Here is a 115,343-nt window from a genome sequence, read left to right on the forward strand (position 1 = left end):
AACCCGGAATTTGGGTCATTAACTCCACCGCAGTTTGAAATGCATCAGTGGATTTGGCTATGCTCCCAAAACCCACTACAGCTGCAGTGTTCCCAATAGCAACTAGTGCACCAGTGGTGCCCACATTAATGGCTTCTTGAATATTGAGAAAATACCGATAGTTAATCGCCACCAAGACTAAAACACCACCACCTAAGGCAACGATTAAGGCCAGTTGTTGTAAGCTGTCGTGCAATAGAAATGACAATACCAGTACCACTAACAAGGGCACAATTCCGGTGATGGGGTGAGGTAGTTTACGCTCAACGATCACTGGGTCATGAGCTTGATGTTCAAAACATTCGCCATTGGCAACGGCTGCATTGATCATGCGCTTGCACCACCAATAACCAAAAGTTGCCATGAATAGGGCTACCACTAAACTCACTTCCCACGCCGCAAAGGGTGAGGTTCCCAAAAATTTAATAGGGATCCAGTTTTGAATTTCTGGTGAGCCTGCTGAGGTCATAGTAAAGGTGACAGAGCCAAAGGCAAGAACAGCAGGAATAAAACGTCTCGGTAAGTTGGCGTCTTTAAATAAACTCACTGCCATAGGGTAAACCGAAAACGCCACCACAAATAAACTAACGCCACCATAGGTTAAAATGGCACAGGCTAAAATAACCGCTATCACTGCGTTTTGTCTGCCCAGTTTTCCCACAATCCAATGAGATACTGCGTCGGCTGCGCCGCAATCCTGCATAAATTTGCCGAATAGCGCGCCAAGCAAAAACATAAAAAACCATGATGCAATAAAACCCGCAAATCCCTGCATATACAGTGTGACAAAATTGCTATCACCCACAAACACTGGAATTGAACTTGTCAGTGCCACTATTAATGCACAAAGGGGGGCGGCAATAAACAAATTGGTACCGCGAATTGTTAACACAATTAGCAGGGCTAATCCGCCTAATAAACCGAGTAAACTGAGCATACAGCTATCCTTTAAAGTTAAGTCAATGATCGTAGACCTACCGTAAAGTCAGCGTATTGTGTGATGAGAAAATTCATTTTCCCATAGTACTATGGTACTAGATACCTTTGATAAGAACTGTTCTAAAGTGCATCCGATCGTAGCCTAAACGTAAAAAAATAATTAAAATCATGTAAACAGGACTCGTTATGAAAAGCACCAGTAACACATTTTTTTCTACCCGCTCATCAATTAAATATCCTCGTTCACTATGCGCTTTAGCCGTCGCTACTGGCTTAGCTGGTTTACCTGCAATGGCGCAAGAACAAAGCGCTGCCGCAGATAAGAAAGGCTTGGAACGCATAGAAGTAACCGCACGTAAAACTGTTGAAAGTTTGCAAGAAGTGCCCATTTCTGTGACCTCCATCGGGGGACTTGAACTGGACGAAAAAGGCATTGCGGTATTAACAGAAATACAACAATTTTCTCCCAATACCACATTGCAAAACAGCCGTGGTACAAACTCAACCCTAACCGCTTTTATACGTGGTGTAGGTCAACAAGATCCACTTTGGGGATACGAGCCTGGCGTTGGTATTTACATTGATGACGTGTATGTCGCACGTCCCCAAGGTGCGGTAATAGATTTACTGGATGTCTCTCGTATAGAAGTATTGCGGGGCCCTCAAGGCACTCTTTATGGTAAAAATACCATTGGTGGCGCCATTAAATACGTGACTAAACCCATGAGCGGTGATGCGGAAATGAATGTGCAAGGCACAATCGGTAGCTACTCACAACGCGATGTAAAGGTAACAGGGCAATACCCCATCATCGAAGACACGTTATTTGTTGGTTTTGGCTACGCAAATCTAAATCGTGATGGTTTTGGTGAATACTTGATTTCGGCACTCGATAATCAAGATATGGAAAACTACAACAAAGATCTCACGGCAGCCCGTTTGACCCTTGAGTTCACGCCAAGTGATGACGTATTTTTTAGATTAAGCTGGGACAAAACTACTGATGATTCTAATGCCAAAGGTGGCTATCGTTTGTTGCCGAGTTTATTGACCAATGCGCCTGTTCCTGACAGCGTATTTGACTCGTACACCAGTTTGCCCACTGAAAACAAAGTCGAACTAGAAGGCATTAGCTTGACCGCGAATTGGGATATTACTGATGAATTTTCACTAAAGTATATCGGTTCAAGACGCGAAAGTTATTCGCCTACCAATATTGACTTTGATAATACGCCTTTGGATATCTTCGATGTGCCCGCTGTTTATGACGACAACAATACCACTCACGAAATTCAGTTAAATTATCGTGGTGATGGTATGTCAATGGTCGGTGGCGTTTATGCTTACGACGGTGAATCATGTGGTCAATTTGAGGCTATTTTAGGCTTTTTAGGACGCGCGGCCTTTGGTACACCGGGTTTAACTCGTGAAGTATCAGGCTGTAATAACAGTAAAAGTACTGCAGCCTATGTACAGGGTTCGTTTGATTTAACGGAGGCGCTTTCGTTAACGCTGGGTGCGCGCTACACCAATGAAGAAAAAGAAGCAGATGTAAATAACGGATTGGTGTTTGCTGCGGTATATCCTCAGTCTGGTTGGGTGCCAGGCTATGTGCGTCCTGATGGTGATTTAGTGCCACAAGTATTGGGTGAAGATACCAATAATGACGGTATTTTAGATGCACCTAAAACCAAGAGTTGGTCACGTTTTACGCCACGAGTTGGCCTGGAGTATCAAGCAAATCCTGACCTAATGTTTTTTGCTAGTTATTCACAAGGCTTTAAATCTGGCACCTTTAATCCACGTGCAACGGTGAATGAACCCGCGGCTGATCCGGAAATTGTTGACTCAATTGAAGTAGGGATGAAAAGTGATTGGTCAGATAATTTACGTGTTAATTTAACTTACTTTTCATTGGATCATAAAGACCGTCAATACATCGGTGTGATCCCAAGTGATGATGCCTCCGTGTTAAATCAATATTTGGCCAACGTGGCCGCCACTTCTGCTAAAGGTATTGAAGCTGAAGTTACGTATGTGGCGACAGACAATCTGACCTTTGATATTGCGCTGGGGACCTTTGACTCAAAAATTGAAGAAAACAACGCCGTGCCGCCGTTGTTAGGTATTTCGAATACCCCTGACTACACCATGAACTTTGCGGCTAACTATGTATTAGAAAGCAGCGTAGGGGATTTTGTTATTAACGCTAACTACTACTATCGTGATGATTACCGTTTGTTTGAAGACAGCGACTTATTGCAAGAAAAGGGTTACGGAATGTTGAATATGAGTGTCAGTTGGCAACATGAAGAGGGACATTGGTATGCGAGTCTGCATGGTAAAAACCTTACTGATAAAGAGTATTTAGTGGGTGGATATAACTTTGTTGGCGACAACGGCGATGGTACTTATTCTCCTGGTTTAGGCGGAGATAACACCTTAATCGGTTATTACGGTGATCCTCGCACCGTGAGTCTTACCTTGGGTTATCGTTTCTAATTTTATTGATTTAAACCGAGTTTTTTAGTGTGTGTCCAAGCAAAGCGACCTGAGGTTTAGGTCGCTTTTTTGTTATTTGAGCATGTTGACCTTTGATGGAAGGTGTTGCTCGGGGTATGCTGGTTGTTTACCTCTTATTAGCATTGTATTAAACACCTAGTGGCAAGAGAACTGAACAGTATGAATACCAAAGCCATCGTTGCAGATGATCATCCTTTGTTTCGCTTAGCGCTCAAACAAGCGGTTGTGGGCATATTAGGCAGTAATATTCTAGAGTCTTCATCGTTTGATGACACATTAGGCTTGCTTGAGTCTCATCCTGATGTTGAATTGATCTTTTTAGATCTAAAAATGCCCGGAAATGACGGCCTAACGGGGCTCACCACCTTGCGGAATAAATACCCGGACATTCTCGTGGTGATTGTATCTGCAGAAGAAAATCCCGCATTAGTGCGCAAAGCCATTGATTATGGCTCAAGTGGCTACATTCCCAAATCCACACCTTTACCTGTCATCGGTGATGCGGTGCGTGACATCCTAGAAGGGCAGTTGTGGGTGCCGCCTGATATGATTAATCAAGTAGCGCAATTGGACAGCCAAGCTGATAAAGATTTTGCTAACAAACTGACCCAACTTACTCCACATCAATTCAAAGTGTTGCAAATGATGGCTGACGGCTTATTAAACAAACAAATTGCTTACGAGTTGGATGTAAGTGAATCAACCATTAAGCAACATGTATCAGCGGTCCTACACAAGCTAGGGTTTAACAATCGCACGCAGGCAGGCGTCATGTTCAAGCAACTGTTGATAGCAGAATAAATCAACGCTAAGTGACTTATGTCGAGAACGGGCTAATTGTCATGAATTTCCTTCACACGGCCCACTTGGCCATCCTCTAATTGCACTTTTATACCATGAGGGTGATGAAGTGAGTTGGTCAATAAACGTCTTACTATCCCTTGGGTTAATTTACCACTTCGTTGGTCCGCTTTAAGAACCACAGAGACTGAGGCACCTATTTGTATACGTGAGCGTTGAGTAATGCTCATTCTTAACTCCTTGATAGTTCGGCTGGTTTCTTGTTTGTTCAGCACTATATTGCTTTTCTGCTGAGGTGGAAAGCGTGTCATAAGCTTGGGTAAAATGTAAGGTATTGTAATCCATCTTATTTCTGGGGAACTAATAGGCAGGCAGGAGGTTCAGAACAATCATGAGCTTAAAGTTAATAATGGATGAATAATGAAAAAGTATATTTTTGTACTGATGAGCCTACTCGTATTAGGTGGATGTGCGACCCGTCAATTATCTGAGGCAGAAAAATCAACCCTCATTGAAGGTTACATAACAACAGAAAATCTTGAACAGCGCAGTTCTATCTCGGCATTTAATTTAGATAGTTGGAGTGCTTTGAGTGATCAGTATGTGATCTTACGCTCATCACCTTTTAGGTCTTACTTAGTTAAACTTGCTAATCGCTGCCACGATTTGGCTTTTTCGCCTACCCTCGTGGTTAACTCTCGTATGTCAGGAAGCTTGAGTACCGGCTTTGACTCAGTTTATACACCGGAAAATGTCAGTTTTAAATGCTTTATAAGTCGCATCTATCCGCTGACAAAAGAGCAAAACAAGAGCTTACTAAGCGCCATAAGTGATAAAGAAGAGGAGGCCTTGCAAGCAGGCGCAGCATCACAAGATCAGGTAAAAGCCAATGTTCAGCCAAGGTAGAGTGAGCTTAGAGGCAGTGCGAGATGTCTTTCACTTTGCGGCTCAAACGCTACGACCTATATCCAAAAAGTGATGTTTACACAGCGAGTTGTTTAATAAGGCGTTTTAATGCTGCAGTTTTAATGGGCTTGGGTAAGTAATGAAGCGATGTTTCAATGGCTTCTTTACGAGTTTGTTCGCTACGATCTGCACTACTTAATATACCGGGAATGAATAGGTCTGCGTGCTTGTTTTGCCAGTGGTGACGCAGATATCTCGCGGCTTGGACGCCAGTCAGTTCGTTGTCCAAGTGATAGTCTAAAAAAAGCAAATCAGGTCTGTCAGGACAAACCAATATCGCGTGTTCCAAATCACTTGCACCGCAAACTGTGGCACCCCAATTACTGAATAATTGCGTGATGGCATCCAAGGTCTGGGGCTCATTTTCAATCACCAGCACGGTTTTATGCTGGAGCAAAAGGGAATTATCGATACTCGTTTTGGTGTCGGGCTTTTGAGGGCTCCATGTTTCAGTGCCCCTTGGCACCGTGACTTCAAAGCAACTGCCCTTTGCGACGATAGAATGCAAGTTTACCGAATGCTGTAATAAGCCACTAATCCGCTCAACGATAGTTAAACCAAGTCCAAGTCCTTGCCCATTTTGATGACCATCAAGTTGTTTAAACTCTTTAAACACATCTTGCTGGTGTTCTCTAGGGATGCCTTGCCCCGTATCAATAACACGAATTTTGCATTGCTGACCTTGTCGTTTTACTGCCACCAAGATACGACCCTCTTGGGTATACCTGATCGCGTTAGAAATTAAATTTTGAATAACACGGCGCAGTAATTTTTTATCAGAAACGATACTTAATGAGCTGGGCAGGTAGTGTAGGGTCAGCCCTTTTTGCTGGGCTAATAAAGAAAACTCATTGACGAGCGGGCGTAATAAATCGTCGACGAAAAAGGCTTGTCGATTAACACTCAACGCGCCAGAGTCCAGTTTTGTCATATCCAGTAAAGCGGTTAATAGCTCTTCTGCACTATTGAGAGATTGTATTAAGCTTTGACTCATGTCAGCTAATTCTTGGTTAGGGGCCTTCTCTTTTAGTAAGGCCGCAAACAGGCTGGCAGCGTTAAAGGGTTGCATTAAATCATGGCCTGCAGCAGCTAAAAATTTGGTTTTACTCTCGTTGGCTAACTCGGCTTCTTTACGCGCAGCATCGAGTGCCACATTAGCGCCTTGTAATTCTTGGGTACGTTGTTCTACACGGCTTTCTAGCTGCTCTTTGGATTGCTGCAATTGCTGTTGAATACTGATGTAATCAGTAATATCACTGTAGGTTGTAACAAAACCACCGCCGGGTAAAGGGCTACCATTGACTTCAATGACTTGGCCATTTTCTTGTTCACGCACGTATTTGTAACGACTGCCTGTGCGCATATAGTCGATGCGTTTTGTAATTTCTTGCTCAATGTCACTACTATCACCAAACAGTCCACGTTTGGCATTAAAGCGCAATAATTCGTCAATGGGTAAGCCCACATGGATAAAACCATTAGGGTAGGCAAATAGTTCGATATACCGTTGATTCCAAGCAAGTAGGGTTAAGTTACTGTCTAGTACACTGATCCCTTGTTGGATATTTTCCACCGAAGATTGCAATACTTCATGATTGAAGTGAAAGGTTTGATTGGCTTCTTCGACCAGTTCCACTAATTCGGCTAAGGCCACATCCTTTTTCTCGGCAATCGCTGAAAGTAGAATTCGTGCACTGACATTTCCGATTTGACTGGCTAATTCGCCTTCAATACTGTTGAGTAATTTGGGGCTAGCATAGGCACCATGTTGATTAGGCGGTAACTGTTTTAACAAGGACTGATGACGCTCTTTACCTAATACTTTTTCGGTAATGGCTAATAAGTTGGCAATCTTAGTCGCCTTGTTTAGCGCGGTAAAGGCCGAGGTTTGTGGATCAAGTATTACCGTGTGACGCTGGTTGGGCCAAAACCAAGAAACCAAGCAGAAACACGATAAATTCACCAGCAAGCTCAAGGCAAATCCTTGGGCCAATTGCAGGTCGCTGGGTATCGCATCGAAGTAATAACTGGCCTTGATACTCGGCCACAATAACCAATAACACCAACAACATGCGCCTACCACTAAGGCAATTTGTGCAGCTATTTTATTGCGTTTTTGCCAATATAAGCCGCCAATGATAATCGGCATGGTTTGCGACAGTAAGGCAATAGCAATGATGCCGCTGTTCACCAATGGCGAAGACTGACTAATATCTTGATGGTAAATAAATGCCACCCCCATGACTACGAGCACCGTAATGCGGCGAATGAGTAAAATAGCCCGCGGCGTTAGATTATGTTGCATCATGGTTTTTAATTGAATTTTGAGCCACAGCGGCGTGGCTAAATTGTTTGAAATCATGATCCCAGTAGCAAGGGTGGCGACAATAACCATGCTGGTGGCGGCCGATAAACCACCAATAAAAGCAATAAGACTAATGCTGGCATTACCATTAACAAGGGGCAAAGCAAGGGCATAGGCATCGCTACTCATATAATTGGCGTCCCCAGGATTACCACTAAAGATAATATGGCCTGCGATAGCGATGGGTAGCACAAACAAGGACATTGCGCTTAGGTACAAAGGGAACAGCCAGCGTGCGGTGCGTAATTCTTCGCTGCCATTGTTTTCTACAAAATTAATATGAAATTGACGGGGTAAACAAAACATTGAACAAATGCCGAGCAATACGTGGCTGGCAAAGACCCAGTACGCTGTATCTGCTTCGACTATTTTTGCACTTCTTGGGTTTAACTTCGCTTGCCCCAGTAGGTCGAGCACGCCATCAAATAATGCATAACATACGTACAAGCCAACCACCGTTAATGCTACTAATTTGACAATTGACTCGAAGGCGATGGTTAACATTAAACCAGGATGTTTTTCCGTTAAGTTTAACGAACGGGTACCAAACAATATTGCAAACAAGGCCATAAGCGCCGCAACATATAGGCCTATATTGGCTGACCAACCTGCATCAAGTCCCGCCACAATACTGATCCCTTGAGTAACAGCGTCTAACTGCAAGGCAATGTAAGGAATAACGCCGATAAAACATAAGATAGTCACCAAGGCAGCCAATAGGTGTGATTTGTCGTAGCGCAGACTGATAAAGTCAGCGAGTGAGCTCACCTGATGTTGATGACACAACAAAGCAATGCGTCTCAAAATAGGATGAGCAAACAAAAACACTAAAATGATGCCTAAGTAGGTAGGCACAAATGCCCAGCCATATTGAGCCGCTTGAGTCGTGGTGCCGAAAAAGGCCCAAGAAGTGCAGTGCACACCTAAGGCTAAGCTGTAAATAAAAGGATGTTGTTGCTGATCGCGAAAGCGCCTATCAGCCCAAAAGGCGAGGGCAAACAACAATAATAAATAACAAAAAACAGCAATGGAAACGGTCCACACACTTAGCATAGTTAAACCTAATTTGTTTACTACTCAATACTTTACCTGCTCTACAAGATTGGGCAAAGCGCTGTTTTTTGTCAGTCTTTGCCATATTTAGTGAGAAAAAATCAAAATCAGCGTGTTTTTGCTCTTGAAGCCGTTAAAACAAGCCCCATTAATAGCAGCAATTCATATTGCCTTAGAGAAAAGAAAACGGAGTCACGCATGTCCAAACCCACCCCTGAACAAGAACAAGAGTTGGCACAAGCCGCTGAGCAAGTAGAAATGAGCGGCGACGATGCTGCGGTTGAAGGAGAATTCCAAAGCCCAGAGCAACAACGTATCGCTGAGCTTGAAGAGGCTTTAGCCGCTTCTGAAGCAAAGTTTGCTGAGCAAAAAGATTCTGTGGTTCGTGCCATTGCAGATGCTGACAATGTGCGTAAGCGTGCAGAAGGTGAAATTGACAAAGCGCGTAAGTTTGCACTTGAGCGTTTTGCCGGTGAATTATTGCCTGTTGCAGATAACTTAGAGCGTGCTTTACAAGTAGCTGACCCTGCCAATGAAGCAATAAAAGGTGTGGTTGAAGGTGTTGAATTGACCCTCAAGTCTTTTGTCAACACCATTGAAAAATTTGGCTTAAAAGTAATCGACCCACAAGGTCAGCCTTTTAATCCAGAACAACATCAAGCTATGGGTATGCAAGAAAATGCCGAATTACCACCCAATACGGTAATGGCAGTGATGCAAAAAGGTTATGAAATTAACGGACGTTTATTACGTCCTGCGATGGTTATGGTCACACGTGCACCAGAAAGTGGTGTTGACGTCCAAGCTTAAGCAAACAAACAAAAAAAGTGCGCTAAAAGGATAAGATTTTTATTAACAGATATTGAAAATAAAAATAATAACCCCACAAAGTGTACAGGCTTTTAGAACTATATTTGGAGATTAACTAATGGGTAGAATCATTGGCATAGATTTAGGTACAACTAACTCTTGTATTGCAATACTAGACGGCGGCAAAGCCAAAGTTATCGAAAACGCAGAGGGCGATCGTACTACTCCCTCTATCATCGCTTACACACAAGATGGTGAAATCTTAGTGGGTGCACCTGCCAAACGTCAGGCGGTTACTAACCCTAAAAACACCTTGTTTGCTATCAAGCGTTTGATTGGTCGTCGCTTCGAAGATAAAGAAGTGCAACGTGATATCGACATCATGCCTTACAACATCGTTAAGGCTGACAATGGCGATGCATGGGTAGAAGCGAAAGGCGAGAAAATGGCGCCACCGCAAATTTCTGCTGAAGTATTGAAAAAAATGAAAAAGACCGCCGAAGATTACTTAGGCGAAGAAGTGACTGCAGCGGTTATTACGGTACCTGCATATTTTAACGATTCACAGCGCCAAGCAACTAAAGATGCTGGTCGTATCGCAGGTCTAGACGTAAAACGTATTATTAACGAACCGACTGCTGCCGCACTTGCCTACGGTATGGACAAGAAAAAAGGCGACAGCGTTGTTGCGGTATACGACTTAGGTGGTGGTACCTTTGATATTTCAATTATCGAAATCGATGAAGCTGATGGCGAGCATACCTTCGAAGTATTAGCGACTAACGGTGACACTCACCTAGGTGGTGAAGATTTTGATAACCAAGTGATTAACTATTTGGTTGAAGAATTCAAAAAAGACAGCGGTATTGATTTACGTAAAGATCCTTTGGCAATGCAACGCCTAAAAGAAGCTGGCGAAAAAGCGAAGATCGAATTGTCTTCTGCTCAGCAAACTGAAGTTAACTTACCTTACGTGACTGCAGATGCGTCTGGTCCTAAACACTTAGCCATCAAATTGACACGTGCTAAGTTAGAATCTTTGGTTGAGAAAATGGTTAAAGCCACGCTTGAGCCACTTAAACAAGCGCTAGCGGATGCTGACTTATCAGTAGGTGATATCAACGATATCATTTTGGTTGGTGGTCAAACACGTATGCCATTGGTACAGAAGTATGTCACTGAGTTTTTTGGTAAAGAGCCACGTAAAGACGTAAACCCTGATGAAGCAGTTGCAGTAGGTGCGGCAATTCAAGGTGGTGTACTGTCTGGTGATGTTAAAGACGTATTGTTACTTGACGTAACACCTCTGTCTTTAGGTATCGAAACGATGGGCGGTGTCATGACTGCGCTTATCGAGAAAAACACCACCGTGCCAACTAAGAAGTCACAAACCTTTTCTACAGCAGAAGATAACCAAGCTGCAGTAACGGTTCACGTGCTACAAGGTGAGCGTAAACAAGCGTCTGGCAATAAGTCGCTAGGTCAATTTAACCTAGAAGGCATTCGTCCTGCGCAGCGTGGTGCACCGCAAATTGAAGTCACGTTTGACATCGATGCTGATGGTATCTTGCATGTATCAGCAAAAGATAAAGATACAAATAAAGAGCAAAAAATCACTATCAAAGCGTCTTCAGGTTTGAGTGATGAAGAAATAGAAAAAATGGTACAAGATGCCGAAGCAAACAAAGATGCGGACAAAAAGTTTGAAGAATTAGTGCAAGCCCGTAACCAAGCTGATGGCATGGTACACGGTACTCGCAAGCAAGTTGAAGAAGCAGGCGATGCACTGAGCGATGCTGATAAAGCGGAAATCGAAACTGCAATTACGGCGCTAGAAACCGCAATTAAAGGTGACGATAAAGCTGAGATTGAAGCTAAAACGCAAGAGTTAATTCAAGCTTCTGGTAAATTGATGGAAGTTGCTCAAGCCAAAGCGGCCTCTGAGGGTGCGGCTGAGCCTACTGATGCAGGCGCTGCTAAGCAAGATGACGATGTTGTTGACGCTGAGTTTGAAGAAGTAAAAGACGATAAGAAGTAATTCTTATTTAATTTGTCTGCCGGGCGACTCATTGACTGTAACCAGCAGTGAGTCTTAGCCTAATGATACAAACTTGGCGCAGCGGCTAAACCGATTTGCGCCTTGTTTGTTTTAGAAAATCTTTAAATAACTGTTTACAACAGTAAGTTTTACCTTATCAGGATACACAAGCGATATGTCGAAGCGAGATTATTATGAAGTGTTGGGTGTCGACAAAGGCGCCGCCGAACGCGATATAAAAAAGGCCTATAAACGCCTTGCGATGAAGTATCACCCCGATCGTAATCAGGGTGATAAAGCCATGGAAGAAAAGTTTAAAGAAATTCAAGAAGCCCATGAGATTTTAACTGATTCGCAAAAGCGCGCGGCATATGATCAATATGGTCATGCTGGTGTTGATCCCAATCGTGGTGGTGGACGTGGTCAAGGCGCCGATTTTGGCGATATTTTTGGCGACGTGTTTGGTGACATTTTCGGTGGTGGCGGTCGAGGAGGCAGACAGTCTCGAGCTCGCCAAGGTTCAGATCTACGTTACAACCTTGAGCTGACTCTCGAAGAAGCTGTTCGTGGCAAAAGCGTTGAAATACGCGTACCAACCCTAGTTGAATGTGACACCTGTGATGGCTCAGGTGCCAAAAAAGGTTCTAGTCCCGTTACGTGTTCAACGTGCCACGGCCAAGGTCAAGTGCAAATGCGCCAAGGTTTCTTTGCTGTGCAACAAACCTGTCCTACTTGTTCGGGTAAGGGCAAGATTATCAAAGATCCTTGTGGTTCATGTCGTGGCCACGGACGTGTTGAAAAAACCAAAACCTTATCTGTTAAAGTACCCGCAGGTGTTGATACCGGTGATCGTATTCGCTTAACAGGCGAAGGTGAAGCTGGCGAAATGGGGGCACCAGCAGGTGATTTGTATGTTCAAGTACATGTAAAAGACCACAAAATATTCACCCGTGAAGGTAATAACTTGTACTGCGAAGTTCCTTTGAGCTTTACTCGTGCGGCTTTGGGGGGAGAAATCGAAGTTCCCACCCTAGAAGGCAAAGTAAAATTGAAAGTGACGCCCGAAACGCAAACTGGGAAAATGTTCCGCTTACGTGACAAGGGTGTTAAGTCAGTACGCAGTGGTAATGTGGGTGACTTGATTTGCAAGGTGGTAATTGAAACACCGGTTAATCTTAGTAGCCGCCAAAAAGAGTTGTTAGAAGAGCTTGAAGAGTCTATGGGTAAAGGCAAAGATGTGGCCAAAAACAGACCTAAAGAAAGTGGCTTTTTTGATGGGGTTAAAAAGTTTTTTGACGATTTAACCAATTAAACTTAGATCTTATAGTTTGTTTAAGCCGCTCCATTGAGCGGCTTTTTTTATCGCTATAATTCAGCAATGTTTTGTGAAAGAATAAATTTTTAATGAGCGTTTAAGGATAATAATGAAAAAAATATGTATGGCTTTAGTTGGGTTATCACTAGCCTTTGCCAGTGTTGCACAGCCCGCTAAAAAAGCGAGCATAGAGCAGTTAATGCAACTCACCGGGGCGGGTGATTTGAGTGCGCAAATGATGAATCAAATGCTACCGGCAATGCAACAGATGATACCTGATGCGCCGCCGACTTTTTGGGACACCTTTAAGCAAGAACTCGATGCCAATGAACTTATGAAAATGATCATTCCAGTGTACCAAAAGCATCTAAGTGAAGAAGATATTCAAGCCATACTGGCGTTCTATTCAACACCTGCCGGTAAAAAATTAATCTCTGCTCAGCCTGCCATTATGCAGGAATCGATGATGATAGGTCAGCAATGGGGGCAACAGGTCTTTATGCGTGCCAAACAAAAATTCGATGCTATGTCAGCTGCTCAGCCGCAGTAATTTATCAAACTAGGGGCTTTTTTGTCAGTAATTAAGGGAGCTAAAGCATGTTAAAGCGCATTCATCATGTGGCTATTATTTGTTCTGACTATCCACGCTCGAAACAGTTTTATACTGAGGTGTTGGGTCTTGCGGTGATCGCTGAAAACTATCGAGCAGAGCGGCAATCGTATAAGTTAGATTTGGCCTTACCGGATGGGGGGCAGCTTGAAATGTTTTCGTTTCCAGACGCCCCGCCCAGGCCTAGTCGACCTGAAGCGCAGGGCTTGCGGCACTTGGCTTTTGTAGTTGATTCGGTCGCGCTGAGCAAGCAGCAATTAGAAAAGCAGGGCATCGAAGTCGAAGCCATAAGAATTGACGAGTATACAGGTAAACCCTTTACTTTTTTCAGCGATCCTGACGGTCTACCCTTAGAGTTATATCAAGCCTAGGGTTTGATACTCGCCGGTGTGAGGTTTGCTCTGAATAAAGTCGAGCCTGATGTTTCAAACTTTTTCATCGCAGCCAGTGAGTTGCGGATAAGGAAAAATAATGTACGGATTAATTGGAAAGATCGATTGTGTCGAAGGTAAGCGTGAAGCGTTAACTGATATATTGTTAACTGGAGTGGCCGATATGCCAGGGTGTCTTAGCTATATTATTGCCAATGATAAATTAGATGAGAATGCCCTTTGGGTGACAGAAGTATGGACAGATGAAACCCATCATAAAGCGTCTATCATGCTGCCGTCGGTGCAAGAAGCAATCAAATTAGGTAAACCCATGATCAAAGGGTTTGCTGAACGTTTTGAAACCTGTCCTACCGGAGGCATTGGCCTTTAATGGCAGTAAAATATTGAACTCAGCTAATTTTGGCATGTAGTTAAAAACGAAGTTGAGCTCAGTCAAGTTGACTGAGCTCAACCTTAGCATTCTATTGACTGATTTTAGCTTGAATAAAGTTTACAACATCAGTTGCTTGACGAGTTTCAGAAAACTCAGCCAATCCTTTACCAGCACAGCTCACATTTTTTTCGTCTAAAACAATGTCAAGGACACGTTGTTTTGAACTTGCTAGCACGCCAACTTGACGTTCAATAGCACGTTTTAAGGTGTTGACATCATTGTTGATAGCGGCTTTACAAAAGCCTGCAAATTCAGTGTCACCAACAAATTTAACTTTCTTAGCACTTTCAAGAGCAGCGTTAGCATTGAATGACAAGCAAGCTGCAGATACTACGATAGAAACAAATAACTTTTTCATATTCAATACCCCAATTAATTTAACCGTTTGTGTGAGAGACTTTAGGTAAATCTCGAAACAAATAGTAATTAAATTACAGAAAATTGTTGTTTTTTCTTTGTGCTACTTTAATTAATAGCGTGTAAAAGTAGCAGTTCAAGTATTTAACAATATGATATACTGTTGAAATTTAACGACATTTTGTATTTTAATATATCTTTATAGAATAATAAGCATGTTATTTGGTCTAAATTATTATGTAATTAAATTACAGTTTTGCTTGGTGGAATGTCATAAATACAAAAATTTCACATTTAAGGCTCTTATATTGCTATTTTTTTCAGCTGTCGCAGTAAATATAGTGCAAAACAAGACCGTGGCTTATGCTCGGTCAATCTCGTTAAAAGAGCACACGCCGATGCTTGTCCCTCAAAGAAATCGCGTTTCAGCCTGCAAGTAACGGATGTCGATTCAAGACAGGTATTATTTTTTGTTGTGCAGCCAATCATGAGAAGTAGGGCATCGTTTGAGCTCTTCTGCCACGAGAATACCCTAGGGTTACTTGAGACGTAATGAAGCTAATTTGATTTTTTTTGATTAAAAATTGAGCGTTAGTGCTCAGTAGCAGCGAGGTTTGTAGATAAACCTCGCTGCTAATGAGCGCGGATCGGGCTTTGCTTTTTCTCGCTCGATAGACCTTGCCGTAGATAAGCCTGCGCTACATGATGCAATAGGCTACAGCTATAGCGGTGTTGAGTAGATAGTAAGCGATTAATCAGCTCTAAAGCTTTTATGACAGGCCGAGCAACTGTCTTTCACCCCGACTAAACCGCCCATTAAGGCAGCAATATCACCTTTTTCAGCCGTATTTAACAGCGCTTGGCTACTTTGCTTAAAGCCTTCGGCTTTGTCCGCAAACTTATCCGCTTGTGACCAAATTTCTGCCAAGGCATCGGTATCTAAACCTGTCTCTTGACCTGTACCTGCGGGAAACCAATCAGGTAGCACCTGGGCATGGTCAGCCAATACGCCTGCATGTTGCTGGATAACACTTAGGTCTGGAGCGCCACTCTTTAATTGTTGATTGATGGTTTTCATTGCTTTACCCATCTCTTTAAAGTTTTGTTGGCGAGTTTCAATGGTAGAACTGGCGTCTGTTGCATTAGCATTAACAGAGACGTGCAAAGATAAAATTACGGCACTGCTTATGGCTAATGCTTTAAATGTGGAAAAACTGCGGCATGTTGTTTTCATGTTTGTGATTCTCTGTTTTGATTAAATTAATACCATGTCAGGCTTTGCCCAGTTAAGTTTACGGCTACGCTGAGCCCTTTTCCATTCTACGCGACTTTAATTCTTAATATCAAAGGTTAAACCTTAGCTTTTAGACGCAGAGCAATTAGCTATATCATTTGATTGAATGAATAATGGCGAATATGAAATACTGTAAACAGTATTGTTGGTAAGCCATTTATTTGGCCTTTCTTTTAAGCAACGTTTTTCAGCAGGTAGCAATATGACAAACAATCAAACTAGCGCCAATCGAGTATGGGATTGGCCCATCAGATTTGTCCATTGGTCCTTTGTCATTTTACTCGCGCTTTTATGGTGGACTGCTGAAAATGGCGAAATGGACATTCATCGCTATGCTGGTTACGCGATCACGAGTTTGCTGGTTTTTCGTCTATATTGGGGCTTTGCCGGCAGTAATACCGCGAGATTCACTCAATTTGTGCAAGGTCCAACCCAGACATGGCGTTATGCTAAAACTCTCGGCCAGCCTCACACGGCACCTCAATATGGTCACAACCCGCTAGGGGCTTATAGTGTTGTTCTATTATTAAGTCTGATGGGTATTCAAGTGATTTCTGGCTTGTTTGCCATTGATGTGGATGGTTGGGAGGCTGGCCCCTTAAATGACTATGTTTCTTTTGAAACAGGGCGCCTAAGTGCAGCATGGCACGAATACACTTTTAATGTGATCCTCGGTTGGATTATTTTGCATCTCTTTGCTGTGACGTATTATTTGTTTTGGCGCAAACAAAATTTAATTTCAGCCATGCTCAGTGGCAAGACAAAGGAGGGCGGTAGTGGCAAATTTATTGCAGCTCGTCCTACTCACTACTTTGTGGGTTTAGCGTTAATACTGATTACCCTGTGGTTACTTTTATAGCTATTTGATGGTGTGGGTCGGGAATACAAAAACTTATGATAAACATGCGCTTATGTCGATATTTAATAAAAATGTCACTGTTTGTTCATCTAATTATCGCAAAAGGGCTTTAGCTTAGAGGGCTGTGAAATCACTTAATTACTCGGAAGTAAATGTAATATGCTAATTACCCACTCAGCGAAATTCAGTCTTCGTCCACTTACATTAATCGTTAGCGCTTTATTAGCGACGGGCGTAGCAGCGCAAGAGCCTGATAAAGGTGAGATTGAAAAAATCACTGTAACCACTCAAAAACGTGTGCAAGCGATCCAAGATGTGCCGGTTTCTATTAGTGCTTATAACGGTGATTTTTTAGAACGCTTGGGGGTGAATGAGCTTGATGCGTTATCGGATATTACCCCAGGCTTGGTCATTCAAGAGCAAAGCCCTAACAATCCCGGTTTTGTCATTCGTGGTATTACTTCTGATAGCGGTTCATCACAATCATCGCCGCGGGTGTCGATTTATTATAACGGCGCTGATGTGTCTCGTTCACGTGGTTCCTATTTTGAGTTATTTGATATCGAGCGAGTAGAAGTGGTTAAAGGTCCACAGGCTACATTGTTTGGTACTGCCGCATCGGTAGGTGCATTAAGCGTTATCACCAATAAGCCTGAGGAAGATTTTTCTGCCAAAATTAATGCTGCTGTTGGTAACTTTGGCGCTACTTCACTTCATGGCTATGTCACTGGTGGCAATGCAACACTGCAAGGCCGCTTGGCTGTAAGTTATCGTAAGCGCGATGGTTTTATAGAAAATATAGCGGGTGATGCAGATTCGCAAACCCCAAATGGCACCAAGCAAGATGATATGCATGCCATTGATCGTCAAGCCGTTCGTGCTTCGCTGCGTTTTGTTCCGAATGATAAACTGACTGGGGATATCGTCTATACCCACGAGAAAAATGCTGATTCTGGTACATCCTTTAAGAACGCCAACTTTGCCCCAACGGGCGGCGATACCAGCCCTTATACTTATGTTGAGATGTCGGGAAGCCCCTATTCAAAAGCGGTATTAGGCGCTGAAAAACTGGGGGTAGATCGTACAGTGGATGATGTTAACCTGACCCTAAACTACACGCTATCTGATAGCACAACCTTGACCTCAATATCTGCGTATCGCCGTTTTGATTCCATAGAAGTATTTGACGCCGATGGTACGCAAGCATGGTTTTTAGAGTTTGCAGAAGATGCTCAGGGTGATCAATTCAGTCAAGAATTACGCTTAGTCAATGTGCAAGATAAGCTCACAAGTATCGCAGGTGTGAGTTACTTTACTGAAGATGGTTCACAACGTGTGCCCTTTAGTACCGAAGAATCAATTTTTCTTAATTGTGTTGGCGCTTTGTCAGCTTTAGGTCAGCCCTGTATTAATGCAGACGGCTCAGTAAACGTTTTAAGTGCAGTTTTAACTGCAGGTGCTTTTAGTGAAATTCCTTATTCTTCGGAGTTTACCAATTACGGTGACAATCAAAGCTATTCTGCATTTGCTGATTTCACGTATTTAGTCAGTGATGCCTTAGAATTAACGGCGGGTTTACGGTACGTAAAAGAAGATAAAGAAAGTGCTTATATGTCTGTTATTCCTGACTCGGTGTTAACGGGCGGCACATTTTTTGGCAGTAATACCGATGGTGAAACCTTCAGCGCAAATAAAAGCTACGATGATTGGTTGCCTCGTTTTAATGCCTTATATCGTGTTAATCCTGATCTTAATATTTATGCAACCATCTCGAAAGGTCGTCGCTCTAACGTACTGGATGTAACAGGTAGCACAGTAAGTGATGTACCAGCAGAAATTATATGGAACTACGAAGCTGGGATAAAAGGCCAAGCATGGGAGCGTAAACTTGATTATTCAGCGTCGGTTTTCTATCAAGATTATACCCATTTTCAAGTAACTTTATTAGGCGATGATGGCATTGCTTATCAGGCCGATGCGGGTTCAGCGACCAATATTGGTGTTGAAGGCGAGCTGCGAGCCATCGTAGGGGAAGGACTGCAGTTATTCGCTAACTTTGCCTATATTGATGCCACTATAGATGACGATGCTACCAATGGTAACTTAGCGGGTAATCGCTTCCGTTTGCAGCCTGAGCGGACTTTTAGTCTAGGTGGTTCGTACTTTACTGCTGTAAGTAATGACTTCAATTTCACCAGTTCAGCGATTTTTAGTTATCGATCGGATGTGTTTTTTGAAGCTGCGAATCAGCCTAACATCAGTGAAGATGCAGTGAGTTTAGCCAACCTTCGTGTAGGTATTGAAAGGGCAGATGCGAGTTGGTCGGTTAATTTAGTGGCAAGCAATATCTTTGATAAAGAGTACTTGGTAGATGCAGGTAATACGGGTGGTGCTTTTGGTAATCCGACTTTTGTAGCCGGTCCACCTCGCTTTTATGGTATTGAGTTCAGTATGAATTTTGGTGGTTAATCATTAACAACCTAAAAAACCGTTAGTAACGGTTTTTTAGGTGCTAAACGTCGAGCACTAGCCCGGAGTCAAGCGCCAAACTTGTTGCAAGGCGGCGACTCTGCCTTTTAACCCGCCAGCCAAAGATTCACTGTATAAACTTTCAATCTTATATTTATCAGCGTAATGGCGGGTTACTTCAGCTGCAGTCACACTAAAGGGGGGGCCTTGCATCGAGCTCTGCTCATAATCAAAACAAATTAATAATTGCGTAGCACCATCAGTCACATTTATAAGGTGTTGACTATATTGTATTCTCATTGGCAAGGGTAAAGCCACCAGTGCGGCTCGGTCGTAAACGCCATCTACTTGACCAATAAGCGCCTGAGTTAGTGAAAAAATATCGCCTACAAAAATGTCAATATTGGCTGCTTGGTAGAGTAAAAAACCATCTATAGCAGTGACCTCGGCTTGAATATGTAATGATTCAAATAAGGCGATGGTTGCCTGCTCACTGAGCTCTGCGCCTACTACGTTATAGCCTTGTGCTAATAACCATGAGATGTCATGGGTTTTACCACATAAAGGCACAAACACCCGTTGGCCTTTTCTGAGAGATAATTTGGGGAAATGGGCTATTAATAAGGGATTGATGTCTTGTTCATGAAAACCAATTTCACCTTTAGCCCAGCGTTCATGCCAAAAATCAGCCTGCATTTGTTACTCCTTACTGAGTGCATTTACTATCTTATCTGGATTGTTCATATAACCATGAGCAACATCTGGTGTTACATCCATGAGCGTTGACTTGACTCTACCTGATACAAACAACGATTAATTAAACCAAGTGCAATGGTTTCTGGCATTAACGGTATGGTAATGGCACCTGAAGCCAGTACATATTTCACCGTCGCTAAGTGACGCCTTTTCATCATTATGCTTTGTTTAAATTGGCATTGCTGCACCTTAAAAGCAGGAAAGCAATAATAATCTACGCCCAAAAGTCCCTTACGTAGGTAAACAAAGTTTTCGTCAAAAGCATAGCCCCAACGCCGCCAGCGTAAAAAAACAAGGGTGCTTAATAATGCAAAAAGTACTAGTCCTATTGCTGCCAACGCTATGTTGTGTTTAATAATGGCAATACTTTGAATGAGGCAACACAGCGGAAATAAATAATAGCCAATGTAGCGCAGCATAAAAAATCCACTAATGGCTGAAAAGCTCACGTTGGCCAATTGATTATTGGGGTAGATATCGTCAATGATTGCACGACTTTGTGTAAGCGTAATAGAGGGCACAATAATTTTATTGTTAGCCGCGGAATGATCAGCCTGTTTTAGCCGCGCATTCATTTGCTCCAACTTAAGGTTGACTCGTTTCAACAAGATATCTAACCAGTCTTGTTGTTGCACAAGCATCTGTAAACGACTTAATGGCATGCTAACTTCATGTTTGGTGAACAAGCCGCTGCGGCGAATATAGCGGTTTTCTGTCTTACTCAGGGTATAACCATAATAACTTATGATAGCGCCCGTCACAGAAAACAGCATCAGTAAGAACATGAATAGCAGAGTCAAGGATAAGGTATAGATCCCTACTTGCCATAAAGAGTGTACTTGTAAGTTAAACATGTCATTAAGATTGATACCCAAATCCATTAGCAAAATGTTGATTTTATTGACAATATTATCGTAAAAAGGAGCTAAACCACCCAATAAAATCCACACTCTGTTATTGGTGATGCCGTGTAAAACTAAGTCAGGTAAGCTGCGTTGATTGATTAACTGTTCGTCGGTGGCAAAGGGTGGGTAGCTATCTTTCGCGTGGGTAGGCGCTGCACTAAATGGCGCAGATGATTCAGGCGAAACCCGCAATATTTGCTGTTTTAGCTGTTGAGCCAGCACCAAAGGCAAAGCCACTAGTTGGGCTTCTTGTTTAGCAGAGCCTGCTGTATCGAGCTGCAAACAGGCATACCCAGTGAGGCGATAATAAAGTGGCTGTTCAATTTTAACATTTTGAATTCGTTCAAAGGGCAGATTCACGTGTTTTTTACGAAAAAGACCAGAACGAATTTCAAGCACATTATCTGATAAACGAAAGCGATAAACCTGAAAACTCCAAAATGCCCCCAATAGCAATGCGGTAAACGAGATCAACAATATCGGCAGCCAAATATAAGGGTACGCGATGATATTCGAATAGCTATATGCCAGGGCTGGAATTAAATAAACGATATTGGCAAAGACCCCACGAATAATCTTCATGACAAAATAAACAATTGCAATGGGCGACAGTTTTTGCCAGTCATTAGCTACTGGCTGGTGCTCGTGTGACGATTTATGCACACTATGCATTGTGGATTAAGTCTTTATTTTTAAGGATAAATTGATGAATTTGTTGGGCAGTTGCTAAGTCTAAGCCCGGTATTTCAAAGGTGTGATGTGAACCTCCAGCGCTATAAACTTGTAAGGTGGCAAGGTTTTTAAATCGCTCTAAGGGCCCCCGCTTTAGTTCAACATGTTGAATTCGTGAGATAGGCTGGCTGACCAGTTTTTTAAACATCAATCCCGAACTGAAATGCAAATCTAGCTGGCGTAAGGCATAACGTTTTTGTTTATCAGCCAAAAAGTTTAGTGAGATAATAAGCAGGCTGGTCACGGCAAAGATACACAATGCATAGGGAATAAAATTGTGTAAAGCAGATGGTAACACTATCCAGTTTTGCACATAAACCAAAGCGCCCAGCATTAAGAATAGTAGGCTCAATACGCCATTTATTATTAGATTAAGCGGGGCGTACTGCTGTGCAAGTACCTGCAAGTTTAGGTTTTCAACCTGAGGCACTGTTGTGTTGTTAAGCTCAGCAATGTTTTCATTGTTAAAGTCAGGTTTTAGCATGTGCCCGTTTACCCCCTACAGTTAAAAACCCTGTAATACTATGTGAAAGAGTAAGGATAGTCCTGTGTAAATTACCTTACCTAGGTGTATAAATTGGGCTTGTAGGACTGATTCTTGGTTAACATGCTTGCCTAAAGCGTTAAATTTGTACACCAAAGCTGAGCAGGGTCAGTAAAAAGTTAGCAAGAAAGTATCTAAGGGATATTCGCTGTATCACTTAACGCTCGCATTTTTATCTCGCCAGAAATAAGCACGAAAACACCTTAAAAATAAAAATGCAGTGATTTGTTTGTTAAGGCATTTCTTAAAGCGAATTAGTATCAATACTAGGCTGCAAGTGCCTACTAATTAAGGCACAATCTCCGCATTATTTATATTAGACATTATTCAAAAGAAAAATATCATGAGTAAAATCGCTATTTTCGGAGCAAACGGTCGTATGGGCCGTGTTTTAGTAGAGGCCATTAAACAAGATGCTGAGTCACATTTAAGTGCCGCCACAGTGCGTGCTTCCTCATCTATGCTTGGTACTGATGTGGGTGAACTTTCTGGCATCGGCAAGTTAGGTGTGACTACCCAAGCTGATTTAACAGGGAGTGTCGCTGATATCGATGTGATGATCGATTTTACCTTGCCAGCCGCCTTAACTGACAACCTAGCATTTTGTGTAAAACATAAACTGCCTATCGTCATTGGCACCACCGGATTAAATGCTGAGCAGAAGAATGCCTTAACTCTGGCTGCGCAATCTATACCCATTGTGTTCGCGGCCAATTACAGTGTTGGTGTTAATTTGCTACTCAATTTAGTCCGTCAAACCGCCAAGGTAATGGGACAAACTGCTGATATCGAAATCATTGAAACACACCATCGTTATAAAAAAGATGCGCCCTCAGGGACGGCGGTGGCAATTGGTGAAGCCATTGCAGATGAGTTAGATCGAGATTTAGCCCAATGCGCGGTGTATGGCAGAGAAGGGGATACCGGCGAGCGCGACCAGCAAACAATAGGTTTTGCAACAGTACGGGCAGGCGATGTTATTGGTGATCACACGGTCCTTTTTGCTGATATAGGTGAGCGTTTAGAAATTACCCATAAAGCCTCAAGTAGGCTGACCTTTGCTAAAGGCGCAGTTAAAGCGGCTAACTGGTTAATTAAGCAGCCTGCGGGCTTGTATAATATGGCTGATGTATTAGGCTTTAACGCAAACTAAGGACACCATAAGACAGAGCTGTCGCGAATAGCCGTAGGGCAATAAATTAGATTTTTGCGGCTTAAGCATAAAATTGTAGTTTAAATGCTTATTTATGCATTTTTGGTAATTGTTCGTAGACCCTAAAAGGTGTTTCGTGTATAGTACTGCGAATTTGCCAAAAATTACCGAAGTTATTACAACTTCAACCAGTTATATCTTGCAAATTAAGCTAAATTCCTTGTAAATCAAATATTTATTGGGGTTTTTATATTGGGCTTGGTAACTGAGAAAAACCAAGTTCTAGCGCATTAACCTCGAGTTAGTGCCATATAACCTTACTTTTTATACATTAAGTAACCAGGAGGTTGACTTGGCTATTTCCGCCCTTTTAGTACTAGCAGACGGGTCTGTTTTTAAAGGTACTGCGATTGGAGCGTCTGGTGTGTCAGTAGGGGAAGTGGTTTTTAACACTTCCATGACAGGATATCAGGAAATTTTAACTGATCCTTCGTACGCCGAACAAATCGTTACACTGACTTATCCTCATATCGGTAATACCGGTATCAATGAAGAAGACCAAGAATCCACTAAGATTTGGGCCAAAGGCCTGGTGATCCGTGATCTACCCTTACTGGTCAGTAATTTCCGCAGCCAACAAAGCTTATCTGATTATCTTGAAGCAAATAACATCCTAGGTATTGCCGACATTGATACACGTCGATTAACACGTATCTTACGTGACAAGGGGGCGCAGAACGGTTGTATTATCGCCAGCAATGCCCTTGATGACGTAAGTTTGGACGAAGCTCATGCACTGGCTATGGCGCAAGGTTTTGCAGGTTTAAAAGGCATGGATTTAGCCAAAGAAGTGACTTGTGAAGCCAGTTACGAATGGAATTCGGCCAGTTGGGATTTGGAAGTGGGGTATAAACCTGCTCCTGATTCGATGCCGTTTCACGTTGTGGCTTACGATTATGGGGTTAAACACAACATACTGCGTATGTTAGTTGACCGAGGCTGTCGTTTAACGGTTGTACCAGCAAAAACCTCTGCAGCAGATGTGCTCGCACTGAAGCCAGATGGCGTATTTTTATCAAATGGCCCCGGAGATCCAGAGCCTTGTGATTATGCCATCAGTGCCATTAAAACCTTGTTAGACACTAATATTCCTATATTTGGTATTTGTTTAGGTCATCAGTTATTGGCCCTTGCCAGTGGTGCTCGCACCTTAAAAATGAAGTTTGGTCATCATGGCGCGAATCACCCAGTTAAAGATTTAAAAGCCAATCGAGTGATGATTACAGCTCAAAACCATGGTTTTGCCGTCGATGAGTCAAGTCTGCCAGCCAATATTGAAGTGACTCACATATCGTTGTTTGATAAATCGTTGCAGGGCATACACCTAACCGATAAGCCTGCGTTTAGCTTTCAAGGCCATCCTGAAGCCAGTCCTGGCCCTCATGATGCAGCGCCTTTGTTTGACCATTTTATCGAATTGATGCAAGCAACTCGCTAGATTAGCGAGTTTTGCCTGAAACAACCCGAATATTGAGACGAGATTAAAGAAGAGCACCATGCCAAAACGTACCGACATAAAAAGTATCTTAATTTTAGGCGCTGGCCCCATTGTTATAGGTCAGGCCTGTGAGTTTGATTACTCTGGCGCGCAAGCCTGTAAAGCCCTTAAAGAAGAAGGGTTCCGCGTCATATTGGTTAACTCTAATCCAGCCACCATCATGACCGATCCTGAGATGGCTGATGCAACTTACATTGAACCCATTCATTGGGAAGTTGTGCGCAAAATTATCGAAAAAGAACGTCCTGACGCTATTCTTCCTACGATGGGCGGACAAACCGCGCTTAACTGTGCGTTGGACTTAAATAAGCATGGTGTCTTAGAAGAGTTTGGCGTTGAGATGATTGGTGCAACAGCAGACGCCATTGACAAAGCCGAAGATCGTGAACGTTTCGATAAAGCCATGAAATCAATTGGATTAGCGTGTCCGGTAGCAGAGATTGCTCACAGCATGGAACAGGCTTTTGACGTCAGTACACGCATTGGTTTTCCTTGTATTATTCGCCCTTCCTTTACCATGGGCGGCTCAGGTGGTGGTATTGCCTACAACCGTGACGAGTTTGAAGAAATTTGTCGTCGCGGCTTAGATTTATCACCTACAAACGAATTGTTAATCGATGAGTCTCTAATCGGTTGGAAAGAGTACGAAATGGAAGTGGTACGTGATAAAGCAGACAACTGTATTATCGTATGTACTATTGAAAACTTTGATCCAATGGGGGTGCATACCGGTGACTCAATCACCGTTGCTCCGGCACAAACCTTAACGGACAAAGAATTTCAAATTATGCGTAATGCGGCCATTGCCGTATTGCGTGAAATTGGTGTTGAGACTGGCGGTTCAAACGTCCAGTTTGGCGTTGACCCAAAAACCGGTCGTTTAGTGGTTATTGAGATGAACCCGCGTGTATCGCGCTCCTCTGCACTGGCTTCAAAAGCAACGGGTTTCCCTATTGCCAAAGTAGCAGCTAAATTAGCAATTGGTTACACCTTAGATGAACTCGCCAACGATATTACCGGCGGTTTAACTCCGGCATCTTTTGAACCGGCCATTGACTACGTTGTGACTAAGATCCCGCGTTTTAACTTTGAAAAATTTGCGGGTGCTAATGACCGTTTGACGACCCAAATGAAGTCAGTGGGTGAGGTGATGGCAATTGGCCGTAACCAACAAGAATCCTTGCAAAAAGCCCTTCGTGGACTGGAAGTGGGTGTTAACGGTTTAGACCCAATCATCGACATTAAAGATCCAAACGCAAAAGCCACGATTATTCGTGAGCTTCGTGAACCGGGAGCTGAACGTATTTGGTATATTGCCGACGCGATGCGTATGGGCATGTCGGTTGATGAGATATTCACCTTAACCAACATTGACCGTTGGTACTTGATACAAATCGAAGAGTTGATCGTTCTTGAACAACAAGTTGCTGAGTTAGGCCTATCTGCTATCGATGAAGATTTGATGAAAATCTTAAAACGCAAAGGTTTTGCTGATGCACGTATCGCCGATTTAACAGGGGTTGACGAAGCAGATGTGCGTGAAGCGCGTCGCAATTTTGACATTCATCCAGTATATAAGCGTGTTGATACTTGCGCCGCTGAATTTGCCAGCAATACCGCTTACATGTATTCAACTTATGACGAAGAGTGTGAATCTAATCCCACAGACAACAAAAAAATCATGGTATTAGGCGGTGGTCCAAACCGTATCGGCCAAGGTATTGAATTTGACTATTGTTGTGTGCACGCTGCCTTAGCTCTGCGTGAAGACGGCTACGAAACTATTATGGTTAACTGTAACCCAGAAACGGTTTCAACTGATTATGATACCTCTGATCGTTTGTATTTTGAGTCTGTGACCTTAGAAGATGTGCTTGAAATTGTGCGCATCGAGAAACCAGTCGGCGTGATAGTGCAATACGGTGGGCAAACCCCACTTAAACTTGCTCGTGCACTTGAAGCGGCTGGTGTGCCGATTATTGGTACCTCACCTGATGCAATCGATAAAGCAGAAGACCGTGAACGTTTCCAAAAAATGGTTAACAAGCTTAATCTTAAGCAGCCTGCCAATGCGACGGTGAGTAATCTTGAGCAAGCGCTGGTTGCCGCTGAAAAAATCGGTTTTCCCTTAGTAGTGCGTCCTTCTTACGTGTTAGGCGGCCGCGCGATGGAAATCGTCTATGACATTAAAGATTTAACCCGATACTTGAAGCATGCGGTTAAAGTGTCTAACGACTCGCCAGTATTACTCGACCGTTTCTTAGATGATGCGATTGAAGTGGACGTTGATGCCATTTGTGACGGTAAAGATGTCGTTATTGGTGGCATCATGGAACATATTGAACAAGCGGGTGTGCACTCAGGTGACTCGGCTTGCTCATTGCCGCCCTATTCGCTTAGCCCCGCTATTCAAGACGTAATGCGTGAACAAGTTAAAGCCATGGCCCTCGAACTCGGTGTGGTAGGCTTGATGAATACGCAATTTGCAGTGAAAGATGGCAAAGTATATTTGATTGAAGTTAACCCTCGTGCTGCGCGTACTGTACCTTTTGTATCTAAGGCGACCGGTATGGCTATCGCTAAAATTGGGGCTCGTTGTATGGTTGGCCAATCACTTGCCTCACAGGGAATTACCAAAGAAATTATTCCGCCCTTCTATTCTGTGAAAGAAGTGGTATTGCCCTTCGCTAAGTTCCAAGGTGTTGATCCATTATTGGGCCCCGAAATGCGTTCAACCGGCGAAGTGATGGGAGTGGGTGATACGTTTGTTGAAGCGTATGCAAAAGCCAATTTAGGCGCGAGTCAGCCAATACCCGTGGGTGGTAAAGCGTTATTATCCGTGCGTTTGAATGACAAAAATCGCGTCATTGAATTAGGTCAAAAGATGCTAGCCAAAGGCTTCACGTTGGAGGCCACTAGTGGTACTGCTGATGTATTAAACCAAGCTGGCGTAGCCTGCAGTGTGGTGAATAAACTCAGCGAAGGTCGTCCTAACATTGTGGATGCCATCAAAAACCGTGAATATTGTTATATTATCAATACCACAGAAGGTCGCCAAGCCATCGATGACTCCGTGTATATCCGTCGGGAAGCATTGTTAAACAAAGTGCCTTATACCACCACGATGAACGCCGCCTTTGCTACGGTAAATGCCAATAAAGCAGAAGATCGTGCCCGAGTGACATCAGTGCAAGATTTGCATAAACGCATACTTTAAAAAGTGGGCCAGGAAAATTCCCGGCCCGAGTTGATTTTTATGTTTTTGTACCTATGTTGCTTTATCTAATAAAATCATGACACCAAACAAAGTGAGTTATTGAACTATGAATCAATACCCAATGACAGCCAAAGGCGCAGAGATGTTGCGTGAAGAGCTGCAACATTTAAAGTCAGTTAAACGACCACAAATCATTAAGGCGATTGCCGAAGCCCGAGAGCATGGCGATTTGAAAGAAAACGCTGAATATCATGCAGCCCGTGAACAACAAAGTTTTTGTGAAGGCCGTATTCAGGATATCGAAGGCAAACTGTCTAATATTCAGATTATTGATGTCACAAAAATGGCTAATAATGGCAAAGTTATTTTTGGCGCGACGGTGACGATCCTTAATTTAGACACTGATGAAGAAACCACCTATAAAATAGTAGGTGAAGACGAAGCCGATATTAAGAACAATCTTATTTCATATAGCTCGCCGATAGCTCGTGGTTTAATTGGTAAAGAGTTAGATGACATCGTCAATATTCAAACCCCAAAAGGGGCAATAGAATATGAAATTTCAGCGGTAGAATATATTTAAACCTTATTTAACTAAAGGTTGAAATAAAAGAGACTTCGGTCTCTTTTTTTGTGCCTGTTGGCAAGCACAAGGTAAGCTCACAAAAGGTTTTTTAATATCAACTATGCCCTTAGATGGGCGAATAACAAGTGAGGCTAGTTGAGTCATTATTGTTGAGAATGTTGCGCTATGCAGTGCTTTTGCGAGTCAGCACGATTGAGCTGAACATCACACCCACCCGTTGCGGTGGCTTGCTTTACTGGCGCCTCTGTGGTCTCAGTTTCTTCGTTTACATAGTGCCCTTGGTTGATAATAATCGGATGTTCTTGCGAAATAGCTAACTGTCCAATTTCGAGCAAGGTTAAGCTGAAAAATACAAAACAAAATATCGCTTTATTTGACATAACAATTCCTTCTAGTGTTTGTCTGGCGGTTCTCGCCAATTACCTAAAAGTTTTGCAAATCACAGGCCATTTATTTTTACTCATTATTTCAATGGGTTATGCAATTAACGGGAAAACTACCGTGAGAGAAAAACCAATAGTTAGCAAATTTCACTACTTGTTAGTAAAAGGGACAGAGCTGACAATATAGTGGGCTAAACAATAATTAGCTCATGACATAAAGAATAAAACTTGAGCTTGATCAAAGTATTTTTATATTGGGTAAGACACACTGTCTATACCCAACTTGCTGTGATAGAAATGAATGTTAACCACTACGGAACTTACCTTACTCAAAAAATATAACTCAGCCGCACCGCGTTATACCTCATATCCCACTGCATTGGGCTTTGATGAGCACTTTTCTCGGTTGGACTTTGTAAGGGCAGTGCAGACTAGCCAAAACCGTTTATTGTCGTTGTATGTGCATATTCCTTTTTGCCATAGTCTTTGTTACTACTGTGGCTGCAATAAAATTGTGACTCGCCATCAACATAAAGCAGACATTTATCTTGACTATTTAGAGAGGGAAATAATTGGGCAGTCATCCCTGTTCAAAAAATACAAAGTCAGCCAAGTGCATTTAGGTGGTGGTACGCCAAGCTTTTTAAATGAAAGGCAAATGCAGCGACTCATGACCTTACTAAATCAGCATTTTTCCATCGATGAAGGTGCTGAAATTAGTATCGAGATAGACCCGAGAAAAATACAATTGAGTTACGTTGATCTGTTAAAAAACCTCGGTTTTAACCGTATTAGCATCGGGGTACAAGATACGGACCCAAAAGTGCAGTCTGCGATTAATCGCATTCAAGACACGCCATTTATTGCAAAACTGGTTGAGCGAGCACAGCAACTCGGTTTTAGTTCTGTTAACGTTGACTTGATTTACGGCTTGCCCTGGCAAAATGAGCAGACCTTTGCCAATACGCTTGCTAACGTCTTGGCGATGCGGCCTGAAAGAATCTCACTGTTTAGTTACGCACATTTACCCTCACGTTTTGCGTCCCAGCGAAAAATCCTTGATCATTGGCTGCCCAGTACAGAATTAAAATCGAGCTTGATGTGCCAAGCAATTGAAACACTCACACAACATGGCTATGTGTTTATTGGTATGGATCATTTTGCTCTTCCACAAGACGAGTTGAGTAGGGCATATCGTGCCGGACAGTTGCATCGTAATTTCCAAGGTTATACTACTCAGGGCAACACTGATTTATTAGGCTTAGGCTTGACCAGTATCAGCTCAATTAATCATACCTACAGCCAAAATAAAAAAGACTTAATGGCGTATTATGCAAAGCTGGATGAGGAGGAAAACGCTTTAGCAAAAGGCCTAATGCTGACAGATGATGATCAAATACGGGCATTAGTCATTAAAGCCTTAATGTGTAATGGCGTTGTTATAAAATCGGCAATAGAGCAGCAAACACAGATAAACTTTGATGAGTATTTTGCGGAAGAAATGCAGCGCTTAGTACCTTTAGCACAAGATGGCTTGCTTACGCATGACGATGTCGCCATTCAAGTATTGAACAAGGGTCGATTATTAATTAGGTATATTGCCAGTATGTTTGATGCTTATTTACCTCATCAACAGCAAAAAAGTCAGTTGTCAAACGTGGTTTAAACCACCGAATGCTGCCTCACTAAATTATGGTAAACATGATGTAGGCGGTCGAGTTTGCTGCGTTCAATATCATCATTTTGGGCAATATCTTGAATGACCCTGTCGAGTTCAAATAAAGACTGACGAGTGGTGGGGTTGGGTATCAAACTTTGCATCCAAGTTATAGCTGCTAAGCGTGTGCCTTTGGTAACAGGCGTAACCTGGTGCAAGGAACTTGAAGGGTACACTACCGCATTACCGGCCCGTAGTTTTACGCGTTGTTCGCCAAAGTCAGTTGAGATTAGCAGTTCGCCACCTTCATAATCCTCCGGTGGACTTAAAAATAGGGTCATGGACATATCGCTGCGCATCACATCTTGGCTATTAGGCAGTCGCATGATGGACGCATCCACATGATAACCATAAGTTTCGTTTGCTTCGTAGCGATTAAAACAGGGGGGAAATATTTTATGGGGTAATACGGCTGAGACTAAACTTGCGTGTTCCCCCATAGTGGCTAATAAATTATTGGCTAAGGCTTGGATTTGAGGATCTCGCGGATTTGCCTGCGAATTACGTTTCACATCTGCAGCCATCCCCATTGCCGTAATCGCGCCATCTTGCCAATTTACCTTGGTCAATATTTTTCTATAGTCTGCCACTTGTTGTGGGCTAATTAATGCTTCAATAATGACCAAGGTGGTGCTCCTAAACTTAAAATTTCCAGCTAGCAGTGGCTCGAACGTTACGCGCCTCGCCTAAGTACATAAATGTGCCAGAGCGATAGGCTGCCGTCCAATATTCATTGTCTGCTACGTTACCAATATTCAGACGGAAATTCAGGGTATCCGAATAATAGTAGTTGGCGAACAAATCAATCACGCTATAGCTAGGCACCACAATGCTGTATTGTCCTGTTTCGGCATCGTAGCCAGCAGCGCTGTCTGGTTGACCGCCGTACATTTCACTTTTATAGGTAAACGAAGTACCAAAGGCAAGGGTTTCATTGGGCTGATAGCGTAGTTGTAAATACAAAGATTTGTCGGCGAAGTTACTCAGCGCTAAACCTACTGAGGACTCAACATAAGACTCAAGAATTTCAGAGTCCATTACTGCTGCGCTCATTTGTACACTAAGCTCATCGGTGATGGCACCTGATAACGAAAGCTCCACACCTTTAACGCGGTTTTTACCAGTATTTAGTGTACCAAGTGAGGCGTAATCGTCCTCACCGATACTCTCCATTACGTCACTTTTGGTGACTTGGAACCATGCCGCAGTAGCTAATAATTTATCATCAAAGAGCTCCCATTTAGTGCCCAGTTCAATATTTTTGACTTGTTCTGGATCGGAGTTTTGCACTTGGCTTGGGTCGCCACATAATCCGCCGTAACCACAACTGCCACCTACATCAGATTCACCACCGTTGATATTAGTTGCAGTGCTATAGGTCAAATATATATTGGCTTCTTCGTTAATGTTGTATACAAGACCAAGGTGACCATTGGTTAGGGTGTCGGAGTAATCATATTGGTCAGGCTCTGAACCTGCGCCCACGGTGTTGTCATAATCAAACGAGTCAGCTCGCAAACCAAAAAACACATCAAACTCTTCACTTAAGGCTAAGGTATTCATAACATACAAGGCTTGAGTTTTAACATCCATTTGGGCGTCTTTGGCGCCTCTTGAGAAGGTGCGCTGGGTCATGGTAGTAATGTTACTATCGTCAGCTGTTACGCAATACCCATCACTTACGCCACGTCGACCTGCTATCCGGCAGTTAGACTCACCTAGATAGTTGATATCGTAAACGCCGTTATCCACAGACTCTTGGCTAAATTCTGCACCAAATACCCATTTGTTTTTTAATCCGAAAAGAGTGTTGTCCCAAAAGAAATTAAATTGGCTGGCGACATAATCAATTTCTTGCCAGCCCTGATGCGTACTTAAACTTAGGGCTGCTGCGCCCGGTGCAGTGGGGTCACTTTCATCTCGTGTGGCTGCGCCTATACCGGTGGTAATATAGCCGTTTGAAGTCTTGCCCCAACGAGTAGCATTGTAAAAGCGCATGTTGTCATTAATTTCATAATTTGTACGCAGGGTGAGGGCTTTAACCTCTGTATCTAAAAAGTCTTCTTGTTGAGCATAAACAGGAATGCCTTCGACAGGTTTGCGTGTGGTTCTATCAAAATAACTACCCATATCTGGCACATCTTCGGCATTTAAATAATACGCATCAGCGACAAAATTTAGCTTACTGGTGGGCTCGATATAACCTGAAAGTAAAAGGCCTTGGCGAGTACTTTCGATGCCTTCACGGTTAGGCGCATCTTCACTTGCTTGTAATACGTTCAAGCGTAGGGCGGTTTCGTTACTGATCGCGATATTAGAGTCAACCACAATACGATAATGTTCATCAGTACCGATACTGCCGTCTAAGCGATTAAAGTTGTAATCAGGTGAAGCTTGTTTAGTGATACTGTTTACCGCACCACCTGATGAACCACGGCCAGCAAAGGTAGAACTGGGCCCTTTAGTGATTTCAACTTGCTCGGTAGCAAAACTCTCACGGGTAGTCATGCCTGGGTCACGTAAACCATCAACAAAGACATCGCTACGAGCTTCATGGCCGCGGATAACATAACGGTCACCAAAGGCATTACCGTTTTCGCCGGTACCAATAGTAACGCCTGATTGAGTGGCTAAAATTTCTTTAAGATCCGATTTGCCCGATTCAAGAATTTGTTTTTGAGTTAATACCGATATGGTTTGCGGGGTGTCAGCAAGCTCGGCTAAACGACGCACATCGCCAGATTTAAGGGCGCGATAAGGAGATTGAGCCATACCGAATACTTCGACTATCTCAATTTCTTTGGTCTGAGATTTACATTCTGCGGTTTGCAAAGTGGTGTCTTGTTCACATTCAGTATCATTTGCTTGAACTGCAGCTGATGCGAAGGTAAAGGCTATCGCGAGCGCTTTTGATCCCAATCTTTCATTTTTGTGTTTGTGCGTGTTTTTCAACGTTATCTCCCAATCAAGTGTGTGTTGTTATTAAGTTTCAAAAGCATAATTAAAACTTAAACGCATTGCAAATGATAATAGTTATTATTTAGCTTAACTATTCAAATAATAATAAAAATGTTGGGCGTTTTGTTCGATAATTAGCCTTATCCTTAACATTCGAAGGCATTTCCGTGTTTCTCGCCCCTTTTTCTATGGGCTAGCTAGGAATTTTTCTGTTTCAAAGCCACAGAGCTAAGTGAGATACGTTTAGCTCTGGATGGAATGACTAAGGCGGTTTCTTGACGTGACGTAAACAATACTAAGGATTTGAGCAACACTCTGATAAAAAGGGCAACAAGTCTTACTACTGTATTTATTCGGATTCGATGGCGTAACTTGTGCTAATTGCTACATTGCCGCTTAACATTAACATGACTGAACAATATTTTTCAGCCGATAACTGCACTGCTCTTGCCATGTGTTTGTCGGTAATATTATGACCTTTGACGACATAATGAGCATGAATTTTTGTGAAAACCTTAGGAGGAGAGTCGGCGCGTTCTGCCGTTAACTCACAATAGCAGTCTTCTATAGTAAGCCGAGATTTTTGCAAAATATCCACCACATCGATTGAAGAGCAAGAGCCTACAGCGAGCAATACACTCTCCATTGGTGAGATCGCTTCAGCATTTCCGTCCATAACTAGGGTTCTGCCGCTGTCGGTTTCACCTAAAAATGATAGCCCTTGTTGCCAACTTACTTTTGCTTTCATCACAACCTACTTTGTTTCATCGATTAGCGTAATTTTATTTTTGTCGAGCAAAATACGTTTTTGCTTGAAGAGTCCGCCTAAGGCTTTTTTGTAGGCACTTTTACTCACATTAAAGCGTTTTGTTATTTCGTCAGCTGGGCTTTTGTCGGTTAAGGTAGACAAACCACCATGGGCAATGAGGTCGTCTATGATTTGCTCTGCTAAACTGCCCCTAGCATCTTTGTCATGAAATTGAAAACACAGATCGATTTTGCCATCTTCACGAACACGTTTAATGAAGCCAGGTAATTTGTAGCCAACTTTTATGGGTTTGAATACTTCATCTTTGAAAATTAAGCCTAAATACGCGCCATTTATGACGGCCTTGTAGCCCATATCAGTACGACCACTGATCAATAAACTCACTTCTTGTTTAGGCTCAAATTCCGAGGCGACTTCAGGTAGAAAATCACGTAGACGAGTGGAGGCAGCAATGCGATTCGTTTCTTCGTCACAAAACACATAGACGACGTATGACATGCCTTCAGACATTGGATAATCTTGTTCGCTGAAGGGGACTAGCAAATCTTTTTCTAAGCCCCAATCTAAAAATGCCCCTACCTTATTTACGCTGACTACTTTTAAATAGGCACACTGATCAACCTGCGCTTTAGGACTTTTAGTGGTGGCGATAATACGATCATCACTGTCGTGATAAATAAATACATCGAGCATATCACCTTGCTTGCAGCCTTGTGGAGCACTATTTGTGGGCAGTAGGATTTGACCTAGTTCACCACCGTCAAGGTAAAAACCAAAGGGAACCTGATTAACGATTTCGAGGTGATTAAACTTTCCAATATGAACCATAAACAATGCTAAACCTAATGTAATAATGACCCAGTATGATAACCGATAATTAGATTAGGCTATATACCCAAATCGATGCAAAAAAAATTATATTGCAGCTAAAAATTGTCGACTAACACGCTATTTTTCGTGGCATAATCACTGCAATAGCCACTTGTTCTAGCTGGAAAATTGATGGGTAGCGTGTTTCTCAATGGTGATTTTATGCCGATGTCGGAAGCGAAAATATCGCCGATGGATAGAGGTTTTTTATTTGGTGATGGCATTTATGAAGTCATACCTAGCTATGCCGGAAAATTGGTAGGCTTTGAGCCGCACATGCGCCGCTTAGAAACGGGTTTACAGGCTATTGGTATGCCGATGCCAATGGGCATTAGTGCCATCAAAACCGTAGTCGAACGTTTAATTGTTGAAAACGGCGCGGGAAATTTAGGCATTTACTTACATGTTAGCCGCGGGGCTGATGTGAAGCGGTTTCATGCATACCCAACAAATGTGAGTCAGACGGTGTTTGCTTTTGCTTTTGAGATCCCTGCCGAACCGGTGGCGGATAAAAGCAAGTCAAAAGGGTTTAAAGTGGTGACGAGTGAAGACTTACGCTGGAAACGTTGTCACATAAAATCAACCTCACTGTTAGGAAATGTCATGCATTTTCAACAAAGTCAAAGCGCAGGGGTAAATGAAACGATTTTGTACGATGACAATGCCTATTTAACTGAAGCCAGTTCTTGTAATGTGTTTATTGTCAAAGACGGTGTCATTATAACGCCACCTTTAAGTGAAAAACTCCTGCCAGGTATAACCCGAGGTATGCTACTCGACATACTCAAAAACGATGGCAGCCTGTCGTTTGAAGAGCGAGCAGTGCACATGGATGAAGTGCGTAGTGCCGATGAAATTTGGTTAACTAGCTCATCGAAAGAAATCGCTCCCGTGATTGAAATAGATGGCCTGCCTGTAGGTGATGGCCAAATTGGCGATATATGGTTAAAAGCACAGGGCTTGTTTAGCCAACATAAATATAACGAGTAAATAAGCGCTACACGATGTCACGACCTACTCAAATTATTATTGATCTGCCCGCGATTAGACATAATTGTCAAATAGCAGCACGCCTAGCGCCACATGCTCAAGTGGTTGCTATGGTGAAAGCCGATGCCTATGGGCATGGTGCCACACAGGTAGCAAAGGCCCTTGAACCGCAAGTTGCTAAATTTGGTGTGTGCTGTATTGAAGAAGCGCAAACATTGCGTCAGGCTGGTGTTAATAAGCCTATAGTATTGATTGAGGGCTGTTTTAGTGCAGAAGAATATCAGCTTGCTGCGCAGATAAACTGTGAATTGCTTATTCATACCGAACAACAAATTAGTCAGTTGTTAGCCTCAAAGAGTGAGTTTAGGTTTACCATTTGGCTCAAACTTGACACGGGTATGCACCGGCTCGGTATTGATATTGAAAAAACAGCCGCGGTGGTACAAGCGCTACAGGCGAGTAACAAAATCGAAAAGCTGATTTTAACAAGCCATTTTGCAAGTGCAGATGAGTTAAACGGTTCTTTTACTTCGCAACAAATGTTCCGTTTTGAACAGGTTGTGAGTAAATTAAAAGCGCTAAATGCAGGTGCTTTTGATATCAGTTTAGCCAATTCAGCTGCGGTATTGGCTTGGCCTCAAAGTCATCAAGATTGGATTCGCCCAGGTATCATGCTGTACGGAATAAGCCCTTTTAGCGACCATCAACAGCAAGCCGATGAGCTGGTGCCAGTGATGCACTTTTGTTCAAAGGTTATTGCCCTTAGAGAGGTTAAACAGGGTGAATATGTAGGTTATGGTAATACCTGGCAAGCGAAACGTTCCTCTGTTATTGCAACGATTGCTGCTGGTTACGGCGATGGTTATCCGCGTACTGCGCCATCTGGTACGCCTGTGTTGATTAAGGGGCACAGAGCTGAGCTAGCAGGGCGAGTATCAATGGACATGCTAAGTGTTGATGTGACCGATTTAACAGCGGTTGAAATAGGAGATCATGTTGAACTTTGGGGCGCTGCTCTAGATGTCAATGAAGTCGCCCGTTTTGCCGGTACCAATGGTTATGAGTTGGTCACTAGAATGCCCCCCAGAGCCAAGCGTTTTTATCTATAACTTGAAGGACTAGCTTTCTGCAATAAGCACAGCACGGAGTGGGGCAGGATGGCCTTCAATGGTGCGGCGCGCATCATTTGGGTCCATAAAATCAGCTAATGATAAACTTTCCATCCACTGGGTTTTGCGTTGTTCTTCAGTTGTAGTCAGTGCGACATCAACTACCCGAATATTTTTGAAACCAACCCGTTGCATCCATAATGTTAATGCCTTGGTTGAGGGCAAATACCACACATTTCGCATTTGCGCATAGCGGTCTTGCGGCATAAATACGGTGTGTTCATCGCCCTCAACCACTAAGGTTTCTAATACAAGCTCACCGCCCTTACGCAGTTGATTTTTTAGTTGGTACAAAAAGTCGATAGGACTACGACGATGATATAAAACACCCATGGAAAACACAGTATCAAAGGCTTTTAATTCAGGGAGTTGTTCTATGCCTACCGGAATAAGATGGATACGCGGGTCTGGATTAAAGTGTTTGATAGCTTGAAATTGCATTAAAAATAATTGCGAAGGATCAGCGCCCACTACTAGGCTCGGGTCTTGTGCCAACATACGCCACATGTGATATCCACTGCCACAACCCACATCAAGTACATGCCGATTTTTCAAAGAGTGAATATGCGGTGCAACTCTGTCCCACTTCCAATCTGAGCGCCACTCGGTATCAATGTGAATACCATGGATATAAAAAGGTCCCTTGCGCCAAGGCATAAATTGTTTAAACAAACCTAGCAGCTGTTTTTGTGTGTAGTCATTTATGTCTTGCGCTTGGCCAAATTCCACTTTATGAAGTAACTCAACACTCGAAACCTCGGTTTTTGGTAACAGCGCCAATAACTTAAGCCACTTATTAAAGTCGCCATGTAACTGCTCTTGCTGCCACAGAGCTAATTGTGCAGGTAGCACTTCTAACCAATGACTCAATGGTGATTGAGCAATGTGCTGATAAAAATCTTTAAACCAAGGTAAGGTCACTGGCTACTTATCCTTATTTTATCGCGACCATGGACGCAAAATTAAAACACTTAAACCACTGAACAACTTCTGAAAAACCGCTGTTAAGTAAGCGTTGCTGATGACTCTCAAAGCTTTCTATGCGCATCACGTCTTCAAGTGCGCTGCGTTTTTGGCTAATTTCTAAATCGCTGTAACCATTTCGTCGTTTAAATTCATGGTGCAGATCAATGAGTAACTCGTTGGACTGTAGCTGAGTGTCTAATAATTTTTCTGATAAAACTAAAATACCACCGGGTTTTAAGCCAGCAAAAATACGTGCGATAACTGAAGAACGATGTTCTGGATGAATAAATTGCAGGGTAAAGTTCATAATCACCACACTGGCATTATGGATATCGACATGTTGCAATTCGTCACATACCACTTCAATTGGGGTATCAGACTTAAACGCTTTGGTGTGTAAACGACAACGTTCCACCATTGCAGCTGAATTATCTACTGCAATAATTCGACAGTTCTTTGCGCTTAAGTGCTTGCTTGCCGCTAAGCTTGCCGCACCTAATGAACAACCTAAATCATAAATTTGACTTTCATCTTGGGCAAAACGCCCGACCAATTGACCAATAGTATCAATGATCGTCGCATAACCGGGCACTGAACGCTGGATCATATCGGGGAAAACTTCCGCCACAGCTTGGTCAAAACGAAAGGGTTCAATGGCTTGCGGTTGTGAATAAATGGCGTCTTTGCCTGAAAACATGAGCTTGCTTGTCTGACTTTGAAAAATAGGCGGCAATTCTAACGTTCAAGTCCTGTTCAAGCAATTTCCTTTGAAACTTAATCACGGTGTTTAAGGCCTGCTCGTTTGTGACAAGAGATGAATACAGGGAGCTTATATTTATATACACATAAAAAAACAGCCCATATAAAGGGCTGTTTGGTTAGACGTAAAAGCGCTTAAGCCGCTTCTGCTGACTTGGGTTTGCGTTTTGCTTTGGGCTTTTGGACTTCTTGTGCCAACTCACTTGGGTCAAAATCATCGACGTTAATAGTTCGTAAGCGACCTTGTTCTGTTGTTCTTAATAGTTCAGCTTGTTCCTCGCTAAGAACACCTAGCTCTAGACCTTTATCTGCAATCTTATCCAAGTTGGTAAATGGGTAACGCTCTTTCGCCGCTTTACATACTTTGGTGTATAAGGGCTCACTTGCGATAACATTTTCCAGAGTTTGCTCTAAATCACCCATTAACATCCCAGGTTCGCGGGATAGAAACTGGCCTTTACCTAAGCGACTACGAGCCTCACATGGGGTTTGTAGGATGGTGGCAATCGCATGATCTAATTGATCAGAGGGTTTAGTAAAACGTTTACCAAAGGGCATTATTACTAATTTTAGTGCCTTACCTAACCAGTAGTTGGGGAAGTTATCCAGTAACTCTTCTAAAGACACTTCTAGCTTATGCAAGGTGTCTTGCATCGCCCAATGCACCAATGGTAAATCTTCTGATCTGCGGCCTTCATCATCAAAACGTTTCAGAACACAAGAGCCTAGATAAAGGTAACTGAGCAAATCACCTAGACGAGCGGAAATGCGCTCGCGGCGTTTTAATTCACCACCTAACACGCCCATAGCTACATCAGACAAAAAGGCCATGTTTGAACTGTAACGTTGCATTGCACGGTAATATTGGCTTGTTTCGTCCATAAAGGGTGCTCCCGCTAAACGAGCTCCCGTGATGGAAAACCAAAGGCTTCGGAAAAAGTTACTGATGGCAAAACCAATGTGGGCAAAGAGGGCGCTGTCAAATTCTGCTAAGCCCTGTTTTTCATCAGGATTATTGGCAGCAAATAACTCCTTCAATACAAATGGGTGGCAACGCATCGCGCCTTGGCCATAAATCATCATGTTACGGGTTAGTATGTTTGCTCCTTCAACGGTAATTGCAATGGGGGCACCCTGATAGCCTCGGCCCAAGTAGTTGTTTGGCCCAAGCATAATGCCCTTGCCGCCATGCACATCCATGGAGTCATTGACTAACTGACGCATTTTTTCAGTTAAATGATATTTACAGATAGCTGAGATGACCGAAGGCTTCTCACCTAGATCAACCCCTTTAGTCGAAAACGAAGTGACCGCGTCCATTAAATAGGTGTTACCACCAATACGACCCAGCATTTCTTCGATGCCTTCCATACTGCCCACAGGGATTTTGAACTGACGACGGATTCGCGCGTACGCGCCTGTGGCTAATGCGATACTTTTTGCGCCACCGGCTGAGTTTGAGGGTAGGGTAATACAACGTCCAACAGACAAACACTCCACTAACATACGCCAACCTTGACCAGCCATTTTTACCCCACCAATAATGTAATCAAGGGGAACAAAAATATCATTGCCACGAATAGGTCCATTTTGGAAAGGCACATTTAAAGGAAAATGGCGATTGCCAATATCTAAGCCTTCTGTTTCTCTGGGCAAAAGCGCGCAGGTGATCCCGTAGTCTTTTTGTTCGCCGAGCAAGCCTTCTGGATCAGACATCTTAAAGGCCAAACCGATTACCGTCGCGACAGGTGCTAAGGTAATATATCGTTTATCAAAGGTGAGTTTTAAACCAATGATTTCTTCCCCTTGCCATTGACCTTTGCACACAACACCAGTGTCGGGTAAAGAGCCTGCATCAGAGCCTGCCTCTGGTCCTGTTAAAGCAAAACAGGGGATTTCTTCGCCGGTGGCAAGGCGGGGTAAGTAATGATTTTGTTGTTCGGGCGTGCCGTAATGCTGTAAGAGCTCACCTGGACCAAGCGAGTTAGGTACGCCAACGGTGGTAGCGAGTACCGCACTGACGCCAGATAATTTCTGCAGTACTCTTGATTGTGCATAAGCAGAAAAATCTAAACCACCGTATTCTTTTTTGATGATCATGGCAAAAAACTTATTGTCTTTTAAGTATTGCCATACTTCAGGCGATAAGTCAGCACGGGTATGGGTTACGTCCCAGTCATTACACATGCGACATACTTCTTCCACCGGCCCGTCTAAGAAAGCTTGTTCTTCAGCAGTTAATCGAGCTTGCGGTATGTTGTGCAACACTTGCCAATTTGGATTGCCACTAAAAATTTCTCCATCCCACCAAACCGTACCGGCGTCGATAGCGTCTTTTTCAGTGCTCGACATCTCTGGCATAATCTTTTTATATAATTTTAGGATAGGCGAGGTGAGATATTGCACACGAATAGATTCAATATTTAAGGGGATGGCGATAATAAGATAAAGTAGCCAAGTAAACCCACCTACTATACCCATTACACTACCAAATACTAAAGCTGCAAACATTGCAACCGTAGCGTTGAACATGCTCATGCGATAGTAACTCACCGCACCAAAGGCAATAACGATTAATAATAACCACAATAAAAATTGCATATTTAGCTCCAAATTTACAGGTCAGACCTCGACGCCAAGTTATAATCTTGTCAACAAAAGATCAACCAGAATGCGTCAATATATTTACATCATTTTTGGTCGCTGGCAGGTCATGCGCTGCAACAGATGTGAAATAATGTTAATAGGTACGTTAGATAGTATAGAAAGGATGGGGCATTTGCCTAAGTTTTTGCGAAGGCATGTTTCCCATCCTATTTGCGTCACTAAGAAGTGGAACTTGAATATTTACTGAGCTTGATATCGCCTTGTTCCTCACCGTCTTTAAACTGCTGGAGCCTAACAAGTTGAAAGTTAAGAGCGGGTGAGAACCAAGCAAAGGTACTCCGGCTTGAGTTCTCTCTAACAATACCTACTTTGATCGCGTCGATATCACCGAAAGGTAATGACAGAGACTCTTTACCTAGAACTTGCATTTGATATTCACGGTATTGCCCTCTGTCATTGATCACGCGGTAGTCAAAACTAGTCTTGCCTCTGGCAAGTTGGGCTTGTAAATCAAGGCGATAGAGCTGATTGTCAAGCTGATTTTCGAGAGGAAAACTAGGGCGATCATTTACTAAAATCTTACCTTTTTCGTGGTCAAATTCAATCCTGGTATGCTTGTCTGAACCTGTGCCTGTGCGTTTAAATACGTAACTTTGCGGAATAATTTGACCATCGTCTACTTCGAAATAGCTGGTTTCTTTGCGTTTATCAGACAAGAAAAAAATCGAAACGCTGGAACTGTAATCGAGACGATATTGATTACCTTCTAATTTGCTTAACGCCAAATTTGCCCGGCCCAATTCTTTGCCAAAGCGATAGGCTTTGAATTCAGCAGCGAAACTACTAAAGGGGTCGATCACGGTCGTACTTTCTACAACCGCAGGTTCGTTTGGTTTATCTTCCATTACAGAGTGCAGCTCAGCTTCCTGAGCGGACAAGGTTAGTGTAAAAACACTACAGCAAATAAAAAGTAGTCTCTTAATCTGCTGCGTAACCTTGCTCTTCGAGTTCAGTACCATCTAAAAACGCCTTATTATTGTGCATGGTAAGTCTATCCTGACAAAACCATTTTACTACTAATGGATACATCTGACGTTCTTGCACGATCACACGTTCGGCTAGTTCTTCTGCATCTTGGTTGTCAAAAATCGGAACTTTTGATTGCAAAATCACCGGGCCATCGTCTAAATCAGCGGTAACAAAATGAACAGATGCACCGTGTTCTTGGTCGTTAGCATCAATTGCGCGTTGATGCGTGTGCAAACCTTTGTACTTCGGCAACAAAGATGGGTGAATGTTCAACATCTTACCTTGAAAATGTTCAACAAAATCACGACTTAAGATCCGCATAAAGCCAGCAAGTACAATAAGATCGGGAGCATACTCAGTAATTTGACTGAACAATTGTTCATCGTAATCTTCTCTGCTGGTATAGGGTTTGGGATCAACAAATACCGCCGGAATGTTCGCGTTTTTAGCTCGCTGTAGACCATAAGCATCAGCTTTGTTAGAAAAAACGGCAGTGATTTTTCCTGGTATTTTGCCTTGCTCACAGGCGTCGATAATAGCCTGTAAATTAGACCCATTACCCGACACCAATACCACGATGGATTTTGTACTTTTTGTCACTTAGTTAATCTCTACTTGTTGCTCTGTTTCAGCATCGCGGTGAGCGATTTGACCAATTTTCCAAGCAGTTTCGCCTAAGTCGTTGAGGATCGTTAAGGCTTTGTCTACGTTTTCTGCTTTTAAGGCGATGATAAGCCCAACGCCACAATTAAACGTGCGATACATTTCGTGGGTGGTGACATTGCCTTTTTTCTGTAGCCAATTAAATATTTCAGGCCATTGCCAGCTACTTCCGTCAATAATTGCTTTTGCATCGCTGGGCAATACTCGAGGAATGTTTTCCCAAAAGCCACCACCGGTGATGTGAGAAATAGCATTCACTTCGACTTGTTCTAATAGATTCAATACATTTTTTACGTAGATACGGGTCGGCTCTAACAATACGTCACCAATGGTACTACCTTCAAAAACTTCTTCTGTTGAACTACCAGAGACTTCAATTATTTTACGAATCAACGAATAACCATTGGAGTGAGGACCTGAAGAGGCCAGCGCAATTAATGCATCACCGGCTTGGACTTTGCTGCCGTCAATCACATCATCGGCTTCAACGACACCCACACAAAATCCAGCTACGTCATAATCTTCACCATGATACATGCCAGGCATTTCTGCTGTTTCGCCACCGACTAGGGCACAACCGGCTAACTCACACCCTTGTCCTATGCCTGTTACGACTTCGGCTGCGGTATCGACATTTAACTTACCTGTCGCATAATAGTCGAGAAAGAACAAAGGCTCAGCGCCTTGTACGATGAGGTCATTAACACACATAGCGACTAAATCTATGCCAATGCCTTGGTGTTTTTTCAGATCCATGGCAAGACGTAGTTTGGTGCCAACCCCGTCGGTACCAGACACCAATAAAGGCTTGCGATATTTTTCAGGCAGTGCACACAAAGCGCCAAAACCACCTAATCCACCTCTCACTTCAGGACGTTGCGTTTTCTTAGCTACCGATTTAATTCTATCAACGAGTTGGTTACCCGCATCAATATCGACACCTGCGTCTTTATAGCTTAATGATGAATTGTTTTCGCTCACGTCTTTACCCCAAAAGTAACCACAGAAAAAAAGAGCCGCGATTTTAGCAGCTTGCTTGATTAATACCAATCACAACAACAGTGATTTTTTGTTGTGAAACAAAAGGTGAATTTTTCGAGCAAATACAGGACAATGACGCCTGAAATTTTTGTCTTGTGGTAAAGGAGAACGGGTACCAGATGTCATCAGTTATATTTTTACGCCAAATTGTGATGTGTACCTTATTGTCAATGCTGTTTTTTGCATCGGCCTCAGCGGTGGTTATTGAGGATCTTTATGACGCCAAAGTGCCAGTGACAGACCAAGCTGAAGCAACCCAGAATAAAGCCATTAAACAAGCACTCAAACAAGTTTTTGTTAAGGTGAGTGGTTCGCAAACCCTGCTTAATGATGAAAAGATTGTGAAACACCTTAGTAGGGCATCTACCTTAATTCGCTCATACAGTTACGAGAGAAAGTTGAATCAACTTTTCTTAGTGGTCAATTTTGACCAAGAAAAAATTCAGAATGCATTAAGAACTGCTGGGTTTGCTGTGTGGGATAAGCGTCGCCCCGATACCTTGCTGTGGTTGGCTATTGAAGATAAACAGCAAAATAAATACATATTAAATGCTGACAATCAGCCTATGTTTGTGCAGCGTCTAATTGAGCAAGCTCAAATCCGTGGCATTAGAGTGGGCTTCCCTTTGTGGGACTTAAACGATATGCAGTTAGTCGATGTTTATACAATTTGGGGTGGTTTTGCTCAGCAAATAGCCAGTGCAAGTGAACGATACGATCATAAAACGCTGCTATCAGCGCGAATTTATTTTGAGTCAATTGACCCAAGTAATGATAATAGTGGTAAACAACAATGGCTAGCAGATTGGACGATGTCAGATAATGGTCAAGTAACAAATGGCCAAGTGAGTGGGCCTCAGTCTGACTTACTGGCTGACGAAATTATCAATGTGGTGGCGCAGCAATTGTCGGATAAATACGCCATTAGTCAGCAGAATCGTTTACTGAATGCGGTCACAACGAAAATTGTTATTAATAACGTGAACGCTATTAGTCGTTATGCTGCGGTGCTAAAATTTTTGAATGGTTTGAGTGTCGTGTCAAAAGCCACCTTGATTTCTCAGCAAGGTGAAAAGGCGACATTTGAATTAGAATTGTTAGGCAATACTGACGACTTACTCAATACGTTTCGCTTAGATAATATTATTACACCGGTGAGCAACTCCCCAGGGCAAGAGCAAACTAACTTGGAATTTAAGTGGGCCAACTAATGAGTAAGCAGCTTTCACTGCCGGTATCATTAAAGGATGAGGTAACCTTTGACAACTTTATTGTGGGTGAAAACCAACAGTTAGTCAGTCACTTACAACAACTAATCTTCAATCAAGACAACGCTCAGCCACTGCCGTGGTTAACTTACTTCTTTGCTGAAACGGGACTGGGAAAAAGTCATCTATTGTTTTCTATGTGTTATTTAGCAGAACAGCAAAATAAGAGTTGTGTGTATCTTAGTTTTAAAGATAAAGACTATTTAGCCGTAGAAATGTTGGAAGGTTTGGAGTTATACGATCTAGTTTGTTTTGACGACGTTGAACTCATTGAAGATGAACTCGAATGGCAAGTGGCCTTGTTTGATCTCATCAACAGAGTAAAAGAGCATGGTCACAGCCGACTGGTTGTTGCTGGTCGTTACGGTTTGCAGGCCTTACCTCTGCAACTACCTGATTTAGTCTCGCGCTTGAGTTGGGGAGTGAGCTTTCGTCTGGCGCCTTTAGAAGACACCGAGCGCTGCGATGCTATTATCATTCGCGCTGAACAACGGGGGCTGAGTATGTCGATGGAAGTTGCTCGATTTTTAATTAATCACTTGCAACGAGATTTACCTGCTTTGATGCAAAGTTTAGATAAACTCGACGAGTTCTCTCTGCAGCAGCAACGAAAACTCACCATACCTTTTGTGAAATCTACCTTAAAGCTCTAGCTTATTTACCCACTCGTGAAAAAGCCATATCAGTACCCTAACAACATCGCTCAGACAGCCTCACCTTAACGATTGAAGGTGATTTTTCTCAAGGTATCGCTGGTGAGTTTGGATAGTGTTGCCAATAATCTTCAACCGCTAAGGGCAAAGGACTGAGAGGCTTAGCCTGTAAATTACTGGCATTGCTATTAGAACTCAAATTGATATTACTAAACCAATCATCCCCTGAGCGCATAGTAACCGGGGCTGGAAGGGTGCTTTGAATATTGGCGACATCCAGCTCAGGAAAGATAGTTTCGACCACCGCTTTGACTCGCTGTTGTATCTGAGGTGCATTATTTCGATCTCTTTGCCCCCAGCTCACCACAAGCTCTTCATTTTCCACCGTGCTTATAATGGCGACATCGGCGCTGACACCTAAGCGATAAGCCATCATAAAATGCCCAAATAAAGTGGCAAAGTCTTCTCGAATTGTGGAGTAGCAATAGTAGTCTGGAGCGAAATCAGGCGTGAATAAAGCCACGACATCCTGTGCTTCTAATGCCAATTGGTTCGGCGTTGCTGTGTTTCCGGAAAAGCTGACATCAGCCAACTGTTTTAAATCTTCTGAATTTAAAGGGTAAATCTGGCTAAATCTGCTAGATGATGCAGCATGGTTGCTGGAATAGCTTAAAGGGTTAGTGTTAGCTGATACTTGATCCCAGCTAGTTGGCGGAAAAAAATCGTTAGCATGGCCTAATTCGTGATACATCAACCAACTAGCATTGGCTTCTAAGGCTGAAAAGGGCTTAGTTAAACGACTCGCAGCTGGATAATCACCGTTGCGAATGTAATATTGATTATTTTTGACATAGCGCCAAGGGATCATAAATTGCAACGCCTCACCAAAACTACTGCGGTAATCAGCTTGATCGTTTAGGGTGTCACGCTCTTGTGGCGTCAACCAAAAGTTAGCCGCGTCAAGATATATAGCGCCTGTCGCTGACCAATAAAAAGACGGACGCACATCATAGGCAATCACAATAGCGGTGGTTGCTCTGAGTAATTTCAACATATCATCTGCGGTACTCGACTGTTGTAAAAACTGCTTAAATCTGTCGCCCATCCAAGCATGTGACACCACTAAACGCGATAGAACATCGTCTACCGTAGGGCTAAGGGTTTCGCTACCGAGTAAGGGTAAGGTAGCAAAACTACAGGTTGAAGAAAGTTGGTTATTGTAAATACAATCCACTAGTACATCAGCATATTTACCGTCACTGATATAAGGCTGTACTTCACTTGTTACGATGCGGTCTGCATAATTGGGGAAGTAGCCGTCGTCGTTAATACTAGTATTTTTAATCAGTACATAGCTATTATCTGTGGCCACACTGCCATCACTAAAGTTGAGGGTGGCGGAAAATTCTAATACCGTATCTTGGCTAACTTCTGGCGCTTTAAAAAACAAATAATACTGTTCAGGTGTGAAATCGATGACTCGAGGACCCGCTACTTGGCGCCAAGTTATGGAGGTAATGTCGGCCGTATTAGCTGTACCTGTTTTATCCGCCCTTAACGATACTTTTGCTTGTTCTACCGCTACGTGATCTAATCTGACTGTTGCCTGTTCAGTGTTATTTTGCACTGCACTAAAGTGAATGGTTTTTTGTATTTGGGCTGACGAAGTTAATGTCACGGTAAGTTCGAAGCTATAGTTTGCTGCTTGAGAAATATCAAAAGAAATCACTTGGCTAGTGGGTGCTAAAAACTGCAATTCAGGCCCACTGATTTGCTGCCATTTAACCGTTTTAATAGTGTCATTGCTGGCAATTACTGCGAGGCTTGCTGCTTGGTTAGTTTGGAATGTGTCAGGATAAAAAAGTTGCAAACCATCTTCTACACGCTTTGGGCTAACCGATAACTGCTCATTAGGCTCTTGCACGGGCGTTGATGGCGATATATCCGAATCACCAGAACCACCACATGCTTGTAAAATTAAGCTCAATAAGAGGGAAAGACTAAAGCGTTTTATCATTGTTTAACCTCGTCTGTTTTGCTCAAATGCTTGTTTTTCTTCAGCCAATTCTTCTTTGAGTTTACGAATACCTAAACCTAGTTCACGGCCTCGTAGCCGAGCATAAAAGCTACACCCAGTAAAAAGTGCGCTACACAATACAATTTCAACCAGGGCATAAAGTCTTTCTCCTTCAACGGCATAAACGGCCGTCAAACCATGCAGTAAGTAATACATCACGATAAAATTGGTCCACGCATGCGTATAGGGTTTGCCCTGCACTAAGCCTTTGATGGGTAACAAGATAGGCACTATCCATAATATGACAGTAAACAGAGTCGACGTGGCTTTATCAGGTGTTAAGAAGAAATGCCAAATGACTAACCAAACAAGCAGTAAAAAATAACTACTCAGGGTTAATCGGCGATAGAACAGCGTATCAAATTTCATTAATTATCCTAGTTGACTGGCAATAGAGGCTAAACGTTTACCTTGAGCGATACACAAGGTAATTTCTTCACTACTTAATTTGTTTGGCGCGTGCTTTTCGGCTAAATGGCTTACACCGTAGGGGCTGCCGCCAGTTTTTGTGGTGTGCAATTCTGGCAGCGAGTAGGGTAATCCACAAATTAGCATACCGTGATGCAGGAGTGGCAACATCATGCTTAACAAGGTTGTTTCTTGACCGCCATGCATGCTGGCAGTTGAGGTAAATACGCAGGCAGGCTTACCTTGCAATACACCAGCTAACCACTCTTTGCTGGTTTCATCTAAAAAATACTTAAGCGGAGCGGCCATATTGCCAAAACGTGTAGGACTGCCCAGCGCAAGACCGCCGCATTCGGCTAAGTCCTCTAAGCTAACATAAGGGTCACCTGTTTCAGGCACACTTGAATGTAAGGCGCCAAGATTATTAGAAACTTCGGGTACCGTGCGTAACCTTGCTTGTAAACCGGCTTGTTCCACCCCTAAAGCAATTTTATTTGCCATGGCCTGAGTCGCACCATGTCGACTGTAATAAAGTACTAATATATCTTTTTTCATAATAGGCTAAGCACGTTTTCGGGTGGACGACCCAGTATTGACTTACCTTGATAGCATACGATTGGCCGTTCAATCAGTTTTGGATTGGCGACCATTGCGTCTATTAATTGTGCTTCGCTTACACTCTCCTCATCTAAGCCCAATTCTTTGTATACTGCTTCCCCTTTACGCATCAGTTGTCTCGCACTACTAAAACCAAGCTGTTGAATAATGGTTTGCAACTCACTATGGTTTGGTGGCGTAATTTGATAGTCAATGACACTAGGGCTCAGCCCTTGTTGTTCTAACAGCTGAAGGGTTTGACGGCTTTTTGAGCAACGATTGTTGTGGTAAATAATAAGTTCAGACATAAGCATTACGATTATTAGTATAAAAACGCCATTGTAACCTGTATTTTCTCAATACAACAAAACGGAGACACAATAAACAATGAAAAAATGGCAGTGGGCAGCTTTAGCTATTTTAGCTCTAGGTACGGGCATATTGGCTAATTGGACCATGAAAAAAGACTTTGTTACCTTAGATGGTGAGGCCTATCAATGGCAGGACTTCAACGGGCAGTGGGTAGTGGTCAACTATTTTGCGCGCTGGTGTGCCCCTTGCCTCAGAGAAATTCCAGAATTAAACCGCTTTCATCGAGAGAACCAAGATATACCCATCTTTGCTATCAGTTTTGACCCACTGAGCAAAGAAGAGCTCTCTGAGCTTCGAGATACTTACCAAATCGCTTTTCCCATTCTAATCAACATTGAAGCTGTGCTTTGGCCACAAGCGCCTAAAGTATTACCCCATACCATCATTATTAATCCGCAGGGGCAAGTAGCCATAGAACTTAAAGGGGAGCAAAGCGCCGCTAGCTTAAAACAGCTTATTGACCAACTACAAGGCTCTTAATTTCTCTTGGGCGTCTCTAAATTGTTCGATTCTGGCACGAATTCTTTGTTTTTCGAGTTGTTTAGTATCTGCAAAATTATAGGCACTTTGCAGCTCATCTATGGCTCTAGGGTAAGCCGCTAATTGGGCAAAAATTTCCGCTTTGACTTGATGCATTTCCAGTGGTTGTTGGTTGCCGCGATATGCATCACCGAGCAGTTCGTAAGCCAACAAGTAATTGGGGTTGATTAATAAAAAGTCCTTCAACAGGCTGATGCCTTTGGCATATTGTTTATCTTTAATCAGCGCGTTAGCTAAATTGAGCACCAATACTTGGTTTCTAGGGGCATGGGCTAGCTCATTGGTTAGTCGCGAAATGGCCGCTGAAAATTGCTTAGTTTCAATGGCAATGTCGGTATACACATCTAAGTAAAATAGATTGCTGGGGTCTTTTTCTAGCAACCGTAAGATAATGTCTTGTGCCTGACTATATTGTTCATTGGCTAAATAAGATAAAGCCAAGCCGTACTCAGCCGCTTCTTTAAACACATAAGCTTGCTTGTCTAAACTCGCGGTGAAATATTCGATATTGTATTGGGGTTTAGCATAATAGCGCGCAATGATTCTCGACTTGGCCAAATGAAAGCGCAAACTTTCAGGCACCGGTCCAGTGTTGTAACTTAGCGCTCTGCTGCGCGCATCGGCAACGCGAGACTCAGGTAAGGGGTGAGTTTGTAAAAAGGCTAAACTACTCGATTTTAAACGGTTTTTTTCAGTTAAGGTTGAAAAGAAATCACTCGCGCCATTAGGATCAAATCCGGCTTGCGCCAAAATGCGAATGCCGATTCGATCAGCTTCTTTCTCATTTTGCCGAGTATAATTTATCGATGCTTGCTGCGATGCTGCACTACTGGCGGAAATAGCCGCCATACCTGCTTCTGGGTTGGCGACGGCCAATAAAATACTGCCGAGCAAAGAGGCGATTTGTAAGGGGGATGACTTCTGTCTTTCTTCAATACTTCTTGCAATGTGCCGTTGTGTAACGTGCGTGACTTCGTGAGCCAAAACTGAGGCTAGCTCAGATTCATTTTTGGCATTAAATATTAATCCGGTGTGAATACCTACATGACCACCAAAAAAGGCAAATGCATTTATCTCTGGGCTATTTAAAATAAAAAATTTAAAACTAAATTTAACGTCATCTGCCTGCGCAACTAAGCGATTGCCTAAATCCTGAATATATTCATCCAACAAGGGGTCACTAATTACCGGTCCTTGTCCTCTGAGTTGACGCATCAAAGCATCACCAATAAGCAACTCTTTATCTAAACTGATTGCACTAGAGGCAACTACGCCAATTTCAGGTAACTGATTTTTTTTGTTATCTGCATGGCTACTAAAGCCAATACCGAGCAAAAAACTGAGTGAGATGAGGTTTAACTTATGTCTTCTTTTTATCATTTAATTGGTCTAGTTATTTTATCCAAAGGATGCGAATTGGTTAACACATCTTGTTTTGCTACTTTTGAACGCTGTAGTCCTGTATTAGTTCATTTCAAACTGTTACCAAGCGTAACTAAAATAGTGATTTGCCCGCCTTATTTAAGCTTGAATATGATGTTAATCTATTGCATCACGACCTTATACAAAGGAAGTAGCTAGCACAAGGCCAAACCAAGCTGGTATTAATAATTTAGCCATATTTTTGACGATTAGCTGATTTCAGACAGGGCTGTTAAGGGGACTGGATCAAAATCATGTATTGAACTTTGGCTAAATAGTGAATCCATTTTTTAGCAATGTTAATGCTTATGATTTTATTCAGTAGCACGTTAAGATAGTGGTGTTTGTTTATATTTTAACAAGTGTTTTTAATTCAATTTAATCTGCGAACAACAAGGAATATAAATGTTTCACGTTTTCGAGCGTTGGTATAAACGAAAGTTTTCTGATCCTGATTCTGCCATGTTGCTCATCATGTTATTGGTTTCGTCTTTATTGCTATTAGTGTGGGGCGGAATTTTAATGCCTGCCATTGTTGCTGCTGTCATTGCTTATCTGCTTGATTGGCCAGTAACCAAATTAAACCAATTAGGCTTGTCACGCAGTATTTCTACTGGTGTAGTCATGCTCGCTTTTATCAGTATCTCAATCTTAACTTTTATTGGTGTCGTGCCAGTGGTCACTCAGCAGAGTATTAACCTTATCAAAGAGACGCCCCAAATTTGGGCTGGAGGCCAAGATTGGTTGATTCACCTGCCTGATACCTATCCTGATTTTATTCAGGTTACCCATATTCAGCATATGCTAGATGGCGTAAACGAGAAGGTAGTCGTTTTTGGAGAGAAATTGGTTTCTGCCTCTTTTAGTTCTTTGGGCGATTTGGGTATGCTCTTAATATACCTTGTTCTTGTGCCGCTCATGGTGTTTTTCATGTTGAAAGACAAAGATGAACTGGTGAGAAACGTTTCTAGTTTGTTACCTTCAGAGCGTCGATTAATTAAGCAAGTTGGCTCTGAAATGAATGCACAAATTGCCAATTACATTCGTGGCAAAGTCATCGAGATCTTGATTGTTGGCGTAGTTTCAGCCATTACCTTTGCGTTTATGGATTTGCGATACGCCTTACTCCTTGGCGTTTTGGTAGGCTTCTCGGTTTTGATACCTTATATCGGAGCGGCTGTTGTTACCATCCCGGTCGCTATTGTGGCCCTATTTCAATGGGGCTTAACACCTGACTTTTGGTATCTAATGATTGCCTACGGCATTATTCAAGCCCTAGATGGCAACGCCTTGGTGCCTATTTTGTTTTCTGAAGCGGTCAGTTTGCATCCCATTTATATCATCATTGCTGTGCTATTTTTTGGCGGGTTATGGGGATTCTGGGGCGTGTTTTTTGCTATTCCGTTAGCGACCCTTGTGAAGGCGGTAATTAATGCGTGGTCAGGCCCTAAACCCTTACCTGAGCAAGATACACCTTTGCTCGAGCAATAAAAACACAGTAGGTTAACAGTGAAAGGACAGCCATGGCTGTCCTTTTTTGCAATTACTTATTGCTTAAATAAGTCAATACTACTTCGTGATGATTCTTGGTGGTAAATTTATCGAACACTTTTTCGATAGTGCCTTGCTCATCAATTAAAAAGCTAATGCGGTGTATACCGTCGAACTCTTTGCCCATGAATTTTTTCGGCCCCCATACACCAAAGGCGTCAGCTACACTGTGATCTTCATCTGATAGCAGTGAAAAATTAAGCTGCTCTTTTTCAATAAATTTTGGTAATCGTTTAACGGCGTCAGGGCTTACTCCAAACACCACGACATTGTGTTGTTCAAGTTCACCAATGTTGTCGCGCAAACACTGTGCTTGAATCGTGCAACCCGGCGTCATGGCCTTTGGATAAAAATACATTAATACCTTTTTGCCGGCCAATTCGCGAAGCGATACGGTCTGATTGTTTTCATTTAGAAGTGAAAAAGCGGGGGCGTTATCGCCAGCTTGTAACATTTGCATGATATTTCCTATTTTATCGAATGGTGAATCACTTAGTCGCTTACTTACGCAGCCCTTAGTGATTTTGTTTAATCGAACCCTGTAAATTTAACTCTGTCAATAAACCCTGAAAGGCCAATTCAACTTCTTCTACCGAGATATGATGGGGGATTGATACCACCATTTTACAGGTCATTTGATCCGGACCTACATTTAAGTCATGTGGGTTTTTGGCCGTTTTTAAACGAAATGCACTAACCGAGATGGTAAATTGCGCGAAAAATCCGGTTATTTTTTTAATAACACCAGTGGCGTTCTCACCCATGATGACTACGTCAGCAATATGCTCTAAATTTTGTTTGCAATGGCGTTTAGTGCGTTTCAATAAACACAATAACTCCAGTTTTTGACACGTTTGTGCAATGGAAAACTCGGCATTAGCAATAGCGGCCTGGCTGCCTTCAATTATCATGGTGAGCGAAAAGTCTTGACCAAAAACGGCCTGACGGCTGTCAAGAATATTACATCCCACATCGCAGACGGTATCAGCGATGGCACTTAACATACCGAATTTGTCGGTTCCCAAGATAGTCACTACAAGCTGTTGACTCATTATTTATTCTTTTTGAACAAGCTATTTATGCCTATAACATACCTGAAAATACCTTGATTGATCCAGTTTCAATTATTAAGCAGCGAAAGCCTAATTCATTGCTTGTTTTTAACGGGTTAGGTCTTTACCATTAGGCGCGAAAAATTTAGGAGAAGGCATGTTTACTGGTAGTTATGTAGCACTCGTTACCCCAATGGATGATCATGGACAAATCGATTATTCATCTCTACAAAAATTGGTTAATTTTCATATTGAAAACGGTACGCACGGCATTGTAGCTGTTGGTACGACAGGCGAGTCGGCCACCTTACCTTTTGATGAGCATATTGAAGTAGTTAAACGAGTCGTTGAATTTGCCCAAGGCAAAATTCCAGTGATCGCAGGCAGTGGCGCCAACTCCACTGACGAAGCTATCTTTTTAAGCAAACAGCTGGCTGACAGTGGAATAAGCGGTTTTTTGAGTGTGGTTCCTTATTACAACAAACCCCAGCAGCGTGGTTTAGTTGCACACTTTAACGCCATTGCAGATGCCACCGACCTACCCGTTATTTTGTACAACGTACCAGGACGTACCGTCACCGATATGTTGCCTGAAACTGTGGCTGAGCTGGCTAAACATCCTAAAATTGTTGGCTTAAAAGATGCCACTGGCGACCTAGTTCGTTTAAAAGAAACCCAAAAGCTTGTACCTGAAGATTTTTTATTGCTCAGTGGCGATGATCAAACGGGTTGTGCTTTTTTAGCGGCCGGTGGTCACGGAGTAATTTCAGTAACAGCGAACCTAGTGCCAAAACAAATGTCACAGATGTGTGAGGCTGCATTCGCCGGTGATTACTCATTAGCGCAACAAATAGACAACAAGATAGCCTCACTTCACACAGCATTATTTATTGAGCCAAATCCAGTGATGCCCAAATGGGCCCTGTATAAAATGGGACTGATGAAATCTGCTTTTTTACGACTACCTTTGGTTGAGTCAGAACCAGAGAGTCAACAACATATTGAACAAGTCATGCGCAGTTCTGGCGTATTATTTTAAGGAGATAGCATGACACTTAAGTTTTTTGCTGGCAGTGTGGTTTCGTTAGCCATTTTAACTGCTTGCAGCTCAGTAGAAGATAGAGAAGTGGCGAGCGGTGGCTTTGCGTATTTAAAAAATGAACCCGGCCAACAAATTAAGATACCTGCTGATATCGATACACCAAATTTTAATGATACCTATAAGCTACCAGCTTTAGGCAAAGAGGCACCACGCAACATCGTTGGTGAAAAACTCAGTATTTTATCACCAGCCTTAGTACTGCCCTTAGTGACCGGTTCACATGTAGAAGAGGGCTCCAAAGCCGCCACGGTATGGTTCGACAAAATTGACGATAGCCAAGCACTTGATACGACTATTTGGAATTCTTTATTAGCCTTCTTAGAAAGCCAAGGCATTGGCGTTCAGTCATTCGACAAAGAAAAACAACAGCTTATTTCTGACTGGATGATCATTAACGAAGGTGAAGAAGACGATAGCTGGTACAGCTGGTCTAAATCAGAGCGCAGTATCGGGCAGCGTTTTGAGTTTAATTTAGATTTAAAGCCTCATGGGCGTATTGCCTCTTTGAGTGTGGATCTAGTTGATTACAAAGAAAGAAAAACAACAGAGGGTCCAGAGCTTCTCACCTCGGCTGATGAACGTCGCCAAGAAGTTGAAATTCTTAATCAAGTTATCGACCATTATGAACGTGAAATTCGTTTAGCAACGGCACAGCGTATTCAAAAAATACGTCAAGGTTTAGTGATGGAGCTAGGTTTCGATAGCGATGGTGAATCGGCTTATGTGGTTGATGCTGAGTATGATATTGCTTGGCCGCGTTTGTTACTTGTGCTTAGAAAACTTGGTTTTGACGTGAAAGATTACGACAAGTCAAATGGCCTATTATTTGTAAAATATAATGGCTCTGAAGGCGGGTGGTGGAGTAATCTGTGGTCTAAAGACGAATACGCACTTGATTTAAAAACCGAAGATTATCGAATTAAAGTAGAAGATTTGGGTGAGAAAACATCGATCACTTTACTCGATGATGAAAGCAAAGCTTTTCCTGCTAATAAAATGACCGACCTGTTTCCGACAATTTCACGTACCATGGCGGCAGACGACCTAGACATTTAAAACCGGTCACGCCTAACGAGCAGGTAGATTCATTTAGCTTTTAATGTTTTGCAATAAAGCACCCAGCATCATGCTAGGTGCTTTTTGTTTTTGATTGATTCAGTTTTAACTTGCATAGAAAGACACTATGCCTTCAATAAGAGTGATTTCGGCCATGCCATACAGTGATAGAATTTTAGCGGTTAACAACGATTTACCGATCCGAACAGCGCTACCTGTGCATAGCGGTAAAGTCAGGTCGGTATATTGGTTAACTGAGGCTGATAGCCGGCGTTTAATTCAACAAAAATCATATAATGTGCCCCTCGATACACCCTTAGCAATCATGGTTATTAGTGACCGGATATCTGCTTTTGATTGCATTTGGCACGGTGAAGATGGTTTGGCGGGGGTACCAGGTAAAGGAGCTGCGTTAAACGCAATTTCAAACCATTGGTTCAGCCAATTTAAACAACAGGGTTTGGCTGAAAGCCATATCCTTGATATTCCTCACCCTTTTGTTTGGATCGTACAAAAAGCGCAACCTGTGCGTATAGAAGCGATTTGTCGCCAGTATATTACCGGCTCAATGTGGCGCGCTTATGAAAAAGGCGAACGTGATTTTTGCGGTATTACCTTACCTGAAGGCCTAGTGAAAGACGGAAAGTTAAATGAGCTATTATTTACGCCTTCAACGAAAGGCATACTAACAGGCATACCCGGTGTGCCTGAAGCTGATGATGTTAATATTACCCGCGACGATATCGTTAAGCATTATGGCGCATTTAATTTCGCTAATATTGCCGATATCAGCTTGTATGAAAAACTGCTGCGTGAGGGATTTAACCTTATCTCCAGTGCTCTGTCAGACATTGGACAAATCTTTGTTGATACCAAATTCGAATTTGGTTATGTCAAAGATCTGCAAGGCAACGATAAACTTATTTATATGGATGAGGTCGGTACACCGGATTCATCGCGAATTTGGGATGCTGAGCAATACCAACAAGGTAAGATCGTTGAAAACTCAAAAGAAGGGTTTAGACAGTTACTGTTAAAGCATTTTCCTGATCCAGACATTCTACTGAATAAAGAGCGCATGGCTGAACGTGAAGCTTTGGCCTGTAATAACGCCTTACCTCTAGAAGTGTTAATGGATGTGTCTCGCACTTATATTGACATAGCTGAAAAAATCACCGGCAAAAAAATTGAGTTGAGCACTAATCCAAAAGTCGAAATTATTCAGATTTTACGCGACGACTATCAGTTAGTTGATTAATTGATATTCCACAAAACTCAATGGCAGATCTTATCGCTAGTTCATATCGACAGACCACATCGACAGATCACATCGCTTGGTCGATATGATCTGTCGTTGGGCATGTTTGTCTTTTTCGATACATAAAGGCTCATTGTCGCAGGCTTACAGTACTGGGACAGTGATAGTCACGAGTAGTCCGCCTTCTCGTTGATTTTCCATCTGTAATTGACCCTGATGTTTGTTAATAGCTCTTGCAGCAATACTTAAGCCTAAACCAAACCCAGGCGTATGCATGTGATTACCTGCGCGGTAAAAAGGGCGTAGCAGCTGGCTTAGTTCCGCTTCATCCACTCCTTCACCGTGGTCGCGAATCGACAGAGTCACTTCATTATTTTCTCTAGCAAGGCTGACTTCTACCGGTTTGGCGGTAGGAGAATATTTGCACGCATTGCCGATAATATTGCCTAAGGCTTGATGAAAGGCTTCTGGAAATCCTTTAATCTCACATTCACTTAGGGCTGAATCAAATTTAATGGGCACGTCTGGGTATTGCACAGCCATATTTTCAATAACGTGTAGACAAAGTTGTTGTATATCGAAACGCTGGGCGCTTTGTTGATCTTGCTCAAGCTTAGAATAATTAAGGATTTGCTGGATCAATTGATCAATGCGAACACAGTCACTATTTATTTGTAATGCATGCCTATTTTCAGGCATTTTTTGTTCAATTAATGCAGCTGAAACTTGTAAGCGGGCCAGCGGGGCGCGTAACTCGTGAGATACATCATGCAGCAGTTGTTGTTGAGCTAATACGGTTTTCTGCGTCTGTTTTACCATGTAGTCAATATCATGGGCGAGAGCGCCCAATTCATCGCCTCGTTGTAATAACTTACTCGGCAGTTCAGTTACTTGTTGCTGATTGGCAAAACGACGGCTAAAAATACCCAAGCTTTTCAGCGGGGCCACAATACTCCAACTTAATAAGGCACTAACAAGGGCTGAAGCAAACAAAATAAAAACAAACTGAAGCGATTGAAATCTGAACAGGACTTGTTTAAAAATCCTTGGCGGCTCTGGCTCGGCTACATAAACCTGATATTCAATATTAGAGGGGCCTAAAATGCTCACGTGTTCTAGTTCGTCGATATTCTCCTTTTTTAATCGATATCGGTAAATAGTATGCTGGTTTTTATCGACAATTCGCATGGGGATAAGGCGTTCGCTGCGGCCTGATTGTTTTTGCTCCCACTGTTTGATTTTACTTGCCAGCTTGTCCGAACTAAAACCATCGTTTTCGTAGCGCCACACCATTCTTTCGGCTTGGGTCGTGACCTCAGCAATATACCGTTGATGAGCCTCTGCTGATGAAAAGCTATTCACCATAACAAAACCTGTTGCAAACATAACCAACATGCTCGTTAACCAAAACGCAATGAAAATACGCCAGAATAGTCGTTTAAAACCCAAAGTATTGACTAGATCGTTAGTCCAATGATGAAGCGCTTGCAGCATGTTAATCTTCTACACGTTCGGTAAGCATTTGGTATCCCATACCACGAACCGACTTAATCACATCAACCACACCCATTGCAGCTAGTTTTTGCCGTATGCGGCTGATATGGACGTCCATGCTTCTGTCATATGCGTCTAATTGGCGATTGAGCACTTCTAAGGTCATATCTTGTTTACTGATGGCATGGCCGGCATGCTCCATTAAAAAGCGCAGAGCATTAAATTCTGCACTGGTAAAGACAGCGACTTGGCCATTAACCGACACCGAGCGAGAACCACTATCAAGCACAATACCATGTAACTGATAGTGTTGATTGTTGCTTAGTGGCTCTTGGTGGGTGCGACGTAAAATGGCCCGTATGCGTGCTGCCAACTCTCTCGGATTGCAGGGTTTCGCTAAATAGTCATCAGCGCCCATTTCCAAACCAACGATTCGATCGATATCATCCCCTCGGCCGGTTAACATCAAAATGGGAACTTTACTTTTGGCGCGCACAGTTCTAAGTACATCAAGCCCAGAAACCTTGGGCATCATGATATCTAGCACGACCGTATCAAATTCAGTGTGCTGGATTAAACGCGCAATGGCCTCATCGCCAGAATGCAAGCTGGTCACATCAAAACCATCTTCTTGCAGATATTCTTGCAATAAAGCACAAAGGGTTTTGTCGTCATCGACTAATAGTATTTGGGGTTTTTCATTTTTCATGTGGGCAGTGTAATCGCTAATTTGCGTGCAAAAACTGAACTTTACCTAACTTTACACTAGCTTAACCCTACTTATCGATTGTTCGATGCATACTTTGTCTCGCTGATGACCAATTACATAAAATCTTGGTTATCCCTTAACCAGATAGAGGAATTTAAAATGAAGAAATTTATATCAGTTATTTTATTAAGTGCTTGTGTGGCTAGCTCGGCATTTGCCAAAGAGCATGGTGATAGAAATCGAGACCACAGAGGCGATGGCCCAATGCCTTTGCATAAATTAGTTAAGGTGCTTGATTTAAGTGAAGCGCAAATTGAGCAATTTAAATTGCTTAAACAGGAGTCGAAAGAGGGACGTTCGCAAAAAAATCGTGACGATTCTGTGATGATGAAATTGGCAGATCTTGACCCAAACGCCAATGACTACGCCGATAGCCTAAGTCAGCTTGCTGATGCAAGGGCAGAGCAAGCACGAGCTCGGTTTTTAGTCATGGCTGAACGACGAGCTAAAATGCAAGAGATCCTGACACCCGAACAATTGGATAAACTTAAGTTGATGCAAGAGAAACGTGAAAAACGCGGTAAAAAGCAAAAAGAGCGTCAATCTGAAAGCTAAAGCCAATTGCTACCTTTACCAAGCCGCCTCTTCTTAGGCGGCTTTTTTAATCATTGTTGCGCCAATGTTACCCATGAGTAGGTGTGACCAAACTCTCACTTGATATTCGTGTGCTAGACTAGCAATTTCAAGAAGCACCCATCAGAGATGTGTCACTACTCTTGTAAATAGCTTGCGTTACCAGGCGATTAACTATGTAATCTTTACATGATCGATAGAACATCTTGCAGATGTGTCCTGTCGATTTATCTTGCTGTTTATGATTAAAAGTCAGCCAAACCTATAATTGCAAGGGCTGTAGCCACTATTGCAAACATGGAAACCTTTTTGCTTACTCCTAAGTATCTGCATTCGCGTTTTTTGAGCAGTGTCAGGCCTTACCAACTTGACTTAAAACAACAATTAATAGGATAACTTCATTATGAAAACACGTTTAAAAACCACAATTGCCACCTCTTTTTTATTGTTCAGTGCCGGACATGCCAGTGCTGGTGTGTATAGCTCAGACCAAGCGATTTCTAGCCAACAGTACCAATACAATAAACAACAAGTATTAAATTTAGTAGACAGTGCAGAAGTACAGCAAAAATTAACCACCTTGGGTGTTAGTCCTGCAGAAGCAAAAATGCGTGTTGAAAATATGACCAACGAAGAGCTCATTACATTCAATCAACAAATGAACGACATGCCCGCTGGTGGCATAATCGGTACTATTGTGACTGTATTAGTCGTGGTAGCGGTACTCGACCTTATGGGGATCACTGACGTCTATCCGTTTATCCGTCCTATTTAATTGCCGATGGTTAAACAACTCAGAATAGTAGCTGGCCTGATGGTCAGCTTTATTTTTTTAGCAGGGTGCCAAACTCCGCCGCAAACTCAGTCTTTATTGCAAAGTCCGCCTGCAATTAACAAGCAACATCTCATTGAAACCATGCCTTTCTATCCTCAACAACAATATTTTTGTGGACCAACAACCTTGTCGGAGGTCGCTAATTTTTATGGGAGAGGGGTAAGCCCAGAACAAATCGCACCTATGACATTTGTGCCTGGTTTGGATGGAAGTCTACAAATTGAAATGGTGGCAGCGACTCGTCAATTAGGTATGGTTGCCTATGCTCAACAAGGTAACTTAGCTTTACTCCTTAGTTTAGTGGCTAATAACGTGCCGGTTATAGTACTACAAAACAACAGTATCAATTTGTTTCCACAGTGGCACTATGCGGTTGTGATTGGATATGATTTAGATACGCAGCAAGTGACGTTACACAGTGGGGTAACCGCTTTTCATACCCTCAACCTGGCAACCTTCGAGCGCACTTGGCAACGTGGCCAGTATTGGATGTTGGCTATGTTACCTCCTACATCGACTGATCCATTACTCGCCCCCTTTGTCTATACCAAAGCCTGTCAGGATCTACTCGATACAGGTCAAAGTGAGGCAGGGATTGAGGCCCTAAAAAGTGCAATTAAACAATGGCCAGATTATTGGCTATCGTATTTTTTATTGGCCAATCATTATCTAGCTCACGACCCTCAAGAAGCGGTAAAGTGGTTTGCACAGGGTGAAAATTATGGCAAACATGAAGTGTCATATTTAAATAATTATGCTTATGCACTCGGTAAATTGCAGTGTTTTGCACAGGCCGAATCGCTCATCAAACAAGCACTAATTCTCGCGCCCCATGATGAAAATGTCCTCGACACCCAGCAACATCTGCTTACTGATAGGAAAAAAGTGGCCCAGCCAGTTTGTCAGACAGATAAAGCTGACCAATAAAGCAGTGATAGGGGCGCTTACAATAGCCCCATATTGCCTAACCATTCTGCTAAATTAGCAAACCAATCATATTCATTGCGCAAGCCAAAACCATGACCACCGCTAGGGACAATCAGCATTTGAGTAGAGATTTTGCGCTTGTGTAAGGCCCTATAGTAAGAAAGTGAGTTTTCTACCGGCACTGCAACATCATCTCCGGCATGAACAATAAACGCTGGGGGAGCTGAATCACTCACTTGTTTTTCTATTGAATAATGTTGGACTTGCTGAGGATTGGGTTGTGGTCCAATGAGTTTGTCTCTTGAGCCTAGGTGTGTGATTTCTTGCTCGAAGCTGATAACTGGATAGACTAATATTTGAAAATCTGGTCGCAGGTTTTCCCCCTCAAGAGCCGGATTGATTGCTTGCTTATATAATATTGCCGCAGATGCTGCCAAATGCCCGCCGGCAGAAAAGCCCATGATACCTACTTTATGTGGATTTAAATGCCATTTTGGCGCTTGGCTCCTAACCCAATGAATCGCTTGCTGAGCATCCTGTAATGGACCTGTGGTTTTATCCTGCATACTCTGTGCTAAGGGCATACGATACTTTAAGACAAAGGCCGTCACGCCAAGTTCGCGCAAGCGTTCTGCGACTTGATACCCCTCTTTTACAATCGACACACCTGCATAACCCCCTCCAGGTAAAATGATCACTGAGGTTCCATTAGCTATTTGGGGATTAGGGATATAGGCTCGTATGCTGGGATGTGTCACATTCATTATAAATGCGTCAGGATGGGCTGCTTCACGCACGTATTCTAAATTAGCCGTTGAAATGGAGCCGGGAATGGTGCCGTTATAAAGGGCAAACTCCTCAAAAGAGGATAGGGTACTGGGGGAGGCTTCAACGTTTTTTTGTGACTGCATCGTGCAACTCAATAAAAAAAGGGGTAGGAGTAAATAATATCGTCTTCGCATTGCGCTGTCGGCTCGCAATTAATTTTATTGAGCCAATAAAATATAATGCCACCTGAGAGTCAACCAAAGCCTGCTTATTTATTCACTATGTCATCATGTATTTTATGATTTTGCACATTTAGTAAGTCATTAGGCAGCCTACTCACTGCTTTGAAAAAGCTACAATGACCCGAATGAGTCAATTAAAGGGTTAAAAATCGGACTAGATCATTGTTTGCTAGCAGTAAATGTTCTGCGATTTCTGGGCTAATGGTCAAAACAAGGCTTTTATCATCATAACTTACCTGATTGGAGACCGTGGCACGAAAATCGCGAACCTTGGTATTACACAGCATAATATTGTCGTTGCTGCTTACATCAGCGATATTAACGGTAGCGGTGATACTGTCATTGACACTGCGTATTTCATTTAGCTGGGCTTCGACCGTCGGACCTGCATCAAATAAATCAATATACCCCTTATGTGCGAAGCCTTCTTGTTGCAATAAGCGTAAGGCAGGAACCGTATTATCGTGTGCTTGCCCGATGACTGCTTGGGCCGCTTGACTGAGTAAGCTGACATAAATGGGATGTTTTGGCATTAACTCAGAGATAAAGTGTTTTTCGCCTACACCAACTAAGTGCACTGCGTCATTAAATTCGATGTCAAAAAAGTGTTCTTGTAGCCATTGCCAAAAAGGTGACTTGCCATGCTGGTCGCTGACACCGCGCATCTCTGCAATGACGGTAGATGAAAATCGCTGTGGATGCTGCGCCATAAATAAAAAACGGACCTTTGACAGCAAACGGCCAGCCAAACCCTTACGGTAGGCTTCACGTAAAAACAAGGTGCAGATCTCAGTGGCACCATGATAGTCGTTACACACATTAAGGGTACTAACGAGTTTATTTACCCCCAAACTTTTTGAGCATTGTTTGATATTGCTAAGCCGATAGTGATAGAGGGGGGAGGTCATGCCAACAGACGCTTCTATGCCCGTGGTACCGAGAATTTCTTTGCTGTCTGTATCTTCTAGCACAAATAAATAGCTGCCATCGTGATTTACCGGATTCAGATTATTCACTGTATTTTCTACGGCTTGAATTTTTGCGCCAAGCTGCTCGTCACATTGCGGTAAAGACGTAAAACCGTGACCCGATTCAATAGCTATTTGCTGCAAAGCGCTGAAATCATCTGAGCGAATGGGTCTAATTATGTGCATGAAAGTAGCTTACCTATTTAATTATGCTGCGATTGAGCAGTCCCTATTGTTCATGAAATGAAGGTAAATTTGCAGTGTTAAACTGGTTAAATTGACAGTAAAATAAAGCAAATTAACCAAATTAATGTGCAAAATGATAAACGATAAAGACGAACAACTGATTTCGATATTACGGAGTAATGCCAGAGCGACGATCTCTGATCTGGCCAGAGTCCTCAATTTATCCCGTTCAACGGTGCAAAATCGTTTAACTAAATTAGAGCAAACTGGCGTGATCAAAGGGTATTCAGTGGAGTTTGGTAGTCAGTACTTAAGTGAACTCGTTTGTTCACACGTCGCAATTAAAGTCAGGCAAAAGCTCACGGCAAAAACCAATAGCCAATTGCGTTTAATCAGTCAGATAGCCGAGCTATATGCAATAAGTGGTGAGTTTGATCTTATTGCAGTGGTTCAAGCTCAATCTTTGGAACAATTAAGTCAATTATTAGACGATATTGGTAACCTCGAAGGGGTAGAGCGCACCAATTCCTCTGTAATTTTGGAGACGAAGTTTAAACGTTAATTTCGACATGAAGAGGTAGGTGTTTAAGGCCCATCTTATAGTACAATCCCGGTCCAGAATTTTGGTGGTGAGAGCTCATTAATGCGCAGTACCTTGTTATATGTTTTGACAGTTTTAATTTGGGGCTCAACGTGGCTCGCTATCGAATTTCAACTAGGCGTGGTAGCGCCTGAAGCGTCCTTGGTTTACCGTTTTGCCATTGCAGCCGGTTTAATGTGGGCCTACTGCCTTATTAAAAAACTTCCTTTAAAGTACGAAGCCAAAGATCATTTGTTTTTTATATGCCTAGCAGTATGTAACTTTGGTGGTAATTACTTGATGTTGTATTGGGCGCAGGCTCATCTAACTTCCGCCATGACGTCTATCGCTTTTTCAACTTTGTTACTGATGAATATTGTCAATAATCGCTTATTTTTTGGTAAAGCCATTGCTCCGCGAATGTTTGTGGGCGCAGGCCTTGGCTTAGCCGGTATTGTTGCCTTGTTTTGGCAGGACATTAAAGTCTTTGATATGTCTAGCGAAGCCATGATCGGTTTGGGCTTGTCAATTGGAGGCACCATGATCGCGTCACTGGGTAACATGACGAGCGTGCGAAATTCAAAACGTAACATCGGCGTATTGCAGGGTAATGCGTGGGGCATGTTATATGCGGCCGGCTTTTTATCAGTGTATGTGATGTTAAGTGGCGGGCAATTCAGTTTCGATACACGGGCCGCTTATGTGGGCTCCCTATTGTATTTAAGTGTTTTTGGTACTGTATTGGCTTTTGCATTTTATTTTATTTTGATAAAAGACATCGGCCCAGAAAAAGCCAGTTATACCGTGGTGTTATTTCCAGTGGTGGCTGTGGTATTAAGCATCTTATTTGAAGGATTTGTACTACAAGCCAACTCATTTTTAGGTTTTATTTTAGTTTTGAGTGGCAACATCATCGTATTGACTCCCTTTAGAAAACTCAGAGCTTTACTCTTGCCTGTGAAACCGGCGACCGATAATCAGCTACGCTAAACTGTTTGCGCATTTCTTGGTAAATTTTACGCACTGGCTTGGTGCGTATTACAGTCGCTAAGGCATCGTTGCCCAACGATGGCGCCAATACATCCGCTCATTTCCTTTACTTAAGGCTTAAGAACGAGCTTTGTAAGGTAAAGAATAATTTAGTTCCTCATGGCATAAAACCTGCTGCACTAATCAGTCGTACAGGGGACGATGAATCGAGTATCGATTTGGCTTGTGTTCTGCCCCTGGCTTTTGCTTAAACCTTTATCTGTACAGGAGATAAGCACCTTGTTTTATTTAGCAAAAGCAGGGTGGTACCCCGGCTAGTTATCGACTGACAAACCTAAACAAACGAGGAGAAAGTGCTGTTATGTTTCACCTATGGATGATGTTAATTGGCCTATTATTCGCGGCTCTGCTGATACTGTTTTATAAACATTACAGAGCCAAAGATAAAGTCACGCTGCAAAGAGAAGGATTGCGTTATCTTCAACAATTGCGTTTGTTGCTAAATTTATTGCAAAAACATCGAAGTGTGGTTGCTCATTATGTGCAAAACGAGCCGGAGTTAGACAGTGAAATTAAGCATATTCAACAAGACATTAAGCTTAATATTGATGACATATTGCAAAACAACAATAAGATCCTCGCCAATGAATTGTGGTTAAGTATCAGCGAACATTGGGCCAAATTAAGCCAAAACTTTCCATCACACTCGGCGGATAACAATGTCTTGCAACACAACTCATTGATCCAGAATGTACTGTATTTAATTGACGATATTGCCCTTAGTCATGGTTTGACTCGTTTAAAATTGAGCGGCATCAGAAATAATCGCGTGCTGTGGTGCGAATGGTTAGTCGCCCTTGAGTGTATCGATCAAGTCAAAACGATGGGCACCACTGTTTTACTGGATGGTGCTTGCAACAATACCGCGCGCATTCGTCTTACGCATTTACAACAAAAAATTACCGAAACCACAGATAGGGCATGGCGCAGTGGTTTGCCCGCTAACGAAGAGCAAAAGGCAAAGGTCAATCAGTTGTTGGCCTGTATTAAAATTGAAATAATTAACGCGTCACAGAATCAATCTATCAACTTACGGAGCAAAGATTATTGCCAACTGTGTGACTCTGTAAGAGACAAGCACTATGAGGTATTTGACCAATTATTGTCGCAAGCATCAGTCGGCTAGTGAATCGCTTTGTCACTTCTCACATGCCGACCTAAACGGATCGATCCCAAGGCGTAAGGGTAAAGCCCGCACGGCGCAGCGCTAGTCAACACTCAGGCTGGCTAACCTGCTGCCAATGGCTTGAATTTACTGTAAAGCATAAGGATGGTCGACCGCACTTAAGGGAATAGCCTTCAAGCACGGTAGCCTTACCCACTGGGTTACACATATTGATAGGGCCATCACACTATTTTGGTCTGAAATAGGCGAGTTAAGTCCTGATTATGTGAGTAAAATTAGCATGTCAACACTGCGCATTGTTATCCCCTGTTAGTGTAAAGTGCAATCCTGATACTCAGGTTTTGCTGCTCCATACCGCGCTATTTACTTTTTTATATGCTGAATTCATAAGACTAATACGCTGGGGTGACTGACGACCCGACAAGATATCAATGGTCAGATGGCTGACTCTGATTAGGTGCGACAATTTGCCGCATTTCAAGCACTTAAGTGCCTTTGTATACTGCCACCTAATACATTGCAGTTATCAAGGTAATTAATGAAATTTACTGGTTTTGCGCATTTTAATCCCTCTAATTCGCCCGTTTTGTCACCCATTGCCCTTGCTCTTATGGTTTTTTACTGCTCATCCGTGTTCGCTGACGATGAAACGGATATCATTGAAGTCCACGGCAATCATCTCAACACTAACCATTACTTAGGTAGTGTTGACGCGCTATTAAAAGAGCAGGGTGTGGATTTTTCTGCCGCTGGTGGTATGTCGAGTTTACCGATTTTAAATGGGATGATGGGAGATAGGGTTAAGGTTGTAGTCGATGGTGCGGATATTACCGCTGCGTGCGCAAATCATATGAACCCCCCACTGTCGTATATTTCAGCGAACCAGGTGCACGCTCTGGAAGTGGTAGCAGGAATTTCTCCGGTCAGCGCGGGGGGCGATAATATTGCAGGTGTGATCCACGTTAATTCAATCAATCCGCAGTATAATGATGATGAAACACTCGCTTGGCGTTCAGCTTATGTGTCAGCTCAGTACCGCAGCAACAATCAAGGAAAATCGATAGGTGTGGGCACAAGCTTCGCTAATACTTGGCTAAGCCTTGAATATCAGGGGGCTTTTGATGATGCCAACAGTTATCAAGATGGTCAGGGGCAGCAGGTACTAGATACGCTTTATCGTGCGCAAAATCACAGCTTAAGCGCAGCAGTGCGCGACGATACGCAGCAGCTTGCCATAAAATTAATGCACCAGTCTATTCCGTTTCAAGGGTTTCCTAACCAATATATGGACATGACCGATAATAATAGTGTTGGCTTAACTGCGCAGTATCAGCGCCAATTAGCACAAGGTGAATTTGAGGCGCAGCTTAATTGGCACCACGTTAAACATGAAATGGGATTTTTCAGTGCAGAAAAAACCGGCATGATGCCTATGAACACGGATGCAAAAGACCTGAGCTATCAACTCCAATGGGGTGTTGATCTTAATGCCAAGCAACGATTGATAGTAGGCCATGCCTTCTATGACTATCAGATTGATGATTGGTGGCCCGCAGTTGAAGGTTCAATGATGATGGGGCCTAACGATTATATCAATATTAACGCTGGTCAACGTCGACGTATTACCGCTTTTGCTGAGTTTGAACAACAGTTGCAGGCAAACTGGCAGCTATCTTCAGGCATTCGCCTTGAACACGTTAGCACCAATACGGGGGACGTAGCAGCTTATAGCGACGGCATGAGCATGGGAGGAATGGGCAGCATGATGGATGTTAATGCAAGCGCTGCAATGGCCTTTAACGCCCTTGACCGAAAACAAAGCGATACCCTAGTGGATATCAGTATATTATCCCGCTATTCAATATCCCCACATGAGTCTTTTGAGTTTGGTCTCGCTCGTAAGAACCGTGCGCCAAATTTATACGAACGCTACAGTTGGGGGCGCAGCACCATGGCCACCACTATGATTGGCTGGTTTGGCGATGGAAATGGGTATGTTGGCAGAATCGATTTACAGCCTGAAACTGCGCACACGGCAAGTGTTCGTTTTGCTAAAAGCGCTCAAAACGATGAGTGGAAATTCAGTGCTAAGCTCTGGTATACCAACGTTTCAGACTATGTGGATGTTGAGCTTATTGGCAGTTTTAACAATGGCGCCAGCGAGCTGACGAAACGAAATATTCTGCAATTTAGTAATGTAGACGCTACCTTGTACGGTGCCCGATTTGAGGGAGGTTATCAGCTAGTCAATAACGCAAGCATGGGGCGAATTGGCCTAAATGCCACGCTTACCACCACTGATGGTGAAAGGGATGGGAGCAACGAGCCCTTATATCAAATCAAGCCCTTACAAACAGAACTCAGCTTGCAACAAGAATTGGGTGATTGGCAGCATGCTCTCGTGTGGCAATGGGTCGCAGAAAAGGATTCCGTAGATGAGAGCCGGCTTGAAAATCCCACGGACAGTTACCATTTGATCAATTTTACAAGTCAAATCGAAGTCGCTAGCGTGAGACTGACTTTTGCCATCACTAACGTGTTTGACGAGTATTACCATATGCCATTAGGCGGTGTTTCAGTCGCAGAATATAAACGAGACACCACTCAAGGATTTCAGCAACTGGTAGGTGAGGGGCGTTCATTTAATTTTGGCCTAAACTACCAATTTTAAGTATTCTGCACCCCACCTATGTTAGGGATAGATCCTTATGTTGTTATTGATTGTGTTGGCACTGCGCCGCCAGATACGTTTTGCACCTTGGCTGATGTTGGCACTATTATTATTCGAAATTTTGGCCATCAATGGGCTTATTGCGATCAACGGGGCAGCGTCCAATCCCTTCAACGCCATTTTATTAGTGCCTTTGGTGCTGGGCTTTATGTTGTTGCCTTACACCCATGCTACTGTGGTGTTGTTGCTAAGTATCCTTGCCCAATTGACCCAATTAGCCTTGTTGTCTGAACATAGTCATCATGGGCAAATGCTTGGCCATTATTATGCGATGGTTGGTAGCTTTGTTCTCACCGCGGCATTGATGGCGGTGTTAGTCGCGTATTTTAGAGTGTTACTTTTTCGAAGCGAAAAAACAGTCAACACCCTACGCGAAAAACAATTGCGGGATGAGCAATTATTAGCCATTGGTACTGCCGCCGCTCAATTAAGTCATGATGTCGCCACGCCCGTGCAATCAATCCGCTTATTACTCGAGGAAGTACTAGAGCAACAACCTCAGTCTGACCTTATTCTTTGTCTCGAACAGCAATTTCAGCGCATCGAGCAGCATCTGCTGAATTGGCGTGAGGTTGCGGATGATGTACGAGAAAAACGTTTACATGCCTATTCAATACAGGAGTTGTGGTCATCTTTACAACAGTTGATGCACGTCGCTCGGCCGGAATCAGTTATTGATTGGCAGTTAGTAGATGACAACAGAACAGCACTTATCCATGCCGACCGCACTATCTTGCCAGCACTAACCAGCATCATCATCAATGCCTGTGAGGCAGCAAGTTTGGCGCAACACTCTGCGGTGCGCATCAGTGCCTCACAATCAAACAAAAGTTGGTTGATAAAAATTATCAATGAGGGTGAGGCCTTGTCAAAAGAAACACTTGCCGCTTTAGGCAGCCGGGTTACGCCCAGTACCAAAGGGCATGGTATTGGCGCGGTACTGAGTAATGCGACTCTTGAAAAATTTGCCGGTGAAGTGAACTGGCAGCAACAAGGAAAACACATCATTACGACAATTAATTTGCCCGTACAAGAGCCATCACCCGATGCTTAATCTCTTGGTAATAGATGACGATGTGACGTTTATTGAAGTGTTGCAGCGCCGCTTACAACGCACTGAGCAGTTTCAAGTAAGTGTGTATACATCATTAGAGCAAGCCCTAGCTGCACCAGCACAAGTTGTGCATGGCATACTTTTAGACATGATGTTACTTGAAGGTTCAGGCCTTGACGGCATTGCTCCGCTTAAAGCTAAATTTGCGCCCAAACATCTGATTATGCTTACTGGCTATGCCAGTATTGCCACTACAGTAGAAGCCATGCGCAGAGGCGCCACCGACTATATTGCCAAACCCGTCGGATTGCAGGAATTGATTGAGCGTCTGCAAGAGACACCCTTAGCGCAGACGGGGGCTGAGCCAAAGCCCATGACCAAAGCGCAAGCTGAGTGGGAGCACATTCAACGGGTATTATTGGCAAACCAAGGAAATGTCACCCTTACTGCCGATGCCTTAGGTATGCATCGGCGCAGTTTACAGCGCAAGTTACAAAAGCACTCGCCTAAATAATATTACAAATCGAGCACTAAACGCTTTGATTTGGCCCGTGAGCAACAGGGCGTGATTTTATTCATTTTGCTATGCTCATCAGGGGTCATAAATACATCTTTGTGCTCTGCTTCACCACTGAGTAAACCGGTAATACATGTTCCACATACGCCTTGTTCACAGGCAACAGGAATGAAAAATCCCCTATCTTCCAATACTTCAAGCATCGACTCATTGGCGGGGACATTGAACACATCACCTGTACTGTTAATTTCGATTTCAAAGCTGCCGTCGGAACTATGGTCGATTGGCGCTGCACTGAAATACTCACGATGAATATTCGCCCCTTGCCAGTTTTTACTGATAGCACATTCAATTACGGCATCATTAAATGCATTCGGCCCACAAACATACACATGCAGATCGTCTTGTGGCGCAGTAATCACTTGGGCGAGATTTACTCTACCGTTTTGGCTGAAGTGAAAATGACTAAATTTAGCTAAACCTGAATGTGTGATCCGTTGCAAATAAGCCGTTTGTTCGGGAGTTTTAGTGCAGTAGTGCAAGGTAAAATCTGCGCCAGTTTGAAGCAAATGTTCCGCCATACTCAAAATGGGGGTAATACCCACGCCAGCAGCAATCAGTATGGTACGTCTTGCACTGGAGTCTAAAGGAAATAAATTTTTCGGTTCACTGATTTGCAGACTATCGCCAATAGTTAGATGTTCATGTATGTAAGCAGAACCACCTCGGCCTTGTGGTTCGTTTAAAACGGCTATTTCGTAGCCATTACGATTTGCCTCATTACACAATGAATATTGACGCACTAGACCATTAGGCAAATGTACGTCGATATGAGCGCCGGGTGTGGCTTTAGGCAATTCTTGGCCATTAGCAGCACAAAGCAATAAACGACAAATGCGGTCGCTGAGGACGGATTTTTCACTTACAGTAACGTGAATCATAAGGGACATTAACCTAAGGTTACTTTGCTAAAACAGCAGAGTTTTGTTCTTGTTTAATCGCACGCTCAATCAAACGGCGAGCCATGACACCACCGGCGTCAATATCGAGTTTAAGCACTTGGCGGTCTGGGTAGAAAAGCAAATTCTGCTGTTGCTTTTCTAACACCTCTTGATCTTCCGCAAAAATTTTACCCTGACCATCACGAATTGAGTCGGTCAGGCTTTGGTCTTGAGGTTTAAAATTACGCGCCATGCCCCAAAAATACCAAATGGAAGTGTCAGACTCGGGAGTAATAAAATCAACCACTACACTACTGGCTTTGACTTCAGCCGGAGCGTTGTAGCCACCGTGACCAGCATGCGCTACGCCCACTTCAATCATGATATGGCTAGGTAAATCAAATCGACAAACTTGCCAGCGGTCAACTAAAACATCATCTGCTAAGTCGTTGGCCTTGAGTGCATTTTTCCAAAATGGCGGCGCAAAAACCCCATCCATAAAACGACTTGTCACCACTTGCTTGCCTTCCATTTTGGTCGCAACCGGGGATTCATCAATTTCTTTTTGCCCGATGCTACTGGCATGGACATAGGTTTCGTGAGTCAGATCCATGAGGTTGTCAACCATTAAGCGGTAATCACAGTTAATATGATAGAGCCCGCCGCCATAGGCCCAGTTCTCACTAATAGCCCATTCTAATTCTGGGATAAGCTTATCGTCTGCTAAGGCTTGGTCACCGGGCCATAACCACACAAATCCGTAACGCTCGACAGTGGCATACGCTTTAATGCAAGGAAAATTTTCTACTCGTTGATTCGGCATTGAGGCAACTTTGCCGGTATCTTCCATGCGTAAACCATGATAACCACATACTAACTGGCCATTCTCGACAAAACCTAAAGATAAAGCTGCCCCTCTGTGGGGGCAAAAATCTTCTAGCGCTTTGATTTCATTGTCTTGATTACGAAAAAATACCAGAGGAATATTACAAATTTTACGGGCAAAAGGCTGTGTTTCTATTTCGTCTGGAGTACACGCGACATACCACGTATTGAGAGGGAAAGTTTGTTGAGTCATGGTTTTTACAAATAATTAACTTTGGATCCAATAATACGATTAAATAAGTAAAGATCAAGTTAAAATGCATAAATTGGATCCAATAACTTACAGGTGACGAATGCCAATCCTTGATTCACTGAGTTGTGAGCGCTAATTTAACCAGAGCGCTACTGCTGCTTTTTACAATTGGATCCAATACACTGTATACACGAGATTAGACAAAGAATTGTGTATTCATTAAATTAGGGGGCGAAAGTATGGTTCGCGATGGGCAATCGGTTGTTCGAATACTGCGTGACAAAATTATTTCAGGTGAGTTTAGTGCCGGTGAACGTTTAGCAGAAATACCTACCGCCGACCGATTAGGCATTTCACGTACACCAGTTCGGATTGCTTTTCGTGCATTGGCACAAGAAGGTTTACTTGAAAAACTGCCTCGCCGAGGTTATCAAGTCAGAAATCTTAGTGCTGTGCAAATAGGCGACTCTATCGAGGTACGTGGAGTACTTGAAGGCTTAGCAGCAAGACAGGCCGCAGAAAAAAGCCTCGATCAACGCTGTCGGGAAGCAATGCAGACTTGCTTAGCTGCTGGCGACCTCCTGTTTGAAAATGGCGCATTAGTAGAAGACGATATTGAAAAATACCACAACATGAATATGCGTTTTCATGACTTAATCATTACCGCTAGTGGCAACGATGCGGTGAAAGCGGCGCTGGCCTTAAGCGAACATTTGCCCTTTGCTTCGGTGAGTGCGTTAGCGTTTAACCCTCAGCAATTAGACAGAGAATATCGCCGTTTACACTATGCGCATATGCAACACCACGCGATTTACCATGCCTTGATTAATGGTCAAGGTGCACGAGCCGAAGCCTTAATGAAAGAACACGCCCATGCCACGTTGGCCTATTCAGATTTATTTGATAAAAACACGAGTAATACGGTATTGCAAAAAGCCGAGCGTACTGCCCTTGAATGAGTGTGATCGTTTTAAGCTCTGAGCATTGCCAATCATCATGAGCTGACCTTGTAGAAAATAATCCTGTTGTAAATTGACTCCCTTAGGATTGACCCTGAGAGCTTACGTTTTGCTGTTAAATTGCGAAATAGCGCGCGTTTATGTTGTTGAGACGAGGTAAGGGAGCCGTGATTTTGTCTTGTTGGATGGCCAGTCTATCTGTATTGGACTTTCGTGTACCTTCTACTTAATGTGAATAGCACTAATTGCCGAACGCTTTCATCAAATTCAATCATCATTAAATGCCCTATTTATTAAACTGATAATCTTGTTTGCGTGGGTAATCAGGCAATTAAAGAGCCTTGTTTTATTTGTCTTAGCTTCTAAGCTCTGTTGAAAAGATAAACAGCATCAAGTTTAGGCAGCTAATACGTCTAAAAAAAGCAAAACCTAACGATTGCAGTTTAATAAGCTGAAAAGGACTGAGTTATGCAGTAGGGTGTTTTATTGATGAAACGCGTTGCGTTAAAAATAGGCGATGGTTATTTAATAGATAGGAGAATACGTAAATGTCATATGTAGATGGTTTTGTCGCTGCGGTACCTGATGTAAACAAAGATACGTTTATTGAGCATGCAAAGATAATGGCCCGTGTTTTAAAAGACAATGGGGCTTTGCAAGTGGTTGATACGTGGGGAGACGAGATACCTGAGGGTGAAATTACCTCATTTCCATTCGCGGTGAAAAAAAAGGAGGGCGAAACCGTCGCATTTTCTTGGATAATCTGGCCATCTAAGGCCATCCGTGATGCAGGTTGGCAGGCTTCTATGCAAGACCCTCGAATGGATCCAGAAACCAATCCAATGCCTTTCGATGGTAAACGGTTAATCTACGGTGGTTTTACTATTGTTTCTGAAATTTAACCGACCGGTATAGCGTGATCCTGAATAACGTTATTGAGCATTTAGTGATAGCGCTTTTTGAAAAGCGCACTCTCACTGTTTGTGTCATTGCTATTGATATAGCCTAGGTTGAAGCGGCAAGAGGGAGTCTAGGAGCAAATATCACGGCTTATCATTACCGCTTGTAACAATATAGCCTTTTATTTACTCAACTTTTGCCGCTTTACGCTGTTTTTTCATCTGAAGTTTTGGATTGTCTGTATGTCACGATAAGATAGTCGGCTGTTTACTCTATCCAAACTAAAAGGATAACCTTACTTTGAATATTTTGTTAAAGGCTGGTTTGCTGATCATCACCGGATTGGTAAACGCTGTTTATGCCACTGCATCCCCAGCAAATTTAAACCCTAAGATGTCAACCCAGATTATCGCCAATACAAGGTTACAAACTAGCGATACATTTGATGACTTTTTAACTCAGGTATTGACATTACACACCATAAATCAGCATGAGAGCTTAGGTCTTGCAATAAATAAATATCGCGCAAAAGAGACGTTAAACGAAGGCCAATTACATCAGCTGCAGCGTTTATTGGGTTTGTATACGCGGATTAAACACGGTCAGGACGCAATTGAAACGTTGGCTCAATTGGTTGCCATTCCAACGTTTAGAGTTGAGGGGGTAGCGCAGCACGACAATCCGCAGTTTTATCTTATGGCGGATGCCATTGCCGCTATTGCCAAAAAGTTTAACTTGGCTTTTCGCAATATCGACAACCGCGTATTTGAAGTTTCGCTGAAGGGGAGTTCTGATGAAGTGGTTGGTATTCATGCTCATGCTGATGTTGTGCCTGTGACCCCTTCGTTGTGGGTCCTTGAAGACGGTACTCAACTCGATCCTTTTAAGTTGACCTTAATCGGCGACCGCATGTATGGTCGGGGCGCAGAAGACGATAAAAATGGCATTGTTGTAACCATGTATGCCATGAAAGTGATCCAAGAAGAAAATATTCCTTTGTTGCGTCACTTTCACTTATTGATCGATACCACCGAAGAAACCTCTTCAGACGCGATACCTTATTATTTTGCCCGCAATCCTACCCCCAACTATAACTTAGCATTAGACGGCGGTTATCCAGTGGTTATTGCAGAAAAAGGCTCTGGTGGCGTGATGGCAACATTCCCAGTTAGAGCGGGACAAGCGAACAGTAAAGCCAGTGCTGAGATTGTGGCAATTACGGGGGGACTTGCCATGAATCAAATTCCTGGAGCCAGTGTTGCTCAAATCAATAGCGCTGATGCTGCTAGCTTAATGACGCAATTACACAAGCTTGCAAGTCAATTTATACAAGCCAATGGCGGTAATTTTACGATTACCGCATCTAAGGCTTCTTATGGTGTTGAGTTAACAGTAAAAGGTATCTCTGCCCATTCCTCTGAACCCGAATCCGGGGTTAATCCAGTTTCAAGAATGTTAGCGTTCATCGCATTTGCACAGCAGCAAACCCCTATGTTTAGCTCGAACCATATTACCGACGCAGCCAGTTACGTGGCAGCCAATTGGGGCATAAGTTATCTAGGGCAGAACCTGGGGATAGGTTTTGCTGATGACTTTATGGGCCCCTTAACCCATTCAGTAACTTTAATAAACCTCAATGAAACGAGTTTGCAAGTGGGCGTGAACTTACGCGTGCCAGTGGGCCGAGAAGTCGACGACATCAAGCAGGATATCCTAGCAAAGCTGGCATTGTGGAAACAAAAGTCGGGTATTAATGTTGAACTCAGTGCCGGCATCCGTGCACCCATGTACCGTAATCCCGAAGGGTATTGGGTCAATGCGTTGTTGGATGTGGCTACTGAGAATTTAGCGATGCCACGGGTTTTTGGTTCATCAAATGGCGGCACGTCAGTGCATAATTTGCCCAATGGCGTACAGTTTGGCTTGGCAATGCCGAATGAAAAATACACCGGCCACAATGCCAACGAATTTAAACGGGTTGAACAGTTTCTACTGGACTTACAAATTATTACTGAAATGATTGCCCGGGTGGGACAAATTCCTCAGCTTTAAAGGACATTGAAACAATTAAAAGCTCGTTGTTATACGAGCTTTTAAGTTTTTGCACTGATCAAGCATCAAGAACAGGTGGCAAGGCATGAGAAAATCAGCCGTTTTATCTCGCCAGCAAAAAGAAGAGAAAGCCCAAGCTATGTTAAGGTCCTCATCCCGATTTGCTCTGACACAAGACCATGCGGGTTTTAAGCGTGAGAAGGGCATCTCATCAGTTATTTCAGCGTTTGTGTTATAAGTCATTAGTCTTAAAACTAGAATTGTGTGCCCCATATGCTTCTATGCCCATAGACCTAAATATGCTTCTGAGGCTTAAGTTAAAAAGAGTGTTTTATTTTAATGACGGGCTCGGGCCTCAGTCTTTTGTATTACGCATAGTTTTCATTACCGCTTCAATGCCTTCTTTTCTTAATATGGGTTCGAACTGACTTTGTAAACTAGACAACATACTGATGCCTTCTGCTACCACATCATACACACGCCATTGTTCGGTTTTCGTATCTTTTCTCACCACAAAAGCCAAGTTAATACTATTGCTACCCTGATTGATATTAAGGCGTACGGTGGTTTGTTTTTGATTGTTAAATTCTCGGGCTGGCTCAAATTCAACCGCTTGGTCTTGGTAATAATGAAGGGCATTGGCGAAAACAGAGGCAGAGTAGGTCTTAAAGACTTCAGTATATTGGTTAATTTTTTCGAGAGGATACTGACGATAGTATTTGCCTAAAATTTTAAGCGCAGCAAAGCGATAGTCTAGATAAGGGATAAGTTCTTGCTCAACCACTTTATTGATAAGCAAGGGGTCTTGCTTAATTTGCTCGCGCTCACTTGTTAAACGTGAAAAAGTATTGCGGGCCACTTGTTCTACCATGGAGTAGGGGTTGCTTGAATCGACTTCAGCGGCCAAGCCCCATGCCGAATTAAATAGCAAAAAAATACTGATTAAGGTGATGATTATTCTATACATGTTGATTTCTCTTTTTTAAGTGAACATAGGTTCACTGCCTCTTGATAATATAAGCACTTTACCGCTTTATATTTACTGACAACTTACTGGTCCTGTGTTTAGCAAAATAGGCTTTTTTAGGTCAAGTGAGTGTCTTTAGAGCGTGTTAAAGGTTGTTTAAATACGCGTCGATCTCTTCATCTTGCTGCTGTTCTTCTGCACTTTTTTCAATTTTTCCGTCCTTTACCTTAAACTCTAGATTTTGAAAGTAAGCATTTTTAACAAAGCTATAGGGATCGGCTGAGGCATGTAATTGTTGTTCTTGCTGAATCACAGATCCGCGGGCATCAAGGGCTTTTATGCTCATACGGAAAATAGAAAAGTAAATATTAAGAGCGTCTAAGGGGCCATAAAAATTATCAACATAATCACCCACGCCGCTTCTAACATCACTCGGGCCTAAAGCGGGTAGCATAAGGTATGGACCAGTTTCTAGACCCCAACTACCCAATACTTCGCCAAACGCTTCCTCTTTACGTTCGAGTCCTATTTCGCTGGCCACATCGATCACACCTAATAAACCCACTGTGGAATTCAAGACAAAGCGGCCCAGACTACTGACACTATCAGCAACCTTGCCTTGTAATAAGTTGTTGATTGAATTGCTAGGCTCTTCTAGGTTTTCTGCCATATTCAACAGACCAGTTCGTGCTGCTTGCGGCATGTATTCGACATAGGCAACGGCACTCGGACGCAAAACGAAGGCGTCTAGCACCTCATAGTTGAAATCCCAAATTGAACGATTAACTGTTTCCAGTGGATCTGAGTATTGAATACTTTCCTGATCAATAGCCTTGTTGGAGACACAGCCGGTTAATATCAGTAGGCTCAGGTGCATCATTAAAAAGAGACTTTTTTTCATTAGGTTACCTTTTGGGGTTTAGACTTAAGTGAACATTGGGGGCACGGTGGCAAAACGTTACACCAGCTAATCTTTCTTAAAACTTACTGGAAATAGGTTTTACGAGCCGGTTATTTTGAGCACTTTTAGAAGCACCATCGCTAAACACTGGCTGTGGGCTCAAATGCGTTTATGAGAAAGTATATAAACAGAGGGATAAGAAATATTTATCGGTAAGTTTTTGGTAAGTTGCCTCCTTCCATACTGAGTTGAGACATTTTTACCGGCGCAGATACTTATCATGATTTTACCAATATCAAACGCAAAAGAGCGATTCAAGCACGCTCTATTCACCATAAGCCTTGTGTCGGCTACATGGTATTCGACAAGTACGATAGCGCAGACGCCAAAACATTCGATAGTTCAAGGTTCACAATGGGGGGCTGGTGTTGGAGTAGTCAGCAATCAAAAAGCCTATAAAGATATTGCTCGAGACACCCTAATAATCCCCATTATAACCTACGAAAATCCTTACATCAGGTGGTTTGGAACCCATCTTGATGTTAAGTTGCCAAGCTACGAAATGAGTCATTCACAGCAGATTGATTTTAGTCTAAGTGCTGAATATGACTTGGGCAGTGGCTATGATAATAGTGAAGCCCGTGACACGCCGATTTTAAATGACATGGACGAGCGCAAGGGTGTGTTTGCCTTGGGGGCAAAACTGCAATGGGTTAACCCTTGGGTCGATGTTAGCGCCCAGTGGATGTTTGATGTGTCCGGTGACAGGGAAGGTAATCGGGCAAAATTAGGTTTTGAAAAAAAATGGATGTTTGGAAACCACGTTATGTTATCCCCGCGGCTAATGCTAACATGGCAAGATGACCATTTTGTTGATTACCATTATGGTGTTCGTGCTCATGAAGTCCGCAGTGATCGTCCTGCATATAGGGGTGAATCGAGCCTCAACATTGAATATGGTTTAAGAAGTGCCTATATGTTTGATAAGCAAAACGCAATGATATTGGATGTTGGAGTAAGTCAGCTGGGCAGTGCAATCAAAGATAGCCCGCTGGTAGATAGCTCCACTGAAAACACCCTCTTTTTTATCTATATGCATACTTTCTGATGAACCGTATTTTACTTGTTGAAGACCATGAACGTTTGGCTGCCCTGATCAGCAAGCAGTTAAATACTGCTGGCATAGCGGTTGATGTATTTGAAAAAATTGACACCGCGTGGTCTGCGTTTCAGCAAATAGACTATCAAGCCATGGTACTCGACCGAGGTTTACCTGATGGAGAAGGGCTGTCATTGTTGAAACGAATTCGTGTGGCCGGAAATACCATCCCTTGTCTTATCCTTACTGCTCGCGATGCCTTGCATGACCGCGTAGAAGGTCTCGATACTGGCGCTGATGACTACTTAACCAAGCCTTTTGCTATGGATGAATTAGTCGCACGTGTTAGAGCCTTACTGCGCAGGCCCGCCGAGAGTATAGTGTTGGCACCGACCTTCAAAGATATCACTATCAAACCTGATATCAGTATGATGTATTGTGGCGCTGAAAGTATTAGTTTGGCGCCTGCAGAGTTACAAATTATGATGTTGTTGGTGCGTAAAGAGGGCAATGTAGTAAGGCGCAGTGCCCTAGAAGGCGCTGGGTGGGGCTTAAGTGAAGCCGTTACCCCAAACGCTTTAGATGTTGCATTACATCGACTTCGGCGCAAATTAAAAGCCATTGATTCACGTTTGGAATTAGTAAACATGAGAAATTCAGGTTATGCGCTTCGTTAAATCAAGCTGGTCAAATAGTCTTAGTTTTAAAGTATTGCTGGCTTACGTGGTGGGCACAGTGCTTACCATTGTATTAGTGAGTGCGTTAACTTTCGTATTTGTTTTTTATAAAAGCGACTGGCTTGCCAGTAAAGATCTTATGAATTTTACGCACAAAATGGCCGATGCTCTGTTATTTGACCTAGATGGACAGCCTATCGGTTTTGGCAAGCATGATGACGAGCTCAATTGGATTTTTGATAGTCTACACCGTGAAGCTGCCTATCGAGTTTTAAGCGAAGATGGACGCGTTATGTTAGGTTCAGCCGCAACACTCGGCATTGTGAATACTGTGTTGGTAGCAGCAAAAGACCAATTTCAAAAGGTTGAACGTGGAGGTTTGGCTTATTATAGTGCAGCCAGCACCTACCAACATCAAGGCCAAAGTTGGATTATCCAGTTTGCGGTCAGTCAACGCTTTTATAATTTAATGCACAAAGGCTTTGCCTTACCCTTTATGGTGTTTGGCGTTGTATTATTCAGTTTAGTCATGCTGTTTGTTTTTGGGGGATGTGCCTACATCACCCTAAGATGTACTTTAAACCCCTTAAGAGATATTTCTGAGTCTGCAGCTAAAATTTCGCCTCGCTCATTAAACGAAAGACTATCAGCGGCAAACATACCAACTGAAATTGTACCTTTGGTGGATAGCTTTAACCGGGTTCTTGCTCGGCTGGAAAATGGCTATCGCATTCAACGTGAGTTTTTGGCTACTGCAGCCCACGAACTTAAAACGCCCCTTGCCTTAATTCGTGCCCAGATTGAAATGCAGGATAAAACGCCAGACAGGCTGATGTTGTTAAATGACATTGAGCACATGTCTCGTCAAGTACAACAATTATTACTACTGGCTGAAGTCAGCGAAGAGCAAAACTTCAAACTAGATAGAGTAGATGTGGTAAAAACAGCCAATGAAGTTCTTATCTACTTGCTGCCTATGGCCAAGGCGGCGGATGTACAAGTGAGAATAAAACCTGAAACGATTGTGATTTGGGAAGCGGACAATGCCGCCTTGTTTATCTTAATAAAAAACTTGTTGGAAAACGCCATTCAACATGCACCAATCGCCAGTGAAATACGCATTGATATTGATGCTACGCAACTAAGTTTACGGGATTGGGGCCCAGGAGTAGAGCAAGATAAGTTAGCAGTAATGTTCGAACGGTTTTGGCGTGGCCCCCATCGACGAGATCACGGTGCAGGCCTAGGTTTAGCCATTTGTAGTGAAATTGCTCAGACCCACGGTTGGCAATTAAGTGCGCACAACCGTATACCTGGTTTATGTTTTACCTTAGTTAATACAAATTTATTAACTTCACGCCCTAGTTTAGTGTGAGTTTTATTCTGCGTCAGCTTGGTTCTCAGGTTTAGCCTTATCAAACTCAGGTAATGCCATTAGTCTATCAATTTTTTCTTTTACTCTTGGGGCCTTACTTAAATCAGCACCAAAACGCTTGGCGTTAACCAACTGAGGGGCGATAGCAATGTCTGCCAAGGTGAGAGTATCCCCATAAAAATATTGTCCCTGCGGAACATCCTTCAACATTTTTTCAAGACTTATAAAACCCAACTCAATCCAATGCACAACCCAACTATTAACTTGTTCCTGACTAAACCCCTGGTATTTTAGTTTTTGTAGCACTCGTAAATTTTGGATCGGGTGGGTGTCTGTTGCAATTATGTTTGCCATGGCGCGCACTTTTGCTCTAGCTAATGGAGCTTGGGGTAATAAGGCAGGGTTTGGGTACATCTCATCTAAATATTCTATGATGGCCATGGACTGAGTAAGAATATTGTCGCCGTCAATCAGTGCAGGTACCAGTTCTTGAGGGTTAATACCTTTGTACAAATCCGAGTGTTGCTCCCCACCATTTCTTACTAAATGAACGGCTGCTTGCTGATAATCAATACCCTTAATATTTAAGGCAATACGCACCCTAAACGAAGCGCTAGAGCGCCAATAACTATATAACGTCATCTGTTAACCCCGCCATCATCCAATTTAAAACCCCATTTCCGCTAACACGCTAAAGGATTGGTGTGACGTACTTTATCGATCGCCAGACGAATATCAATAAACGCGGCGTCATTTGGCGAAGGCCGCTTGGAAAGAACATGTGACAGTAAAAGTTGGGCAAAAACGACTCGTTTATTGCTTTATAAAGCTGTTTAATCGCTTGGATAATATCGCTTGTTGCACTAATGCGGGTGTGCGAGGATTTGGTATTGTTAATGTTTTATTAACAATAATTACAAATAATTAATGAGTGTTATAGGCAGACTGAAGTTAGCACTTGTTAATGAGCAAGTTCTGAAGGCCACCAAAAGCAAGGCAGTTAACGGCTGACCATTTGGTTGCTAAGTATCGCTTAATCGCTGCTTAGCGGGGCAGAGGAAATAAGCACAAGATACAAGCATTGCTTAGATATTTGTATTTGCAGCTCAACAACTTGCATAAAAAATAATATGTCAATAAATGCAAGTTATTTAGTCATTTTGTGCCATGTAAGATTTTTATACATGCTATTACCATCATAGTTGTGAATTTTAAGTTAATCAGCGCAACATGTAATTAACAAGGGTCTACTCATGAAAACAACACATAAACCATTTTTACGCAACCGTTGCTGTGCAAGTGTTCTTCTCGCACTTGGCATTGCCAGCACGATGCCTTTATCTGTGGCTTCTGCACAGGAACAAGCTGATACGAACAAGAGTGACAAGGAAGAGGCTGTAGAGTTAATTGTTGTATCTGCATCACGGCTTAAATCTCGTCCTGGGTACGAAGCGCCTACCCCTACCACGGTACTCGATTCTTCTTTTGTAAATGATGTGGGTGTTGTGAATGTGGCTGATGCTTTAAACCGCTTACCATCAATGGGCGCTGCAACTTCACCACGCAGTTCTGCTAATGATGTGGGCTCTGGTGTACAAGGTGCTAATTTTCTTAATTTACGTGGTATTGGCAGTAACCGCACATTAGTATTACTTGATGGACGTCGGGTGGTAAGTGCTGCAGTGACCGGCCAAGTTGATATTAATATGTTGCCCAGTACCTTGTTAAAACGCACGGAAATCGTTTCGGGTGGTGCATCGGCTGCGTGGGGTTCAGACGCTGTGGCGGGTGTAGTTAACTTAGTTTTAGATAAAGAATTCACCGGCGTTAAGGGGTCAGTGCAAGCGGGCCGCTCAGGCTACGATGATGCTGATGAATTTAAAGCAAATTTAGCCGCTGGTTTTGATTTTGCTGATGGAAAAGGGCACGTTATCGGTAGCCTTAATTACACCCAAGCAGATGGTGTTGACCGCGCTGACTCGCGGGATTGGTTTAAAAGTACAAAACTGGTTAATAACCCCGCTTATGCAGAGGGCAATGGTGAGCCTCAGCGTTTAGTGGTCGATAACGTCGGTAATTTTATTGGTTCTGACGCTGGCCATACCTTTTTGAGTGCCGGCCCTTTAGCTGGAATTACGTTTTCACCTGAGGGTGCTTTATTACCTTTTAACTTTGGCACGCGTTATCCAGGGGGGCCACTGGGCAGCAGTATGACCGGAGATGGTCAGTTAAATGACTTTTCGGCCCGCACGCAAATATTGGCAGAATACCAACAGATCACTGGGTTTTTACATGCCACCTACGATGTGACAGATGATTTAACAGTTTACGGAGAGTTTATGAGTGGCTCAACGGAAGGAGAATCACTGTCAGTGCCGTATTATCGTTTTGCTGGTGCTCTAACGATTTCAAGAGATAATCCATTCTTACCCGCAGACTTAGCTAACCAGATGGACAGTTTTGGTATGACCTCTGTGCCTATGGGGCGCTCAAACGTAGATTTTGGCCGCGCTAATCCATACAACGAACGAGACATGACACGCTATTTAATTGGCGCGGATTATGAAATAAATGACAAGTGGTCGATGGCGGCTTATTACGAGCGTGGCAGTATTGACGTCGTTAATGAAACCAGAAGTGATGCCAATACCGCAAAATATGCGCTGGCAACGGATGCTGTATCAGATGGTAATGGTAATGTGGTGTGTCGTTCAAGCCTTACCGACCCTGGCAATGGCTGTGTAGCCGCTAATATTTTTGGTTTAGGCGCTCCGAGTCAAGCAGCTATTGATTATGTTGTTGGCACTGCCCGTCAAGATCTAGAGCTGACCCAAGACGTACTTTCAATCACGTTTAGTGGTGATATCACTGAACTTGATGCAGGTGCTGTGTCTACCTCTTTTGGTTACGAATATCGCAAAGAGCAATTTAGTGGTAAGGCCGATCCTATTTCGCAAGTCAGCGGTTGGTGGGTGGGTAACTACAAAGATGCAGAAGGCGAATATGACGTTAATGAAGTCTTTGCTGAAGTATTAGTGCCTATCTTTTTTGATTCAGCGTTAGGCAATTCATTAGATTTTAATGCTGCAGTGAGGTTAACTGATTACAGTACCAGCGGTAAAGTCACTACTTGGAAAGGCGGTTTAACTTATGATATTGGTGCGGGCGTGTCTTTACGAGGTACCCAATCTCGCGATATCAGAGCGCCAAATTTAAACGAATACTACAGTGGTGGACAAACTAACAGTTTGTATTTTAACGACCCCTTCGTCGAAAATCCCCTCGGTGAAGGTGTGGCTAACTACTTGGTCACGCGCACTATTCGCGGCAATCCAGATTTATCACCCGAAGAAGCAGATACCACCACTTTTGGTATTGTGTATGAGCCTGAATTTATTGAAAACCTGTCTTTGTCCTTAGATTACTTTCACATTAACGTGGACGGCGCTATTGATACCGTGCTTGACCAGGACATCGTTGATCGCTGTTATAACGGCGAGACTTCCTTTTGTAGTTTGATTCAACGTGATTCTGCAACAGGGCTGATGACAAATATCTTTAACTCTCCAGTTAACTTAACCGAAGAAGTGTTGACTGCTTACGACTTTGAAGTCACCTACCAGTTCGAGTTGGCCGGCGGCAATGTGGATATTCGGTCATTTTGGACCCATACCACTGAACATTACACTAAAGATCGAGGCATAAAAGATGAACTCTTAGGTGAATTTGCCGGTGGTAATGGTGCGGTAAATGGTGGCCCGCAAAAATGGGCGAGTTTAACCTCAATCCGGTATACCGATTATGTTAATACTGTTTCTTTGCGTCATCGTTATATTGGTGAGGGGGTAATTGATGCAAGTTGGCAGTCTGGTGTTGATGTTGATAACAATAAAATTGATGCTGTCAGTTATATTGATTTAACTGCCAGTCGTCGCATTGATGTAGACGATGTGAGCTTTGAAGTGTTTGCCAGCATTGATAACGTGTTTGACAAAGAGCCTCCTCGCGTTGGATTTGATGGCGGTACTGCACTAGATGACCTTGGCGTATCGAACACACGTCATGATTTGATTGGTCGATATTTTCGCTTAGGTGTGAGATTCGACTACTAAGTCTAGATAACGTTACAGCGGGCTAAGTCGAAGTGAGCACTTCACTTAGCCTCTTTTAAAATGGCGAATAAAATTCAGTCAAAGGGAATAAGTCAATGATAAACAAAAAGACACTTGCTTTAACGACGGTTAGTTTACTTTGTTTAGGGTGCAGTGCTGTAGCCAATACTGAGCAAAACCTTGCGCAAACTCACGTTGATAAAGCCTATGCGTTAGCGGGCGATACTTTTATGCGCACAACTGCCGAGTTGCAATGCAGTACCGATAATCGGGCAATGGCATTTTTCAAAGATAAAACAGTTCCACCTGCCACTAAGATATTTGACAATCTTTATTATGTTGGCGTAACCCCTGTTGGCGCTTATGCCCTGCAAACCAGTGATGGAATTATTTTAATCGATGCACTAAATAATACCCAAGAAGCTCAAGAGGTTATTGAATCAGGCATGCTGTCTGTGGGTTTAGATCCCGCTGATATCAAAACTATCATAGTGACTCATGGCCACGGGGATCATTATGGTGGTGCTAAATATTTAGCCGAAAAATATCAGGCCTCGGTCATGATGAGTGAGCTCGATTGGGATATGGCAACTAATCCTGCGCCCAGACCCGCCCGTCCTGGAATGCCAGCACCAAATTGGTCAACTGCGCCAGATAAAGATCTTGTTGCCACTGATGGTCAGGAAGTCACCTTAGGAGACACCACGGTTAAAATCGTATTCACTCCCGGTCATACCCCAGGGACACTCTCTTTGATTTTTCCAGTGACAGAAAATGGAGCAAGGCACACTGCGGCGCTATGGGGAGGGACAGGGATCCCAAAAGATAAGGGATTAGCACAAGCCTACGTTAATTCGGCAAAGAAATTCGCTAAATTGGCAAAGGACATGAACGTTGATGTGGCCTTGAGCAATCACGCTTTTGTCGATGACTCCCTCAGGCGTATGGCTGAATTACGCGCCAATCCAGATAAGGCTAATCCTTTTATTATTGGTCAGCAAATGGTGCAAGATTACACTCAGGTTATTGCTGAATGCGCTTCAGCGGCAGTAGCAAGAATGCCAACGGAGTAACTATCGTGCGGCCATCTGAAATGGGCATCTGAGCAAACCAAACACCGACATAAAAATGCCTATCAGTTGATAGGCATTTTTGTTGAAGCTGGATTCACTACACGGAATTGATTAGGGTATTTTTGCAGGCAACAAAGTGCCTGTTACTTCTCCAAACCCAATTCGTTTGGCGCCTTGTTTGGCGCAATGGCCGCGCATAATAACGGTATCTCCATCTTCTAGAAAGCTGCGCGTCTCACCATTTTTCAGGGTTACAGCTTGCTTACCCCCTTGGCTTAACTCAAGTAATGAACCCGCTTCACTGGCATGGGGGCCAGATTGAGTGCCACTACCGAGTAAATCACCTGGGCGCATATTACAGCCATTTATCGTATGGTGAGCGAGCATCTGAGCCACTGACCAGTAAGAATGTTTAAAGTTAGTGGTGGCCAAACATTCAGCTTCTTCATTATTTTTTCGCATTTTTGCTGTACTGATGGCAACTTCTAATACGATGTCTAAACCGCCACGTTGACGGTTTTTATCTGATTCTAAATAAGGCATGGGCTGAGGATGATCTTCGGCTCTGGTCCACGGTGTAGTAAAAGGTGCTAAGGCCTCAAAAGTAATTACCCAAGGCGAGACCGTTGAGGCGAAGTTCTTTGACAAAAAGGGTCCTAATGGTTGATATTCCCACGCTTGAATATCACGAGCCGACCAATCATTAAATAGGCATAAGCCAAAAACATGTTGGTCAGCATCATCAATAGCAATTCTGTCTCCTAAAGCGTTGCCACGACCAACAAAAATCCCTAGTTCTAACTCATAGTCAATTTTTTGGGCGGGGCCAAACTGTGGTTCACTAGCCGTTGGTGGGCGAGTTTGTCCACAGGGACGGTGGAATTGTTGGCCCGACACTGCAATCGACGAACTGCGGCCATGATAACCAATGGGCACCCATTGATAATTAGGTAGTAAGGGATTGTCGGGGCGAAACTGTTTACCCACATTTGTCGCATGATAAATCGAGCTATAAAAATCAGTGTAGTCACCAATTTGAGCCGGCAGCGCGTATTCAACGTCTGTCATCGACACCAACGTGCTTTCGATTTCACCTCGTAAAGATGAGCCTACTCGTAAGGCTCTTGATAAATCCAAGCGTAAACTGCTCCAATATTCATAACCCAGCGCCATAAGCTCATTCAGCTGAGGTGAGAGACACGTCTTAAGGGCTTGTTCGGTTTTACCCAGAAATAAACCTTTAGTCGCGAGTACTGAAAGGTCTATAACCTGATCGCCTATGGCCGTGCCAACGCGAAATGCCTCCTGTGACCCATGACGACGAAACACCGCAAAGGGTAAGTTTTGTATCGGAAAGTCAGTACCTTCTTCATTGGCCGAGCCGAGCCAGCTTTGCAGCGCTGGGTCATGGGTTTCGTTTAATTGCATAGATTGAGTATCCTTTAATTAGAATGAGTGAATTCTTTTTCGTGCAGCCATGCCGCATGTTTTGGGGCTTTTTTCGTTTTGCTCCATTCTTCTAACATGGCAGGGGCAACCTCATGCAAGGTTTGCATTTCTTCATCTGTGCAGCTGTTAGCCACCAATTCAATACGATGACCGTTAGGATCCCTAAAATAAATAGACTGAAAAATACCGTGATTGGTAGGGCCAAGTACATCAAGCCCTTGTGCTTCTAATCTTTTCTTAGCGTCGAGTAATTCATCAAAATTGTCGACTTCCATGGCAAAATGCTGAACCCAATCAGGCGTGTTGCCGTCTCTGCCCATTTTGGGGCTATTGGGTAGTTCAAAGAAGGCCAATACATTGCCCATACCAGCATCTAAAAATACATGCATATACGGATCAGGCGCTTTAGTAGACGGTACGCGGTCTTCGGCAATGGCAAGTACAAAGCCCATGCCCAATACATTTTGATAAAAGTCAACGGTTTCTTTGGCATCGTTGCAGCGATACGCCACATGATGAATGCGTTTAATTTTCATAGATGTGCTCCTTTTACACCGCAATTCGATCATCTGTTGTTAGTACACCACGACGAATTTGGTCTCGTTCAATTGATTCAAACAGAGCTTTGAAATTCCCTTCGCCAAAGCCTTCATCACCCTTACGTTGAATAAATTCAAAAAAGATGGGGCCGATAGCGTTTTCAGAAAAAATTTGTAGCAACAAACGCGGGGAGCTGCCATCCGTTGTGCCGTCTAGCAAGATGCCACGACGTTTTAATTCCGACACATCTTGGCCATGACCAGGTAGTCGGTCTGCAAGCATTTCATAATAGGTTTCGGGTGGCGCGGTCATAAATTGAGTACCGCAGGCTTTTAGCTTGTCCCAGCAGGCTAATAAATCGTCGCAAATAAAGGCAATGTGCTGAATTCCTTCACCATTGTATTTCATCAAAAATTCTTCAATCTGCCCGTTACTGCCAGACTCTTCGTTGAGTGGAATGCGAATTTTACCATCAGGAGCCGTCATGGCCTTTGAGGTTAAACCGGTATATTCGCCTTTGATGTCAAAGTAACGAATTTCTCTAAAGTTAAACAATTTTTCGTAGTAGTCAGCCCAAAATTTCATGCGGCCTTTGTATACATTATGAGTGAGATGGTCGATTAATTTAAAGCCGCAGCCCTCAGGGTTACGCTCCACGCCGGGTATAAATTCAAAGTCGATGTCATAAATCGATAAGCCTTCTTCGTAACGGTCAATCAAATAGATTATGGCACCGCCAATACCGCGAATTGCGGGCAATTTAAGTTCCATCGGCCCACATGGGATCTCAATGGGCTGGGCACCTAAATCAAGTGCACGTTTGTAGGCAGCGCGGGCACAGCGCACTCTAAATGCCATACCACATGCCGACGGACCGTGTTCATCCGCGTAATATGCAGCCGGCGATTTTGCAGCATAATTAATGATGATATTGATTTCTCCCTGGCGCCATAAATCAACATCTTTAGAGCGGTGGCTGGCAACATGGATAAACCCCATGGTGATAAATACGGGCTCTAAGACGCCTTTCTCTTTCGCAGCAAATTCGATAAATTCAAAGCCATCGAGTCCCATGGGGTTGTCAAATAAATCTGTCATCGCTAATCCTCTTATTGGTTGTTCGTAAATAGCAGTTATTTGCCTGATTTCTATTGGCTACTTTACTCCCTGTTAAAGGCTATTTTCTGTTTATATTTGCTTGATAATGGGTATTACGTGGCATAATCTGTTAATAATTTATTATTAGTAGATGGGATCCACCCTATGAAGTTATCTCGAACTGAGTGTGAAATATTGCAGTTATTACAACGAGATGGACGCATGTCTAATGTGGAAATAGCAAACCGAGTGGGCCTGTCAGAATCACCCTGTTTAAGGCGGATTAAGGCATTAGAGAGTGCAGGGGTCATTGACCACTATTCAGCGAATCTGAATCAACGATTAATTGGCCTACAGGTAACCTCTTTTGTGTTAGTTTCCCTTGAGAAACATGATGAATCTAAGCGCATCACGTTCTTAAAAGAGGTTGAAGAGCAAGAATATATAATCGAATGCCATGCCACTACGGGCAGTTACGATTATTTAATGAAGGTGGTGGCGACCAGCATGGATCATTTTTCTGATCTGTGTATGAATAAAATATTAAAATTTGCTGGTGTCATGAATATTGAATCCCAGTTTAGCCTCAAAGTGATTAAAGCCAGCAGTGCTTTGCCAGTAAAAAGCGCTTAATGAAAAATAACATTGCTGTTGCTCATGCCCCAGAAAATTGAACCGGTTTTGCTAATGCCAAAACGCGCTTTCTGGACGACTCATCAATCAGTGTCTCATTTGCATATTGGCTAACAAGCGCGTTAATTTGCTTTAACTGAGGCATCACAAGCTCTTTGTCTTTTGCTGATAAATTAAACTGGTTGAGGACCTTGATTAAGCTAATCGACACGTTATTTAAACTAGCATTTTGACGGGGCGTCGGGTTGTCGTGCGCAGTTGCCAACCCCAGTTTTTGACTCACCTGTTGCACTACATCGCCTTCGTATTCGAACACTGACACCTTGGTTTTGCCAAACAAATCTTGGCAATCTGCAACAAAACCTTGGTAATTTAGATGTTGTGCAAACCACTCAATCTCTAACATTTTCGCAAAAGATAAATCTTTGCCATAACAAGGGTTTCCCTCGACTTGTGGGTTTCGAATACATTGCTTGTAATAGCTTTCAATAAAGCCTAATGGTTCACGAAACCACACCCAAATTTTAATATCGAATAATTGATTAAGCTCAGTCAGGATGGTGTGTGCCGACGCGGGTAAATCCCACCAATAATTATAAATGCCCTCCGAAGACAAAATGATGGTGTGGGTGTCGGGTTTTATTTGGGAAATAATGTTTTTAAAGTTGGCCAAAAAGTGTGGTAGGTGGTTGGAGGCGAGGTTTTTTTCAAACCACTGATGTGCTGGAGCGTGTGGGTTGGGTATTCGGTCCAGATTATGCGGATATAAAATCCCTTTTCCTCGCAATTTCCGCTGTTTTTTACTTAGGTAGGTTTGCAGGCTAGTGGTGCCTGTCTTTGGCGTGCCAGCGTGAATAATAAGTGTGTGTTTTTCAATATTGAGTCCAGTTAATGACCCTCTAAAACTGACAAGTAAATCAGCCAATTCTGTCAACATTTCAATAGAGGTGTGTTTCATTTTCTAATCTGCAAACCTTTATATAACGGTAAAGTCGTGAAGGGTAACACACAGTATTAGCCTGCGGTGCTGAACTTGATAACTCGTATTTGTAAAATAGCTAAAAACGAGCAGCTGGGCCTTTGAGAATATAAATAATAGTCTTCCCCAGCCAATACCAGCGTAAACTAGAGTGACTAGCCCCAACGCTGGCTATGTGCAGTTAAGGCGGGGAGAAATGCTGAATGATGTCAGCGCACCACGTTTAGCGGAAGTACAATACCTACTATTAGTTCGGGCTATGGCTCTGCAAGCCTGTGCACTAAACAACCCTCAATTAATCAAAGCGCGTTTTCCTGTTTTCTAAACCCCTATATTACAAGCTTATTAAAGGCACTTATTAGCGGCTTACCCGGGCCCTGTACTGTCAATATGATTTTAAACGTGCATAAAAATAGAGCTGTCATTTTATGCATGCTATTTAGTCGTTTTCTGCTATATAAGACTTTTAAACATACTATTAACATCTTCGTCACGTAATCGGTTTTACTTTCCATTTATTGGCGTTCCTTGGCTCAAGCTCAACAATTAGCTTGGTGTTCAGGCATGCGAAGTTTGCCGATCAAACTAACGGATAGTCATAGATGAACCACAGTCCCGCTACCTTACTAAATGATAGTGCCATGAGCCGTCTGCAACTCATGGCCGTTATTATTTGTATTGCACTCAATGCTTTAGATGGCTTCGATGTACTGGCCATCAGTTTTGCTTCTCCTGGGATCGCTGCTGAGTGGGGCATTAATCGTGCTGAACTTGGGGTAGTGCTAGCCATGGAAATGTTTGGTATGGCGACCGGCTCAGTCATTTTAGGTCATGCAGCTGACCGCTTTGGCCGTAAACCGACTATTCAATTTTGTCTTGTCTTAATGACTTCGGGTATGTTTCTAGCTGCCTTAGTGGACACTATAAATCACTTGTTGTTAGTGCGTTTTCTAACAGGTCTTGGTATTGGGGGTATGTTGGCCTCGACGAATGCCATGGTTGCAGAATTTGCCAATCAAAAATACCGGCATTTGTGTGTCATCATCATGGCAACTGGTTACCCCATTGGCGCCATTATTGGTGGTTCAGTGGTATCAGTCCTACTTGAAACGCATAGTTGGCGTTCAATATTTATCTTTGGGGGCAGTGTTACTGGTGTGTTTATGTTTATAGTCGCTTGGTGCTTACCAGAATCGGTTGAGTACTTGTCTAATAAACAGCCGCCACACGCCTTAAAACGAATAAATATTATTTTGCAAAAAATGGGTCATGCCAGTATTGAGCAGCTGCCCAGCAAAGTGCATCAAATTAAACAGTCTAGTTTTAAAGTCTTGGCCTCAAAAGAGTTTCGAGCACTGACCCTGTTGTTAATGCTGGCTTATTTTGCACAGATCATGACTTTCTATTTTATTCTCAAGTGGATCCCCAAATTTGTAGTCGACATGGGATTCGAACCTGCCAATGCGGGTCAAGTACTCGTGTGGGCAAACGTAGGCGGTGCTATTGGCGCAATTTTGCTAGGCTTAATGGCCAGCCGTATCAAGCTGCGTCGACTGCTAATTGTCGTGTTGGCCTTATCTTTTGTCATGGTCTCAATATTTGGTATGGGCTATTCCTCCTTGAGTAGTTTGGCCATTGTTTCAGCCGCAACCGGCTTTTTCACCAATGCTGGTGTAGTGGGTTTATATGCCTTAATGGCGCAAAGTTTCCCCTCAGATGTTCGAGCCAGCGGCACGGGCGTGGTGATTGGTTTTGGTCGCGGCGGCGCAGCGTTAAGCCCCATCATAGCTGGCTATTTGTTTACTGCGGGTGTTGGTTTGCAAGGTGTAGCCATGGTAATGGGAGCAGGTGCCTTAGTTTCGGCAGTGGCCATCATTTTGATTGGACTCAGACAGAAAAAACACGGCTCAAGCCCAAAGTTGGTAGTAACACAGAATCTCAGTTAGGTGGCAACACCTTAGAATAAGTAAAAAGGTAAGACAATGACAAATTTTAAGAGAATGAATCCACTTACAGGTGAGTTAGCCAGCGAAGCCTTAGCGATGCAAGTCACAGATATGGCAGCGATTGCACAAAACGCCCAACAAGGTTTTAAGCAGTGGTCACTTGTCGGTCCAAATGGACGCCGGGCTATATTGAATAAAGCAGCTGGCGCACTTGAAGCTCGTCAAGATGCTTTTGTTGCCGCGATGATGAGCGAAACTGGCTCGACAGCCGGCTGGGCTATGTTTAATTTAGGCTTGGCTGCCTCAATGTTGCGCGAGGCAGCCTCTTTGACGACCCAGATTAGCGGGGAGATTATTCCCTCAGATAAACCAGGCTGTTTGGCCATGGCCCAGCGAGTCCCGGTTGGCGTTATTTTGGGTATAGCACCTTGGAATGCGCCAATTATTCTTGGCGTGCGGGCAATTTCAACTGCATTGGCTTGTGGTAATGCCGTGATATTGAAAGCCTCTGAGATTTGCCCGCATACCCATTCGTTAATCATTGAAGCCTTAGCAGACGCTGGATTTCCGGAAGGTACAGTTAATATTGTCACCAATGCCCCAGAAGATGCGGGTGATGTGGTAGGGGCCCTTATTGATCATCCAGCCGTTAAGCGTATCAACTTCACCGGCTCTACGGCCGTAGGACGCATTATAGCTCGCCGAGCCGCTGAAAATCTCAAACCTTGTTTGCTGGAACTAGGCGGCAAAGCACCCATGCTGATATTAGCCGACGCTGATCTTGATGAAGCAGTAAAAGCAGCCGCTTTTGGCGCGTTCATGAATCAAGGACAAATTTGTATGTCTACCGAGCGCTTAATTGTAGTGGATGCCGTGGCAGACGACTTCGCACAACGCTTTAAACAGAAAGTGCACACTATGCCCACCGGCGACCCTCGTGAAGGCAATACCCCATTAGGTGCGGTTGTTGATGAAAAAACCGTTTTAAAGGTCAATAGCTTAATCGAAGATGCGGTATCTAAAGGAGCAACTATCTTAGTAGGCGGTACAAGTCGCTCTGTACTGATGCAAGCCACCGTGATTGATGGCGTGACTAAAGATATGGCGATATACAGCGAAGAAAGTTTTGGACCTGTGGTGGCGATCATTCGAGCCAGCGATGAGCAGCAAGCCATCGATATTGCCAATGATTCTATTTATGGCTTAAGCGCCGCGGTGTTTACTCAAGATGTAGCACGAGGAATGACCATTGCCACAAAAATCAATAGCGGTATTTGTCATATCAATGGGCCAACGGTTCACGATGAAGCACAGATGCCCTTTGGTGGGGTTGGTGCCTCAGGGTACGGCCGCTTTGGTGGTAAAGCCGGTATCGATCAATTCAGTGAACTGCGCTGGATCACGGTAGAGACTCAAGCGGGTCATTATCCCATCTAAGGTTAACGTAAACCTTGCACCGCAACTTAATTAAAACACATTCAATTGATATAAAGGAAAGTCCAATGAGCACTGAAAGAACCGAACAAGAAACCGTGGCGTTTGTGGTAGAAAATAACATCGCTTGGGTGAAATTTAATCGCCCTGAAAAACGTAATTGCATGAGTCCAAAGCTGAATCGCCAAATGCAGCGAGTACTCGACGAGTTGGAGTTTCGCGCTGATGTTGGCGTCGTCGTACTAACAGGAGAAGGCACGTCGTGGTCTGCAGGGATGGATTTAAAAGAGTACTTTCGTGAAAACGAAGGCAAGGGTTTAGGCGCAACCCGCCAAGCCCAGCGTGAAGCTTACGGTTGGTGGCGCAGCTTGCGTTGGTATCAAAAACCCACTATTGCCATGGTAAACGGTTGGTGTTTTGGTGGTGGTTATGGTCCATTGTTTGGTTGTGACTTAGCATTTGCAGCGGAAGATGCCACCTTTGGTCTAAGTGAAATCAACTGGGGCATACTACCTGGTGGTGGTGCCAGTAAAGTGGTGGCTGATTTAATGCCTCTGCGTAAGGCAATGTATCATGCCATGATGGGTGAAAATATTGACGGTAAAACGGCAGTTGAGTGGGGTTTGGTCAACGAAGCCTTGCCAAGTGAACAACTAAAAGCGCGAGTTGAAGCGGTATGTAAGGTATTACTTGCAAAAAACCCAGTGGCATTGAAAGCGACCAAAGACGCCATTCGTCGTGTAAAAGAGATGACTTACGACAATGCCGAAGATTATCTAATTAGAGCGCAAGAGGCAGCAAACAGTTACGACAATGAAGGGCGTAAAGAGGGGATTAAACAATTTATTGATGATAAAACCTATAAGCCTGGTTTAGGCGCATATGATAAGAGCAAGCAAGGCGCTTAAGGGAGACGACAAACCATGGACTTTCTGACTTTTCAGGCATCGTTTCGCCCCGACAGTTTAGCGGTACAAGACCTTACTTTTGAGCGTCACTGGAGCTACAGCGAATACAACTTGTTGGTCGGCAAGTTCGCGGCGTACTTGTTACAACGAGGGATAAAGCGCGGTGACAGAGTGGCATGTGTAAGTAAAAACCGGGCAGAAGTCATTGCCCTGCATTTTGCCTGTGCAAGATGTAAAGCGATTTTTGTCCCTTTAAATTGGCGTTTATCCCTGTTTGAAATTGAAGGTTTGCTGGCCGATTGTGAACCGGCTCTTGTATTTGGTGATGAGAAAGCCGCAGAAATAGGCATTGCTTTTGAGCCTATTCAAAATCTTATTAGCGATACCCAACATTTGCCTGTGGATAGCGCATTAGAATGTGATAACGATGCAGCTTGTTTGATTTTGTACAGCTCTGGTACCACAGGGCAACCTAAGGGGGCGATTCACACTGAAGGCACCTTGATGGAAACCATTCTGAATTCGACGATGTTGTATCAAGTTGACCAGCACAGTGCGTTTTTAAATGAGTCGCCTATGTTCCATATTATTGGCTTAATTTCTTCGGTACGACCTGTATTGTATAATGGCGGTAAGTTGGTTATTTCAGACGGATTTATTCCAGAACGTACTTTAGAGCGCATGTCTGATCCAGCTCTAAGCATCAGCCATTATTTTTGTATACCACAAATGGCCAATGCACTTCGACAAGTAACGGGTTTTGATCCCGCCAAGTTAAAAAACCTAAAAGCCTTATTAACCGGTGGGGCGCCTCATCCTGAAGTCCAAATTAGACGGTGGCTCAATGATGGTATTCCTATTGTTGACGGTTACGGTATGAGTGAGGCAGGCACTCTGTTAGGTATGCCCCATCAACTCAACTTAATTGATCACAGCGCCGGTAGTGTCGGAACGAATACCCCAAGAGTCTCCATTCGTTTGCATGATGCACTCGGTAAACCCGTTGAACCGGGTGAGGCAGGGGAGGTGCAGCTTAAAGGGCCTAATCTGTTTATTGGTTATTGGGGTAAAGAAGCGTTATACGCCAATAGTTTTACCGATGATGGCTGGTTCGAAACAGGTGATATTGCGGTGCAAAATGCGCAAGGTTATTACCGTATCGTAGACAGAAAAAAAGACATGTTTATTTCAGGGGGCGAAAATGTGTTTCCTGCTGAAGTAGAAGCTATTGTGTTAAAGCACCCCCAAGTATTTGAATGCGCGATGATCGGCGTACCCGACGAAAAATGGGGTGAGGTAGGGCATTTGTATGTTGTATGCCAAAAGGACATCAAGACCCTTGATAGCGATGGTTTGTTGCATTATTTGTCGGCCCATTTAGCCAAATACAAAATACCTAAAGCGGTGATTGTGCTGGAAACCTTACCCCGTAATGGCGCCGGTAAAGTCATTAAACACGCGCTGAACGCTCACGCGGCTAAGGTGTAATAAGGTGTGGCACTTGCCACACTCATTGCTATAAACGACGAATGACAGAATGAAACAGCGAGGACAATGCACCTCGCTTTTTTATTGCGTTTTCATCTCATGCTTTAGTTATTATTTCATATACATAAGTATGAGTGCTCTGATAGTAAGAATTGAGGGATTTCGCTATAACTTCACCCATTAACTGCTTGTCGTCTTACCTTGCAATACCAGCAAAATTATAACAAAAGAGAATAAAATGCATGTTGCTAAGCCTACTCATTTGACGCCCCAAGCTGGTTTTACCTTGATCGAATTGATCATGGTTATTGTGTTACTGGGCGTATTAGCGGCAACCGCGGCTCCTCGCTTCATTAATGTCAGTAGTGAGGCCAATACTGCCGTTTTGAAGGCCATGGGTGGGGCTATACGTTCAGCCGCTTCGATGGTGTATGCCAAATCACTGATCCAAGGTGTTAGTGGCTCAGTGTTGGCTAATATTGACTTAAATGGCGACGGTTCGCCCGATATTGAAACAAGATATGGCTACCCCAGTGGCTCGCGAGATATAGGGATTTCAAAAGCGATGGAAGACAGTTTAGCGACAGACTGGATGTGGTCTACTGATTACGCACGTACAAAATTTTATCTTACTAATGCGTCTTTCGTGCATACCTCAGGTCTTTATATTAACCAAGTCCCCATCGTCGCCACTAATTGTTATTTAATTTATCACCGCGCGGTCAATGCCCAAACACCTGCGACACTTGAATATGTCACCAGCGGATGCTGAAACACGCTCCTGTTGAGTTGTAGGGTTATCAAACCACGTCATACTTCTTAGCTTTGTCAGCAAGGCCTAAGGCATTATTCAATATCAGGGATCGCTCTATCACCAGCTTGAATTTTCAATAAGTAGCCATACACCAGCGGCAGGACATGGTGAAAGAAATACTCGCCAGTGCGCTTCTTGTGAAGGTATACATCCCTTAGTTGACTCGCTTCAATGACGCGCAGTGTTTTAAGCCATGCATAAGCCATCAAACCATAACCCATCACTTGCATCACGTCAGGGGCAACGTTGGCGGCGTATTCTACATCATCTAATTTAGCACGGGTCAGTAAACTGTTAACCATGACTTTTATCTCGCCAAGTAGCAAGGTCATTAGCTCTTTTTCCGCCCGACTATCGTCATGCAGAGCAAGCTCTTGTTCAATGATTTTCAGTAGCACGGTGATGCCTTGGCCTTGATCGGCAATGATTTTTCGTAACACCAAATCGTTGGCTTGAATTTCGTTTGTACCTTCATAAATCATCGCAATTCGGCTGTCTCTCAGTGTTTGACCGATGGGATATTCATTAACATAGCCATAACCACCAAACACCTGCAAAGCTGAACTTGCTAGTCTAAAGCCATGCTCGGTGGCAAAGGCTTTAATGATAGGCGTTAATACCGCTAATAATTGGCCAATGCGCTCTTTTTCGGCACCTTGGGTCGCAATAGTTTGCTCATCAATTAAGTGAGCAATCCAGAAGGCGACGATGCGCAATCCTTCACTAAACGCTTTGAGCTCATTGAGTTTGTGTTTTATTGCGGGATGGTGTTTGATTGCCACGGCTTTTGGGTCCTTATCTGCTGCAAAAGCATGGCGACTTTGCAGGCGCTCATTCGCGTAGTCAATTGCTTGTTGAGTGGCTGACTCCATATGGCCAATGCCATGCAGGCCAACCTGTAATCTGGCGGCATTCATCATAATAAACATATGGGATAAACCGCGATTGAGTTCGCCAACTAAATACGCTTTAGCTCCGTCAAAGGATACTGAACAAGTGGCACTGCCTTTGATACCGAGCTTGTGTTCGATACCGGTAATGTCGAGGTTATTCTTATCTCCTAAAGTGCCATCTTCATTAAGCACAAATTTGGACACTAAAAATAACGACAAGCCCCGCGTCCCAGGTAAACTGTCAGGGGTTCGGGCCAACACTAAATGTAAGGTGTTTTCAGTAAGGTCGTGGTCGGCCCCAGATATAAAAATTTTGTTGCCTGTCACTAAATAACTGCCATCAGTTTGCTCAACAGCCTTGCTTTTGATAAGCCCCACATCACTGCCTGCTTGGGGTTCAGTAATGTCCATGCTTACCAGCCATTCACCGCTGACTATTTTGGGTAAGTAACGTTTTTTAATGGTTTCAGAGCCATGTGCATGTAAACATTCATAAGCGCCATGAGTGATCCCTGGATACATAAACCAAGCATGATTGGCCCCAGCCATCATTTCCATTAAGGCCGTATTTAATAGCAAAGGGAGGCCTTGCCCACCGTAGTGCTCATCGCAGGCCAAAGCTGGCCAACCGCCGTCGATGAAGGCTTGGTAAGCGGCAGGAAAACCATCAGGGGTAAGTACTCGGCCGTTTTCTAGCCGGCATCCTTGATTGTCGCCAGAAGCATTAATCGGTGCCAATTCACCTTCAACAAAGCGCCCGGCTTCAATCATAATTTGTTCGATTAATGCCTTATCAAGATCTTGCCATAATTCGGCACCTTGCCAAGAGGTTGTAGCGTCTAACCAGGTATTGATTACAAATAATGTGTCTTCAACAGGGGCTTTGTACTGCCACATAGGGCTCTCCAATAGGTAAATAAATGGATGCCGTGCACAGGAATTGGCTGTTGCTTAAATCAAAAAGGGGGGCATATCAAAGATATACCACCTTACCAGCAATAAGGCTCGACGATAACTCAGATGTTAACGACTTGTAATAGCTGACGGAATGGCAGATAACGACGAAATGATTGACATAAATTGCCATGCTAATTTTTTTGCAAGTAAAAACAGGTTAAGCAACAAAAAACCGGTAGAGGCAAACATCAATAATAAGCGAAAGAGGCTGGGCTAGAGCTCAACCTTCCTTGCTTACGCATCGTTTAGAGCGGGAAAACATTTATCAATTTTTAAGCAAATTTCGCTGCACAATCGATAATCCGTTGTCGCAGCCAGCGGTGCATAGGATCGTTTTCAAGGGTAGGGTGCCACATCATATTTTCTTTTAACTTTGGTGTTTCAAAGGGTAATTTAACTATTTTGACGGCTTCGCGCTGGACATGCATTTCTGCAAAATGGCGTGGCAAAATGGCAATTCGATCTGTGTTAAGTAAGGTGTAGATCATGGTGGAAAAATCGTTAGTGATCACTTCTACCCGTCGATTAGTTTCCATTGTATGAATGAGCCATTGCTCAATACTCAAGTGGCTGGCGCGAGCAAATCCCACTGATATGTGGCCAAGAGAGTTAAACTCTTCCATGGTCAGCTCTTTGTCTACCCGTTTATTGTTAATGTCTGCAATACACACTAGCTCATCGCTCACCAGCGGGGTGTTGGGGTAGGCATCTAACATAACTGCTTCCGGCGCCATCATAATATCAGCCCCGCCTTTGGCCAACACATTCACTTCATGGGCAAAGGGCGATAAAAATTCAAAGGTCACGCCCGGTGCAGATTGAGCCACATCGGCCAATACATGCCTTAATAACACCTGAATAATGTAGTCAGAGGCAATAATTTTAAAATGCCGTTCACTTTGCTCAGGATTATTGGCTTTTCTGCCAATGATAGAGCCCCTCACGGTTGCAAGCACGCCAGCTACAGGGCCCTGTAGCTCGAGGGCAAACGGGGTAGGCTGCATTTTTTTACCAATCTGAACTAATAAGTCATCTTCGAAAAAAGCGCGCAATCTCGACAAAATACCACTGGTGGCAGATTGCGATAAATGCAGTCGTTCTGAGCTTCGCGTGATGTTTTGCTCTTCAAGTAAAATGTCTAAGGCAACTAATAGGTTGAGGTCGAGTTGTTCAAATCTCATTGTGTGCTCTCGCAAAAAGGGGCTTTGGTGCTGCTTTGAGTAAATAGCATAAAGCGCATATTTAGGTATCTGTTTTTCTGATGGTTGTTATCTAAACATTCAATTTTTTGGATTGCAAATTTTAAATTAACATTGAACATCAAATTAATTGATTAAATTTTAACAAAATAAGCCGGATCCTAAGTATGAAATTAGCTTCGCTAAAAACAGAACATCCAGATGGCAAACTAGTGGTGGTTGCAAAAGATCACGGCAGCTTTGTTGACGTGACTGATATTGCTCCAACCATGCAATTCGCACTCGACAATTGGGCAAGCTGCAGCGAAGCCTTAAAGGCGAAGTATAAAAGCCTGAATGATGGTCTTGAACCTAACAGTTCGACTTTTACTAGTCAGTCGACTTATGCCCCTTTACCTCGCTCGTGGCAGTGGTTAGATGGTTCACTTTTTCTTAATCACGGCCATTTGATGCAACAGGCTTTTCATCTTGATCCTATCGCTGATGCAGACAAATATCCGCTGGTTTATCAAGGTGCCGGTGACAGTTTTCTGGGCGCTAAAGATGACATAGTCGTGGCTGACCTAAAACACGGCATTGACTTTGAAGGTGAATTTGGCGTGATTGTGGATGCCATTCCTATGGGCAGCTCTGCCGAGTATGCGCTATCTAAAATTCGTTTGGTGGTGTTGCTCAATGACATCAGCTATCGCGCCTTAGGCCCCCGAGAAATGAAAACCGGCTTTGGTTTTGTCCAAGCAAAAGGGGCAACGGCTTTTGCTCCCATCGCCTTAACCCCAGATGAGTTAGGTGAATCTTGGCAAAATGGTCGAGTATGTTTGCCTTTACAAGTAAAAAGAAATGGGCAAGTTTTTGGTGAGCCGCTGGGGCAAGAAATGCATTTTGGCTTTCATGAATTAATCGCTCATGTTGCGCAAACTCGCCCAATTAAAGCGGGTACCGTATTTGGCTCGGGTACAGTATCAAATGCCGATCCTGCCAAGGGCCAAGCCTGTATTTCAGAATTACGTGCTAAAGAAATGATCCAACATGGCGCGCCACAAACACCGTTTATGCAACAAGACGAAGTGGTAAGTTTTAATGCTATTGATGCAAGTGGTAACAGTGTATTTGGTGTAATAGAACAGCGCGTGACCCTCAGTCCTGCTAGTGAGAGTATTTAATGTTTAATCCAAGAAATTTTACCATTATTGACCTATCCGTCACCTTAGACAATAACCCTTATACCGATCCACCTCCTTTGTTACCTAAAATCGATTATATGGATCACCAACAGGGCTGGCCTGAAATGGGCGCCATGTTTCCAGGTTTAACCAAAGCGCAAATGCCAGGTGATGAAGCCTGGGCGGCGGAACGTTTAGATATCACTACCCATAGCGGTACCCACATGGATGCGCCTTGGCATTACGCTTCTACCACTGATGGTGGCAAGCCGGCTTTTGGTATTGATGAATTGCCTCTTGAATGGTGTTTTCAGCCCGGCGTAAAACTGGATTTCAGGCATTTGGAAGACGGTTACATCGTTACTGCCCAGGACGTTGAAGATGAATTGGCCCGCATAGGTCATGACTTACAACCACTGGATATTGTGGTGGTGAATACCCGTGCAGGTGAGTTGTTTGGTCAGCCAGGCTACCTTGATGCGGGTGTTGGCATGGGCCGCGAAGCCACCATGTATTTATTAGAGCGTGGCGTAAAAGTAGTGGGCACTGATGCTTGGAGTTGGGACGCACCCTTTAAATTTACCCGCGAGCGTTTTGCTGAATCTGGAGATGCGTCAATCATCTGGGAGGGTCACAAAGCCGGTCGTGATATCGGTTACGGACAAATGGAAAAACTCAGCAATTTAGAGAGTTTGCCTTCCACTGGATTCTTGGTTAATTGTTTCCCTTACAAAATTAAACACGCGTCAGCGGGCTTTTGCAGAGCCGTTGCATTAATTGAAAAATAACAAAGCTATACAAATTAGCCTGTGTTTTAAGGCTAACAAGTAAAAAAGGATAAAAAGATGTTTAAGTACTTTCCAACCAACTATGTGTGGAATCTATCAGTTAATCTAGCCATAGAAATGGGCTCTCGTATCGGTGAGATTGAAGAGATGTGTGGCCCCTTGCAAGATGCCGCTAAATCACCAGATAAAGAAGGTGTGCAAGCCTTTAGAGACACCTGGGCCAAGATGTCCGACAAACTTTGCGGTTTAGCAGAAGAAGATTTAGCTTTAGGGCGCACCTTATCAGCAGGCTATAAATATAATCGTGCTGCTACCTATCTTATTACCTGTGAGCGTCTTCAGGCCCATGGCGCCCCCGGCAGAACAGAGCTGTATAAGCGGTCGTTAGAGTTATTTGAAAAATCCATCGAGCTTAGTAAAGAAAACTGTGTACGCGTTGAAATTCCCTATGAAGGCAAACACCTATCTGCCCTGTATGTCAGAGCCGAAGGAGTAGAAGGGCCAGCGCCCATCTTGATCCAAATTAACGGCCTTGATTCCTCCAAAGAAATGAAATACCGCGTGGGTTTACCAGGTTGGTTAGCTGAGCGTGGGGTTTCATCACTAGTTTTAGATCAGCCTGGTACCGGTGAAGCCTTAAAATTACAAGGTTTGCATGCACGTTATGACACAGAGCATTGGGCCAGTGTGGTGGTTGACTGGCTAGAAAAACATGATGAAGTAGACAGCAAACGCATAGGTATGGAAGGCGTGTCTTTAGGTGGTTACTACTGTCCACGTGCCGTCGCGAATGAGCCTAGATTGGCTCTAGGTTGTGTGTGGGGTGCTAACCATGATTGGCGTGATGTGCAAAAGCGCCGCTTAGAAAAAGAAGGTGACTTCCCTGTTCCGCATTATTGGGCGCACGTGCAATGGGTATGGGGCGCTAAAGACATGGACGACTTTATGAAGATTGCTGAAAACGTGCACCTTGATGGCCAAATAGAAAAAATTAAAGTGCCGTTTTTGGTGACGCATGGCTTAAAAGATTCGCAAATCCCTCTTAAATGGGCCGAGCGCACTTATGAGCAGCTAGTTAATAGCCCTAAACGTGAACTTAAAATATTTACCGAACGTGAAGGTGGCGTGCAGCATTCAAGCTTTGATAACAGTTCGAACGCTGGTACTTACATCGCTGATTGGGTTGCAGAAACCTTTAACGAATTAAAACAAAAGTAGGATCTCCAGCATGAATATTATCGGACCAGACAAACTTATTTTTGGCGTTGACGATGTCGCAGCGTGCAAGCAATTTGCCCTTGATTACGGCTTGGTTACCAAAGATGAGCAAAATTATGTCTCTTTAGATGGCACTGGCATTGAAATCTTGCATAAAGACGATGCGTCATTACCCGCCCCTTTACCCAGTGGCTCTATGTTGCGTAAAACGATTTACGGTGTGGCTGACCAAGCTACCGTTGAGGCGATTGCAGCTGAGTTATCCAAAGACAGAGAAGTAAAGACTTTAGCCGATGGCAGCATTGAAGCCCTTGATGACTTAGGTTTTGTATTGGGTTTTCAAGTCACTATCCGTCAAACTCTCGATTTACCAGCAGAGACGATCAATGCGCCAGGTGCGGCTCCGCAGCGAGGTGTGAATCTCACAGGTGTAAGTAAAGACTTTACGGCGAAACCACGCAGTTTGTCGCACGTTGTGTATTTTGTGCCTGATATTGAAAAAGCCGAAGCTTTTTATTCAGAGCGTTTAGGCTTTGTGACAACCGACCGCTTTACGGGTACAGGGCCCTTCATGCGTCCAGCAGGCACCCTTGATCACCATACTTTGTTCTTTTTAAAAACCCCGCCCTTTATGCAAGGTGTTGAGCATTTTACCTTCCATATGAGCGGTCCTACCGAAGTCTCACAAGCTGGGTATGCCTTGGTTGAAAAAGGCTATCAAAGTTTCTGGGGACCGGGTCGTCATATCTTTGGCTCTAATTGGTTTTGGTATTTCAAAAGCCCCTTTGGCTGCAATATTGAATATGACGCAGACATGGACTTACACGATGATAGCTGGGAAGCGCGTGAAGCCTTGCCGGGTGCGGATAATTCGCAAGTGTTTTTATTACAATCTCGCGAAAAATGGGCGCCAGGCGGACCTCCTGGAAAGCCGTAAATATTCATGGGTAAGTTATGGTTAGGCAATGTCAGTGACATTGCCGATGGTCAAGCAAAAGGTTTCGACCCCAATCATTCGGGCAGTGATACCTTTTTTATCGTGCGCCAAGGCAATGAACTGTTTGCCTATGTGGATATTTGCCCGCACTACAACGACACCTCATTACCGTGGAAGCGGCATCACTATCTCGATAGTGCCAGCGATTATATTGTGTGTGCAGCGCACGGTGCTTTGTTTGAAATAAACAATGGCGATTGTGTACAAGGCCCTTGCAAGGGGCAAAAGCTGAGTAAGATCCCATTAGAGGTTTCATCCCAACAAGAAATTTGGATAAGCCTAACAACAATTAAGGAGTTCAATTTATGAACCCAAGCGTAAGTAAAGTATTGGTTATCGGTGGCGGCTTCTCCGGTATGTCAGTGTGCATAGAATTACGAAAATACGGCATCGAAGTTGATTTGGTTGAAATTGATCCAAATTGGCGCGCAGAAGGCGCTGGAATCAGCATTGGTGGCGCGACTTTACGCGCCTTCAAAACCCTCGGTATTCTGGATGAGTACTTAAAAATTGGTAGTGCTCATAGTGGCTTAGATGTTCATGCTCCTCATGGCGTGCATCTAGCCCATATTCCCACCCCGCTGATTGGTGATCCTGATATCCCCAGCTCCGGCGCTATTATGCGTCCGGCGCTTGCCAAGATATTGGCAGAAAAAACCAAAGCCTCTGGCGCTAATGTTCGTCTTGGTATTACCTTTACTGAGATTAAGCAGGGGATAGACGGTGCCGAAGTGACCTTTAGCGACGGCACAATGTACACCTATGATCTGGTTATTGGTGCAGATGGGCTGTACTCACAAGTGCGCAAAACGCAGTTTCCTGAAGCGGCCGAGCCTAAATATGTTGGTCAAGGCGTATGGCGCGCGGTATTGCCTCGCTTGCCTGAAGTCAACAATACCATGATGTGGGTAGGACAACATATTAAAGCCGGATTAAACCCCATGTCGAAAGACCAAATGTATATGTTTGTGACCCAAGACAATGCACCAGGAACGTGGATAAAAGGCGAAGAAGCCTTAGTTAAACTGAAAGACATTATGCAAGCATTCCCTGCTCCAATGTTGCAGCAAGTGGCAGGCATGTTGGATGAGCATTCTTATATTAACTATCGCCCCCTTGAAAACTTATTAGTCCCCACACCATGGTACAAGGGCAGGGTAGTGTTGATAGGTGATACCGTACACGGTACGACACCACATTTGGCTTCTGGCGCCTGTATTGGTATTGAAGACGCCATTGTTTTGGCTGAAGAATTAGCGCATAAACCTTCACTGAATGAAGCGCTAGAAACTTTCCAAAACCGCCGCTGGGAGCGTTGTAGGATGGTCGTCGAAAACTCTGGTCGTTTAGCACAAATCGAAATAGAAGGGGGCGACAAACAAGAGCATATGGGCATTATGCGCGACAGTATGATGGCTTTGGCTCAGCCGATATAAGAGTGGTTTAGTGTTAAAAAAGCTTATGTTGCCTAGCACCAACATAAGCTTTTTATACAATGTACTAAGGTTTTAGTTCAGTCAATGACTGGCCATTGTGTTGATATGGCTTGGCTTCAATCAGAATAAAAATAATTCGGCAGGTTTGGGTAAGGCTAGGGTTACGCCACAAATGTATGGTGCCTTGCTGCACAATAACATCGCCAGTTTTGAGTAATTTGGCAGCGCCACAATCGAGTTCTAATTCTATTTGTCCGTCAATGATAATGCCGTAATCGATACTGTTGGTGCGATGCATCGGAGACGCTTGACCGGGCAAAATATCGCAGACGCGGATCACCGAACCGCCCTGTAAAGTCAGCCCTGCATCGCGCAACATACCATCGCTCTTATCGTTTAAGTTAGCAGGCACCTCTTCGGTGGTCCATAGGGTTAACATTGCGGCATCACCAGAGGGAATGAGTGTTACTTCATGCTGTTGATCATCAATAAAAACCGCTTCACCATAAGCATTGTGGCCCGTCACGACTCTGCGTGTTTTGTTAGTCATTGTTGCCTCTATTTCACCTAGAAAATACTGAACTCTACTAAGGGGACGGGCAAAAGTAACATCTTTTAATCTGATGCTTACTATTGAAAAATCCGTCGCAGTTGGTGACTTTTTGTTCTGTCGTTTTGTTATGTTGTCGTCAAAAATGGGTATCAAACTACGTCTGAGAGCGTGTTGTTCAGGATTAAAAATTTATGAAAAAAGCATTCATTACTGGCGCTGGTGGTTTTATTGGCAGCCACTTAGTTGAATTATTATTATCATCAACCAACTGGCATTTGACCCTATTCGATACTTATTTAGCGAATAGTCTGTATAAGAATAATTCCCGAATCACTTTAATTACAGCAGATTTATGCCAATCTGATGTACTAGCTCAAGCGCTGATTAAACCTTACGATTATGTATTCCATATGGCGGCTTTACCTGGTGGAAGTGCTGAACAAAATCCACAACTCTCTCGCAAAATTAATCTAGACGCCAGTCTGTATCTATTTGATTTACTCGCTCAGCATGGGCATTGTCCACGGCTTGTGTACAGCAGCACGATCGCTGTATTAGGTGCGCCGATGCCTGAGCAGGTAGATGATCTCTCGCCAATTGTACCCGCAATGATTTATGGCACACACAAAGCAATGATTGAGCTGGCGTTAGCGGACTATCATCGACGTGGTAAATTAGATGTAGTGAGTATTAGATTGCCGGGCATTTTAGCCAGACCTATGAGCAGCAACGGATTAAAATCGGCATTTTTAAGTCATGCCTTTCATTTATTATCCGCAGGAAAACACTTCACATCGCCCGTCTCCCCACAGGCAACAATGTGGTTAATGTCGGTGCAACAATGTGCACACAACCTGTTGAGGGCGGCGCAACTGGATAGCCACTTAATGCCGGTAAATCGAGTAGTGACCTTGCCAGCTTTACGTGTTTTGATGCTGGATTTTTTGCACGAAATTGTCAGTCAAACTCAACAACATCAGTCACTGTTAAGTTGGCAGCCGGATGCTCAACTTGAAGCTTTATTTGGCCAGCAACCACCTTTAACAACCACTGCCGCCGATAAAGCAGGCTTTAAACACGATGGTGCATTGCAAACATTAGTCGCGAGGGCTCTTAGTATATGCACTTAAATATTTTGTTTATAAATCCGGCTCGTAGGCGTTAGCCCGTTTTACATTACTATTTAGCTTGTTTAATAAATTTACCAGTACTGCCAATTCATATTCAGACACTTCATTTAGTAATAATTTTTCTCGTTCTAGAGCGACGACGAATACTCGGTCATGTAGGTTTGCTCCTTGGTGAGTGAGTCGAACAAGTGAGGAACGTCCATCTTGCTGATCTTTTACAAAGCTAACATATCCTGAGGCCTGTAGTTGCTTTAAAGCGCGGCTTACCGCAGCTTTATCCAGTCCAATGACCTGACAGATCCGATTGGCTGAGATATCAGATTCTACTTTTAACATGGCTAATACACGCCATTCGATAACACCAATATTGAAATATTTTCGATAACAGTTCGAAGCACCCGCTGAAAGCTTATTAGATAAAGAGGTTACTAAAGCGGGTATGTATTGTTCTAAATCTAATTGCTTTTTAGCTGAATCGTCTTTATTAGGTCGCATCTTTTATCCTGACATTGATTGAGTTTAAAAGCTTACTTGCTGTTGTAGCACATGCAAACACTTTTACCTGATATGGCAAAACCTGAACTACTTAAACTGAACTCTGGTTTAGCCGCGGCTCTCAGTAACGCTCTTTTTGCGCCTAGCGGCGTTGGGTTTTCTCGCAATAGCAAGCTATTGCATACCACACCCCGCCTTGCAACCCACAACAAATTCGTCTCCGAGTGAATATCAACTCGGGGGGGGCCGTTAATCTTTCATATGCAATTGAAATGATAACGACACTTCTTATTCAGACTTCAGATTACTTAAAAGCGCGCAAACGTTAGTTTGAGATGCTTACAGTTAACAAATTATCAACAAACTAGTTGATATATCAACTAGTTTGACGCAATATACACCTATGGCCTTATGCTTAGGTGGAGTAAAAAGTGATGTTAAACCTGCAAATTCGCAGTAAAACCCCAGAAACAGCCAATATTGTAAGTTTTGAATTAGAACGTTCCGATCAGGGGGTGTTACCACCTTATTCTGCAGGTGCGCATATTGATGTACAAATAGCACCGAAAATTGTGCGTCAGTACTCCTTATTACCGCACCCTGATAAAGAACATATTTATAAAATAGCAGTATTAAAAGAGGCGCAATCTAGAGGCGGTTCACAGTTCCTGCATGAGTCGACTCAGGTTGGTGACACACTGACTATTTCTGCGCCAAGAAACCTATTTCCGTTGAATTTAGACAGCCAAAAAGTCCTGCTATTTGCCGGTGGTATCGGTATCACGCCATTATTAAGTATGGCCTATGAGTTAGACCGAGCGGGTATCGACTTTGAGTTGCACTACCATGTCAAGCAGCAAAGTCACATTGCATTTTATCAAGCCTTAAAAGACAGCACTTTTGCAAGCAAGGTGTTTTTCCATTGTGGTTTAAGCCCTACAGAAAAAGAGCAAGTGATTCAACAAGCGTTGAGTACAGCGGCTAACAAGCGCGCATTATATACCTGCGGGCCTAATGGATTTATGGATTATATTTTTGCGACTGCACGTGCTTTGGGATGGCTTGAACAACATATGCATAAGGAGGTGTTCAGTGCAAAACCGCTAGATGACGATAGAAATGACGGTTCGTTTGAGCTTTTCCTAACGCGTTCTAATTTGCAGTTGCATGTGCCTGCAGACAAAAGTGCATTAGAAGTGATTGAAGATGCCGGCGTTGAGATTGACGTGTCCTGCGAACAAGGTATCTGCGGCAGTTGTTTAACAGCTGTGAGCTGTGGCCAAGTTGATCATCGAGACCAATTTTTAAGCGAGGCAGAAAAAGCCTTGCACAATCGTTTTACCCCTTGTTGCTCTCGTGCTTTGAGCCCCTCGTTAACAATAGATCTATAAATACCTGAACCGGAGTCATAATTATGTCTACAAGTCATTTAAGTCCCCAATCTGAACCTGTGTCAAAGGCTTCTGAATTTCCTTTAGATACATGGTATGTCGCTGCTCAAAGTAAAGAGTTAAGCGATAAACCGCTGGCGCGTACACTGTTGAATCAACCGGTCGTACTTTTTCGTACCGCAGATGGTAAGGTCAACGCCTTAGTTGACCGCTGTTGTCATCGTCAACTTCCCTTGTCTTGTGGCACCATAGAAGCGAAGGGGTTGCGCTGCGGATATCATGGCTTACTCTTCGACGGTATTGGTAAATGTATTGAGATCCCAGGACAAGAAAAGATCCCCAGAAAAGCGCAAGTTGGCGCTTTTCATGTGGTTGAGCAAGACGAGCTGGTATGGATATGGTTTGGTGCTGACACCACCAAAGAGCCACTGACGTCACCACCACGTTATCCTTATCATTCTGAACCTGGTTTTGTGTTTGATGGTGACGTTTATCACTATAATGCTCCTTACCAATTGGTGCATGACAATCTACTTGACTTAAGTCATTTAGGTTATGTGCATTTACACACTATAGGCGGAGACGCCAACACTCATATGAATGCACAAATGGATGTGACCACTGAAGGGGATAGTGTAAAGGTAGTCAGATACATGCGTAATTCAACACCACCACCAACCTACACAGCAGCTTATCCATTTAAAGATAAAATCGATCGTTGGCAACAAATTGAATTTTTTGTTTCGCACCTAAGAATTTGGACGGGTGCGGTAGATGTGAATACTGATGCGGTAGATGATCCTAATAGAGGCGGCTTTCATATGCGCGGACTGCATTGCGTTACCCCGGAAACCTCTGAAAGTTGCCATTATTTTTGGACCATGGCCACAAATCCAAGCACTAATATTGAAGAAACCAAAGCTAAAGTAGTAGATCAAACTCGTTTTACCTTTGATGAGGATAAGATAGTGATTGAAGCTCAGTTTAAAAATATGCAGAAATTTGATGATCAAAGCATGATTGATATTCATGTGGACACGGGCGCAAATCAGGCCAGAAGGATCATTAAAAGATTGTGTGAGGGCGAGACTCTTTAATAAATTGCTTAGTTTGTTAGATAAAAGAGCGACTGAGCCTCAACGAGCCGAGCTTACAATATCGGCATGTTGAGGCGCAGGTAAATGTACAAGTCATATGCTAAACCTCTTAACATTGTTTGTTACGATGTGCTTTTATCTTAGCTTTTAACGTTTTCCAACGAGTAGTGGTCTTTTTTGCATCTTGAGCCCCATTCGCCCGTTTATTTACTTCAAATAAATAAGGACTAAAAAATTGTGCAGTTAAGCCTGAGAGGAGCATTGCATCGATTTTTTCACGGGGGTATTGGCTTTCTATTTTATCAACATCTTTCATCGTAAAATCCTTCCTTATGGTTGTTTTGTAATTTTATTACAACATATGGTAAGGGCTTTTTCAGAGAATTCAATGCCTGCTAAGACAGCTGAAATTGTTAAGTTACTAACAATATAGCTATTTTCAGGCGTATTCTGTTACTGTGTTGTTACAAGTTCATGTTTTAAATTACGTTTGAAATTTTGTAATTTAATTACAGTATGTGCACCAAGCCTTAGCAAGGAGTGACTCACATATCATACAGCCCAAGGTTCTTTCGATTTCATTAACAAAAGTTATTTCAAAAAAATTTAAAATAATAATTGAACTGCCAATTATTGTGAGCCAAAGCTAGATAAAACGCTTTTTAGCAAGGGGTTTATGGCAATAAGCTCAGGAATACTCGGTTTCCATCAAGAAAAAAATAACGACTCAAATGGTTTGTTATTCTCCGTTATTTCTGCCACATCAGATTTTATTGTTCTGCTTTGTCCAACACTTAATCATCGATTGCTGCTTTAGTGCAATTTGTGTTGGGCAAGCGTATAACAACACGTTTTTTCGTTTGGTACGCTCTGTGCTTTGCCTAGGTACAGAAAATGGGCTCGTCGCTACAGCAAGGGCCAGATAAAAGCCAGCGAAAGGAAAGATAATGGAACTCATCTACGTAGACGATAGCTTACCCGGTATTAGTCGCAGATTAAAAAACAAGCATTGGCAGTATATTGATCCCATGGGTAAGGTAATTAAAGACAACACACTTATTAGTCGTTTGAATGGTCTAGCGTTTCCACCTGCCTATAAGAACGTGTGGTTTTGCCCTGAAGAAAACGGCCATATTCTTGCCACCGGTTACGACAGTAAGGATCGTAAGCAGTATCGTTATCATCCTATATTTACAGAGCAGCAGGATGCAAAAAAATACCAAGCTTGCAGTGTGTTTGGGCGCAAATTACCTTTGCTCCGAGCTCGCTTAGATGAAGCCCTGCAAGGCGATAGACTCGACTACGAACGCACCTTGGCGGCAGTGGTAAGGTTAATGGATTTAGGCGCAGTGAGGGTAGGGAATGAGCGTAATGTAAAGCGTAATAAAAGTTATGGCGCCACTACACTTAGGGCCCGACATGCAAAGCTGACAGGCAAAACCATTCGCTTAAAATATCGAGCTAAGTCAGGCAAAGAGCGTGAGGTCAATATCAGCGATAGGGTGCTTAGCGCGGTGATAAAAGAGCTACAAGATTTACCGGGGCAACACTTGTTTCAATATATTGAGGACGGCTCCCGTTGCAATGTCAGTTCGACAGACATCAATAACTACATTCAAACAATAATGGGCGATGAATTCAGCGCTAAACATTTCAGAACATGGCGTGGCAGTGTCATTGCTTTTAAACAACTTTACAACGCCAAAGGTGCTTTACGCTTAAACAGTATGTTAGATGAGGTTTCAACGGTATTGGGTAACACACCGACTATTGCGCGAAATTCTTATATTCATCCCGACATTATTGCTTTATGCAAAGAAGCTGAGAACGATCAAGAACATTGGCGTAAACACTTTATATTACCCCGTAAAACCAAATATTTAAGCCGGTATGAGCGGGGTTTATTAGCCTTTTTATGCTAATTGGTCGTTGCGTTTTTACACGGTAACGCTTAGTTATTACACATTGAACTGTGATTAGAGTAATTTTGAACGTGAGCCAAAACGTTTTGCTCTGCTTTTATCACAGCCTTATCAGGGGAAAAGTGTGGTCTCAAGGGCAAACAAGGGGAAAAGTTCATTATTTCCCTCTTTGCTATGAAGATTTGACTGCCGCTGTACTGCCGCGCACGATTAAGTCCGTGGGCAAAAAATAAGGCCGCAATACACTTTCTGGCTCATATTTACCGTCTATTAGATTACACAGCAACTTCATCGCACTAGAGCCTAATTCTTTGGCTGGTTGACGAATAGTGGTTAAGGGGGGCTCACAATATTTAGCAAATTCAATATCGTCAAAGCCCACTACGGAAATATCTTCAGGTATCCTTAAACCCTCGGCTTTTAAGCCTTGGATTATACCGATAGCCATTTTGTCACTCATGCTAAAAATAGCAGTAGGGCGGGGCTGCATGTTGATAAATTCTTTGGCAGCATTAAGACCACTTGTTACTGAAAAGTCACCCTTAATAATGAGCTTGTCAGACAGTGGAATGCCCGCTTTTTGTAATGCGTTTTGATAACCCAGTTTACGGTGAACAGTGGCATGGATAAAATCTAAACCGGTTAAGCAGCCAATATGACGATGACCTAAGGATACTAAGTAGTCAACTAGCTTTTCGGCAGCTTTAACATCGTCTACTGTCACTACCGGTGAGGGATTGTTTTCCACATAATCACAAAGAGTCACAATATTATCGATGCGTGTTCCATTTTTTTTATCTAAACGTTTTTGTACTTTAAAATCTATGATGCCCTCAACAAGCCTGGTTTCTAACATACCGTAACATTTGC

Annotated in this window: 105 protein-coding genes (1 of these 105 running past the window's edge); 60 read left to right on the forward strand and 45 right to left on the reverse strand. The window is 43.2% G+C overall.

Translation table 11 applies throughout. From position 1 onward, the window contains the following. Positions 1 to 976: GntP family permease (locus NWQ57_RS01405; RefSeq protein ID WP_306020163.1), on the reverse strand; the 976-nt coding region annotated here is incomplete at its 3' end. A gap of 188 nt (positions 977 to 1,164) precedes the next feature. Between NWQ57_RS01405 and NWQ57_RS01410 the strand changes: the two genes are divergently transcribed. Beyond that, a complete protein-coding gene (locus NWQ57_RS01410; protein ID WP_306020164.1) occupies positions 1,165 to 3,480 on the forward strand; it encodes a TonB-dependent receptor in 2,316 nt (771 codons plus the stop codon). 180 nt (positions 3,481 to 3,660) lie between these two features. Continuing rightward, positions 3,661 to 4,302, forward strand: coding sequence for a response regulator transcription factor (locus NWQ57_RS01415; RefSeq protein WP_306020165.1), 642 nt, complete (start codon positions 3,661 to 3,663; stop codon positions 4,300 to 4,302). A gap of 32 nt (positions 4,303 to 4,334) precedes the next feature. Here the strand turns inward: NWQ57_RS01415 and NWQ57_RS01420 are convergent, their stop codons facing one another. After that, on the reverse strand, positions 4,335 to 4,532 hold the full coding sequence (locus NWQ57_RS01420) for a YwbE family protein (protein WP_306020166.1): 198 nt from the start codon (positions 4,530 to 4,532) through the stop codon (positions 4,335 to 4,337). 190 nt (positions 4,533 to 4,722) lie between these two features. On the opposite strand from NWQ57_RS01420, the gene NWQ57_RS01425 reads away from it, so the two are divergent. Next, complete coding sequence (locus NWQ57_RS01425; protein WP_306020167.1) at positions 4,723 to 5,208, forward strand: DUF6491 family protein; 486 nt, start codon at positions 4,723 to 4,725, stop codon at positions 5,206 to 5,208. A gap of 76 nt (positions 5,209 to 5,284) precedes the next feature. Here the strand turns inward: NWQ57_RS01425 and NWQ57_RS01430 are convergent, their stop codons facing one another. After that, on the reverse strand, positions 5,285 to 8,686 hold the full coding sequence (locus tag NWQ57_RS01430) for a PAS domain-containing hybrid sensor histidine kinase/response regulator (protein WP_306020168.1): 3,402 nt from the start codon (positions 8,684 to 8,686) through the stop codon (positions 5,285 to 5,287). Positions 8,687 to 8,884: 198 nt separating this feature from the next. Here NWQ57_RS01430 and grpE point away from each other — a divergent pair, with 198 nt between their 5' ends. The 6 genes from grpE to NWQ57_RS01460 all read left to right on the forward strand — a co-directional run bounded on the left by grpE (position 8,885) and on the right by NWQ57_RS01460 (position 14,221). Further along, positions 8,885 to 9,496, forward strand: coding sequence for a nucleotide exchange factor GrpE (gene grpE / locus NWQ57_RS01435; RefSeq protein WP_306020169.1), 612 nt, complete (start codon positions 8,885 to 8,887; stop codon positions 9,494 to 9,496). Positions 9,497 to 9,614: 118 nt separating this feature from the next. Continuing rightward, positions 9,615 to 11,534 (forward strand): molecular chaperone DnaK, encoded by a 1,920-nt coding sequence (dnaK, locus tag NWQ57_RS01440; RefSeq protein WP_306020170.1) that lies wholly within the window; start codon positions 9,615 to 9,617, stop codon positions 11,532 to 11,534. 175 nt (positions 11,535 to 11,709) lie between these two features. After that, complete coding sequence (gene dnaJ / locus NWQ57_RS01445; protein WP_306020171.1) at positions 11,710 to 12,846, forward strand: molecular chaperone DnaJ; 1,137 nt, start codon at positions 11,710 to 11,712, stop codon at positions 12,844 to 12,846. Positions 12,847 to 12,958: 112 nt separating this feature from the next. Then, entirely contained in the window at positions 12,959 to 13,399 is a 441-nt protein-coding gene (locus tag NWQ57_RS01450; RefSeq protein ID WP_306020172.1) for a DUF2059 domain-containing protein, read from the forward strand. A gap of 47 nt (positions 13,400 to 13,446) precedes the next feature. Then, positions 13,447 to 13,830, forward strand: coding sequence for a VOC family protein (locus NWQ57_RS01455; protein ID WP_306020173.1), 384 nt, complete (start codon positions 13,447 to 13,449; stop codon positions 13,828 to 13,830). A gap of 100 nt (positions 13,831 to 13,930) precedes the next feature. After that, the gene (locus NWQ57_RS01460; RefSeq protein WP_306020174.1) at positions 13,931 to 14,221 is read left to right on the forward strand and encodes a putative quinol monooxygenase; all 291 of its coding nucleotides are present in this window, start codon (positions 13,931 to 13,933) and stop codon (positions 14,219 to 14,221) included. A 91-nt stretch (positions 14,222 to 14,312) separates the two neighbouring features. On the opposite strand, the gene NWQ57_RS01465 is transcribed toward NWQ57_RS01460, so the two are convergent. Together NWQ57_RS01465 and NWQ57_RS01470 are read right to left on the reverse strand one after the other, a co-directional pair. Then, positions 14,313 to 14,642 (reverse strand): hypothetical protein, encoded by a 330-nt coding sequence (locus NWQ57_RS01465; protein ID WP_306020175.1) that lies wholly within the window; start codon positions 14,640 to 14,642, stop codon positions 14,313 to 14,315. Between the two features lie 750 nt (positions 14,643 to 15,392). Next, positions 15,393 to 15,875 carry a cytochrome c gene (locus tag NWQ57_RS01470; protein WP_306020176.1) on the reverse strand — a complete coding sequence of 161 codons (483 nt, stop codon included), beginning with the start codon at positions 15,873 to 15,875 and terminating at the stop codon, positions 15,393 to 15,395. A gap of 262 nt (positions 15,876 to 16,137) precedes the next feature. On the opposite strand from NWQ57_RS01470, the gene NWQ57_RS01475 reads away from it, so the two are divergent. Then, entirely contained in the window at positions 16,138 to 16,794 is a 657-nt protein-coding gene (locus NWQ57_RS01475; protein WP_306020177.1) for a cytochrome b/b6 domain-containing protein, read from the forward strand. 159 nt (positions 16,795 to 16,953) lie between these two features. Further along, complete coding sequence (locus NWQ57_RS01480; protein ID WP_306020178.1) at positions 16,954 to 19,263, forward strand: TonB-dependent receptor; 2,310 nt, start codon at positions 16,954 to 16,956, stop codon at positions 19,261 to 19,263. Between the two features lie 57 nt (positions 19,264 to 19,320). Here NWQ57_RS01480 and tmpT read toward each other — a convergent pair whose 3' ends face one another. The 3 genes from tmpT to NWQ57_RS01495 form a co-directional block, all read right to left on the reverse strand. After that, the gene (gene tmpT / locus NWQ57_RS01485; protein ID WP_306020179.1) at positions 19,321 to 19,959 is read right to left on the reverse strand and encodes a thiopurine S-methyltransferase; all 639 of its coding nucleotides are present in this window, start codon (positions 19,957 to 19,959) and stop codon (positions 19,321 to 19,323) included. Between the two features lie 71 nt (positions 19,960 to 20,030). Beyond that, positions 20,031 to 21,596 carry a PH domain-containing protein gene (locus NWQ57_RS01490; RefSeq protein WP_306020180.1) on the reverse strand — a complete coding sequence of 522 codons (1,566 nt, stop codon included), beginning with the start codon at positions 21,594 to 21,596 and terminating at the stop codon, positions 20,031 to 20,033. Beyond that, positions 21,589 to 22,140: a PH domain-containing protein gene (locus NWQ57_RS01495; protein WP_306020181.1), complete on the reverse strand. Its 552-nt coding sequence runs from the start codon at positions 22,138 to 22,140 to the stop codon at positions 21,589 to 21,591. The genes NWQ57_RS01490 and NWQ57_RS01495 overlap by 8 nt, the downstream gene beginning before the upstream one ends. Before the next feature lie 403 nt (positions 22,141 to 22,543). Here NWQ57_RS01495 and dapB point away from each other — a divergent pair, with 403 nt between their 5' ends. The 4 genes from dapB (at position 22,544) to greA (ending at position 28,711) form a co-directional block, all read left to right on the forward strand. After that, positions 22,544 to 23,353 (forward strand): 4-hydroxy-tetrahydrodipicolinate reductase, encoded by an 810-nt coding sequence (gene dapB / locus NWQ57_RS01500; RefSeq protein ID WP_306020182.1) that lies wholly within the window; start codon positions 22,544 to 22,546, stop codon positions 23,351 to 23,353. A 352-nt stretch (positions 23,354 to 23,705) separates the two neighbouring features. Then, positions 23,706 to 24,851 (forward strand): glutamine-hydrolyzing carbamoyl-phosphate synthase small subunit, encoded by a 1,146-nt coding sequence (gene carA, locus NWQ57_RS01505; RefSeq protein ID WP_306020183.1) that lies wholly within the window; start codon positions 23,706 to 23,708, stop codon positions 24,849 to 24,851. 58 nt (positions 24,852 to 24,909) lie between these two features. Next, entirely contained in the window at positions 24,910 to 28,128 is a 3,219-nt protein-coding gene (carB, locus tag NWQ57_RS01510) for a carbamoyl-phosphate synthase large subunit (protein WP_306020184.1), read from the forward strand. A 106-nt stretch (positions 28,129 to 28,234) separates the two neighbouring features. Continuing rightward, complete coding sequence (gene greA / locus NWQ57_RS01515) at positions 28,235 to 28,711, forward strand: transcription elongation factor GreA (protein WP_306020185.1); 477 nt, start codon at positions 28,235 to 28,237, stop codon at positions 28,709 to 28,711. Between the two features lie 146 nt (positions 28,712 to 28,857). On the opposite strand, the gene NWQ57_RS01520 is transcribed toward greA, so the two are convergent. Continuing rightward, complete coding sequence (locus NWQ57_RS01520) at positions 28,858 to 29,094, reverse strand: hypothetical protein (RefSeq protein ID WP_306020186.1); 237 nt, start codon at positions 29,092 to 29,094, stop codon at positions 28,858 to 28,860. 304 nt (positions 29,095 to 29,398) lie between these two features. Between NWQ57_RS01520 and hemN the strand changes: the two genes are divergently transcribed. Beyond that, the gene (gene hemN / locus NWQ57_RS01525; RefSeq protein WP_306020187.1) at positions 29,399 to 30,763 is read left to right on the forward strand and encodes an oxygen-independent coproporphyrinogen III oxidase; all 1,365 of its coding nucleotides are present in this window, start codon (positions 29,399 to 29,401) and stop codon (positions 30,761 to 30,763) included. Here hemN and NWQ57_RS01530 read toward each other — a convergent pair. From NWQ57_RS01530 to NWQ57_RS01545, 4 genes are all read right to left on the reverse strand, one after another. After that, positions 30,760 to 31,440: a Fe2+-dependent dioxygenase gene (locus NWQ57_RS01530; protein WP_306020188.1), complete on the reverse strand. Its 681-nt coding sequence runs from the start codon at positions 31,438 to 31,440 to the stop codon at positions 30,760 to 30,762. The two genes, hemN and NWQ57_RS01530, sit on opposite strands and share 4 nt — an antisense overlap. A gap of 16 nt (positions 31,441 to 31,456) precedes the next feature. Further along, complete coding sequence (locus tag NWQ57_RS01535) at positions 31,457 to 33,766, reverse strand: TonB-dependent siderophore receptor (protein WP_306020189.1); 2,310 nt, start codon at positions 33,764 to 33,766, stop codon at positions 31,457 to 31,459. 355 nt (positions 33,767 to 34,121) lie between these two features. Further along, positions 34,122 to 34,520 (reverse strand): OsmC family protein, encoded by a 399-nt coding sequence (locus NWQ57_RS01540; RefSeq protein ID WP_306020190.1) that lies wholly within the window; start codon positions 34,518 to 34,520, stop codon positions 34,122 to 34,124. Positions 34,521 to 34,526: 6 nt separating this feature from the next. Continuing rightward, positions 34,527 to 35,369, reverse strand: a complete 843-nt coding sequence (locus NWQ57_RS01545; protein ID WP_306020191.1) for a S1 RNA-binding domain-containing protein — start codon at positions 35,367 to 35,369, stop codon at positions 34,527 to 34,529. A gap of 174 nt (positions 35,370 to 35,543) precedes the next feature. Here NWQ57_RS01545 and NWQ57_RS01550 point away from each other — a divergent pair, with 174 nt between their 5' ends. Both NWQ57_RS01550 and alr read left to right on the forward strand, forming a co-directional pair. Beyond that, entirely contained in the window at positions 35,544 to 36,401 is an 858-nt protein-coding gene (locus NWQ57_RS01550) for a D-amino acid aminotransferase (RefSeq protein ID WP_306020192.1), read from the forward strand. Between the two features lie 14 nt (positions 36,402 to 36,415). Beyond that, positions 36,416 to 37,510: an alanine racemase gene (alr, locus tag NWQ57_RS01555; RefSeq protein WP_306020193.1), complete on the forward strand. Its 1,095-nt coding sequence runs from the start codon at positions 36,416 to 36,418 to the stop codon at positions 37,508 to 37,510. 9 nt (positions 37,511 to 37,519) lie between these two features. Here alr and cmoB read toward each other — a convergent pair whose 3' ends face one another. From cmoB to purM, 6 genes are all read right to left on the reverse strand, one after another. Continuing rightward, a complete protein-coding gene (cmoB, locus tag NWQ57_RS01560; RefSeq protein WP_306020194.1) occupies positions 37,520 to 38,491 on the reverse strand; it encodes a tRNA 5-methoxyuridine(34)/uridine 5-oxyacetic acid(34) synthase CmoB in 972 nt (323 codons plus the stop codon). A gap of 13 nt (positions 38,492 to 38,504) precedes the next feature. Next, on the reverse strand, positions 38,505 to 39,233 hold the full coding sequence (gene cmoA / locus NWQ57_RS01565; protein WP_306020195.1) for a carboxy-S-adenosyl-L-methionine synthase CmoA: 729 nt from the start codon (positions 39,231 to 39,233) through the stop codon (positions 38,505 to 38,507). 197 nt (positions 39,234 to 39,430) lie between these two features. Then, positions 39,431 to 41,896, reverse strand: a complete 2,466-nt coding sequence (fadE, locus tag NWQ57_RS01570) for an acyl-CoA dehydrogenase FadE (protein WP_306020196.1) — start codon at positions 41,894 to 41,896, stop codon at positions 39,431 to 39,433. A 224-nt stretch (positions 41,897 to 42,120) separates the two neighbouring features. Then, the gene (locus NWQ57_RS01575) at positions 42,121 to 42,807 is read right to left on the reverse strand and encodes a DUF3108 domain-containing protein (RefSeq protein ID WP_306020197.1); all 687 of its coding nucleotides are present in this window, start codon (positions 42,805 to 42,807) and stop codon (positions 42,121 to 42,123) included. Positions 42,808 to 42,880: 73 nt separating this feature from the next. Continuing rightward, entirely contained in the window at positions 42,881 to 43,531 is a 651-nt protein-coding gene (gene purN / locus NWQ57_RS01580; RefSeq protein ID WP_306020198.1) for a phosphoribosylglycinamide formyltransferase, read from the reverse strand. Continuing rightward, positions 43,532 to 44,575 carry a phosphoribosylformylglycinamidine cyclo-ligase gene (gene purM, locus NWQ57_RS01585; RefSeq protein WP_306020199.1) on the reverse strand — a complete coding sequence of 348 codons (1,044 nt, stop codon included), beginning with the start codon at positions 44,573 to 44,575 and terminating at the stop codon, positions 43,532 to 43,534. A gap of 179 nt (positions 44,576 to 44,754) precedes the next feature. Here purM and NWQ57_RS01590 point away from each other — a divergent pair, with 179 nt between their 5' ends. Beyond that, positions 44,755 to 45,846, forward strand: a complete 1,092-nt coding sequence (locus tag NWQ57_RS01590; protein ID WP_306020200.1) for a DUF2066 domain-containing protein — start codon at positions 44,755 to 44,757, stop codon at positions 45,844 to 45,846. Further along, on the forward strand, positions 45,846 to 46,556 hold the full coding sequence (gene hda, locus NWQ57_RS01595) for a DnaA regulatory inactivator Hda (protein ID WP_306020201.1): 711 nt from the start codon (positions 45,846 to 45,848) through the stop codon (positions 46,554 to 46,556). Before NWQ57_RS01590 ends, hda begins: the two co-directional genes overlap by 1 nt. Before the next feature lie 88 nt (positions 46,557 to 46,644). On the opposite strand, the gene NWQ57_RS01600 is transcribed toward hda, so the two are convergent. From NWQ57_RS01600 to arsC, 4 genes are read right to left on the reverse strand one after another with little or no spacing between them, the layout of a single operon-like run. Beyond that, positions 46,645 to 48,573: a hypothetical protein gene (locus NWQ57_RS01600; RefSeq protein ID WP_306020203.1), complete on the reverse strand. Its 1,929-nt coding sequence runs from the start codon at positions 48,571 to 48,573 to the stop codon at positions 46,645 to 46,647. Between the two features lie 3 nt (positions 48,574 to 48,576). Further along, complete coding sequence (locus tag NWQ57_RS01605; protein WP_306020204.1) at positions 48,577 to 49,002, reverse strand: DUF2069 domain-containing protein; 426 nt, start codon at positions 49,000 to 49,002, stop codon at positions 48,577 to 48,579. 3 nt (positions 49,003 to 49,005) lie between these two features. Next, positions 49,006 to 49,596 carry an NAD(P)H:quinone oxidoreductase gene (gene wrbA / locus NWQ57_RS01610; RefSeq protein WP_306020205.1) on the reverse strand — a complete coding sequence of 197 codons (591 nt, stop codon included), beginning with the start codon at positions 49,594 to 49,596 and terminating at the stop codon, positions 49,006 to 49,008. Next, the gene (arsC, locus tag NWQ57_RS01615) at positions 49,593 to 49,946 is read right to left on the reverse strand and encodes an arsenate reductase (glutaredoxin) (protein WP_306020206.1); all 354 of its coding nucleotides are present in this window, start codon (positions 49,944 to 49,946) and stop codon (positions 49,593 to 49,595) included. Before arsC ends, wrbA begins: the two co-directional genes overlap by 4 nt. 79 nt (positions 49,947 to 50,025) lie before the next feature. Between arsC and NWQ57_RS01620 the strand changes: the two genes are divergently transcribed. Continuing rightward, complete coding sequence (locus NWQ57_RS01620) at positions 50,026 to 50,490, forward strand: TlpA disulfide reductase family protein (protein WP_306020207.1); 465 nt, start codon at positions 50,026 to 50,028, stop codon at positions 50,488 to 50,490. Here NWQ57_RS01620 and NWQ57_RS01625 read toward each other — a convergent pair. Continuing rightward, positions 50,476 to 51,930 (reverse strand): M48 family metalloprotease, encoded by a 1,455-nt coding sequence (locus NWQ57_RS01625; RefSeq protein WP_372340873.1) that lies wholly within the window; start codon positions 51,928 to 51,930, stop codon positions 50,476 to 50,478. The two genes, NWQ57_RS01620 and NWQ57_RS01625, sit on opposite strands and share 15 nt — an antisense overlap. A 447-nt stretch (positions 51,931 to 52,377) precedes the next feature. Between NWQ57_RS01625 and NWQ57_RS01630 the strand changes: the two genes are divergently transcribed. After that, entirely contained in the window at positions 52,378 to 53,463 is a 1,086-nt protein-coding gene (locus NWQ57_RS01630) for an AI-2E family transporter (protein ID WP_306020208.1), read from the forward strand. A 52-nt stretch (positions 53,464 to 53,515) separates the two neighbouring features. On the opposite strand, the gene bcp is transcribed toward NWQ57_RS01630, so the two are convergent. Continuing rightward, a complete protein-coding gene (bcp, locus tag NWQ57_RS01635) occupies positions 53,516 to 53,983 on the reverse strand; it encodes a thioredoxin-dependent thiol peroxidase (protein ID WP_306020209.1) in 468 nt (155 codons plus the stop codon). 55 nt (positions 53,984 to 54,038) lie between these two features. Beyond that, positions 54,039 to 54,575, reverse strand: a complete 537-nt coding sequence (locus NWQ57_RS01640; RefSeq protein ID WP_306020210.1) for a glycine cleavage system protein R — start codon at positions 54,573 to 54,575, stop codon at positions 54,039 to 54,041. 157 nt (positions 54,576 to 54,732) lie between these two features. Between NWQ57_RS01640 and dapA the strand changes: the two genes are divergently transcribed. The 3 genes from dapA to NWQ57_RS01655 all read left to right on the forward strand — a co-directional run bounded on the left by dapA (position 54,733) and on the right by NWQ57_RS01655 (position 57,991). Then, a complete protein-coding gene (dapA, locus tag NWQ57_RS01645) occupies positions 54,733 to 55,614 on the forward strand; it encodes a 4-hydroxy-tetrahydrodipicolinate synthase (protein ID WP_306020211.1) in 882 nt (293 codons plus the stop codon). Between the two features lie 9 nt (positions 55,615 to 55,623). Then, positions 55,624 to 56,733, forward strand: coding sequence for an outer membrane protein assembly factor BamC (gene bamC / locus NWQ57_RS01650; protein ID WP_306020213.1), 1,110 nt, complete (start codon positions 55,624 to 55,626; stop codon positions 56,731 to 56,733). A 154-nt stretch (positions 56,734 to 56,887) separates the two neighbouring features. Beyond that, positions 56,888 to 57,991 (forward strand): phosphoribosylaminoimidazolesuccinocarboxamide synthase, encoded by a 1,104-nt coding sequence (locus NWQ57_RS01655; protein WP_306020290.1) that lies wholly within the window; start codon positions 56,888 to 56,890, stop codon positions 57,989 to 57,991. Between the two features lie 144 nt (positions 57,992 to 58,135). Here NWQ57_RS01655 and NWQ57_RS01660 read toward each other — a convergent pair whose 3' ends face one another. Both NWQ57_RS01660 and NWQ57_RS01665 read right to left on the reverse strand, forming a co-directional pair. Then, positions 58,136 to 59,485: a HAMP domain-containing sensor histidine kinase gene (locus NWQ57_RS01660; protein ID WP_306020215.1), complete on the reverse strand. Its 1,350-nt coding sequence runs from the start codon at positions 59,483 to 59,485 to the stop codon at positions 58,136 to 58,138. Between the two features lies 1 nt (position 59,486). Continuing rightward, complete coding sequence (locus NWQ57_RS01665) at positions 59,487 to 60,194, reverse strand: response regulator transcription factor (protein WP_306020216.1); 708 nt, start codon at positions 60,192 to 60,194, stop codon at positions 59,487 to 59,489. Positions 60,195 to 60,353: 159 nt separating this feature from the next. Between NWQ57_RS01665 and NWQ57_RS01670 the strand changes: the two genes are divergently transcribed. From NWQ57_RS01670 to NWQ57_RS01680, 3 genes are all read left to right on the forward strand, one after another. Beyond that, on the forward strand, positions 60,354 to 60,809 hold the full coding sequence (locus NWQ57_RS01670; RefSeq protein ID WP_306020217.1) for a Spy/CpxP family protein refolding chaperone: 456 nt from the start codon (positions 60,354 to 60,356) through the stop codon (positions 60,807 to 60,809). A gap of 421 nt (positions 60,810 to 61,230) precedes the next feature. After that, a complete protein-coding gene (locus tag NWQ57_RS01675; RefSeq protein ID WP_306020218.1) occupies positions 61,231 to 61,602 on the forward strand; it encodes a PA2779 family protein in 372 nt (123 codons plus the stop codon). A gap of 39 nt (positions 61,603 to 61,641) precedes the next feature. After that, positions 61,642 to 62,589, forward strand: coding sequence for a PA2778 family cysteine peptidase (locus NWQ57_RS01680; RefSeq protein WP_306020220.1), 948 nt, complete (start codon positions 61,642 to 61,644; stop codon positions 62,587 to 62,589). Positions 62,590 to 62,606: 17 nt separating this feature from the next. On the opposite strand, the gene NWQ57_RS01685 is transcribed toward NWQ57_RS01680, so the two are convergent. Continuing rightward, positions 62,607 to 63,500, reverse strand: a complete 894-nt coding sequence (locus NWQ57_RS01685) for an alpha/beta hydrolase (protein WP_306020222.1) — start codon at positions 63,498 to 63,500, stop codon at positions 62,607 to 62,609. Between the two features lie 233 nt (positions 63,501 to 63,733). Continuing rightward, on the reverse strand, positions 63,734 to 64,753 hold the full coding sequence (gene astA / locus NWQ57_RS01690) for an arginine N-succinyltransferase (protein WP_306020224.1): 1,020 nt from the start codon (positions 64,751 to 64,753) through the stop codon (positions 63,734 to 63,736). A gap of 133 nt (positions 64,754 to 64,886) precedes the next feature. On the opposite strand from astA, the gene NWQ57_RS01695 reads away from it, so the two are divergent. From NWQ57_RS01695 to NWQ57_RS01720, 6 genes are all read left to right on the forward strand, one after another. Further along, positions 64,887 to 65,315 carry an Lrp/AsnC family transcriptional regulator gene (locus NWQ57_RS01695; protein WP_306020225.1) on the forward strand — a complete coding sequence of 143 codons (429 nt, stop codon included), beginning with the start codon at positions 64,887 to 64,889 and terminating at the stop codon, positions 65,313 to 65,315. An 81-nt stretch (positions 65,316 to 65,396) separates the two neighbouring features. After that, positions 65,397 to 66,323: a DMT family transporter gene (locus tag NWQ57_RS01700; RefSeq protein WP_306020226.1), complete on the forward strand. Its 927-nt coding sequence runs from the start codon at positions 65,397 to 65,399 to the stop codon at positions 66,321 to 66,323. Positions 66,324 to 66,684: 361 nt separating this feature from the next. Then, a complete protein-coding gene (locus tag NWQ57_RS01705; RefSeq protein ID WP_306020227.1) occupies positions 66,685 to 67,509 on the forward strand; it encodes a hypothetical protein in 825 nt (274 codons plus the stop codon). Positions 67,510 to 68,047: 538 nt separating this feature from the next. Then, entirely contained in the window at positions 68,048 to 70,180 is a 2,133-nt protein-coding gene (locus NWQ57_RS01710) for a TonB-dependent siderophore receptor (protein ID WP_306020228.1), read from the forward strand. A 37-nt stretch (positions 70,181 to 70,217) separates the two neighbouring features. Then, positions 70,218 to 71,294 carry a HAMP domain-containing sensor histidine kinase gene (locus NWQ57_RS01715; protein WP_306020229.1) on the forward strand — a complete coding sequence of 359 codons (1,077 nt, stop codon included), beginning with the start codon at positions 70,218 to 70,220 and terminating at the stop codon, positions 71,292 to 71,294. Further along, positions 71,287 to 71,808 carry a response regulator transcription factor gene (locus NWQ57_RS01720; protein WP_306020231.1) on the forward strand — a complete coding sequence of 174 codons (522 nt, stop codon included), beginning with the start codon at positions 71,287 to 71,289 and terminating at the stop codon, positions 71,806 to 71,808. The genes NWQ57_RS01715 and NWQ57_RS01720 overlap by 8 nt, the downstream gene beginning before the upstream one ends. A 2-nt stretch (positions 71,809 to 71,810) precedes the next feature. Here the strand turns inward: NWQ57_RS01720 and NWQ57_RS01725 are convergent, their stop codons facing one another. Both NWQ57_RS01725 and NWQ57_RS01730 read right to left on the reverse strand, forming a co-directional pair. Continuing rightward, a complete protein-coding gene (locus NWQ57_RS01725; RefSeq protein WP_306020232.1) occupies positions 71,811 to 72,752 on the reverse strand; it encodes a PDR/VanB family oxidoreductase in 942 nt (313 codons plus the stop codon). Positions 72,753 to 72,771: 19 nt separating this feature from the next. After that, entirely contained in the window at positions 72,772 to 73,830 is a 1,059-nt protein-coding gene (locus NWQ57_RS01730) for an aromatic ring-hydroxylating dioxygenase subunit alpha (RefSeq protein WP_306020233.1), read from the reverse strand. Positions 73,831 to 74,069: 239 nt separating this feature from the next. Here NWQ57_RS01730 and NWQ57_RS01735 point away from each other — a divergent pair, with 239 nt between their 5' ends. From NWQ57_RS01735 to NWQ57_RS01750, 4 genes are all read left to right on the forward strand, one after another. Then, entirely contained in the window at positions 74,070 to 74,789 is a 720-nt protein-coding gene (locus tag NWQ57_RS01735) for a GntR family transcriptional regulator (protein ID WP_306020234.1), read from the forward strand. Between the two features lie 548 nt (positions 74,790 to 75,337). Further along, on the forward strand, positions 75,338 to 75,691 hold the full coding sequence (locus NWQ57_RS01740; protein WP_306020235.1) for a DUF1428 domain-containing protein: 354 nt from the start codon (positions 75,338 to 75,340) through the stop codon (positions 75,689 to 75,691). A gap of 298 nt (positions 75,692 to 75,989) precedes the next feature. Next, positions 75,990 to 77,741, forward strand: coding sequence for a dipeptidase (locus tag NWQ57_RS01745; RefSeq protein WP_306020236.1), 1,752 nt, complete (start codon positions 75,990 to 75,992; stop codon positions 77,739 to 77,741). A gap of 85 nt (positions 77,742 to 77,826) precedes the next feature. Further along, the gene (locus NWQ57_RS01750) at positions 77,827 to 77,979 is read left to right on the forward strand and encodes a hypothetical protein (RefSeq protein ID WP_306020237.1); all 153 of its coding nucleotides are present in this window, start codon (positions 77,827 to 77,829) and stop codon (positions 77,977 to 77,979) included. Positions 77,980 to 78,096: 117 nt separating this feature from the next. On the opposite strand, the gene NWQ57_RS01755 is transcribed toward NWQ57_RS01750, so the two are convergent. Then, positions 78,097 to 78,708 carry a phospholipid-binding protein MlaC gene (locus NWQ57_RS01755; RefSeq protein WP_306020239.1) on the reverse strand — a complete coding sequence of 204 codons (612 nt, stop codon included), beginning with the start codon at positions 78,706 to 78,708 and terminating at the stop codon, positions 78,097 to 78,099. A gap of 145 nt (positions 78,709 to 78,853) precedes the next feature. Beyond that, positions 78,854 to 79,609, reverse strand: coding sequence for a VacJ family lipoprotein (locus tag NWQ57_RS01760; RefSeq protein WP_306020240.1), 756 nt, complete (start codon positions 79,607 to 79,609; stop codon positions 78,854 to 78,856). A 280-nt stretch (positions 79,610 to 79,889) separates the two neighbouring features. Between NWQ57_RS01760 and NWQ57_RS01765 the strand changes: the two genes are divergently transcribed. From NWQ57_RS01765 to NWQ57_RS01775, 3 genes are read left to right on the forward strand one after another with little or no spacing between them, the layout of a single operon-like run. Then, a complete protein-coding gene (locus NWQ57_RS01765; RefSeq protein WP_306020241.1) occupies positions 79,890 to 80,717 on the forward strand; it encodes a MipA/OmpV family protein in 828 nt (275 codons plus the stop codon). After that, on the forward strand, positions 80,717 to 81,385 hold the full coding sequence (locus tag NWQ57_RS01770; protein WP_306020242.1) for a response regulator transcription factor: 669 nt from the start codon (positions 80,717 to 80,719) through the stop codon (positions 81,383 to 81,385). Before NWQ57_RS01765 ends, NWQ57_RS01770 begins: the two co-directional genes overlap by 1 nt. Then, positions 81,372 to 82,760 carry a HAMP domain-containing sensor histidine kinase gene (locus NWQ57_RS01775; protein WP_306020243.1) on the forward strand — a complete coding sequence of 463 codons (1,389 nt, stop codon included), beginning with the start codon at positions 81,372 to 81,374 and terminating at the stop codon, positions 82,758 to 82,760. The genes NWQ57_RS01770 and NWQ57_RS01775 overlap by 14 nt, the downstream gene beginning before the upstream one ends. Positions 82,761 to 82,763: 3 nt before the next feature. On the opposite strand, the gene maiA is transcribed toward NWQ57_RS01775, so the two are convergent. After that, entirely contained in the window at positions 82,764 to 83,402 is a 639-nt protein-coding gene (gene maiA, locus NWQ57_RS01780) for a maleylacetoacetate isomerase (RefSeq protein ID WP_306020244.1), read from the reverse strand. 611 nt (positions 83,403 to 84,013) lie between these two features. Here maiA and NWQ57_RS01785 point away from each other — a divergent pair. Further along, positions 84,014 to 86,872 (forward strand): TonB-dependent siderophore receptor, encoded by a 2,859-nt coding sequence (locus NWQ57_RS01785; protein WP_306020245.1) that lies wholly within the window; start codon positions 84,014 to 84,016, stop codon positions 86,870 to 86,872. A 95-nt stretch (positions 86,873 to 86,967) separates the two neighbouring features. Then, the gene (locus NWQ57_RS01790) at positions 86,968 to 87,945 is read left to right on the forward strand and encodes an MBL fold metallo-hydrolase (protein WP_306020246.1); all 978 of its coding nucleotides are present in this window, start codon (positions 86,968 to 86,970) and stop codon (positions 87,943 to 87,945) included. A gap of 111 nt (positions 87,946 to 88,056) precedes the next feature. Here the strand turns inward: NWQ57_RS01790 and fahA are convergent, their stop codons facing one another. The 3 genes from fahA to hppD are packed head-to-tail and all read right to left on the reverse strand — an operon-like array spanning position 88,057 to position 91,032. Beyond that, positions 88,057 to 89,373: a fumarylacetoacetase gene (gene fahA, locus NWQ57_RS01795; protein WP_306020247.1), complete on the reverse strand. Its 1,317-nt coding sequence runs from the start codon at positions 89,371 to 89,373 to the stop codon at positions 88,057 to 88,059. Positions 89,374 to 89,387: 14 nt separating this feature from the next. Continuing rightward, entirely contained in the window at positions 89,388 to 89,930 is a 543-nt protein-coding gene (locus tag NWQ57_RS01800; RefSeq protein ID WP_306020248.1) for a VOC family protein, read from the reverse strand. Between the two features lie 13 nt (positions 89,931 to 89,943). Next, positions 89,944 to 91,032 (reverse strand): 4-hydroxyphenylpyruvate dioxygenase, encoded by a 1,089-nt coding sequence (gene hppD / locus NWQ57_RS01805; protein ID WP_306020249.1) that lies wholly within the window; start codon positions 91,030 to 91,032, stop codon positions 89,944 to 89,946. 165 nt (positions 91,033 to 91,197) lie between these two features. On the opposite strand from hppD, the gene NWQ57_RS01810 reads away from it, so the two are divergent. Next, positions 91,198 to 91,665, forward strand: coding sequence for an Lrp/AsnC family transcriptional regulator (locus NWQ57_RS01810; protein WP_306020250.1), 468 nt, complete (start codon positions 91,198 to 91,200; stop codon positions 91,663 to 91,665). Positions 91,666 to 91,687: 22 nt separating this feature from the next. Here the strand turns inward: NWQ57_RS01810 and NWQ57_RS01815 are convergent, their stop codons facing one another. Next, positions 91,688 to 92,623: a sulfotransferase family protein gene (locus tag NWQ57_RS01815; protein WP_372340874.1), complete on the reverse strand. Its 936-nt coding sequence runs from the start codon at positions 92,621 to 92,623 to the stop codon at positions 91,688 to 91,690. 217 nt (positions 92,624 to 92,840) lie between these two features. On the opposite strand from NWQ57_RS01815, the gene NWQ57_RS01820 reads away from it, so the two are divergent. The 6 genes from NWQ57_RS01820 (at position 92,841) to NWQ57_RS01845 (ending at position 99,192) form a co-directional block, all read left to right on the forward strand. Continuing rightward, positions 92,841 to 92,969: a hypothetical protein gene (locus NWQ57_RS01820; RefSeq protein ID WP_306020251.1), complete on the forward strand. Its 129-nt coding sequence runs from the start codon at positions 92,841 to 92,843 to the stop codon at positions 92,967 to 92,969. Between the two features lie 277 nt (positions 92,970 to 93,246). After that, positions 93,247 to 94,590 carry an MFS transporter gene (locus tag NWQ57_RS01825; RefSeq protein WP_306020252.1) on the forward strand — a complete coding sequence of 448 codons (1,344 nt, stop codon included), beginning with the start codon at positions 93,247 to 93,249 and terminating at the stop codon, positions 94,588 to 94,590. A gap of 36 nt (positions 94,591 to 94,626) precedes the next feature. Then, positions 94,627 to 96,027 carry an aldehyde dehydrogenase gene (locus NWQ57_RS01830; RefSeq protein WP_306020253.1) on the forward strand — a complete coding sequence of 467 codons (1,401 nt, stop codon included), beginning with the start codon at positions 94,627 to 94,629 and terminating at the stop codon, positions 96,025 to 96,027. 65 nt (positions 96,028 to 96,092) lie between these two features. Next, positions 96,093 to 96,932, forward strand: coding sequence for a p-hydroxycinnamoyl CoA hydratase/lyase (locus NWQ57_RS01835; RefSeq protein WP_306020254.1), 840 nt, complete (start codon positions 96,093 to 96,095; stop codon positions 96,930 to 96,932). Between the two features lie 15 nt (positions 96,933 to 96,947). Further along, positions 96,948 to 98,420: an AMP-binding protein gene (locus NWQ57_RS01840; protein WP_306020255.1), complete on the forward strand. Its 1,473-nt coding sequence runs from the start codon at positions 96,948 to 96,950 to the stop codon at positions 98,418 to 98,420. Positions 98,421 to 98,658: 238 nt separating this feature from the next. Beyond that, on the forward strand, positions 98,659 to 99,192 hold the full coding sequence (locus NWQ57_RS01845; RefSeq protein ID WP_306020256.1) for a type II secretion system protein: 534 nt from the start codon (positions 98,659 to 98,661) through the stop codon (positions 99,190 to 99,192). 74 nt (positions 99,193 to 99,266) lie between these two features. Here NWQ57_RS01845 and NWQ57_RS01850 read toward each other — a convergent pair whose 3' ends face one another. Together NWQ57_RS01850 and NWQ57_RS01855 are read right to left on the reverse strand one after the other, a co-directional pair. After that, positions 99,267 to 101,024 (reverse strand): acyl-CoA dehydrogenase family protein, encoded by a 1,758-nt coding sequence (locus tag NWQ57_RS01850; protein ID WP_306020258.1) that lies wholly within the window; start codon positions 101,022 to 101,024, stop codon positions 99,267 to 99,269. 332 nt (positions 101,025 to 101,356) lie between these two features. Then, a complete protein-coding gene (locus tag NWQ57_RS01855) occupies positions 101,357 to 102,265 on the reverse strand; it encodes a LysR family transcriptional regulator (RefSeq protein WP_306020261.1) in 909 nt (302 codons plus the stop codon). A 185-nt stretch (positions 102,266 to 102,450) separates the two neighbouring features. Here NWQ57_RS01855 and NWQ57_RS01860 point away from each other — a divergent pair, with 185 nt between their 5' ends. Genes NWQ57_RS01860 through NWQ57_RS01885 form a run of 6 tightly spaced genes read left to right on the forward strand, consistent with a single transcriptional unit; the run spans position 102,451 to position 107,885 of the window. Continuing rightward, the gene (locus NWQ57_RS01860) at positions 102,451 to 103,446 is read left to right on the forward strand and encodes a fumarylacetoacetate hydrolase family protein (RefSeq protein WP_306020262.1); all 996 of its coding nucleotides are present in this window, start codon (positions 102,451 to 102,453) and stop codon (positions 103,444 to 103,446) included. Next, positions 103,446 to 104,234 (forward strand): cyclase family protein, encoded by a 789-nt coding sequence (locus tag NWQ57_RS01865; RefSeq protein WP_306020263.1) that lies wholly within the window; start codon positions 103,446 to 103,448, stop codon positions 104,232 to 104,234. The genes NWQ57_RS01860 and NWQ57_RS01865 overlap by 1 nt, the downstream gene beginning before the upstream one ends. 57 nt (positions 104,235 to 104,291) lie before the next feature. Further along, positions 104,292 to 105,452, forward strand: a complete 1,161-nt coding sequence (locus tag NWQ57_RS01870; protein ID WP_306020264.1) for a S9 family peptidase — start codon at positions 104,292 to 104,294, stop codon at positions 105,450 to 105,452. Between the two features lie 10 nt (positions 105,453 to 105,462). Continuing rightward, positions 105,463 to 106,389 (forward strand): VOC family protein, encoded by a 927-nt coding sequence (locus NWQ57_RS01875; protein ID WP_306020265.1) that lies wholly within the window; start codon positions 105,463 to 105,465, stop codon positions 106,387 to 106,389. Positions 106,390 to 106,395: 6 nt separating this feature from the next. Continuing rightward, on the forward strand, positions 106,396 to 106,758 hold the full coding sequence (locus tag NWQ57_RS01880; protein WP_306020267.1) for a Rieske 2Fe-2S domain-containing protein: 363 nt from the start codon (positions 106,396 to 106,398) through the stop codon (positions 106,756 to 106,758). Next, positions 106,755 to 107,885, forward strand: coding sequence for an FAD-dependent oxidoreductase (locus NWQ57_RS01885; protein ID WP_306020268.1), 1,131 nt, complete (start codon positions 106,755 to 106,757; stop codon positions 107,883 to 107,885). The genes NWQ57_RS01880 and NWQ57_RS01885 overlap by 4 nt, the downstream gene beginning before the upstream one ends. 64 nt (positions 107,886 to 107,949) lie before the next feature. Here NWQ57_RS01885 and NWQ57_RS01890 read toward each other — a convergent pair whose 3' ends face one another. Further along, on the reverse strand, positions 107,950 to 108,435 hold the full coding sequence (locus NWQ57_RS01890; protein ID WP_306020270.1) for a cupin domain-containing protein: 486 nt from the start codon (positions 108,433 to 108,435) through the stop codon (positions 107,950 to 107,952). A gap of 194 nt (positions 108,436 to 108,629) precedes the next feature. On the opposite strand from NWQ57_RS01890, the gene NWQ57_RS01895 reads away from it, so the two are divergent. Next, positions 108,630 to 109,568: an NAD-dependent epimerase/dehydratase family protein gene (locus NWQ57_RS01895; protein ID WP_306020271.1), complete on the forward strand. Its 939-nt coding sequence runs from the start codon at positions 108,630 to 108,632 to the stop codon at positions 109,566 to 109,568. Positions 109,569 to 109,577: 9 nt separating this feature from the next. Here NWQ57_RS01895 and NWQ57_RS01900 read toward each other — a convergent pair whose 3' ends face one another. Next, complete coding sequence (locus NWQ57_RS01900; RefSeq protein WP_306020272.1) at positions 109,578 to 110,063, reverse strand: MarR family winged helix-turn-helix transcriptional regulator; 486 nt, start codon at positions 110,061 to 110,063, stop codon at positions 109,578 to 109,580. Positions 110,064 to 110,497: 434 nt separating this feature from the next. On the opposite strand from NWQ57_RS01900, the gene NWQ57_RS01905 reads away from it, so the two are divergent. Together NWQ57_RS01905 and NWQ57_RS01910 are read left to right on the forward strand one after the other, a co-directional pair. Continuing rightward, complete coding sequence (locus NWQ57_RS01905; RefSeq protein WP_306020273.1) at positions 110,498 to 111,454, forward strand: PDR/VanB family oxidoreductase; 957 nt, start codon at positions 110,498 to 110,500, stop codon at positions 111,452 to 111,454. A gap of 23 nt (positions 111,455 to 111,477) precedes the next feature. After that, a complete protein-coding gene (locus NWQ57_RS01910) occupies positions 111,478 to 112,551 on the forward strand; it encodes an aromatic ring-hydroxylating dioxygenase subunit alpha (RefSeq protein ID WP_306020274.1) in 1,074 nt (357 codons plus the stop codon). Positions 112,552 to 112,660: 109 nt separating this feature from the next. Here NWQ57_RS01910 and NWQ57_RS01915 read toward each other — a convergent pair whose 3' ends face one another. Next, positions 112,661 to 112,867 (reverse strand): hypothetical protein, encoded by a 207-nt coding sequence (locus tag NWQ57_RS01915; protein ID WP_306020275.1) that lies wholly within the window; start codon positions 112,865 to 112,867, stop codon positions 112,661 to 112,663. Between the two features lie 631 nt (positions 112,868 to 113,498). Here NWQ57_RS01915 and NWQ57_RS01920 point away from each other — a divergent pair. Continuing rightward, complete coding sequence (locus NWQ57_RS01920) at positions 113,499 to 114,473, forward strand: DNA topoisomerase IB (RefSeq protein ID WP_306020276.1); 975 nt, start codon at positions 113,499 to 113,501, stop codon at positions 114,471 to 114,473. A 172-nt stretch (positions 114,474 to 114,645) separates the two neighbouring features. On the opposite strand, the gene NWQ57_RS01925 is transcribed toward NWQ57_RS01920, so the two are convergent. Further along, positions 114,646 to 115,343: the 3' portion of a LacI family DNA-binding transcriptional regulator gene (locus NWQ57_RS01925; protein ID WP_306020277.1), read on the reverse strand. 310 nt of this gene lie beyond the right edge of the window; only the last 698 of its 1,008 coding nucleotides appear in the window; the start codon falls outside the window, past its right edge — the gene reads right to left on this strand; its stop codon occupies positions 114,646 to 114,648.

It is taken from the genome of Paraglaciecola sp. (genome assembly GCF_030730205.1).
Classification (GTDB): domain Bacteria; phylum Pseudomonadota; class Gammaproteobacteria; order Enterobacterales; family Alteromonadaceae; genus Paraglaciecola.

Excerpts from the sequence above, each read along its gene's own strand:
- NWQ57_RS01410 (WP_306020164.1), top strand. The coding sequence starts at position 1,165 with ATGAAAAGCACCAGTAACACATTTTTTTCTACCCGCTCATCAATTAAA.
- NWQ57_RS01415 (WP_306020165.1), top strand. The coding sequence starts at position 3,661 with ATGAATACCAAAGCCATCGTTGCAGATGATCATCCTTTGTTTCGCTTA.
- NWQ57_RS01420 (WP_306020166.1), bottom strand. The coding sequence starts at position 4,532 with ATGAGCATTACTCAACGCTCACGTATACAAATAGGTGCCTCAGTCTCT.
- NWQ57_RS01425 (WP_306020167.1), top strand. The coding sequence starts at position 4,723 with ATGAAAAAGTATATTTTTGTACTGATGAGCCTACTCGTATTAGGTGGA.
- NWQ57_RS01430 (WP_306020168.1), bottom strand. The coding sequence starts at position 8,686 with ATGCTAAGTGTGTGGACCGTTTCCATTGCTGTTTTTTGTTATTTATTA.
- grpE (WP_306020169.1), top strand. The coding sequence starts at position 8,885 with ATGTCCAAACCCACCCCTGAACAAGAACAAGAGTTGGCACAAGCCGCT.
- dnaK (WP_306020170.1), top strand. The coding sequence starts at position 9,615 with ATGGGTAGAATCATTGGCATAGATTTAGGTACAACTAACTCTTGTATT.
- dnaJ (WP_306020171.1), top strand. The coding sequence starts at position 11,710 with ATGTCGAAGCGAGATTATTATGAAGTGTTGGGTGTCGACAAAGGCGCC.
- NWQ57_RS01450 (WP_306020172.1), top strand. The coding sequence starts at position 12,959 with ATGAAAAAAATATGTATGGCTTTAGTTGGGTTATCACTAGCCTTTGCC.
- NWQ57_RS01455 (WP_306020173.1), top strand. The coding sequence starts at position 13,447 with ATGTTAAAGCGCATTCATCATGTGGCTATTATTTGTTCTGACTATCCA.
- NWQ57_RS01460 (WP_306020174.1), top strand. The coding sequence starts at position 13,931 with ATGTACGGATTAATTGGAAAGATCGATTGTGTCGAAGGTAAGCGTGAA.
- NWQ57_RS01465 (WP_306020175.1), bottom strand. The coding sequence starts at position 14,642 with ATGAAAAAGTTATTTGTTTCTATCGTAGTATCTGCAGCTTGCTTGTCA.
- NWQ57_RS01470 (WP_306020176.1), bottom strand. The coding sequence starts at position 15,875 with ATGAAAACAACATGCCGCAGTTTTTCCACATTTAAAGCATTAGCCATA.
- NWQ57_RS01475 (WP_306020177.1), top strand. The coding sequence starts at position 16,138 with ATGACAAACAATCAAACTAGCGCCAATCGAGTATGGGATTGGCCCATC.
- NWQ57_RS01480 (WP_306020178.1), top strand. The coding sequence starts at position 16,954 with ATGCTAATTACCCACTCAGCGAAATTCAGTCTTCGTCCACTTACATTA.
- tmpT (WP_306020179.1), bottom strand. The coding sequence starts at position 19,959 with ATGCAGGCTGATTTTTGGCATGAACGCTGGGCTAAAGGTGAAATTGGT.
- NWQ57_RS01490 (WP_306020180.1), bottom strand. The coding sequence starts at position 21,596 with ATGCATAGTGTGCATAAATCGTCACACGAGCACCAGCCAGTAGCTAAT.
- NWQ57_RS01495 (WP_306020181.1), bottom strand. The coding sequence starts at position 22,140 with ATGCTAAAACCTGACTTTAACAATGAAAACATTGCTGAGCTTAACAAC.
- dapB (WP_306020182.1), top strand. The coding sequence starts at position 22,544 with ATGAGTAAAATCGCTATTTTCGGAGCAAACGGTCGTATGGGCCGTGTT.
- carB (WP_306020184.1), top strand. The coding sequence starts at position 24,910 with ATGCCAAAACGTACCGACATAAAAAGTATCTTAATTTTAGGCGCTGGC.
- greA (WP_306020185.1), top strand. The coding sequence starts at position 28,235 with ATGAATCAATACCCAATGACAGCCAAAGGCGCAGAGATGTTGCGTGAA.
- NWQ57_RS01520 (WP_306020186.1), bottom strand. The coding sequence starts at position 29,094 with ATGTCAAATAAAGCGATATTTTGTTTTGTATTTTTCAGCTTAACCTTG.
- hemN (WP_306020187.1), top strand. The coding sequence starts at position 29,399 with ATGTTAACCACTACGGAACTTACCTTACTCAAAAAATATAACTCAGCC.
- NWQ57_RS01540 (WP_306020190.1), bottom strand. The coding sequence starts at position 34,520 with ATGAAAGCAAAAGTAAGTTGGCAACAAGGGCTATCATTTTTAGGTGAA.
- NWQ57_RS01545 (WP_306020191.1), bottom strand. The coding sequence starts at position 35,369 with ATGGTTCATATTGGAAAGTTTAATCACCTCGAAATCGTTAATCAGGTT.
- NWQ57_RS01550 (WP_306020192.1), top strand. The coding sequence starts at position 35,544 with ATGGGTAGCGTGTTTCTCAATGGTGATTTTATGCCGATGTCGGAAGCG.
- alr (WP_306020193.1), top strand. The coding sequence starts at position 36,416 with ATGTCACGACCTACTCAAATTATTATTGATCTGCCCGCGATTAGACAT.
- cmoA (WP_306020195.1), bottom strand. The coding sequence starts at position 39,233 with ATGTTTTCAGGCAAAGACGCCATTTATTCACAACCGCAAGCCATTGAA.
- fadE (WP_306020196.1), bottom strand. The coding sequence starts at position 41,896 with ATGCAATTTTTATTGTGGTTATTATTAATCGTTATTGCCTTTGGTGCG.
- NWQ57_RS01575 (WP_306020197.1), bottom strand. The coding sequence starts at position 42,807 with ATGGAAGATAAACCAAACGAACCTGCGGTTGTAGAAAGTACGACCGTG.
- NWQ57_RS01590 (WP_306020200.1), top strand. The coding sequence starts at position 44,755 with ATGTCATCAGTTATATTTTTACGCCAAATTGTGATGTGTACCTTATTG.
- hda (WP_306020201.1), top strand. The coding sequence starts at position 45,846 with ATGAGTAAGCAGCTTTCACTGCCGGTATCATTAAAGGATGAGGTAACC.
- NWQ57_RS01600 (WP_306020203.1), bottom strand. The coding sequence starts at position 48,573 with ATGATAAAACGCTTTAGTCTTTCCCTCTTATTGAGCTTAATTTTACAA.
- NWQ57_RS01605 (WP_306020204.1), bottom strand. The coding sequence starts at position 49,002 with ATGAAATTTGATACGCTGTTCTATCGCCGATTAACCCTGAGTAGTTAT.
- wrbA (WP_306020205.1), bottom strand. The coding sequence starts at position 49,596 with ATGAAAAAAGATATATTAGTACTTTATTACAGTCGACATGGTGCGACT.
- arsC (WP_306020206.1), bottom strand. The coding sequence starts at position 49,946 with ATGTCTGAACTTATTATTTACCACAACAATCGTTGCTCAAAAAGCCGT.
- NWQ57_RS01620 (WP_306020207.1), top strand. The coding sequence starts at position 50,026 with ATGAAAAAATGGCAGTGGGCAGCTTTAGCTATTTTAGCTCTAGGTACG.
- NWQ57_RS01625 (WP_372340873.1), bottom strand. The coding sequence starts at position 51,930 with ATGATAAAAAGAAGACATAAGTTAAACCTCATCTCACTCAGTTTTTTG.
- NWQ57_RS01630 (WP_306020208.1), top strand. The coding sequence starts at position 52,378 with ATGTTTCACGTTTTCGAGCGTTGGTATAAACGAAAGTTTTCTGATCCT.
- bcp (WP_306020209.1), bottom strand. The coding sequence starts at position 53,983 with ATGCAAATGTTACAAGCTGGCGATAACGCCCCCGCTTTTTCACTTCTA.
- NWQ57_RS01640 (WP_306020210.1), bottom strand. The coding sequence starts at position 54,575 with ATGAGTCAACAGCTTGTAGTGACTATCTTGGGAACCGACAAATTCGGT.
- dapA (WP_306020211.1), top strand. The coding sequence starts at position 54,733 with ATGTTTACTGGTAGTTATGTAGCACTCGTTACCCCAATGGATGATCAT.
- bamC (WP_306020213.1), top strand. The coding sequence starts at position 55,624 with ATGACACTTAAGTTTTTTGCTGGCAGTGTGGTTTCGTTAGCCATTTTA.
- NWQ57_RS01655 (WP_306020290.1), top strand. The coding sequence starts at position 56,888 with ATGCCATACAGTGATAGAATTTTAGCGGTTAACAACGATTTACCGATC.
- NWQ57_RS01660 (WP_306020215.1), bottom strand. The coding sequence starts at position 59,485 with ATGCTGCAAGCGCTTCATCATTGGACTAACGATCTAGTCAATACTTTG.
- NWQ57_RS01665 (WP_306020216.1), bottom strand. The coding sequence starts at position 60,194 with ATGAAAAATGAAAAACCCCAAATACTATTAGTCGATGACGACAAAACC.
- NWQ57_RS01670 (WP_306020217.1), top strand. The coding sequence starts at position 60,354 with ATGAAGAAATTTATATCAGTTATTTTATTAAGTGCTTGTGTGGCTAGC.
- NWQ57_RS01675 (WP_306020218.1), top strand. The coding sequence starts at position 61,231 with ATGAAAACACGTTTAAAAACCACAATTGCCACCTCTTTTTTATTGTTC.
- NWQ57_RS01680 (WP_306020220.1), top strand. The coding sequence starts at position 61,642 with ATGGTCAGCTTTATTTTTTTAGCAGGGTGCCAAACTCCGCCGCAAACT.
- NWQ57_RS01685 (WP_306020222.1), bottom strand. The coding sequence starts at position 63,500 with ATGCAGTCACAAAAAAACGTTGAAGCCTCCCCCAGTACCCTATCCTCT.
- astA (WP_306020224.1), bottom strand. The coding sequence starts at position 64,753 with ATGCACATAATTAGACCCATTCGCTCAGATGATTTCAGCGCTTTGCAG.
- NWQ57_RS01695 (WP_306020225.1), top strand. The coding sequence starts at position 64,887 with ATGATAAACGATAAAGACGAACAACTGATTTCGATATTACGGAGTAAT.
- NWQ57_RS01700 (WP_306020226.1), top strand. The coding sequence starts at position 65,397 with ATGCGCAGTACCTTGTTATATGTTTTGACAGTTTTAATTTGGGGCTCA.
- NWQ57_RS01705 (WP_306020227.1), top strand. The coding sequence starts at position 66,685 with ATGTTTCACCTATGGATGATGTTAATTGGCCTATTATTCGCGGCTCTG.
- NWQ57_RS01710 (WP_306020228.1), top strand. The coding sequence starts at position 68,048 with ATGAAATTTACTGGTTTTGCGCATTTTAATCCCTCTAATTCGCCCGTT.
- NWQ57_RS01715 (WP_306020229.1), top strand. The coding sequence starts at position 70,218 with ATGTTGTTATTGATTGTGTTGGCACTGCGCCGCCAGATACGTTTTGCA.
- NWQ57_RS01720 (WP_306020231.1), top strand. The coding sequence starts at position 71,287 with ATGCTTAATCTCTTGGTAATAGATGACGATGTGACGTTTATTGAAGTG.
- NWQ57_RS01725 (WP_306020232.1), bottom strand. The coding sequence starts at position 72,752 with ATGATTCACGTTACTGTAAGTGAAAAATCCGTCCTCAGCGACCGCATT.
- NWQ57_RS01730 (WP_306020233.1), bottom strand. The coding sequence starts at position 73,830 with ATGACTCAACAAACTTTCCCTCTCAATACGTGGTATGTCGCGTGTACT.
- NWQ57_RS01735 (WP_306020234.1), top strand. The coding sequence starts at position 74,070 with ATGGTTCGCGATGGGCAATCGGTTGTTCGAATACTGCGTGACAAAATT.
- NWQ57_RS01740 (WP_306020235.1), top strand. The coding sequence starts at position 75,338 with ATGTCATATGTAGATGGTTTTGTCGCTGCGGTACCTGATGTAAACAAA.
- NWQ57_RS01750 (WP_306020237.1), top strand. The coding sequence starts at position 77,827 with ATGAGAAAATCAGCCGTTTTATCTCGCCAGCAAAAAGAAGAGAAAGCC.
- NWQ57_RS01755 (WP_306020239.1), bottom strand. The coding sequence starts at position 78,708 with ATGTATAGAATAATCATCACCTTAATCAGTATTTTTTTGCTATTTAAT.
- NWQ57_RS01760 (WP_306020240.1), bottom strand. The coding sequence starts at position 79,609 with ATGAAAAAAAGTCTCTTTTTAATGATGCACCTGAGCCTACTGATATTA.
- NWQ57_RS01765 (WP_306020241.1), top strand. The coding sequence starts at position 79,890 with ATGATTTTACCAATATCAAACGCAAAAGAGCGATTCAAGCACGCTCTA.
- NWQ57_RS01770 (WP_306020242.1), top strand. The coding sequence starts at position 80,717 with ATGAACCGTATTTTACTTGTTGAAGACCATGAACGTTTGGCTGCCCTG.
- NWQ57_RS01775 (WP_306020243.1), top strand. The coding sequence starts at position 81,372 with ATGCGCTTCGTTAAATCAAGCTGGTCAAATAGTCTTAGTTTTAAAGTA.
- maiA (WP_306020244.1), bottom strand. The coding sequence starts at position 83,402 with ATGACGTTATATAGTTATTGGCGCTCTAGCGCTTCGTTTAGGGTGCGT.
- NWQ57_RS01785 (WP_306020245.1), top strand. The coding sequence starts at position 84,014 with ATGAAAACAACACATAAACCATTTTTACGCAACCGTTGCTGTGCAAGT.
- NWQ57_RS01790 (WP_306020246.1), top strand. The coding sequence starts at position 86,968 with ATGATAAACAAAAAGACACTTGCTTTAACGACGGTTAGTTTACTTTGT.
- fahA (WP_306020247.1), bottom strand. The coding sequence starts at position 89,373 with ATGCAATTAAACGAAACCCATGACCCAGCGCTGCAAAGCTGGCTCGGC.
- NWQ57_RS01800 (WP_306020248.1), bottom strand. The coding sequence starts at position 89,930 with ATGAAAATTAAACGCATTCATCATGTGGCGTATCGCTGCAACGATGCC.
- hppD (WP_306020249.1), bottom strand. The coding sequence starts at position 91,032 with ATGACAGATTTATTTGACAACCCCATGGGACTCGATGGCTTTGAATTT.
- NWQ57_RS01810 (WP_306020250.1), top strand. The coding sequence starts at position 91,198 with ATGAAGTTATCTCGAACTGAGTGTGAAATATTGCAGTTATTACAACGA.
- NWQ57_RS01815 (WP_372340874.1), bottom strand. The coding sequence starts at position 92,623 with ATGAAACACACCTCTATTGAAATGTTGACAGAATTGGCTGATTTACTT.
- NWQ57_RS01820 (WP_306020251.1), top strand. The coding sequence starts at position 92,841 with ATGCTGAATGATGTCAGCGCACCACGTTTAGCGGAAGTACAATACCTA.
- NWQ57_RS01825 (WP_306020252.1), top strand. The coding sequence starts at position 93,247 with ATGAACCACAGTCCCGCTACCTTACTAAATGATAGTGCCATGAGCCGT.
- NWQ57_RS01830 (WP_306020253.1), top strand. The coding sequence starts at position 94,627 with ATGACAAATTTTAAGAGAATGAATCCACTTACAGGTGAGTTAGCCAGC.
- NWQ57_RS01835 (WP_306020254.1), top strand. The coding sequence starts at position 96,093 with ATGAGCACTGAAAGAACCGAACAAGAAACCGTGGCGTTTGTGGTAGAA.
- NWQ57_RS01840 (WP_306020255.1), top strand. The coding sequence starts at position 96,948 with ATGGACTTTCTGACTTTTCAGGCATCGTTTCGCCCCGACAGTTTAGCG.
- NWQ57_RS01845 (WP_306020256.1), top strand. The coding sequence starts at position 98,659 with ATGCATGTTGCTAAGCCTACTCATTTGACGCCCCAAGCTGGTTTTACC.
- NWQ57_RS01850 (WP_306020258.1), bottom strand. The coding sequence starts at position 101,024 with ATGTGGCAGTACAAAGCCCCTGTTGAAGACACATTATTTGTAATCAAT.
- NWQ57_RS01855 (WP_306020261.1), bottom strand. The coding sequence starts at position 102,265 with ATGAGATTTGAACAACTCGACCTCAACCTATTAGTTGCCTTAGACATT.
- NWQ57_RS01860 (WP_306020262.1), top strand. The coding sequence starts at position 102,451 with ATGAAATTAGCTTCGCTAAAAACAGAACATCCAGATGGCAAACTAGTG.
- NWQ57_RS01865 (WP_306020263.1), top strand. The coding sequence starts at position 103,446 with ATGTTTAATCCAAGAAATTTTACCATTATTGACCTATCCGTCACCTTA.
- NWQ57_RS01870 (WP_306020264.1), top strand. The coding sequence starts at position 104,292 with ATGTTTAAGTACTTTCCAACCAACTATGTGTGGAATCTATCAGTTAAT.
- NWQ57_RS01875 (WP_306020265.1), top strand. The coding sequence starts at position 105,463 with ATGAATATTATCGGACCAGACAAACTTATTTTTGGCGTTGACGATGTC.
- NWQ57_RS01880 (WP_306020267.1), top strand. The coding sequence starts at position 106,396 with ATGGGTAAGTTATGGTTAGGCAATGTCAGTGACATTGCCGATGGTCAA.
- NWQ57_RS01885 (WP_306020268.1), top strand. The coding sequence starts at position 106,755 with ATGAACCCAAGCGTAAGTAAAGTATTGGTTATCGGTGGCGGCTTCTCC.
- NWQ57_RS01890 (WP_306020270.1), bottom strand. The coding sequence starts at position 108,435 with ATGACTAACAAAACACGCAGAGTCGTGACGGGCCACAATGCTTATGGT.
- NWQ57_RS01895 (WP_306020271.1), top strand. The coding sequence starts at position 108,630 with ATGAAAAAAGCATTCATTACTGGCGCTGGTGGTTTTATTGGCAGCCAC.
- NWQ57_RS01900 (WP_306020272.1), bottom strand. The coding sequence starts at position 110,063 with ATGCGACCTAATAAAGACGATTCAGCTAAAAAGCAATTAGATTTAGAA.
- NWQ57_RS01905 (WP_306020273.1), top strand. The coding sequence starts at position 110,498 with ATGTTAAACCTGCAAATTCGCAGTAAAACCCCAGAAACAGCCAATATT.
- NWQ57_RS01910 (WP_306020274.1), top strand. The coding sequence starts at position 111,478 with ATGTCTACAAGTCATTTAAGTCCCCAATCTGAACCTGTGTCAAAGGCT.
- NWQ57_RS01915 (WP_306020275.1), bottom strand. The coding sequence starts at position 112,867 with ATGAAAGATGTTGATAAAATAGAAAGCCAATACCCCCGTGAAAAAATC.
- NWQ57_RS01920 (WP_306020276.1), top strand. The coding sequence starts at position 113,499 with ATGGAACTCATCTACGTAGACGATAGCTTACCCGGTATTAGTCGCAGA.